Origin of the sequence: Pseudoduganella sp. RAF19 (assembly GCF_052114165.1) — a bacterium.
Lineage (GTDB): Bacteria > Pseudomonadota > Gammaproteobacteria > Burkholderiales > Burkholderiaceae_D > Rugamonas.
In genome coordinates this window covers 1-109,013 of record NZ_JBFREF010000008.1, presented here as the reverse complement: position 1 = coordinate 109,013, position 109,013 = coordinate 1, and the positions used below count along the sequence as shown (strand labels likewise).

The following is a 109,013-nucleotide window of genomic DNA, read 5'->3' as shown; positions in this document are numbered from 1 at the left end:
CACGCTGTCGTGGCGGCCGAAATAGGCATCGCGGCGCAGCGCATCGAAATCGCGCGACAGCACCTGCGACCAGCTGCGGTAGCTGTCCTGGCTACCCAGGTAAGGCGCGCCGTTATTGGCGCCCGATTCGCTGTCCAGCTGATGGGCAAATTCATGCAGCACGACGTTGTGTCCTTCCGGCCAGTCGTAGGAGCTGCGCAGCACGTCGTCCCAGGACAGCACCACGCGGCCATCCTTCCACGATTCGCCCAGCATCTGCTGGCGCGCATCGGTGATCACGCCGCCCGGTCCCGTCTCCGGACGATTGGCAATGAAAGCGCCGGGATACAGCAGGATGCTGTGCAGGGCTGGGTAGACTTTGGAGGGACGGTTCAGCAGCAGCAGGCAAGCCTGGGCGGCAATGGTGACGCGCATTTCCTCGGTCACTTCAAGACCGGCGCAGCCGATGAACTTTTTCTGGTGCAGGAATTGCAGGATCAGACGCTGCAACTGCTGCTGCAGCGGCGCGGCCATGCGGCCGTAGATGGGAATATTTCGCTCGAGAATAGCCAAGGCGGAAGCCGGCAAAGGCCGGGACAGCGCCCGCTTCAGGGTCAGGCGCGGATACCAATACGGCGCCGACAAAGCCAGCACCGCCAAAGTCAACCAGATCAAAGCTTCCATAAGGCCGTCCATAACAGAACTCGTCCGCCACAGATGAGGCTGGCTGTCGGCATTTCAATGCCGACAATGGAAGCTTACACCGATCTTTACGGTTGCGCCTTTTGCAGCGAAGCGGGCGCACCGAACAGCGCGGCAACCAGCGGATCGCGGGTCACCGGGCCGCGGTTCACGCGAATGGCGTAATGGGTATCATCGGCCAGGATATGGAAATGGCGGCCATTGCCGGCCATGCTCTGCTCGCGCAGGCTGGGGCGTTCCTTGCGTGGCGGCGCACCTTCGCGCTTCGGCTGGGCGATCGCAGCCAGGAAGGCTTTGACGCGCTCGGCATCCGGGGTCAGCTGGTAGACAGCCTTGCCCAGGTAGGTGGCGGTACCTTCAATATAACGAGCCAGTTCGATCACGCCTGCGTCGCGCAGGTCGCGGATATATTTGCGAGCGCCGGACGGCGAAAACTTCAGGAACCAGGCGATTTCGTCCGCCAGCATTTCATGGTTCTGCAGTTCGCCAATCAGCTTTTGCATGTTCTCGATGCGGCGCAGGGTCGCAGAGGTCGAGCGCACGCGCTCGATCGGGGCCAACGACAGGGCTTTGCGCTCAGTCACGGGACCGGGCCTTTCGACCAGGGCCAGGTGCGGGCGGGTCAAAGCCGCTGCGGGCGACAGCTCCTGGCGGGCTGCCACTGCTTCTGCGGGGGTCACATCGTTTGCTTCTCTGATTGCATGCATTTGAACACTCCTTATAACGATCCAGGATGCGGAAATCACTGGGCTCCAGATTGCCGGGACCCGGCTCAACGGTCTGTGCGGCAACGAACATAAAAGTTCTTTTGCATTAATTTTTTGATAAGATTTTTCCTGCGATCCCGGCTGTGTGCGTGGCCGAACAGAACGCAGCAGAAGGCMTGATTAAGCTTGGAAGCACTTCTTCCGTGACTTTTCTGAGAGGACCGATTCATGAAAACTCCGATTCTCCTGGCCCTGTTGGCTACCATCGGCCTGACGGCCTGTGAAAAGACTGTGACTAACAACCCTGGCCCCGCCACCACCGTTGAAAAACCGGTGCCGGTGCCTGTTCCGGGGCCACCAGGCCCGGAAGGCGCTAAAGGCGAGCCGGGTGCACCGGGCAGCCCCGGCGTCCCTGGCGACAAAGGTGCGCCGGGCGAACCTGGCAAGCCTGGCGATACCACCATCGTGGTGCCGCCCGCCGAAAATCCGCCGCCAAACCGCTGATCGCTTCACCCGACACCCCGCTTCGGCGGGGTGTTTTTTTGCGAAAACCCCGCAGTTGAAGGCCTTTCATTTGTAAGACCGCAACTAATCAAAGAAGTTCACGTTGCAAAAAAACTACAATTATTGTTAAAATACGGTTGCTTTGTGCGCTGCCGCACAAAAGCCGGGAAATCCCATCCCATAAACTTGGCCCCACAGCAGTAACAGCTGGGACAGTCCGGCGGTAAGGCGCCGCAGCGCGCCACCGTCATGACCAGAAGTCACCTCATACCTCGGGAGTTAACTAGTGAATAACATTAAGAACATCGCAATCGCCACAGCAGCACTGTGCGCATCTTTCGCCGCCTCGGCACAAGACGCTGCCATCAACCCAAACTGGTACGTTCAAGGCACCGCCGGTGTCATGCGTCCTGATAGCCAATGGGGCGTCGGCAAAGACGACCGCGCCGTCGGTATTCGTTTCGGCAAACCGATCACTGAAAACATCGATATCCAGGGCGGCTACACCGATGCCGCAACCAAGCACAACAACCTGCGCTACCAGCAATCCCTGGTGGGCGTGGATGGCCTGTACCTGTTCTCCCGCAGCCACAACTTCCGTCCCTTCCTGCTGGTCGGCGTGGGCGCAGAGCGCGACAAGCTGAACTCCTACATCACCGGTGCCGAAGCAAAGCGCTGGAACCCATACATCAGCGCGGGCGTGGGCTTCCAGTCCACCATCAACGACCGCTGGTTCTTCCAGGCCGACCTGCGCAATGTGCACGGCTTCCTGGGTGGCGACGCCTTCCGTCCGGCCCACGCCGACAACCAGTACCTGATGTTCTCGCTGAACTACGCGTTCGGCCCGACCCCGCAGCCGCCAGCGCCACCGGCACCAGTGGTCGCTCCAGAACCAGCACCTGCACCAGCACCGGCGCCAGTGGCTCCGCCACCACCGCCACCACCACGCTTCGAAAAGATCACCATGTCGGCGACCGAACTGTTCGCCTTCGACAGCGCGAAGCTGGCACCGGAACAGCCTAAGCTGGACGACATCGCCAAGCTGCTGAACGAAAATCCGTCCATCAGCGGCATCACCATCACCGGCTACACCGACCGCATCGGTTCGGACAAGTACAACCAGAAGCTGTCCGAGCAGCGTGCCAACTCCGTCAAGACCTACCTGGTGGGCAAAGGCGTTGGCGCCGACCGCCTGACCGCTGTGGGCAAAGGCAAGGCCGATCCAGTCGTGGCTTGCGACGGCAAGAAGCAAAAGCGCGCAGACTTGATCAAGTGCCTGGAGCCTAACCGCCGCGTTGAAATCGAACAGATCACCGTGGAACGCAAAGTTCAGTAATCACGGACTGTGATCGCAGGGGCGCTACGGCGCTCCGACAAGATGGGCGCTTCGGCGCCCATCTGCTTTTCCGGAGCCGAAAATGAGCTGGAGAAAGTTTCCCCATATCGCCAAGAAGCTGCCCAACGTCGCCTGGTGCGCCGTCAGCGAATGGTTCGATCACCGCGCCAGCAGCAAAGGCGCCGCCCTCGCCTTTTACACCTTGTTCTCGCTGGCGCCGATTCTGGTGCTGGTGATTGCGATTGCCGGCCTGTTTTACGGCCAGGAAGCGGCGCGCGGCGAGTTGTTTTTCCAGATCCGGGGCCTGGTGGGCAGCCAGGGGGCCGAGGCCATCCAGCTGATTCTGGCCGGCGCCCACAACAAGGACCAGGGCAAGCTGGCGACGCTGATCGCCGGTGCGCTGCTGCTGTTTGGCGCCACCAGCGTGTTCGCCGAACTCAAAGCCAGCCTCGACGAAATCTGGCAACTGCCGCCCCTCACGCAAGGCACGCTGTGGGACACCATCCGCACCCGCTTGCTGTCCTTCGGCATGGTGCTCGTGCTGGGATTTCTGCTGATGGTGTCGCTGGTGGTGAGCGCGGCGCTGGCCGTGCTGGAAAAGATCATGCAGGGCTACTGGCAAGGCATGGCGGCCGTACTCACGGGCGTCAACTACATCATCAGCTTCGTCGTGATCGCCGCCCTGTTTGGCGTGATCTACAAGATGCTGCCGCGTATCCGTCTGTCATGGCGCGACGTGGTGATCGGCGCGCTGGGCACCGCGGCCTTATTCTCATTGGGTAAATACGCGATCGGCCTGTACATCGGCAACAGCGGCGTCACCGACAGCTTCGGCGCCGCCGGCTCACTGATCGCGCTGCTGCTATGGGTCTACTACTCGGCACAAATCTTTTTCCTCGGCGCCGAATTCGCCCGCCAATACGCGCTGCAGCTAGGCAGCCTGCGCCACTACAAGCCGCCTCAATAGAAGTGGATGCCCGGTCTCAGTACAATCTGAAATACCAGCAGCAGCGCCACCAGCGCGCCTAGCGGCCAGGCGATCGAGGCAGCGCCCGCGCCGCCATTGCTCTCCGCACCGGACGCGCGCCAGGCGCCCGCCTGAATCCACACCAGCCCGGCCATTGTCACCACGACCGGCACGATCAGCACCTCAATCCACTCGCGCGGAATGCGGAACAGCACAATCAAGGGCAGCGCCAGCAAAGCCGGCAGCGTCGCGGACCGGAACACGAAGCGCTTGCGCCCGCGCGCGCCGGCAATGTGATCCGGCCCCGCCACGCGCCTGAGCAATAAAGTACCCAGCCAGCACGCGGCCACGGGGATGATCGCCAGCGCAATCAGCGCAATGGCCGTTTTGGTCGCCGCACCGAGGGCGAAATAGCCCATGGCCATGCCGAGATCGCTTTGCTCGCTGATGGCGCCGACGACGACCTGCGGCAGCGCCATGAACATGCCGCAGTACGCCATCCAGAACAGGAACAGGCGCACCGCCGCGGACCTTCCCGCGCCTCGCCGCAACAACAGCGCGCAGGCGACGCCCACCGCCAGCGTCGCCAGCGCGCCGGTGCCCTGGAACAGGCTGGCCAGCGGGCTTTCGCCTTGCCAGCTGTGATTGTTGTGGAACAGCGTCGGCCGCAGCCCCGGCGTGAACGCCTTCGGCAAGACCAGAAAGAATTCCTGAATGAAGAAGATCAGGTTGAAAGCCAGCGCGTAAAGCAGTCCCGACATGATCGTGAGCCGCCAATCCCACGGCCCTGTGGCAGCATCACGCGGCGCGCGCAGTCCCGCCAGCCAAAGCGCCAGCGGCCCCGCGGTGATGATCAAGACAACGCCGATGCCGATAACGCTTCCACTGGTCATGAAGGCTCCTGTTGAGATTGGGTGACAGATTAATGTAAGCTTGCAAGGATTGCAAAAGTCGACCAATACTCGGGATTTCCATTTGACCGCCAGGAACATGACATCAGGCTTGTTCTGCATCGCGCTCGCCCTGCCCCTGCCCGGCCTGTGCGCACCCGCGCCCGGCGACTGCGTGCGCAGCGCGCCCGCCCCTGCTTTCAATGCAAAGCAGCCCGGCATTCGCTCCTACCGTTTTTCGCCCGTCTCGGACCATGAAGCGAGAGAGTATCTGGCGCTGACGACGGGAGAGTCGGTTGATATCCGCCACGGCGGTTGCGAATACCTTGTGACCACGCTGCGCATCAAGTCCAAAAGCATCCCGATCCGGCTGACGGCAGGGCGCGACGCTTTCCTCACAGCCGCCAATCTGTTGCGGCGGCTGCGGCAGCTGAAGGACACCTCGGGATTTGATCTGGCATTGGCCGCAAACACGCTAAGCGCCGCGGCAAAAGGCAATCCGGCATTTGAAGAACCGCTTGCGGTGGAAGGCGATGGTACCGACTTCCTGCAAGCGCAGGTGGCAAGTGGACGCTGCTGGCCAGGAATCAGGCGCCGGCTTTGTACAAATTACGCTTTTCAGAGGACCGCTGTAATCCCTTTCAACCACTGCAAAGGATGCCCGATGATCCGCCCTGCCCTACGCCTTGTTTTCTGCCTGGCTAGCCTGTTCCCCCTCTCCACCCTGGCGGCCGACGCCGCCCCCGCCAAGCCTGTTTATGGCAACTGGGGTTTCGATCTGGATGGGGCCGATCTCAGCACCAGTCCTGGCAAGGACTTCTTTCGCTACGCGAATGGGCGCTGGCTGGATCGTGCCCAGATCCCGGCCGACAAGCCTGGCATCTCGCTGCGGCTGGCGATCTCGGATTTGACCGAAAAGCGCCTGCACGAGCTGCTGGAACAAAGCGCCGCCCAGGTCAGCGGACAGCCGGCCACACTGGAAACCAAGGCCGGCGCATTTTACGCGTCCTTCATGAATGCCGGGCGCATCGAGCAACTGGGCATCCAGCCGGTCGCCGCCGACCTGGCCGCCGTGAAGCAAGCCACTTCGCGCGATGCGCTGGCAGCGCGCATGGGACATAGCCAGACCGGCTTCGAAACGCCGTTGTTCAATTTCCTCATCGACGTCGACCTCAAGGACGTCAATCATTACGCCCTGTACCTGACCCAGGCCGGCCTGGGTCTGCCGGACCGCGACTATTATCTGCAAGCCGCGTTCGCCAGGCAAAAGGCGGCATACCAGCGCTACGTCGCTGAAATCCTGCGGCGCCTGAACTGGCCGCAGCCGGAAGCGCGCGCCCGCGACGTGGTGACGTTCGAAACGGAGCTGGCCCGCGTCAGCTGGACCAAGGCGCAGCAGCGCGACACGGTCGCCACCTATAATGCGATGACGATCGAACAGCTACAGGCGCTGGCGCCGGGATTCAACTGGCGCGGCATGTTCGCTGCGGCCGGCATGCCGCAGCTGTCCAAAGTGATTGTGGCGGAAAAAAGCGCCTTCCCCCAAATGGCACGCCTCTACAGCCGGACGCCGCTCGCCACGCTGCAGGCATGGCAAGCCTTCCATATCGGCGATAACGCCGCACCCTATTTGCCGCAAGCCTTCGTTGACGCACACTTCCAGCTGCACGGCGTCACGCTGGCCGGCCTGCAACAGCAGCCTGTCCGCTGGAAGCGCGCCGTGACCGCGGTCAGTGGCGACGACTTCCTGGCAGGCGACCGCTTTGGCAGCGTTGGCACCATGGGCTTCGGCGTCGGCCAGCTGTACACGGCGCGCTATTTCCCGCCCGAAGTCAAAACGCAGATCGAGGCCATGGTGCTGAACCTGAAGGCCGCCTACCGCGCCCGCATCGAACGCCTGGACTGGATGAGCGAAGCCACGCGCAAGGAAGCGCTGCGCAAGCTCGATACTTACGTCATCAAGGTTGGCTATCCCGACCATCCACGCGACTACAGCGCGCTGGTGATCGCAGCCGACGACCTGATCGGCAACGTGCGCCGTTGCGCCGAAGCCGACTGGGCGTTCTACAGCGGCCGCTACGCCGGTCCGGTGGACCGCTCCGACTGGGCCATGACGCCGCAGACCAACGACGCCTACAACGGCAGCCTGCGCGACATCGTCTTCCCCGCCGCGATTCTGCAAGCGCCCATCTTCGATCCGAATGCCGATCCGGCCATTAACTATGGCGCTGCCGGCGGCGTCATCGGCCACGAGCTCACCCACGGTTTCGACGATGAAGGCCGCACCATCGATGCCGACGGCGCCTTGCGCGACTGGTGGACCGCCCAGGATGCAGCCGCCTTCAAGGCCCGTGCCCACATGTTGGGCCTGGAGTACGCCAAGCTGGAGCCGGTTCCCGGCGCCAAGGTCAATGCGGAGCTGACCATGGGCGAAAACATCGCCGACCTGGGCGGCGTCACCCTGGCGCTGGATGCCTACCATGCCTCGCTCAACGGCCAGCCGGCGCCCCTGCTGGACGGCTACACCGGTGACCAGCGTGTGTTCCTTGGCTGGGCGCAGGCCTGGCGCGGCAAGGTGCGCGAAGAAGCCGTGCGCAAGCAGTTGGCGACCGATCCACATTCGCCACGCCAGTACCGCGGCGGCATACCGCCGCGTAATGTGGATGCCTGGTACGAAGCCTTCCAAGTGCAGCCGGGCGACCCGATGTATCTGCCGCCGGAACAGCGGGCGCGCATCTGGTAAGCACGCGGCTCAGGACTGGAGTTTGTTGTCTTCAGCCTGGGCTTCCTGCATGGCCGCTGGCTCCAGCTCCTCCGCCGAGCGGTTGAGATGGACGAAAACACCCCACGCAGCCAGCAGCACGCCAACGCCGGCAATGAAGGCTGCCGCGTAAAGCAGTTCGCTGGCGTCTTCGTGCACCGCGCGGAAGGTGGCGACCAGGCCTTCGATGGCCAGTGCCACCACCACAACCACGAAAAAGCGCGACAGGAAGCGCCGCACGCGCGTGGGTGCACTGATGTCCGCATCGCGGATCACTTCTTCTTCGATAATGGTTTCGGCAATCTGCAGGGCGACCACCGCGGCGGCAAGGATGCCGATCGCTTCGATCACTTCCTGTGCCGATGCCAGGCCGATGTCGCCTGCCGCGGCGTGCCAGCCCAGACGGGCGCCAATCACCATCAGGAACAGTGCGCCGGCGGTAAACAGCAGCGCAATGACTGCATGGATGGCGCCAAAGGACAGCATCAGTTTTTTCATGTGCCTCAGTCACCCAGCAGTTCGGCCACGACTTCCATGCCTTCGAGTTTTTCCGCCACCGCTTTGATGATCACGGTCAGCGGCACCCCAAGCAGCAGTCCCCACACGCCCCACAGCCAGCCCCAGAACAGCAGGCTGACGAACACTGCGGCGGCATTCATGCGCGCGATGCGGCCGGTCATCAGGGTCGCGACCAGCAGGCCCATCAACGTGGCGATGGCGAGCGAGGCGCCCATCACCAGCAGCACAGGCGGCAGCGATTCAAACTGGAGATAAGCCACCAGCCCGGTGGCGAACGTAATCAGCAGCGGGCCGAAGTAAGGCATGACGTGCAGCAGGCCTGCCACGATGGCCCAGGCGCCGGCGTTCTCCAGGCCGATCCAGGTAAAGGCGCCCCAGCTAAGCAGCGCCAGCAAGGTGTTCGTCACCAGCAGCATGAACATATAGCCCTGGATGGAAGCGTTGATGTCTTCCATGATCTGCACGGTGATGCGCTTCTTGCTCAGCGAAGGCCCGGTCAGTTTGACCAGCTTGCGCTTGAAGGTGTCGCCGGACAGCAGCAGAAAGTATACGAGGAAGGCCACCATCGTGAACTGGCTGAGGAAGGCCGCCACGCCGCGCGAACCAGCCCATACCCAGTCGATGACCTTGATGTTGCCGCCTTCCGCCACCGCCGGCGCCGGCTTACGCGGCGCCTTGCGCGCTCCCGCTGCGCCACCTGTCGTGGCTTGTTCCAGTTCGTTGGCGACGGCCTGGATGCGCTGCAATGTGCTGCCCGTGCCGCCCGTGGTGGAAGCGACCAGGCGCGACAACTTGTGCCCCGCCTCGGGCAGCTCTTCCACGATATTGGTAAATTCGCCCTGCACCTTCTGCGCCACCACGCCCATCAGGGCCAGCATGGCAACCGTCACCAGCGTGGTGCCGATCGCGCGGCGTACATGCCAGCGCTCCAGCCAGCTCACGGCAGGGTTAAGGGTATAGGCGATCAGGAGGCCCAGCATGATAGGGACGAGAAAATCCCGTCCCCATTGCAGGGCATACAGAAAGGCGACCGTTGCGATGATGCCCAGCGCCAGCCCGCGTGCGTTGACATGCAACGGAATGCGCTGCGCGTCATTCAGCTCCTCGGGCAGATCCATGGCGCCGGGCCATCATCCGTGCGCTTACTTCACGCGGATATCGTTTTTCACCGACTTCACGCCGTTCACGCCGCGTGCGACTTCGCCTGCTTTGGTGATGTCAGCCGGCTGGGCCACAAAGCCGCTCAGCTGCACAACGCCTTTATAGGTTTCGACATTGATTTCGGTGGACTTCAGGGTCGGTTCATTGAAGATGCTGGCCTTCACTTTGGTGGTCAGGGCGGCATCGTCGATGTATTCGCCGGCGCTTTCTTTGGTTGGAGTCGAAGAACAGCCAACCACACTGAACACAGTAGCGGCAGCGAACACAGCCATAGCAATATTGCGGGCGATTTTCATTTTGCTTCTCCTTGGTTGATGGTAGGTGCAGTCGCCTTGCGACTTGCCTAGTGTCCAGCTAATTGCCTGCGCGTTCTGTTCGATGGCGAACATATAAGCCAGGGTGCGGCATCGCACAGACCCATGTGTGGTGGCTGACTATGCTGGCTACACATCATTCTGGAGGACATCAAATGAAATCGACTACCACCCTGGCAGCGATGATGATTGCGGTCGCTGCCCTCACGACCGGCTGCGCCAGCAGCAGCAACTACCCGGCCGACACGGACTACTCGACGCGGGCGGATGCAAGCACGTACGGCACCATCGACTCGATCCAGGTTGTGCGCGTCGATCAATCCACCAGTGGCGCAGGCGCTGTGGCAGGCGGCCTGATTGGCGCCCTGGCCGGTAACCAGATCGGTTCCGGTACCGGCCGCACCGCCGCTACCGCTGCCGGTGCCATCGGCGGCGCTGTCGTCGGCAACCAGATCGAAAAGAACCGCAACGCTCCGCACGATATGTACCAGATCAGCGTGCGTCTGGATAACGGCGACTACCGCACCGTGAACCAGGACAGCGCTTACGACCTGCGCGTGGGCAGCCGCGTGCGTATGGTCGACGGCCGCATCTACCGTTACTAAACAAGGAGAATATCCATGGGAACCATTCTGCTGATCGTGCTGGTGCTGCTGGTGGTTGGCGCACTTCCGACTTGGCCTTACAGCCGCAGCTGGGGCTTTGCCCCGAGCGGGCTGGTGGGCATTATCGTCGTGGTGCTGCTGATTATGCTGCTTACCGGCAGGCTGTAGACCCGGGGCGCTTCGGCGCCCTTTCTTTTTCCAGGAGAATGACGATGAAAAAGATCCTGATTGGCGCTGCACTGGCAGCAGGGCTATGCAGCGCATACGCCCAGACCACCCCACCTGAAGTCGCACGTCACCAGGCGCAGGAACTGAGACACGGTGACCCGGCCCGCTGGTACAAGCCCGACCGCGGCGCGAAGGCCGAACTGGCCACCCTGCGCAAGGAAAACCAGGCGGCACTGGCCGAAGCGCTGCAAGGCTGCAAACAGGCCGGCGCCGGCGCGCGCAGCGATTGCGTACGCGAAGCGCGTGCCACCTACAACGCGGACATGGCGAATATCCGCGAGCAGCGACTCGCCGCAAAAGAGATGCAAAAAACGTACGAAACCAGCGGACGCTGAGCCGTGGTTATACCTGTCCACTGATTTGGAATTAGCCAAAGGGGAGCGGCCTCGGCTAGCATGCTGGAATGGCAACTCCCTTTCTCACGCACCGCGCCGAATTGCGGGATACCGTCGCGCAGAAACTTGGCATCGCCGGCGATCTCTACGACTGCTACACCAGGCTGCTGCACGACGCGGCACAAACCCCATTCCGCAAAGGCGATTATCTGCAGCGCGCAGGCGAGCCGGCCCAGGACTTCTTCTGGCTCGGCAGCGGCATCGTGCGCCGCGGTTACTTCAGTGCGGAAGGCGAAGACATCACGCTCGGCTTCATGTGTGCCGGCGACAATTCCGGTTCCTACAGCGATTTGCAGGCCGGCCGCGATGGCTTGCCCGCGCGCGAATTCTTTATCGCCGAAACGGCGGTCGTGGGTTACCGCATCAGCTGGGCGCGCCTGCAGGAGCTGCTGGCCAAACACAGCTGCGCCCAGGGCTATCTGGAAAAAGTCATGGAGCGCGCCGTCGGCCGCTACGCCCAGAACCTGCGCATTCTCGCCCTGCCTTCGGCCAGCGAGCGCCTGGACGCCTTCCGCGAAGTCTATCCCGGCCTGGAGCCGCTGATTTCGCAGCGCGCGCTGGCGTCCTTCCTGGGTGTCACCACCCAGTACATGTCTCAGCTCAAACGCACGGTCTGATCAGGGATTCGGATTGGCTTTGCGGTGCATCAGCCAGCCCACGCCGGCTGCTACGAGCGCCACCACCGCCAGCGCCGGCTTGACCAGTTTCTTGCGCATGATGAAGGAGCCCACCGTCAGCGCATACGGCGCCAGCGATTTGATGGAGCGGTAATTGAGCTTGCTGGCCAGCCCTTCCGCGCTGCCGATGCCGCCCAGCAGATTGCCCAGACGGTTCTGCAGCGCGCCCACTGCATGGTCCACCGCCCCATGCAGCAACGCATCCGGATGCAGGGCGTTCGCCACCTGATACTTGGCCTGCATCACGCTCAGGCGATACAGCTCGCCTTCGCGGATCAGGCGCTCCTTGTTGGCGGCAAGCGCCGCCTGTTTTTCTTTCTTGCTCATGAAAACCCTTTACAAGAGCGCGTCGCGGTCTGCCTTCAGCTCGGCCATCGTGGCCGGCAGCGAAAGCTTGCCTTGCTTGATCAGGCTGGTGGCGTACCAGATCAGGCCAATCGCGATCACGGCAAAGGCCACGGCCAGGATCAGCAGAATCTTCCAGCCCAGTGCGGCCCAGGCCAGATAGATCAGCGTCGCGGTGCCGAAAGCGATGGCGAACCAGGCAGCCAGCATCGCCAGCGCAAACACCACCGACAACTGCATCAGGTGATTGCGTAGCTCAGACAGCTCCAGGGCCGCCAGCTCCAGCCGCGACAGCAGCAGGCGCATGGTGTTGCGAACGACCGCCGACAGGGACCCGATCAGGCCCGGCTGCGGCGGGGCGGCTTGTTCCTCGTCCATGTGTTCGCCTGCCATGGCGGCTTACTTGCGGCCCAGGATGACGCCCACCAGCAAACCCACGCCGGCGGCCACTGCGATCGAGCGCCAAGGGTTTTCTTTGACATAGGCGTCCGTCGAGCTGGCCATCTCTTTGGTGGCTGCCACCGCGCTGGCCTGGGCTTCCTGTGCTTTTGCCAGGGCGCTGTCCAGGGCGCGCATGCCGCGGCCACGCAGTTCTTCAGCCTTTTCGCCGGTCAGCGCGGTGGCTGCGGTAAACAGGGCTTGGGCGTCCTTGACCAGGGTCTTGACGTCGTTGTTGACGGTACTGATGTTATTTTCCAGCATGATAGGACTCCTCTTCGGCTTCGGTTATATCAACAAATCCCGCATATCGTCGGCGTGTTCCTCTTCGACCGCCATGATTTTGATCAAAAGCTGTTTAGTCGTCGGGTCGCTGTCGCCAATCTGTTCGATCATCTGGCGATAGGACTCGATCGCCACACGCTCTGCAACCAGGTTGGCGCGGACCATGGCCTGCACCTCCCTGGAATCATCATACTCGGCATGGCTACGGTCGAGCAACGTTGCAGGATTGTAATCCGGATCACCGTTGAGCTGCACGATGCGTTCCGCGATCCAGTCCGCATGCTCCTGTTCCTGGGTGGCGTGCTCCAGGAACTCAGCCTTGATGGCGGCGTTCTGCAGGCCGGTTACGGTGTAGTAGTGACGCTTGTAGCGGTTGATGCAGACCAGTTCAGTGGCCAGCGCTTCGTTCAGCATTTTCAGTACGGCAGTACGGTCGCCTTTATAGCCGACGGTCACGGGACCGTCGGCCAGATTGGCGGCTGCCGCGCGCACGGCAGCCTTATCGATGCCGCGCGGGGTTTGATTCATATCAGCCATGGGGTTCTTCCTTCAGATCAGGTTAGCGGCGCGTGATGGGAGGACGGCCGGCCTCGGAAAGCACGATCTCCACACGGCGGTTCAGCTGGCGATCGCTGGCCGTTGCATTGCTGGCCACCGGATACGCTTCGCCATAGCCGCGCGTGTCGATGCGCGAACGGTCCACGCCCATCTGCGACAGGGCCATACGCACGGACTCGGCGCGGCGCTGCGACAATTCGAGGTTGTGGGATGCGGTACCGGTGCTGTCGGTGAAGCCTTCAATCAGCACCGAGCGGTCCGGGTTATTTCGCAACACATCGGCCAGGCGCTGCGCGGTCTGCATGCCTTGCGCGGTCAGCATGGCCTGGTCGGTGTTGAACAGCACGTCGCCAAAGGTGATGACGATGCCACGCTCAGTCTGCTTGGCCTGCAAGTCGGCCAGCTGCTGCGCCAGATTATTGGCACGCTGTTCGGCATTGGCCGCCTGGCTCTGCGCCGCATTGGCCGCAGCGGCAGCTTCGTCAGCCTGGCGCTTGGCCGCGTCGGCTTCGGCGGTACGGGCTTCCAGGCGCAGCTGGTCACGCTGCTGGGCCGCATTGGCGACCTGCGCTTCCGCAGCCTTGGCGCGCGCGATTTCCTGCGCGCTGGCGACCTTCTGCTTGGCGACATAGGCCAGCTTGTCGATTTCCTCCAGGCTCTTGTTCTGCGCCGCGGCAGTGTTGGCCTGGTCCAGCGAACGGGTGGCGGAAGCCATTTCCATCGAAGCGTATTTCGCCACATTCGGATTGGCCTGCGCCATCGCATAGTCGCTGCGGGCCTGCTCGAGCGTGCTGGTGGTGGTTGGCGCGGTGCTGCAGGCGGACAGCGCAAAGGCCAGCGCCAGCAGCATGGGCTTGATGATGTGCTTGCTCATGATGATCTCCTTTCGCTTATCGGTTCACGCTGTTGGCGCGGTCCAGTTCTTCGCGCAGCACGCGAATGTCTTCCTGCAGCGCATTGGCGGCCTCGGTGGCCTTGGCGCTATTGGCCTTGCTTTGTGCCAGCTTGGCGTCGGCCTGAGCCTGCTGGGCCAGATCCTGCGCCGTGCGGTAGTCCTTGGCCGCCAGCGCCTGGTTGGCGCGCAACATCTTGTCGCGCGCGGCCGCCATTTCCGCCGGAGCCAGTTCGGGAGCGCCTGCCGAGGCGGCATTTGCCACAGCCTCTTTCGACACAGCCACATCGGCCGTTGCAGGCGCCTTCATGCTGCTGCAGGCGCTCAGCGCGACCACGCACAATGCGCACAGCAGGAATTGCACTCGATACAAAGAATCCATGATGGTCACTCCTTGTTGATTTTGCTGTAAGGGAGGTTATATAAGCTGCCGCGCTAGGCTTCAGTACGTTCCCGCACATAGACCCGGCATGTGCGCGAGCGAACAGTCAGCCGCGCCGGCGCCGTGCTAGGGTTGCCTTATCCCGTGCTGCCCAACAGAAAGGCCGATGTATGCCCATGCCACGCCGCACCAAGATCGCGCTCGCCGTCGGCGGGACCGTGGTCGCCATCCCCCTTATCGCCGTGGTGGTTCTGCTCAACTACGACTGGAACCATGCCCGTCCCTGGCTGAATGCAAAGGCCACCGAAGCCTTGCACCGTCCCGTCGCGATTCGCGGCGACCTCACGCTGAGCTGGCAGAAGCAGCCGGTGGCCCCGTCCGAGCGCACCTGGCGCGACTGGATTCCCTGGCCGCATTTACAGGCGCGCGATGTTCATATGGGCAATCCGCCCAATATGACGCAGGGCGATATGGCGGCGGCCAAGTCGCTGTCCTTCTCGCTCAATCCCTTCTCCCTGCTGCACAAGGAGATTGCCATTCCCGAGCTGCGCTTCGAATCGCCCCACGTCGAGCTGCTGCGCACGGACGCCACCACCAACAACTGGACCTTCGTCAAGAATCCGCCATCGAAATGGAAGATGGATCTCGACCGCGTGGTCTTCACGCAAGGCGTGGTGCACCTGGCGGACGAAGTCGAAAAAATCGATGCCACGGCCGAACTCGACACGCTGGCCAACGATCCCAAGTACAGCATCGGCTGGAAGCTGAGCGGCAACTGGAACAAGCAGACCATCACCGGCCACGGCAAGACCGGCGCCGTGCTGGCCTTGCAGGACTCCAGCCTGCCCTTCCCCGTGCAAGGCGACATCAAGGCCGGGCTGATCAACGTGGCGGCGGAAGGCACGCTGAAGAATCCCGTGCACCTGGCGGCCGTCGATATGCATCTGAAGGTGGGCGGCGCTTCGATGGCGCGGCTGTATCCCTTCACCGGCCTGGTGCTGCCCGAAACGCCGGCCTTTACCACCCAGGGCCACCTGCTCGGCAACCTGGCCAAGGGCGAAGCCAAATGGTCGTATGAAGACTTCACCGGCCGCGTCGGCGATAGCGACATCTCCGGCAAGCTGGCTTACCAGCAAGACAAGCCGCGCGGCCTGATGACGGGCAATGTGCGCTCCAGGCTGCTGCAGTTCAAAGACCTGGGACCGCTGATTGGCGCCGACTCCAACGCCAGCAAGGAAGCGCGCGGCGTGGCGCCGAACCAGCCGAGCGACAAGCTGCTGCCGGTGGAAAAATTCAAGACCGAGCGCTGGACTGCGCTCGATGCCAACGTCACCTTCCGCGCCGAGCACATCGTGCGCACCAAGCAGCTGCCGGTCAGCAATTTGTACACCGAGTTCCACCTCAAGGATGGCGTCCTCAAACTGACGCCGCTGAACTTCGACTTCGCCGGCGGCAATCTGGCGTCCACCGTCAAACTGGACGGCAGCGGCAACAAGGTCAAGGATGCCATTGCCGCCGAATTGTCTGCCACAGGCAAGCACATCAAGCTGAAGGAACTCTTCCCGAATATGCCGCAGATCCAGGCCACGGTGGGCGAAATCAATGCAGAAGCCAAGCTCAGCGCAACGGGCAATTCGGTGGCGACCCTGATGGCCTCGTCCAATGGCGAACTGAAGGCACTCATCAATGACGGCACCATCAGCAAACTGTTGCTGGAGCAAATGGGCCTGAACATCGGCAACGTTGTGCTGGCCAAACTATTCGGCGACAAGCCGGTGCATCTCAACTGCCTGGCCGGCGATTTCGCAGTCGAGAAAGGCGTGGCGCAGACCCGTACCCTGATCATGGACACGGAAGACGCCGTGGTCCACGTGAACGGCAACGTCAACCTCGCCAGCGAAGATATCGACCTGACGCTGAAGCCGGACTCCAAAGGCTTGCGCATCGTGTCGCTGCGCTCGCCCATCTACGTCAAGGGCACGCTCAAGCATCCCGACGTATCAATCGACAAGGGCGTGCTGGCCATGCGGGCCGGCGGCGCCATCGCCCTGGCCACGCTGGCGGCGCCGGTGGCCGCTCTGGCGCCTCTGATCAGCGGCGGCAGCGAGAAGGACAATAATTGTGCCGCCCTGCTGGCCGAAGCGAAAGAAAAGCCGGTCGCCCCGCCGCCCGGCAAACCGCTGAGCTCAAAGAAGGCGATAAAGTAACAAACCGTTACAGGGTGCGATGGCGAACAGATCGTTGCACCCCGGCTCCGTAATCTGACCCCATCGACGCGACAGCGCCGTTTCAGACAAGGAGCGTGTTATGAAGACCTTGACTTCTCCAACCACTGTGTTGTCCGGCCTCGTGCTGGCAGCGCTGGTGTCTTGTGCCAGCACTGAAGTCACCCCGCCAGCTTATGTGGGCGACAACCAGCTGGTCGGCAATGTGCAAGCCGCCATGGCCCAGCAAACCGGACTGAATCCGACCGAAATCACGGTGCAGAGCATGGACGGTGAAGTAACCCTGAGCGGCTTCCTCGATAGCCCGGACCAGATCGACAAGGCCGTGGCTACCGCCCGTAGCGTCAATGGCGTCAAGGTCGTCAAGAACGAAATGCGCCTGAAGTAAAACCAACTTGCAAACAAGGAGATCATCATGAAGAAGCTTGCTATCACTCTCACTATGGCCGCCGCAGCAATGAGCCTGGGTGCCTGCTCCTCGATGTCGCAGCAGGATAAGAACACTGCCGTGGGCGCTGGTGTCGGCGCAGTGGCCGGTTCCGTGCTGTCCGGTGGTTCCGCTCTGGGTACAGTGGGTGGCGCTGCCGTGGGTGGCGTGATCGGTAACCAGGTCAACAAGCCTAGCCGTTAAAGAAATACGCTGCCCATCCCGATACTGCCGCTGTCTTTGACCAGTTCATAGCAGCGGCAGGACACCGCCTCCAGTCCCGCCGAATCCAGAATTTCAATATTGCCCCGGCTGTAGCTGATCAGTTTTTGCTGTTGCAGCGCGCTGGCCGCCTTGGTCACACCAACCCGGCGCACGCCCAGCGCATGGGCCAGAAACTCATGGGTCATGTGGAATTTTTCCGACTGCAAGCGATCGCGCGTAATCAGCAGCGAGCGCGCCAGACGGGCTTCCAGCACATGAAAGCGGCTGCAGACGGCAATCTGGATGGCCTGTGCCAGCAGCGTATCCGTATAACGGTGCAACAGATGCTGCAGCGACTCCATATGGGCAAACTCACCGCAAAAGTCGGACGCTTCCATGCGCAGGCAATGCCCGCTGCGCTGCACCAGCGCCCTCACCTGGGCTTGCTGGTGGCCGAGTGCCACCGAAGCGCCGATCATGCCTTCCCGCCCCACTGCGCCGACTTCCAAGGTCATGCGGCCGTCGGCCACGCCCAGCAAGGACACCAGAGCATCGATGGGAAAGTAAATGTGCTGAATTTGCTGGCCGGGCTCGAACAAGGCCTGGCCCACATCCACCTCGACCAGCTCGCACAAAGACTGGATATGGTCCAGATCTTCGTCCGGCAGGCTGGCCAGCAGGCGGTTGCCAGAGCGCTGCGGTGAAGGGTTGCTGCGGTGCGCAGTGTCGAGAGTCAAAGTCATCGCATAGGGCCTGATGGGTTTTAGCCGGAGCGTAGCGGCAATTATTTCCGATGTATGTACGCTGACGCACGGAAGCAGCTGGCCCAGCCGCCGACAATGAACATGTCAAAAAGAAAGGAACAGAATCATGGAACATCCCAATACTCCTGTTCGCTATACCACCCACCCGGTCCTGCTGATTGCGGCCATCGCTGTCGTGTTGTTCTGCACGGTCGGCCTGGCGGCACTCCTGGGCTGGCTGCCAAGCTCGAATGGCAGCAGCACCCCGTCCGGCCCGGCGCTGAGCGCCGTGCCGGCGGGCCAGTATTCCAACGCTCCGATGGGGCCGCCGGTCGCCGATACGCAGACCCAGATTGCCTTGCAAAAGGCGGCCCAGCCCGCGCCGCCGCGCTATGACACCAGCGGCACCACCTATGGCCAAAGCACCGGTTCCGGCTATGCTGAAGAAGAGCGCGTGGCGCAAGCCGCGCCAGCCGTCTGCCACAGCTGCGGCGTGGTGGAATCGGTAACCGGCGTAAGGCACCGTGCCCAGGGTAGCGGCCTCGGCGCCGGCGCCGGCGCCGTGGTCGGCGGCCTGCTGGGCAACCAGATCGGCGGCGGTACCGGCCGTACCCTGGCCACTGCCGCCGGCGCCGTTGGCGGCGCGGTGCTGGGCAATCAGGTGGAAGGCAATATGAAGGCCTACACCTCGTACGACGTCCGTGTGCGCATGGACGATGGCAAGTACCGCACCTTCCACACCAGCGCGGCTTCCTTCCAGGCTGGCGAACATGTGAAGGTCGTGAAGGGCGTTCTGCATCACCGATAAGTACGGCAACGTACAGATGGGATGCGTGGGCGCAGCGGAGAATGGCTTCGAACACATTCGAAAAGGAAAGGACACATCATGCTATACACTATCGCAGTCGTTCTGATCATCCTTTGGTTGCTGGGCATCGTCACCTCGTACACGGTCGGCGGCTTCATCCATATTCTGCTCGTAGTAGCCATCATCATGATCCTGCTGCGCCTGATCAGCGGACGCGGCATCTAGATGTCCCTTCGGGGACACACTAACGGGGCGGCCCTGCATGCCTATGCAGCGCCGCCCCGCTTTTTCGCGCTACACTTAAACTTCTGTGGAGGGATGCCATGAGAATGAAAAACCCCAGCAAACTCCTGGCCGCAATGACGGCCCTGGCCATCGCCCTGAGCGGCTGCGCCGACATGAACGCCACCGAGCGCGGCACCGCCACCGGCGCCGGCGTGGGCGCCGCACTGGGCGGCATACTGGGCGCCAGCACTGGCCACGGGGGCACCGGCCGCGCAGCAGGCGGTGCGGTACTGGGCGCGGCAGCAGGCGCGGTGGTCGGCAATATCTGGTCGAAACACATGGAACAGCAAAAGCAGGCCATGGAACAGGCCACGCGCGGCACCGGCGTCCAGGTCAGCCAGACCGGCGACAACCGCCTCAAACTGGAAATCCCCAGCGATATCTCGTTCGACACCAACCGCTCCGACATCAAGCCGGACTTCCGCCCCATCCTGGACCGCTTTGCCGGCACCCTGAACGACAATCCGGCCACCACCGTGACCATCATCGGCCATACGGACAGCACGGGCAGCGACGCGATCAACCAGCCGCTGTCGGTTGACAGGGCGGCCCATACCCGCGACTATCTGGCCTCGCGCGGCGTCTCGCCGACCCGCGTGGTGGTGGAAGGCCGCGGATCGCGCGAGCCGATCGCATCGAATGACGACAACGCGGGCCGCGCCCGCAACCGCCGCGTGGAAATCTTTGTGGCCGAACCGGCGCCACGCAGCTGATCCAAGGAGAAACCATGAAACGCCATCTGCCCCTGTTGTGCGCCTGCCTGACTGTCCTGGCCCTGCCCGCTTCCGCCCAGGCGCTGAAGCCTGGACTGTGGGAGCTGACCAACCGCGTTGCGTCCGGCAGTCCGGAAACCATGGCGGCCATGGCGGCGGCACAGCAGCAGATGGCGAACATGCCGCCCGATCAGCGCAAGATGATGGAACAGATGATGGCCAAGCATGGCGTGTCGATGAATCTGGCCGATGGCGGCGGCGTCAAGCTGACCTACTGCCTGACCAAGGAAATGGCCGAGAAGCAGGAGCTGCCATCCGGCCAGCCGGGCCAGTGCACGACCACCCGCACGCCCGTCCCCGGCGGTATGAACGTCACCTTCAACTGCACCAAGCCGCCGTCCAGCGGCAATGGCCAGGTCATCTTCAACGGCAACACCGGCTACACCATGAAGATGAACGTCAACAGCACCGCAGCCGGCAAGGCGCAGCAAATGACGGTGGAAGGATCGGGACGCTGGCTGTCCGCCGATTGCGGCAGCGCCGCCAAGGCAGCGCCGGCACAGCCGCCAGCGCCCGGCTACTAAAACGCGTGGCGGAAGCCCACGTTGATGGCCTTGTTGCCGCTACCGCGTTCGGTGGCGTTGCCCACCGTGTAGGGCGCGCCATTGCGGTTCTTGATGTGGGCAAAGGCCGCATACAAGGCACTGCGCTTGGATAGCGCATACGTCATGCCGACGGCGATCTGGTCGGCATCCATATTGGCCAGCGTGCGATCATCCTTGCGGATGTACGACACCATATACGTCGCCGCTCCATGCGGAATCGACAGGCCCACCAGCATGTCATTGCTCTTGTGCGAAGGCGAAGACATCACCAGTGCGCCATAAGGATTGTTCTGGTCCCAGGGCGAGCTGCCCACGCCGCGGTTCATGCCAAAGGCCGCGTACACCGTGGCAATGCCGAGATTCATATTGGCGGCAACCAGGGAATTGCGCGCGGACAGGTCTACCGGCTGAGTCGAACCTTCCGCCTGCAGCAGATTGTTCTTCTTCTGATAAGCGACCCGCACATTGAACAGGCTGTTGGTATAGCCGACCGTCGCGCCATACGCCTGGTTGCGCGAGGTGCTGAAGGCCGATTCGCCGAAGCTGTAAATCGCGCTGGCGTTCCAGCCGCGCATCAGCGGAGTCGAATACTTGATGGAATTGTCGTAGCGCTTGGTGGTATAGCCCATCAGATTAGTGGCGGCGCCCGCCAGCCCGGCGTGGAAGGGATCGGCGACATCGGCCAGCGTTTCGTACTGGAGGTTGTACTGGCGTCCCAGTGTCAATGCTCCCCAGCGGCCGTCGAGCCCGACAAATGCCTGGCGCCCGAACGTGCGGCCTTCTTCGGAGCGGCCGGTATCGTTCTCGACACCCGCCTCCAGCGTAAAGATCGCAGCCGTATCGCCCCCGAGCTGCTCGCGGCCCTTGACGCCGAGCCGCGAGCCCGATTCCACGCCGGGCGACAGCTTGACATTGGGACAGCCATCGCGACAACCGCGCTCAGCCACGATGCCGGCATCCAGCACGCCGTAAATCTGTACGGAGCTGGAGTTCTGGGCATACACTGCAATAGGCAGCAGACCGGCAAGCAAGGTGACAGCGGTTTTCATGATGATCCCTCAAGCTTGCTGTCAGCTTAGGGTAAGCACCATGGTGCAATCTGTGCGAACGCACACAAAAGAACACTGAGGAGACAACATGCAAGCCCAGAGCCTGTATGCCAGCAAGCGCATGTCCGCGGCGGACGCCGTACAACTGGTGCGCGACGGCGACACCATCATCGTTCCCACCGGCGCGGCTGAGCCGCCGGGCTTGCTGACTGAGCTATCGACCCAGCGCCGCCGCTTCCGTGGCGTGAAAGTGTCGCAGATTCTGGCCATGCGGAAATACGAATACTTCGATTGCGACACCGCCGAGCATGTACGCCACGTGGCGTTGTTCTTCGGTGGCGCTTCGCGTGGCTGCGGCCAGGGCGGCTGGGGCGACTTCATTCCGAATTACTTCTCCGAAATTCCGCTGATGATCGAGCGCGGGCTGATTCCGTCGGACGTAGTGTTTGCCCTGGCCTCCGACATGGATGAGCACGGCTATTTCGCGCTCAGCCTGGGCGCGGACTACACGATGGCGGCGATCCAGAAGGCGCGCGCTGTGGTGCTGGAAGTGAATCCGAATGTGCCGTTTGCGCATGGGCAATGCCATGTGCACGTGTCGCAGGTCAGCGCGATTGTCGAAAGCGACGAGCCGGTGATCGAAGTGGGGCTGCCCAAGATTGGTCCGGTGCAGGAATCGATTGGGCGCTATGTGGCCGAGATGATCGAAGACGGCTCGACCTTGCAGATCGGCTATGGCGGCATTCCCGATGCGGTGGTGCAGCAGCTGACCGGCAAGCACGATTTGGGGATTCACACCGAGATGATCGGCGACGGCATCTTGAAGCTGGTGAAATCGGGCGCAGTGACCAACCGCCGCAAGAGCTTCCTGCCTGGAAAGATGGTCGCCACCTTTGCGCTGGGATCGCAGAACCTGTACGAGTTCATGCACCACAACCCGATGCTGGAAATTCATCCGGTGAACTTTACCAACGACCCGTATATCGCTGGGCAGAACGACAAGCTCATCACCATTAACGCGACGCTGCAGGTGGACTTGCTGGGCCAATGCGGTTCCGAAAGCCTGGCCCATCTGCCCTACTCCGGCACCGGCGGACAAGTCGATTTCGTGCGTGCCGCCAACCGCTCGCGCGGCGGCAAATCGTTCATTGTGCTGCCTTCGACGGCGAAAGAAGGCGCCATCTCTCGGATCGTTCCAACACTCACGCCCGGCACGCACGTCACCACTGGCAAAAACGACGTCAATTACGTGGTGACCGAGTATGGCGTCGCCCAGCTCCGCGGCAAATCCGCCCGCCAGCGCGCTGAAGCGCTGATCGCCATCGCGCATCCCGACTTCCGCAGCGAGCTCCGCCAAGCCGCCTCCACCCTCCTCCTCGCCTAACACCGGGGGGTCAGATCCGACATTCGGACAATTTTGCGCGCCCACGCTATTCGCTGCGTCAAGGCCGAACATTGCTCTCAATTCGGCCACGTGGGCATGGTTAGACCAGCGCAAACCGCCGTTCGGAGCTGACGGCGCCATAGGAGCCGCGAAAAATGTCCGAATGTCGGATCTGACCCCATGGTGGGGGGGCGCTGTGTTCGGTGGCGAACAATCAAAACGGGGCCGTAAGCATAGACTGAGCCGTGGAGGCTGCTATGAGATACGGGAAGGCAAATCACTGGGTCGCGATATTTTTGACGAGCTGGTCACTGCTCGCCTGTGCCGGTCTGCCAGAGGTTGATCCGGATGAAGCCCGTCTTACAGCGACGACCCTGCCCGTCGTCGAAACGGCACACGGTAAGCTGCCCAAGCAGACCACCGAAGCGCTGCTGAAGAAGCACTGGGCCAAGTCCACCCTGGATTTGAAAGCCCAGGCGGCGCTGGAGGAGTCCGCAACCGGCGTGCCGCTGATCGCGGGCAATTCAGTGAAGCTGCTGTTCGACGGCCCGCAGACCATGGCCGAAATGATGAAGGCCATCTCCGCCGCCAAGAACAATATCAATTTCGAGACCTATATTTTCGACCAAGATGAGCTTGGCGAAAAATTCGCCGAGCTGCTGATCCAGAAGCAGCGCGAGGGCGTGACCGTCAATGTGATGGTGGACGCCGTCGGCACCATCGGCGTGCCGCAGACCTTTCTCGATCACATGCGCGAGGGCGGCATCGATTTGCTGGTGTTCAATCCCGTGAATCCCGCAAAAGCCCATGGCAATGGCTGGAAAGTGAATAACCGCGACCACCGCAAGATGCTGATCGTGGACGGCAAAGTCGGCTTCGCCGGCGGCATCAATATCAGCGACACGTACTCCAAGAGTTCGCCTTTCCGTTCCGGTAAGCGCGGCGGCTCAGCGCCCGGCGGTGGCAGCGCTCCATCCGGCAGCGGCCTGGGCTCGGGCGCGGGGGCGGATAAAGGCAAAGGCGAGAACGAAGTCGGCTGGCGTGATACCCATGTGCGCATCGAAGGCCCCGCTGTGCAGTCCATGCAATGGCTCTTCATCCACAATTGGATCAGCCAGGATGTCGATGATCTGCGCGATGCCAACTACTTCCCCACGCCCACCGTGGAAGGCGATAAGGTGGTGCGCGTCCTGGGCAGCGAGCCCGGCGGCAAGTTCGAAATCTACAAAGCACTCCTGCTGGCGATCCAGGAATCGAAGAAATCCATCCACATCACCTGCGCTTATTTCGTGCCGGACGATCAAACGCTTCAAGCCCTGATCGAGGCGGCGAAACGCGGCGTGGATGTGCAGCTGGTCCTGCCCAGCAAGTCCGACAGCGAACTGGTCTTCCACGCCGGCCGCGCCTTCTACTCGCGCCTGCTGAAGGCCGGGGTGCGCATTCACGAACTGAAACTGTCCGTGCTGCACGCAAAAACCGTGGTGATCGACGGCGTCTGGTCCACCGTCGGCTCCACCAACATCGATACCCGCAGCTTCCTGCACAACAGCGAAGTCAACGTGATCGTGATGGGTGACGTGTTCGGCACCGAGATGGAAAACGCCTTCAAGGAAGATCTGCGCAACTCCACCGAAGTTACGCGCGAAGCCTGGGAGCACCGTCCCTTCGCCGCCCGCGTTAAAGAATGGCTCGCCCGCTTCTGGGACTACTGGCTCTGAGCCTGCTGCCAGACATCGCCACTGCGGATAAAAGCGTCCGTGCCCGCCGCTTCAAAGGACTCGCCATTCCAGCTGCGCCGTTCGACTTCGATGCGGTCATGCTCGACGCGGATCACGTTGAATGAATTCGACTCGCCGCGTCCGCGCGTGGAGGTCGCTGTGCCCGCCTGCACGATCAGCGCCGCATAGCCGCTGATCTTGTAGCGTTCTGCGCTGGAGTGGGAGTGACTGGTGTGCAGGTGGCCGGCCAGCAGCAGGTCCACGCCGCAGCGGGCGAAAGCAGACATGGCCATCTCGGCGCGATCGACCAGCTCATCTTCATCGTAGTGCTCGGGCAGATCGAAGGGGTGGTGCGTCACCACCACCCGCGCGAGGCTGCGCGGCAAGCCGTCGAAGCGCTCGTGCAGGCGGATGATCTGCTCGCGGTTCACGCGGCCGTCCTTGAAGGTCAGCGAGCGCGCGGTGTTCAGGCCCAGCACCGCAATCTCATCGTCCACATACTCGGGCGACATGTCCGAGGTGATGTGGCGCTGGTACTTGTCCAGCGGCGTGAGAAAGCGCGCCACCACGTTATACAGCGGTATATCGTGATTGCCCGGCACCACGATTTGCGGGTCGGGCAGGCTCGCCAGAAAATCGCGCGCTTCGATGAACTGGGCGCTGCGCGCCCGCTGCGTGAGATCGCCGGAGATCACCACCACATGCGGCTGCACCGCACGCACCGTCTCGCGCAAAGGCGCCAGCAATTGCGCGTCCACGCGGCCAAAATGCAGATCGGACAAATGCACCAGCGTACGCATAGCGTCTCCTCAAGGCACCAGCACCGGCAAGGCTGCCGGACGGATGCGGTAGTGCAGCGGCGTGGTCATCACCGTCACTTCGCCATCCGTCGCGACACGCAAGCGCTTGTGATGGGTTTCCACCTGCAGCTCTTTCGCCAGCTCCGCGCTGAAATCGCGCGCCTGGGCCAGACTGCCGAGCAACGCGTGGAAAGCCAGCCGCACCAGACCCAGCCGCGTAGGACGCTGCGCCACATACAGACTCAGCGATCCGCCATCGATGCACGCCCGCTCGCCGATGTTGAAGCCCTGCATGGTGTATTCATTATTACCGACGAAAACAAAAGGTGTGCGGCAAGCGCGCCGGTTCTCGCCAAGCTGCAAGCGCACGCTCAGGAAAGGATAGCGCTTGAGCGCGGCAAGTGTCGCCCAACAGAACGCCAGCCACTTGCCGCGGCCAAGGCGGCGCTGCTGCTTTTCGCGGTCGCGCACAATATCCGGGTACAGGCCGAGGCTGGAATTGTTGAGGAAGATGTGTCCATTCACCTCGCCCACGTCGACCCGCCGGACGGCACCGCGCGCGATCACGTCAATTGCGCTGTCGAGCAGCAGCGGAATCCCCAGATCTCTGGCAAAGTGATTCAGCGTACCCATCGGCAGCACGCCAAACAGTGCCGGGCTATCCAGCACCACGGACGCCACCGCATTGATGGTGCCGTCGCCACCGCCTGCGACCACGGCTTTGACGCCGCGCGCCAGCGCCGAATGCGCGGCGGACTTCATTTCGTCGCCGCTGTGGGCCAGCACCACGTCAGGCTGCAGGCCATGGACGGCAAACTTGTCATGCAGGGTGCGCACCAGCGCCTCGTCATGCCCCAGGCCGGCGCCCGCGTTGACGATGACGGTGATGCCGCTCACAGCTGTTTTCCGTTTTCGCGGCGGCGGCGCCAGGTGGACACGCCGGTCAGACAGATGGCGAGCCAGGCAACGCCTTCCATCATCGCCGCCAACACATCGCTCAGATAATGCACGCCTAAATACATACGGCTGCATGCGACCAGCAGGACCATCGCCACGGCGCCCGGCACGGCCCACCAGCGCCTGCCTTTCATGACCAGATAGCTGGCCAGTACCCCATAAAACAACGTCGCCGCGGCGGTGTGCCCGCTGGGGAAGCTGTAGGTTGCCAGGGTCAGCAACGGCTCGTCGAAATAGGGACGCGCGCGCTGATAGCTGTACTTCAGTGCGACATTGAGCAACATCCCCGGCGGCACGACGATAAGCAAAGTCAGCAGCCAATAGCGCTCGCCGCGCCGCCATAAATACAGCGCCAGCAGCGATGTCAGCACCAGTATGCCTGCGACGCTATGCATTTGCGTCACCACGAGCATGAAACTCGTCAGTGGTTCGAAGGCATGCAGATGCAGCCACTGCGCCAGGCGCAAGTCCCAGGCGGCGATACCGGCATCGCGCCGCATATCCTCCGCCAGCTCATGAAAGGCGTAGACCGCCACAAACAACAGTACCAGGCCAACGGTCAGGTGCAGGCCCAGCTCCTCGCCGGGGGCCAGCCGGGCAGCCACGAAGCGCTTCAGCTTCTTATAGGCGACCTGGCTCATCGATGTACACAAAACGCAACGATTAATAAAAAAACCTGATTTTTCATACAGTCCTGTGTTTTTGTACAGTAGTTGTGTTATTCTAGTCTCACTGGTTCAACACTAACGCAAAAACAACTCTCGCAAAGGACTTGTCATGACTACTCTGCAAAGCACTTTCGACTCTCGTTTCGGTCTCGAATATGCCCCGATGTCTTTCCTGGTTCGCTTTGGCAAGCGCGAGATGCTGGTGTGCCGTGACTTCCGCAAGCGCTTCTATGCGGTGAACCCGATTATCGAATGCGACACCGGCGTGCAGCCGGGCCATGTTGAAGTTCTGCTGTTCGGCCGCTGGCTGCTGATTCTGTCGAAAGCCCGCTGATCCGGCGCCGATCCAGTTTACTCACATCTGCTCCACCTGCGCGCGCAAGAAGTCGCGCAACTGAATCACGATGGGCGTGACCTGCGAGCGGTGCTGACAAACCAGCTGTAGCGGCACCTCTTCACCCGCTATTTCTGGCAGCAGCACCTGCAAGCGCCCGGCCTTCAGGTCGGCGGTCATGTCCAGGCGTGATTTGTAGGCGATGCCCAAACCGGCCACGGCCCAGCGCCGTACCAGGTCGGAATCGTTGGTCCATCGATTGCCGCTCACCTGCACCACAGACGCTTCGCCGTTCTGTGGCGCGAAGGCCCAGCGGTCGTAAATCATGTCTTCCAGCGCAAAACGGAGGCAGTTATGCCGCCGCAAATCGTCTAAAGTATTCAGCCTGCCGTGCTGACGAACGTATTCCGGCGAGGCAACCAGCACCCGCCGGTTGTCCGCCGTAATGGGCATGGCTACCAGACTTGAGTCTTCCAGTTTGCCGTAGCGGATCGCCAGATCTACCGGCAGGCGGGTCATATCGGCCCGGCGGTCGCTCACATTGATCTGGTAGCTGACGCCGGGATACTGGGCCTGGAACTTATCCAGCCAGGGTAGGATCACATTGCGGCCCACATCAGACGGGAAAGATATTTTCAGCGTGCCGGAGAAGGCATCCTTGCCGATCAGGGTTTCGTGGCCCTCCTTCAGCAAGCGCAGCGCTTCCCGCGCGTGGCGCAGATAATGTTCCCCCTCATCGGTCAGGCGCAGCGAGCGCGTGGTGCGGGCGAACAGGCGCAGCTTCAGCTCACCTTCCAGCCGCTTCAGGGCTGCGCTGGCCATCGCCGGTGAAATATCCAGTATCCGGGCGGCGGCCGACAGGCTGCCATGATCGGCCGTGCTCACGAACACGGAGAGGTCGTCAAAACGCAGCATTTTCTTCGTTTCATTGAAAGTGTTTCGGTGATTCTAGTCTTTTTCTTCGCTCCGCGATAAATGAAGATAGCGCCATCGATAACTTTTTACGAGGAAAACAAAATGAAAGCAGTTGCCTATCACGCCTCCCTGCCCATCACCGACGCCAAGGCCCTGGTCGACGTCGAACTGCCGGCGCCGGTTGCCAGCGGCCGCGACTTGCTGGTCGAAGTCAAAGCCATCTCGGTTAATCCAGTCGACACCAAGATTCGCCGCAATGTGGCTCCGGCCGAAGGCGATCTGAAAGTGCTGGGCTGGGACGCTACGGGCATCGTGAAGGCCGTCGGTCCGGACGTCACCCTGTTCAAACCGGGTGATGAGGTCTGGTATGCAGGCGACCTCACCCGCCCCGGCACCAATAGCGAACTGCATCTGGTGGATGAGCGCATCGTGGGCCACAAGCCGCGCAATCTGTCCTTCGTTGATGCTGCCGCCCTGCCCCTGACCGCCATCACGGCCTGGGAAATGCTGTTCGACCGCCTGGAAGTCTCGCGCGACAAAGGCGTGAGCGGCAAATCGATCCTGGTCACCGGCGCAGCGGGTGGCGTGGGCTCCATCCTGGTCCAGCTGGCACGCCAGTTGACGGGCCTGACCGTGATCGCTACCGCATCGCGTCCCGAAACCGTGGAGTGGGTGAAGACTTTGGGTGCGCATCACGTACTCGACCATACCAAGCCGCTGAATGAGGAACTGAAGCGCGCGGGATTGCCGCCTGTCGATTATGTGGCCAGCTTGAATCAGACCGACAAGCACTTCACCGCGCTGGTCGAGCTGATCGCGCCGCAAGGCAAGCTGGCCCTGATCGACGATATCGAACACATCGACGTGCGTCTGCTGAAGCGCAAGAGCATTTCCCTGCACTGGGAACTGATGTTCACCCGCTCCATGTTCCAGACCGACGATATGCAAAAGCAGTACGCGCTGCTGAATGACGTGTCCCAGCTGGTGGACAGCGGCGTGCTGAAGACCACGGTAGGTGAACGCTTCGGCAAGATCAATGCCGAAAACCTGAAACGCGCGCATGCCCTCATCGAAAGCAATACCGCGCGCGGCAAGATCGTACTGGAAGGCTTCTAAAGCGCTTCCACAGCGCGCGCCGCATGAGCGGCCGCGCTGGCTTCTGCCGCCAGCTGCACCGCCTGCTGCTGGCGCAGAATCGACAAGGCGCGATCGTCATGCGCCTCCAGCGCGCCCTGCAGCGTGGTCGCCGTTTCGCAGGACAGATCAACCACCTTCAAGAAAGCCCGCTGAGTGCGGTCCAGGATCTTCGAGGTAAAGCCGATGTTGCCAAACAGCGTACCGATGTTCACGCACAGCTCGCGCAATTGCAGCAAGGTGCGCTTGGTCGCTTCGATATCGTCCCGCATGCCGCGGTCGATGTCGATCAGCTCCGTGCGTGCCTTCTCATGATTGGACAACTCGCGCACCGAGCCCAGCCAGCGTTGAATGCGGCGCGAGATGCGTGTAATGCGGGCCGTCTTCCCCTCCATCATCATGCAGTAGTTGAGGCATAAGACCCAGGTCGGCAACTGCGCAAGAAAAAGCGGCAGACCAAGCTGCCGCATGCGTGTCTCGAAGCGTTTGAATTTCTGCAGCAGTCCGCCAATGCTGGCGATCAAAGGATCGTTGCGCATGATTTGCCCTCCCCCCGGAAGTCTGCGACATTCCAAGTATAGGCAGCGAGGACGCATGGGGCCGCTCGTTACACTTGATGCAGATTAAAAGATGTGCAATCAGCGCAGCTTAGAGCGTGCCGTTCAGCCAGGCTTCCTCATGCTCGCGCTCGCGGCGGCGGCGTTCGGCGGGTGCGTCGAACGCGCTCAGGTAGTCGCGATGCTTGCGCTGCATCAGGGCGATTTCCTGCTCGATCGCCTTGATCTCGTCCGCGTCGGGTGAAAAATGCGTGAACTCGGCGCGTTCCCGTTTCAGCCGCGCCTGTTCATCTTCCAGCTCCAGGGTGCGCATTTCGCAGCGCTTCAGGTTGCGGCGCAGTTTTTCGGGCGTGATGCCCTGCTTGCGCAGATCGGCCAGCACGGCCATATCCGAGCGGACGGCGTTGATGCGGCGCTGCAGCTGCGCGATTTCACCATTGACCTGCTCGATCTCCGCGGCGTTCTTGGCAGCGTAAGCTTGGCGGCGGCGCTCGGACAACAGGCTCATCTCAGCTTCCAGCGTCAGGAACTCTTCCTTGAACGGCCGATCAAAGCTATCCAGCTGGGCGCGGAACGCCGCAGCCTGCTTTTCCAGGGACATTTCCTCCAGCTGCGCCTTGCTCATCAAGATGCCAAAGCGGCGATGGGCCTTCTCTTCCAGCGCCTTGGTGGCGGCCAACAGCTTCGCTTCCAGCCGCGTGGTGGAAAACTTCTGTTCGCCATAAGCCTCGTACTCGGCACGGCGTGCGCTTTCCCAGGAGCGGAACGCTGAGGGAAGACGCAAACGGCGGTAGTGATATCTAATCCAGTTCAGCATCGCCTTAATTTATCATCGCCGCTACGACAGGGGCAAGGGCGGGCAGCAGGTCGATCCGGTTGCTCGCATGGGTAATCGTGTTGCAGCTGACGATTTCGCCCACGCCCATATCGCGCAACTCGGCATGCGCATTGTCCGCAAAGACTGCATGCACCGCGATGCACACCGGTTTTGCCAGGCCGGCGTTCAGGATATGGCTTGCGGCGCTCATCATGGTGCGGGCGGTCGATGCGATATCGTCAACAAGCACGGGCGTGTGGTCGCGCCACTTGTCCGTGTCCGGCACCGAGACCGACACGTCGCGGTCGCCGCGCCGGATCTTTTCCAGCACTATGCAGGGGGCGCCCGCAAGTCTGGCCACCTCGCCCGCCCACTGTTCGCTTTCCGCATCCGGACCGATGATCAGCGGACGCTGGATATTTTGCTTCAGCCAGTCGGCAATCGCGGGCGCAGCACGCACGATCCTGGTTGGAATGCTGTAGCACTCGGCCAGATCGTGGTGGCGGTGCAAGTGGGGATCGACGGTAACGATCCAGTCGATAAAGGAGGACAGCAGCTTGCCGAACTGGACGGAAGTCTGTCCCTCGCCTTTGTTGAAGGCCGAATCCTGGCGCATGTACGCTAGATACGGCGCCACCAGGCCGATGCGCCTGGCGCCCTGTTCGCGCGCCAGGCTGGCCGCGATGTAGAGAGTCATGAACTTCTCGTCGGGACGGTCCAGGCTGCCGGCGAAGATCACTTCACGGCCCTGGACTTCGGACAGCAGGCGCACATACGATTCCCCGTCCGGAAAGCGGCGGATGGTTGCACTGCCCAGCTCCCAATCGAGCTCCTGCGCAAGGCGCTGCGCCAGCCGCTCATTGCCCGGCAGCGCAAACAGAATTGGCTTCATTCCCTGTTCTCCTGGAATTGCATCGGCCAATTCTACAGCACATCAATCCTTGCTTGAGTGTCAATTTCGAACGTGCCCTCGACGGCCAGCCTATCGCCTGCGTGGATGTAGAACCGGGCCTCGCGCCAATCCGCCTCCAGCCTGACCTCGCTACCCAGCGCAATTGGCGCCAGAAATCGGGCCGAGATCGACCTCACGCGCTGGCCCGCCGCAGCCTCCAGCAGCGCGCAAGCCTTGCCGATGGTCTGCATGCCATGAATGATCGGCCGCTCCAGTCCGAACAAGCGCGCCGACCATGCCCACAAATGAATCGGGTTCCAGTCGCCCGACACACGCGCATACCTGCGGCCGGCATCTGCGCTGAGCTCCCAGCGCCCGACTTCCGCATGGGCCTGCGCCACCGTCGCGGCCTTGGCGCTGCCGCGCTTCTCTCCACGTACCGCCAGATAGCGGCTCTCGCAACGAAACACCGGCACCCCGCGCTGCTCGGCCAGCGTATCGAACACACAAAACCGCGCACCAGCCGGCGTCGGCGGTTCAATGCGCAAGGTATTGTGAACGACAATCTCTAAGTCCATGTCCAACGGCGCGAGCTCGACGATCCTGTTCTCGACATGGATCATCCCCGCCAGCTTGAACGGAAACGTCCGCCCCACCATCGCCGCCAGATGAGCACGCTGCGCAATCAAATAATGGAAAGCGACCGGCGTACGTTCGTCAGACAATCCCAGCAACTCCCGACACGCCCGCATCTGTGCCGCATCAACGCTCGCGACGCGATAACTGGCGCTCATTGCCGCCTCATCGGCCTGCCCACTGCGCGCCCGTAATGCGCCGCGCAGCAAACCCAGTAAAGAAGTCGAAGGAAGCTGATTCGTAATTTCGGCCATCTATTTTGCCTTGGACACAAACGCGTCCACCTCTTCAATCAATTGCGCGCGGCCTCGCTCCGGGCGCTCCAGGTGGAGGAAGTGCGTTGCGCCGGGAATGCGCACCATGCGCACGGAGGCAGCATGCACAAGGTCCGCTTCGAGATTGCGCATGTCTTCCGGACGTGACCAGAAATCCTTCTCGCCGGCGATTGCCAGGACAGGCGCAGTAATCAGCGACGCGTCCCAAAGCTGCCTGCCGCTCGCCAAATAAAAGCTGTCTTCCATCGCGCCGCATGGCGACCGGAAGCTGCGTGGCTCGCGCGAGCTGCTGCCCGGATCACTCGACAACGCCGCCTCCACATAAGCTGCCGCGACTTTCGGGTCGCGCGCGGTATTCTTCGCATCGCCGAGCGTTGCATCCCATGGACGCAGTACCGACGCGCCGTCATTAAAGCGATAAGCGCCGCAGGCCGCTGTATCAAAGCGCCCAGGATGCGCCTTATCGTCAAGGCTTGAGCCAGGTCCGATCATCGCGTGTGGACTGCTGCCGCGATACAGGCTATTCAGCACGATGAGCGCGCTGAGCTTTGCGGAATGCAGGCTCGCATAATGCCCCGCCCATTGCCCGCCCGTCGCCCATCCAAACAAGGCCACCTTCGCACCGCCGCTGCGCTGACGAACAAAGTCCACCGCCGCATCGACATCCTCAACCGCCTCATTGGACCGCACCAGCGCAGCCTTGCCCTCCGGCGGCGCATCCATCGCAGCCGGCCTGCTGGACGCGCCATATCCACGCACATCCAGCAGATAAACATCGAAGCCCCGCGCAGCCAGATCCGCCGCCAGCGAGCCACCCGTCACCGGCAAATCAAACGACCCGATCGCGCCCACGCGCGCGCCATGCACCAGCAAGATCGGCCGCCGTCCATGATGCTGCCCAACTTCGGACACCGCCAGCGTAATGCCCGGCGCGGATTGAACACGGAACTGCTCGCCCGCCAAGGCAGGCTGGCATATCGCAAGGGTGACGCACAAGGTCAGATGAGCTCTCATGCGACCGCATACTATCAAAAAAGAAAAAGCCCGCGAATCGCGGGCTCAAATAAAACTGAAAGGTGACCCATTATGATCGCGCCGATAAGCGAACAGTCTCTCCGATTGTCACAGTGCAACAACTTGCATCAAGGAGGGCACTAAGCAGGTACAATCAGTACACATGAGCAACCACAAAAAGTTACTCTACTGCGCTCTCGCCGCTCTACTAGCCTGGTTGGCGTTGATTATCTATCTGCTGCTGAAGGCCAGCTTCTTCTATTTTGTCAGCGACACCGTTCACGCAAAAGTCATCAAGGTACGCATCGTCGAACGTCCCGACCTGGACGGCTACGCCAACCGGACAATTTACCTGACCCTTCGCTACGCGGTAGGACCCGAAGAATACGACTCCAGCGAAATTTCCGATCAGTTCATGCACTACGTCGGCGACATGGTGAAGGTGCGATACCGGCGCGGCGATCCCAGCGATATTCACTATCAATACTGGGGCCGGCTGTGGCTGATTTCTCTAATGATGGCCTGGACCATCGGTGGCATTTACATGACCCTGAATTAAATTCGGGGTCAGATCCGACATTCGGACAGTCGGAGGGATTTATTGAGATTTCTCAATATGCCGGCCCGACAAATGGTGTAAGCGGCGCGCAGGCGCTGTTCTGGCGGAAGCGGTGAGATTCGAACTCACGAACGGGATTAACCGTCGGCAGTTTTCAAGACTGCTGCCTTCAACCACTCGGCCACGCTTCCTTGGAGGCAGCATTATACCCAATTCAACTTGGCTTGCCAGTGTCCCCTGCGCAGCCGCGCGGTTTGGCCGCTAGAAATTGGCAGTCGAGAGGACGGAAGAACTCGCGGGTGGTGCCGTATTCACGGCGGTAGCGGTCGAAAATCTTGTCTACGGCGCCGGATTTGTACAGTGCAGCGATGCCGCGCTCGAAGACGTCGCGCTGCTCGGCGGTGCGGAACTGGAACCAGTAATCGACGCCCTTCCCCAGAATGTCGTGGAAGGCCAGCTCGTTGTCGTCCACGCGGCTGAATTTGGCCTGGCGCGTGAGGTAGTAGCGGAAGATGTCCGGCTGCGAGATCACCACGTCCACTTGCCCCAGCATCAGCAGCGCGGACGGCATGCTTGGCAATTCACGGTAGGAGGGATTGTCGGCAGTGGCTTCCTGGTAGGCGGCGCCCAGCACTTTCGACGCGCCACGGAAGGCGCTCACGCGGTAGCGCGACAAATCGTCCATGGCCAGGCGGGGAATGCGCACCTTCAGCGTGATCGCCACATTGTGGAAGTGTGTGACAGGCCAGTGGCCCGGCACTCCAGTCGCCGGCGGCGCAGTCTTGAGGGCACTCACAACGTCCACCCAGCCGGTGCGCAAGGCTTCGTCGGTGCGGTTCGATGGCAGGTAGACGAATTCCGCGCCCGCGCCCTGCGTGGCAAGGGCCTCCCGGAAGATGTCGACCAGCAGGCCGCTGTCGCGGCTGGGCAGAACAAATGGCGCGATCGCGTCCGGCACGCCGAATTTGATCGCATCGCCAGCCCAGGCAGCGCCGGCGCAGAGCGCGGCTGCCAACAGGATCGCGATGCGTTTCATGCCTGGCTCGCGGTGTAGTGCGGCAGCATGGCTTTGAGCAGGGCCTGCTCGAATTCGTCAGCAGGCAGGGGACGCGAGAACAGGTAGCCCTGCACCTCGTCGCAGCCGGAATCCTTGAGGAAGGCCAGCTGCTCGACGGTTTCCACGCCTTCGGCAATCACCTTGTGGCGCAGCTGCTGCGCGATACTGATGATGGTGCTGGCGATGGCGCAGTCGTTGGTGTCGCCCGGGATACCTGTGGTGAAGGAACGATCGATTTTCAGCGTATCGATTGGGAAGCGCTTCAGGTAGGACAGGCTCGAATAGCCCGTGCCGAAATCGTCCAGCGACAGCGTGATGCCTTGCGCGGTCAGGCGGTCCATGATGCCGATCACGCGATCGATATTGTGCATCAGCGTGCTCTCGGTGATTTCCAGCTCCAGCCACGACGGCTCAAGACCGTAGCGCTTCAGCGTTTCGCTCACGCGGCCCGGCAGCGCGGAGGTGAACTCGCGCGCGGACACGTTCACCGCCAGGCGTACCGGCGGCAGTCCCATTTGCTTCCAGCGCTGCGCCTGCGCGCACGCGGCTTCCAGCACCCATTCGCCGACCTGCACCACGAGGCCAGTCGCTTCGGCCAGCGGAATGAATTCGGCGGGCGGCACCAGGCCGCGCTCAGGATGCTTCCAGCGCACCAGCGCTTCGGCGCCGATGATCTGGCCGGAAGCGATGGAATACTTGGGCTGGTAGTGCAGCATCAGTTGTCCGTTGCCCAGCGCCTGGCGCAGGCCGGATTCGATGCGCATGCGTTCCTGCATACCCTGGTTCATATCGTGGCTGTAGAACGCGACGTTTTCGCCATCCGGATCGCCGCCCTGCTTGGCGCGGAACATGGCGATGTCGGCCAGGCGCAGCAAGGTTTCCGCATCCTGCCCGTCCTGCGGGAAGACGCTGATACCGATCGATGCGCCAACGCGCAGATCGTGGCCATCGATGATGAAGGGCGAGCTCAAAGTCTGCAGCAGCTTTTGCGCCACCATGCTGGCTTCGTAGTGCTGGCTGATGTCGAACAGGCCGACGGCAAATTCGTCGCCACCCAAACGCGCCACGATATCCTGGTCGCGCAGCGCCAGACGGAAGCGCTGCGCCACTTCGCACAGCAGCTCGTCGCCGATCTCGCGTCCCAGCGTGTCGTTGATCATCTTGAAGCGATTCAGATCGATGAACATCACGCAGCCGGTTTGCTTGCTGCGCTGGGCCACGGTCAGCGCCTGGTCCACCAGCTTGGTCAGCAGGGAGCGATTGGGCAGATTGGTCAGCGCGTCGTAATAGGCCAGGTGATGGATGCGTTCCTCGGCCTGTTTGCGCTCCGTGATATCGGTGATGTAGGCGATCAGACCGATCGAGCGGTCGTGTACATCGCACAGCGTGGACAGCGACAGGCTGGCCCAGAATACTTCACCGGACTTCTTCTTGCGGCGCACTTCCATCAAGCGGCCGCCCTGCTCCAGGAAATTGTCGTGGAAGCCGACGTCGCCTTCATCTTCGTACAGGAACAGGATGTTGCGGCCCACGGCTTCCACCGAGGTATAGCCGAACAGGCGCTCGGCGCCCTTGTTCCAGCTGGTGATGAAGCCATTCATGTCCATGGTCAGCACGGACTCGTGGATCTGATCCAGAATCTGCGACTGGTGCTGCAGCTTGGCTTCCACCTGCACATAAGCGTGGGTGGTGCGCTGGGCGATGGAATGCACCTGCAGCACGCTGCCCGCCAGCGCGGCCAGGCTGGCCAGGTGCTGGCGCACCTTGTCGTCGTAAGTACCGCCGGACACTTCGAAGCGGCCGAAGAACTGGTCGTCGAACATCACGTTCTGATGCAGCGCCTGGCCAGGCAGCGCATCGGATGGATTGGTGCCGGCCGGGACCCAGCGCCCGTGCGGGCTTTGCGTCACGTCGCGTGCAATGCGTCCCAGCTCCGCGGCGAGCGCAGGGCCGCGCAGACGCAGCACCGCGTCGCACAGGGCCGCGCTGCTGTCCAGGAAGTCGGAGACGGGATGGGACGCCATGGTCTTAGACGTTCTTGCTGACTTGCAGCGCCCACTGGTAAGCCTGCAGCAGACTGCGCCAGTAGGTTTCGTTATCGATGCCGACGTCGCGCAGCGCGCTGGCGTCGGGCGCGTGCTGCTCGACGAGGCGCAGCATTTCGCCCAGCGGACCGGAACGCTCGACCAGCGCGCGCACCACGTCCAGATCCAGGCTGAGGGCAGCCACGATCTCGGTCATTGGCATATTCAGCAGCACATCCAGCAGCGAGAACACGCCGACCAGGAAAGCCATATCCTGCGCATCGCGGTCGCCGCCGGCCAGTTTGCTCAGCGCCTCCATCTGCGCGGCGCGCAAGGCGGCCAGCGGCAGCAAGGCGTTCGGCGGACCGTCCACCTGGCGGCGTGCGTACAGTAGGAGTTGCAGCCAGCGTTGCAGCTGGCGGCGGCCCAGCACATTGATGGCCTGGCCGAAGTTATGAATGGTGGATGCCGGCGCAAATGCAGCCGAATTCACCAGTTTCAGCAAGTGATAGGACAATGCCGGGTCCTGCTTCAGCAGCGCTTCCAGCTCGCGCGAATCGGCATCGCGCGCCAGCAGGCCTAGCAGAGTAAGCAGGCGCTTGCGCGAAGTGCCGTCGTCTTTCGCATCGCCGGCAGCCGGCATGACGGCAGGCGTATCGCAGAACCAGGAGAAGCCGGCCCTGCGGCATTCTTCCAGGCGCTCGGCGCTGACCACATTGCGCGCCATATGCGGGCCGGGGAAGGTCAGCATCGCCAGCGCGGACGGCATCGTCTCGCCACAGTCGAAATTCAGCCCGCGCACGCCCGCACGCGCAGCCTGGATGTTGGCCTCGCCTTCCACCAGCAGGCGGCAGCCCGCGTCGGACAGCGTGGTGCAGCGCTTCAGCACTGCCTCATCGGCGCAGACCGCGGCCGGAATGGACAGCACAATGCGGCTGGTGGCCAGGCCCTCGAAGTGGGACGGCTCCAGTTGCAGCGGATCGGCGAGGGGAATAATGCAGTCGAGGGAAGCGAGAACTTCCGCATCGGAATCAGCCATCAGGGCGAGCAGCGCGGATGGCGCGGCGCCCTGAAGCGGCTGGAAGGCCAACGCCACCCACTGATTCTGGGTGTTGGAGACCGGCTTCAAGCCAACCAGCGGAAACGGGCTAGAGTCAGACGCAAACATCGGTATCTCGGCGTGGTTGTGCAGCAATGGTAGTTCAACTATTAACGGTAGGCAACCATTGGCGCGAAACGCAACACCGGAAGCTTTTACATAAATCCAATAAATCTTTCCTGATTTTCAGGACTTGTGGAATATAACAGAAATTGCCGAAAATACAGGTTCCGGTTGGTAGAGAGTGCTCTCCAAACCGGGTTGGCTGTTTCTATAACAATACACTTCCGGTCAATTAGGGCTAATTATTGCCACTTTGGAATTGCGCGTGCTGGACGGCGAACTTGATCAGCTCGGCCTGTCCTTCAATGCCGAGCTTGCGTTTGATATTGAGACGGTGGGTTTCCACGGTGCGCACGCTGAGGTCCAGTTCGCGCGCGATATGCTTATTGGATTCGCCGTTGGCGATGTGACGCAGGATTTCGTGCTCGCGCTGGGTGAGCTGATTGTCCTGGTTTTGCGGTTTGGCCAGCTGGGCCGCCAGTGCCGCGCTATAGTAAATCCCGCCCGACATCACGGTTTCGATGGCCACCACAATGTCCTTGCCCGGCGCATCCTTCAGCACATAGCCACGCGCGCCGGCCTGGATGGCCTGGGTCACGTATTCCAGCTTGTCGTGCATGGACAGGATCAGCACCCGGATCTGCGGATACTGCGCCTTGAACTGGGCAGTGGCTTCGATGCCGTTGGAGCCGCGCATATTGATGTCCATCAGGACCAAGTCCGGCGCACTGAGGCCCGCTTCCGCCAGCGCTTCAGCCGCGCTGCCCGCCTCACCCACCACCTGGAACTGCTCCATGGCTTCCAGCCGCGCGCGCAGTCCGTCGCGGACGAGTGGGTGGTCATCGACCAGCAAAATCCTGATTGCCATGGCATTCAACTCCGGTATTCAACGCGGGCCTCGACGACCGTGCCCGCGGGTGATGAGGTGATCGCAAAGTCGCCGCCGATCGCCTCCATACGTTCCATCATATTGCGCAAACCGATGCCGCGCTTGGGATGCACGGCGATGCCCTCGGCGTCGAAGCCGTGGCCATCGTCGCTGATGCGCAGCACCACCTGATGCCGGTCGCCGCGCAGGTCGATCACGATATGGCTGGCTGCGGCGTGGCGCTCGATATTGGTCAGCGCCTCCTGCGCGATGCGGAACAGCACCGTGTTCGCGACGTCCGGCAGGCGGTCGGTCCAGCCTTCGGCGTGGAAGGCGACGGGGTGGCCACTGTGCTGCTGGAATTCGCCTGCCAGGTGATCCAGCGCTGCGGCCAAGCCCAGATCGTCCAGAATGGCTGGACGCAGATTGTGCGAGATGCGGCGCACCTCGCCCAGCACATTGTTCAACTGTTCCGCCGTGTGCTCGAACACCGCCTGCGCCTTGTCCTGCTGCGATGGATTGGCCAGGCGGATGATGCCCGCCTCGATCTGCAGTTTGATCGACACCAGCCACTGGCTGATGCCGTCATGCAGATCGCGCGACAGGCGCGCCCTCTCCTCTTCCTGCGATTCGACCACGCGCTGGGCCAGCGCCTTCAGCTTGGCGTCCGCCACACGCGATTCGCGGATGTTCACCACCATGCCGGTCACGCCCACCACCAGCGCGCCCAGAATCGCGATGCCCGCGATCCACAGCATGGTGCTCTGGATATTGGCGCGCTGCTGCGCGTCGACCTTGGCCAGCGCCGCGTCCACGTCATCGAGATAGATCCCGGTGCCCATCATCCAGCCCCATTCCGGAATCGCGACCACGTACCCCAGCTTGGGCGCGGACTTGTGGGTGGACGGCTTGACCCAGTGATAGCGCACCAGACCTCCGCCCTTGCTGGCCGTGGCGAGCAAATTCTGGATGGTAGGGCTGCCCCGGTCGTCCCGCATATTGAACAGGTTCTGGCCCACAAGCTCCGGCTGGCGCGGGTGCATCAGCGAATTACCCTGCATATCGTAGACGAAGAAATAACCATCGTCGCCGAAGCTGAGGGTGGACAGCACACGCTTGGCCTCGTTCAGAGTGGCGTCGTCATTGCGGCCGGACTGCACCAGATAGGAAATCGAGTGGGAAGCCAGCGCCACGTAGTGCTTCAGCTCCGCTTCCTTGCTGGCCAGGTAGGCCTGCTGGATGGTGTCGCGCTGCTGCATGGCGAGCGTGTTCGCCTGATGCCGCACCGCGATCGCGATGGCGCACAGGGCGATGATCAGGGGCGCGATGGCCAGAAAAATGAACTTATGCCGCAGCTTCATCCCGCGATTGTACGTCCACCGCGGCTTGCGGGTCCTACGTAGTAGTACGGACCGATTCTGCGTAGTGCTGCGCTTGTGAGCAGATATGCACTTCCTGAATACTCTCCATAAGCTGCGCGAAGAGCAGCATCCCAATTCCCTGGAGGACTCAATGAACCCCGTTTTGAAGAAACTCGGCTGGGCGGCGCTATCGCTGGCTGGTGCTTCCGCGCTGGGCGTCGTCGCATTGAAGCGCGGCGAATCCATCAGCGCCATCTGGATCGTGATTGCAGCCGTGTGCTGCTACCTGATCGCCTACCGCTTCTACTCCAAGTTCATCGCCGAAAAAGTGATGGGCCTGGACGCCAAGCGCATGACCCCGGCCTACAAATTCAACGACGGGCTGGACCACGTCCCCACCAACAAGAACGTTTTGTTCGGCCACCACTTCGCGGCGATTGCCGGCGCCGGTCCGCTGGTCGGCCCCGTGCTGGCGGCGCAAATGGGCTACCTGCCCGGCATGCTGTGGATTCTGGCCGGCGTGGTATTCGCAGGCGCGGTGCAGGACTTCATGGTGTTGTTCATCTCCATGCGCCGCGACGGCCGCTCGCTCGGTGACCTGATCAAATCCGAACTGGGTCCGATCCCCGGCAATATCGCCCTGCTGGGTACTTTCATGATCATGGTGATCATCCTGGCCGTGCTGGCCCTGATCGTGGTGAAGGCGCTGACTGGCTCACCGTGGGGTTCCTTCACCGTGATGGCCACCATCCCGATTGCACTGTTCATGGGCGTGTACACCCGTTACTTCCGCGTCGGCCGTATTGGCGAAGTGTCGCTGATCGGCTTCGTGCTGCTGATGGCGGCCATCTTCGGCGGCCAGTATGTGCAGGAAAATCCGGCCCTGGCGCCCCTGTTCACCTTTACCGGCACTGAGCTGACCTGGATGCTGATCGGCTACGGCTTCATCGCCTCCGTGCTGCCGGTATGGCTGCTGCTGGCGCCGCGCGATTATCTGTCCACCTTCCTGAAGATCGGCACCATCGTCGGACTGGCGCTGGGCATCGTGTTTGTAGCGCCTTACCTGCAGATGCCTGCCATGACCAAGTTCATCGACGGCACCGGCCCGGTATGGGCGGGTAATCTGTTCCCCTTCCTGTTCATCACCATCGCTTGCGGTGCGGTGTCCGGCTTCCACGCGCTGATTTCCTCCGGCACCACGCCGAAGATGATCGAGAACGAAACCCATGCCCGCTTCATCGGCTACGGTGCGATGCTGATGGAATCCTTCGTCGCCATCATGGCGCTGGTGGCCGCGTCCACCATCGATCCTGGCGTGTACTTCGCGATGAACAGCCCGGCCGCGCTGATCGGCAGCACGGCCGAATCGGCGGCGCAGGCGGTGTCGCAGTGGGGTTTCCACATCACACCTGAGATGCTGACTCAGACCGCAAAAGACGTGGGCGAACACACCATCATCTCGCGTGCCGGCGGCGCCCCAACGCTGGCAGTGGGCATGGCGCACATCCTGTCCAACGCCATCGGCGGCAAGGTGATGATGGCCTTCTGGTACCACTTCGCGATTCTGTTCGAAGCCCTGTTCATTCTGACCGCCGTCGACGCGGGCACGCGCGCCGGCCGCTACATGCTGCAGGACCTGCTGGGCGCCTTCGCTCCATCGCTGAAGCGTCCTGAAAACACTGTGGCAGGTCTGCTCGCGACCGGCTTGTGCGTGGCGGCCTGGGGTTACTTCCTCTACCAGGGCGTAGTCGATCCGCTGGGCGGCATCAACACCCTGTGGCCGCTGTTCGGCATCGCCAACCAGATGCTGGCCGGTATCGCGCTGGTGCTGGGTACCTGCGTGCTGTTCAAGATGAAGCGCGCCAAGTACGCGTGGGTGACCGTGGTTCCGACCATCTGGCTGCTGATCTGCACCCTGACCGCAGGCTGGCAAAAGATTTTCGACGCCAATCCGAAGGTCGGTTTCCTGGCGCACGCCAACAAATATGCCGCTGCGCTGGCCGAGGGCAAGATCGTGGCGCCAGCCAAGTCGCTGGAGCAGATGCAGCAGGTGATCTTCAACGATTACCTGGACGCCTCGCTGGCCGGCTTCTTCATGGTCGTGGTGCTGGCCGTGACGGTATTCGGTCTGCGTACCGCCATGAGGGCTTACGCGAATTCGAAGCCGAGCCACCAGGAAAGCCCGATCCAGCTGATGCCTGCGGTGCAGTGATGCTGGGCGAAATCGTCAAGGCTGGCCGCTATCTCGGACAAAGCGTCCGGCTGATGGTCGGCCTGCCGGAATACGACACCTACGTGGCGCATCGCGAGACCACCCATCCCGGCGAACCGGTGATGAGCTACGAGGAGTTCTTCCGCGAACGCCAGGAAGCCCGCTACGGTGGCGCGGGCAAACGCGGCGGCTGTTGCTAAGCGCCTTTGTCCCAACAAAGTTAGAGGCAGATCAAAGCGTCGGAAATTTGAGCATTTATATTTTGCCTGATGGAATGTTCCACGGCGGTGGAAAATGCTCAATTTCGAACGCTCCAGCCTTAGCCGCAAACTCGCCGTCATTTCGGTGCTGACCACCGGCAGCGCATTGCTGCTGGTGTTCTTTTCGTTTGCCATCGCCTCGGTGCTCACGCACGCCAGCGAGGAGCGCGAACAGCTGGTATCGCTGGCCGACATCATCGGCGCCAACAGCATCTCTCCCCTGCTCTACGCCGACCACGCCACCGCCACCCAGGCACTCGCCGCGCTGGATGTGATGGATGATATCGGCCAGGCCGTCCTGTTCGACCGCGATGGCAAGGCCTATGCATCTTTTCCCGACGAAGGCAGGTCTGCGGAGCCGCTGTCCGCGGCGCGCATGCAGCAGATTGCGCAAGGCAAGGCCGAGGAGCGTCTCGGACCGCTATGGGCGCCGCGCCTGCGCATCTATCGTGCCGTGTGGGTCAAGCCGCATCTGATCGGTGTGGTCATGATCGAAGCGGGACAAGGCCGCATGTGGCTGGGCATCCTGAAAAGCCTTATCGTGACGGGCGTGGCGACTGCGATCTCGTTTGTGCTGGCGCTGGTGCTGTCGGCCCGCTTCCGCAACAGCATTGCGCAGCCGATCGCGCAGCTGATTGCGGCCTCCGACAAAGTCTCGTCCAGCCAGACCTATGCCCAGGTGCAGCATGAGCGCCACGACGAACTGGGTACCCTGATCGACAGCTTCAACGCCATGATGGTCCAGATCGAAAGCCGCGACGGCAAGCTGGCGCAGTATCGCGATCAGCTGGAACGCCAGGTCGCAGTGCGCACCGAGCAGCTTGAGAAAGCCAAGGACGCCGCCGAAGCGGCCAGCCAGGCCAAGAGTGCCTTCCTGGCCAATATGAGCCACGAAATCCGTACGCCGATGAATGGTGTGCTGGGGATGACCGAGCTGCTGCTGGATACAGAGCTGGACGAGCGTCAGCACCACTACACGAATATGGTCAAGCGCTCGGGCGAACACCTGCTGGTCATCATCAACGATATCCTCGACTTCTCCAAAGTTGAAGCGGGCAAGATGACGGTGGAGTACATCAACTTCAATCTGCGCGAGCTGCTGGACGATATCGATTGCGTCTTCTCGCCGCAGGCAGCCGCCAAAGGCATCGAACTCGAATTCGCCATTGCGCACGATATTCCGGTGGCCATCTGCGGCGACCCCAATCGCCTGCGGCAGGTGGTCGTGAACTTGCTGGGGAATGCCATCAAGTTCACCGACAGCGGCAACATCACGGTCAAAGTGCAGGTCACCGCGGAAGATGCGCAATCCGCGCGCCTGCGCTTCGAAGTGCACGACACCGGCGTCGGCGTGTCGCGCGATGCCCGCACGCGCATTTTCGATTCCTTCTCGCAGGCCGATGGCTCCACCACCCGCAAGCATGGCGGCACGGGGCTGGGCCTGGCGATTTCCAAGCAGCTGGTGGAGCTGATGGGCGGCACCATCGGCGTCGACAACGCGCTCACGCGCGGGTCGGTATTCTGGTTCACCGTGCAGTTCGACAAGCGGCGCGTGGACGAGGAAACCGCGCCGGGCCTGCGCGTATTGGTCGCCGGCCCCGCCACCGCCAGTCGCAAAGTGCTGGAACAGCTGATGGTGCGCTGGCAGGTGCGCTGCGATTGCGCCAGTTCGCCGGATGAGACGCTGAATCTGCTGCATGCGGCGCGCGCTTCCGGCATGTGCTACGACGCCGCATTGCTGGACATGGACCAGTCCAGCGCCAGCGGCCTTACTTTGGCAGCGGAGATCAAATCGGACGCCCGCATCGCAGACGTACGCCTGCTGCTGCTTAGCTCCATGCGCGATGCCGCCGACTCGGTGCAGCGGCGCGAGGCCGGCGTGGCCTTCCAGCTCATCAAACCTGCACGCGAGTGTGATCTGTTCGACTGCATCGTTTCGCCGGGCCGTGCCAGCGAAGGCGTACGCACCGCCTCCCTTTCACCCACAGGCGCGCAGCGATCCAGGCGGCGTCTGAAGGTATTGCTGGCCGAAGACAATGCCGTCAATGTGGAGGTGGCGTCGGCCATGCTCGAAGGCCTGGGCCTCGACGTCGTCTGCGCCGCGAACGGCGACGAAGCGCTTCACTCCGCGCGCGCAGGCGAGTTCGATCTGGTGCTGATGGACTGCATGATGCCGGGGAAGGATGGCTTCGAAGCCACCGCTGAAATCCGCAAGCACGAACAATTGCAGGGACGCGCGCGCCAGCTGCCGATCGTGGCGATCACCGCCAATGCGCTGCAGGGCGACCGCGAGCGCTGCCTGGCGGCGGGCATGGACGATTACCTCAGCAAGCCGTTCAGCCAGCAGTCATTGGCCGCCACGCTGGGCCGCTGGGTCGCCCTGCCGCGCGCCGCAGCGGCGCAGCACGGCGATGCAACGCGACTGCGTCCTGTTCGCCCGCCCCGCGCGGCCACCGCGCCAGCGCCGATGCAGCATCCCCTGCGCCGCGCCGACGATCCCGCTCCACCGCCACTCGCTGTCGTGCCAGCGGCGCAGTATCCAGGCAACGCCGCGCCGGCGCTGGCTACCGCGACGGCGTCTGCGGGCGCTGAGACGCTGACCGCAGCGGATGGCGCCGAATGCGCCACCCTGCTCGCGCCGGACGGTATCAACCGCCAGGCGCTCGATGCGATCCGCGCCCTGAGCGCCGACCACGGCGAAATTCTGCTGCACCGTGTGCTGCACGCCTTCATCGACGACACGCCCACCCATCTGCACATGCTGCGTCAAGCCATCGACAGCGTGGACACAGGCGTCATGCGCAAAGCCGCGCACAGCCTGAAATCCAGCAGTGCCAATGTCGGCGCCGATGCCCTGGCAAAGCTGTGCCGCGAACTCGAACACCTCGGCCGCACCGACTCGACCGAAGGCGCCGCCAACCTGTTAATGGAAGCGGAGCAGGAATTCCAGTCGGTCCGCCGCTCGTTCAGCGCAATCCTCGTCAATGGAGGCTAGTCATGACTGCGCTTTATTCTCCCAAACGCGGCACAGTGCTGGTAGCCGACGATGATCCGGTAATGCGTTTGCTGATGCTGGAAATGCTGTCCCAGGTCGGCCTGGACGCCATCGAAGCCGCCGATGGCCACGCCGCCGTATCGAGTTTCCAGCAGAACGCGCCCGACCTCGTGCTGCTGGATGTCGACATGCCGCAAATGGACGGCTTCTCGGTCTGCCGCGCCATCCGCGCACTGGAGTCGCGCACCACGGTGCCGATCATCATGGTCACCGGCGGCGACGACATTGAAGCCGTCACGCAGGCCTACGAAGAAGGCGCCACCGACTTCGTCTCCAAGCCGATCAACTGGCCGATCCTGGGCCATCGCGTGCTGTATGTGCTGCGCGCCAGCGATGCCATCGCCCGCCTGCGCATTGCGGATGCGCAGAACCGCGCCGTGCTGGCCGCGATTCCCGACACCTTCTTCCGTCTCAGTTGCGACGGCTACTATCTCGACTACGAACAAGGCCATGATCCCGGCGCGGCCTTCAGTGAAGTAGATTGCGTCGGCCGCCACGTGCGCGACGTCTTGCCCGCCCCGATTGCCGAACGCTTGCTGGACCAGCTGAAAAGCGTGCTGTCCACGCAATCGATCCGTTCCGTGGACTACGAACTGCCACGGCGTGGCGATGTGCATCACTTTGAAGCGCGGCTTGTCAGTACCGGCGGCGGCGAAGTGCTGGGCCTTGTGCGCGATATCAGCGAACGCAAACGCACCGAAGAGCAGATCCGCCGCCTGGCCTATTGCGACAGCCTGACCGGCATCCCGAATCGCCAGGCATTCCTTGAAACGCTGGCACGCGAACTGGAACGTTCCGCGCGCGAGCAGCGTAAGTTCGCCATCCTGTTCATGGACCTGGACTCGTTCAAGCGCATCAACGACACCCTGGGCCACAATGTCGGCGACCAGCTGCTGCGCATCGTGTCGGAACGCCTGCACGAAACGATACGGCCCGGCGACCATGTTGCGCAGATCCAGTCCAGTCTTGCGCGGCTGGGCGGCGACGAATTCACCATCCTGATTCCGGATCTGGACCGCGCCGAAGATGCCCTGAACGTGGCGCATCGCGTGAAGGATGCCATGCGGCGGCCCTTCATGCTGGAGGGGCATGAGATCTTCGTCACCGCCAGCATTGGCATTTCGCTCTATCCGGAGGATGGCGAGGACTGCACTTCCCTGCTCAAGTACGCCGACACGGCCATGTATCACGCCAAGAACTGCGGCAAGAACAATGCGAAACTGTACAGTTCCTCACTGACCATGCAGATCATGAGCCACGTGAAGCTGGAAGTCGGCTTGCGCAAGGCACTACAGAACGACGAGCTGTACCTGCTCTACCAGCCGCAGGTCGACGTGCCCTCAACGCAAATCGTCGGCGTGGAAGCACTGGTGCGCTGGCGCCATCCCGAGCACGGCATCATTCCGCCCAACGAGTTTATTCCTCTGGCTGAGGAAACGGGACTGATCGTGCCGATTGGAGAATGGGTGCTGCGCACAGCCTGCCTGCAGGCGCGCGCCTGGCAGCAGCAGTGCGAGCGCTCGATCCGCATGGCAGTCAATTTGTCCGCCCGCCAGTTCAAGGACGAGAATCTGGCACAGATCGTGTTGGCGGTATTGCACGACACTGGCCTCGAACCGCGCCTGCTGGAGTTGGAACTGACCGAGGGCACGCTGATGGACGACGCCCTCGCCACGCTGGCCACGCTGGAACAACTGCGGGGCATCGGCGTGTTCCTCTCCATCGACGATTTCGGCACCGGCTATTCGTCCATGAACTACCTGAAACGCTTCGACGTGCGTGCGCTGAAGATCGACAAGACCTTCATCTCCGGTCTGCCGCAGGATTCCGAAAACGCGGCCATCACGCGCGCCATCATCGCCATGGCGCATGGTCTGAAGATGATCGTTGTCGCCGAGGGCGTGGAAACCGGCGAGCAGCTATCCCTGCTGCGCCAGTTCGGCTGCGACATGGCCCAGGGCTTCTTCCTCGGCCGTCCTTCGCACCACGATTCGATTACCAGGATGCTGAGCCGCGCCGGCTCAGGTACTGCGGCGGTCTAGCATGGCGCGGGCGATGGTGCCGGCGTCCACGTATTCGAGTTCGCCGCCGACCGGCACACCGCGCGCGAGGCGGCTGACCGACAGGCCACGGGCTTTCAGCATTTCGCTGATGTAGTGGGCGGTGGCTTCGCCTTCGTTGGTGAAGTTCGTGGCCAGCACGACTTCCTGCACCACGCCGTCGGCGGCACGGTGCAGCAGTTTCTCAAGGTGAATGTCCTTCGGGCCAATGCCGTCCAGCGGCGACAGGCGCCCCATCAGCACGAAGTACAACCCTTTGTAAGTCAGCGTGGACTCGATCATGGCCTGATCGGCGGGCGTCTCGACCACGCACAACAGCTTGCGGTCGCGCTCCTCGTCCGAGCAGGTAACGCAGATCTCTTCCTCGGTGAAGGTATTGCACAGCGCGCAGTGATGCACCTGCTCTACCGCCTGATACAGGGCGCGCGACAGCATGGCTGCGCCTTCACGGTCGTGCTGCAGCAGGTGGAAAGCCATGCGCTGCGCCGACTTCGGGCCGACGCCGGGCAGGCGGCGCAATGCCTCCGTGAGGAATTCGAGTGACTTCGCCATAAATCAGGCTTGCTTGAAGGCGCTCAGGATATCGGCCGTCATGGTCGGCACGAATTCGGTGATGGTGTAGCTGGCCGCACCGGCTTCGTTGAAGGGATCGAGCTCGATCACCGCTTCAACATCGGCGCGGCTGTCGGCCGTGGCGAGGATGATGCCGCCAGTGCGTGGCACCAGTCGGCCGGACATCAGGAACATGCCATTATCATACTGCTCACGCAGATACTCGCGATGCGCTGCGAGGAGCTTGTCGATCTCCTCGGCCGGTTTGAGATAGGTGAGCGTGATGATAAACATGATGGTGTTTAGAACGGCATCTTGAAGCCGGCTGGCAGATTCATGCCGGCGGTCAGGCCACTCATCTTCTCGGCGGCGGTGGCTTCGGCCTTGCGCACGGCGTCGTTGAAGGCGGCGGCAACCAGGTCTTCCAGCATGTCTTTGTCGTCAGCCAGCAAGGATGGGTCGATCGACACGCGCTTCACGTCGTTCTTGCAGGTCATGACAACCTTCACCAGGCCGGCGCCGGACTGGCCTTCGACCTCGATATTGGCCAGCGAATCCTGGGCCTTCTTCATGTTTTCCTGCATAGCCTGCGCTTGTTTCATCAGGCCTGCCAGTTGGTTTTTCATCATGATGTGTTTCTCCGTATTTGGGTAAGTATAGCGTTAATGCGCGGGCGTCATCGGGGCTACGATCGAGCCGGGCACGATGAAGGCGCCAAAGTCGCGCACCATGGATTTCACGAATGGATCGTTGGCCACCGTCTCTTCCGCGGCACGCTGGCAGACCTCGCGGTGTGCCTGCGCTTCGGCGCTGGTGGTGTAGAAGGCTTTGCCCAGTTCTACTTCCACGCGCATTTGATGGTTGAAGCGTTCGGTCAGGGCCACGGTCAGTTTTTCGACGTTGGCCGGCGTGCTCCAGGTGTCGATTGGGCAGCGGATTCGGAACACGGCCATATTGCCGTCAAAGCTGACTTTGACCAGTTCGGCCTGGGTGGCCAACTGCTGCGACACACCGCGCAGCGGCAGGTGTGCGGCCAGCAGCGGCCAGTTGCCGTCCCAGTTCAGTTCCGGAATTGGCGTGATCACATACTCATATGGCGGCTTGACAGTTGCTGCTGCAGCGGCGCGTGGGGCTTGCGGCGCAGGCGCGGCATGTGCGCCCGGCGTTGCGGGCTGGCCTGCATCCATGCCGCCAATGTGACCAGCGCCAGCCGGCACTGCGGAGTCGTCGGAGAATTCGGTCACCCACGGCGGCAGATCGTCATCGGCGGCCGGCTGGGCGGCGCGCGCTTGTGGCGCGGACTGCTGGGCCGGCGCGGCCGGCTGTGCGGCGGCGGCGGGACGCTGCTGCACTTGTACCTGAGGCGGGGCTTCGAGCACGGCGGCGTCGCCCCTGCCCGGTACGGCATCTTCCCACGGTGCGGGACCACGAGCGGTCGTTTGTGGCGACGACGCTTGCGCGACGGGGCTGCCGGCATGCGCGGCAGATGGCGCCTGCGCAGGGCGATGCATCGCGGCGGCTTGCACATTTGCCTGTCCCGATGCGGCAGCAGCTGGTGCAGATCCGGCGGCCATCGGTGCGGCTGATGCGGCCGATGCAGCAGCTTGCGCACTTGCCCCGCCATCCGGCGCCGGGCGCGCGGCAGCGGCTGGACGCTGACCGGTACGTGCGGCAGCAGCGGCGCGGGCGGCTTCCAGCGCGGCATTGATCGCAGCGCGCGCCGGGCTCAATGGTTTGCCATCATTACCACCAGCAGCCGGAGCACTCGGCGCGGCCGCCGGCGCAGCGGCAGGCATCGGCGCCGGAGCATGCGCCGCGGGCGCGGACGTTGCCGCAGGCATTGCAGCCGTATGCGCGCCGGGCGCAGGTGCGGACGTGGCAACAGGCATTGCCGGCGCATGTGCCGCGGGTGCAGGCGCGGACGTTGCCGGCGCAGCGGCGGCGGGTGGTACGGCGACACTGGCGCGGTCGGCGACGGCAGCGGAAGCAGCTTGCGACGCAGCGGAAGCCGCCGCTGCCGCAGCAGCTGCCGCGCGAGCCGGATTCGGTCCCGCCGGACGTGCCGCTACCGGGGCGCTGGCCGGTTGGCCTTCTGCCCCGCCGACGCCGGGCCGAAAGGCCAGCATGCGTAGCAGGGTCATTGAGAACCCGGCGTATTCATCGGGCGCCAGTCCCAGTTCGTTGCGTCCGTGGACAGCGATCTGATAATACAGCTGCACTTCTTCCGCATCGAACAGCGACGCCAGACGCACGATATCGTTATATTCAGGCAGGTCGGCCGGCACCGCGGACGGCACGGTCTGCGCCAGCGCGATCCGGTGAATCAAGGTGCCCAGGTCCTGCAGCGCGCCGTTATAAGACAGCGAACGGGTCGCCATCTCGTCAGCGACCGCCATCAGGTCAGCGCCATCGCGATTGGCCAGCGCATCCAGCAGGCGCACCAGATAAGACTGGTCCAGCGCACCGAGCATGCCCTGCACCGCATCCAGCGTCACAGCACCGGCGGCGTAAGCGATCGCCTGGTCGGTCAGGGACAAGGCATCGCGCATCGAACCATGCGCGCCCTGCGCCAGCAGGCGCAAAGCGGGTTGTTCAAATTGAACGCCTTCCTGGCCCAGGATATTTTCAAGGTGGCCGACGATATGACCCGGTGGCATCTGCTTCAGATTGAACTGCAGGCAGCGGGACAACACGGTCACGGGAATCTTTTGCGGGTCCGTCGTCGCGAGGATGAACTTCACATGCTCCGGCGGCTCCTCCAGCGTCTTCAGCATCGCGTTGAAGGCGTGGTTGGTGAGCATGTGCACCTCGTCGATCATATAGACCTTATAACGTGCATTGGACGGTGCATACACCGCCTGCTCCAGCAACTGCGCCATTTCATCGACACCGCGGTTGGACGCCGCGTCCATCTCGATATAGTCCACGAAGCGGCCGCCGTCGATGGCGGTACAGGCTTCGCACACGCCGCAAGGCGTAGCAGTTATGCCACCCTGGCCGTCCGGCCCAACGCAATTCAGCGATTTCGCTAGAATACGCGACAGCGTGGTTTTGCCGACACCACGCGTCCCCGTGAACAGGTAAGCGTGATGCAGCCTGCCCGTGTGCAGCGCATGCGTGAGCGCGCGCACGACGTGCTCCTGGCCGACGAGCGTTTCAAAGTTCCGGGGACGGTATTTGCGAGCGAGGACTTGATAGGACATGTGCGCGATTTTACCGTAGTTGGCGAGCGCTGCGGACAACATTAGCCAAAGAGCAGCGCATCAATTATCATTTAATTTTTTGACAATGAAAAAGCTGCTGCTGATTTCCCTGCTGGCGCTCGCCAGTGCAGCCCACGCGGAAGAACGCGAATGGGCGCCGTATAAGAAACTGGTCGAGTCCATGCGGCTCGATAAATACTATTCCCTCCCCGCCGCCGAACGCGACAAGCTGGACTTCTACCTGCTGGTGAAGCCCGCCAACAAGGCGCTGAAAGGCTCGGATTTCAACTTCACCATCGTGCACGCGGGCGGACGCACACCGCTGCCGGTCAGCGCCGATGGCCGCATGCACCTGGTGCCTAATATGAAGTGGCTGGACGAGGATGCCAAGATCGTCACCACCCAGCCCGCCGGTGAAAAGGTCAGCCTGGCGCATGGCATGGATGCCGTGATCCCCGATGGCCTGCAATGGCAGTACAACACGTTGATGGACAGCGTGCCGCAATCGAACAATGCGATCGGCAAGCTGGCTGGTCTGGCGCGCATGTTCTTCCCGACGCTGAAAGGCGTGACGCTGAAGTTCGACAAGCCGGCGCAGCTGACTATTCAGTCGAAGGCCGGCGCGAAACAGCTGTCCAGCGATGCAAAAAATGAAATTCACTTGCTGCTGGACCAGGCGCTGCAAAAAGAGAATCCGACTGTCGCGCTGTCGGCGCGGCCGCATGAGGCCGAGCTGGACGACTAATTCAGAACCTGAGGCGTAACCCTGGTGTCTGCCACGGCGTGGCAGACACCTGCTTTGCGCCGTGGGTTTTAAGGGGGGCCTGCGGCCCGCTTACCATGGGAATAAGAATGAGGAGGCGAGCCTGATCTGCGGYACTTGCGGTGAACAGCTTTGGCTGCTTCGTTCCCGACCTGACCAGGTTAACCGTGCCACAATGCGCAGGGGCCCGCCCGGCCGCAATTATAGGTCATAAACCAAGCTGCTGCCAAATATCGTCCACGCGTGCTTTCACGTCGGGCGTCATCACAATTGTCGTGCCCCACTCACGGCTGGTTTCGCCCGGCCATTTATTGGTGGCGTCGATGCCCATCTTGCTGCCGAGGCCACTCACCGGCGATGCAAAGTCCAGGTAATCAATCGGCGTGTTATCGACCAGCGTGGTGTCGCGCGTCGGATCGACGCGAGTGGTTATCGCCCAGATCACTTCCTTCCAGTCGCGGATATTCACGTCCTCATCCACCACCACGATGAACTTGGTATACATGAACTGGCGCAGGAAGCTCCACACGCCGAACATCACGCGCTTGGCGTGGCCAGCGTACTGTTTGCGGATCTGGACCACGGCCATGCGGTAGCTGCAGCCTTCCGGCGGCAGGTAGAAGTCGGTGATCTCGCTGAACTGCTTTTGCAGCAGCGGCACGAAGACTTCGTTCAGCGCCAGTCCCAGCACGGCCGGCTCATCGGGCGGCTTGCCTGTATAAGTAGAGTGATAGATCGGATCGCGGCGCATCGTGATGCGGTCGATCGTGAAGACAGGGAACCAGTCCTGCTCATTGTAATAACCGGTATGGTCGCCGTATGGACCTTCCAGCGCATGCTCGTATTTCGATGGGTGGCTTTCGTCCGGATAGATATGCCCTTCCAGCACAATCTCCGCCGATGCCGGCACGCGCAGCTCGCTGCCGATGGCTTTGACTAATTCAGTACGGCTGCCGCGCAGCAGGCCTGCAAACTGATATTCAGACAAGGTATCCGGTACCGGCGTCACTGCACCAAGGATAGTCGCCGGGTCCGCCCCCAAAGCGACACAGACAGGATAAGGCTTCCCTGGATTCTTGATGCAATGCTCGCGGAAGTCCAGCGCGCCGCCGCGATGGGCCAGCCAGCGCATGATTACTTTATTAGGCCCCAGCACCTGCTGTCGATAGATGCCCAGATTCTGGCGCTTCTTATTAGGACCTTTAGTAATCACAAGGCCCCAAGTAATGAGAGGAGCCACATCGCCAGGCCAGCAATGCTGAATTGGCAAGCGGCCCAGGTCCACATCCTGCCCTTCCCAAACGATCTCCTGGCAGGGTGCGCCGCGCATCTCTTTTGGCGACATATCCCACACGGCTTTAACCAGGGAACCCATGCCCAGCAAGTCTTTAAAGCCTTTTGGCGGCTCCGGTTCCTTCAGCTGCGCCAGCACGTGGCCGATCTTGCGCAGTTCGGTCATGTCCTCCGCGCCCATGCCCAGCGCCACGCGGCGCGTGGTGCCGAACAAGTTACCCAGCACCGGCATGTCGAAACCGGCCGGTTTTTCAAACAGAATGGCCGGTCCGCCGGCGCGCAAAGTGCGGTCGCAGATCTCCGTCATCTCCAAATGTGGCGAAACAGATACGGAAGTGCGTTTTAGTTCACCAATCGCTTGCAATTGGGAAAGAAAATCTCGTAGATCGGTGTACTTCATACTTTTTTACGATTTTTTTGCAGCCGACAGGCTGGCTGAGCTCTTTTGAACAAGTGGTTGATTTTATTGGCTTTTGCCAACATGGTCACGAAAAAGTCATACTCAAAAGTAATAAAGAATCGAAGTGTTAGTATTGACGGCGTATATATCGCCACCTACAATTTGACCTACTTGATGAGGGAATAGCTAATTCGACAACGAAGTTACCCTCATTACATTTCACGGAGTCCGGGCTCCACATGACATTTTAAGGAGTGTTTTTCGTAAGGCGTCTGCCTTCCCCCCGGAAAAAAGTTGTATTGCAACCGGTCCCCACAGATTGACCGGATCAGGCAAACAATGATGGCGTCAGCTGTGGAGCGCACTACGTGCGGCGGCTGGCGAAGATAACACTGATGTAACGACATGGCACGTCAAAGACCGCGACACGACGCGGCGGGTACGCTTTTGACTTACATTTCAGGGGAGTTCTATGAACAATCGACTGACTGGGTTGGCCACTGCCGCCCGCACCCTGGCCAGCCAGCCAGCGGCGCTTCTGTCTGCGTCGCGTATTTCGGCTCGTGGTCTGCTGACCACCGCTCATCACACCATGAGCATCTTTGGTATCACCGCGCTGATCATGATCGGCGTACTGTTTGTCCGCCCGGATCTGGCGGCGTCCCTGAGCAAAGCTCTGGCCGGCGAACCAGCTGCGGAACCGGCACCGGTTATCACCGTGCCGCCGCTGTCCGAACTGATGGAAGCGCCGAGCGTGAAGCCCGCCATGGCGGCCGTTCCTGCCGAAGCCCCGCCGTCGCCTGAAGAAAAGGCGCTGATGGGCAGCAAAAAGCAGCAGGAATGGGTCACCAGCTGGCTGTCCAAGCGTTACCGCGTGGCGGGCGATGCCACCAATATGCTGGTGTCCACCGCTTACCTGACGGCACGCGAGATCAAACTGGACCCGCTGCTGATCCTGGCCGTGATGGCCATAGAATCGGGCCTGAACCCGTTTGCCGAGTCGCCAATGGGCGCACAGGGCCTGATGCAGGTGATGTCCAAGGTCCACACTGAAAAGTTCCAGGACATGGGCGGCGTGCAGGCAGCGCTGAACCCGGTGGCCAATATCCGCGTCGGCGCGCTGATCCTGAAGGATTACGTTGCTAAAGGCGGTTCCGTGGAAGCCGGTCTGAAGTCCTACGTGGGCGCAGGCGCCTTCGACACGGACGATGGCTACGGTTCCCGCGTCATGGCTGAATACAACCGCCTGAAGCAGGTATCCGCCGGCAAGAAGGTCCCGACCATCACCCCGATGCTCGCGGCCGCGCCAGTGGCGAAACAGCAGCCGACTGCGGTTGCCAGCAACGACAAGGTCAAAGTCACTCCGGAACAGCTGGCCGGCCTGTAATCAGCAAGCTCCAGACATAAAAAAAAGCCACCGCATGCGGTGGCTTTTTTATTTGGGTCAGCTTATTTCTTTTTGTCGGCGGCGACTTCGTCGGCGCGCAGCTGGGCTGCCAGCTTGTCGAGAACGCCGTTTACATACTTGTGGCCGTCGATACCGCCGAAGGACTTGGTCAGCTCCACCGCTTCGTTGATCACGACGCGGTACGGAATCTCCAGCTGGTTCTTCAGCTCATACGCGCCCAGCAGCAGCACGGCGTGTTCGATCGGCGACAATTCGGCCACGCCGCGATCCACCAGCGGCGCAAAGGACTCGCGCAGCTCGACGGATTGCGCGATGGTGCCGCGCAGCAGGTCGGAGAAGTATTCGCCGTCGGCCTTGTCGAAACCATGCGCGGCACGGATGTTCTGCACGACCTTGGTCGACTCTTCGTTATTCAGCAGCCACTGGTACAGGCCCTGCAGCGCGAACTCGCGCGCGCGGTGACGCGGCGTGCGGTTCTTGCTCGGGTTGGCGTGCACGGATTTATCAGTCATTGAAAACTCTCTACAGTAATTATTCGTCGTCGCCTGCATCCTGGTGCAGTTCTTCCAGTGCGATCGACAGGTTAGCCATTTCGACGGCCACGCGTGCCGCATCGGCGCCTTTAACGGCCATGCGCACTTCGGCTTGTTCGTCGTTCTCGGTGGTCAGCACGGCGTTGGCGATCGGAATGGAATAGTCCAGCCCCACGCGGGTGATGGCCGCGCCGGATTCGTTCGACACCAGCTCGAAGTGGTAAGTCTCGCCGCGGATCACGGCGCCCAGTGCGATCAGCGCGTCGAACTGGTTGGACTCGGCCATCTTCTGCAGCACCAGCGCGATTTCCAGTGCGCCCGGCACCGTCACGTGCAGCACGTCTTCATCGGCAACGCCCAGGTGCTTCAGCTCGGCCAGGCAAGCCGACAGCAGGCCGTGGCAAACGTCTTCGTTGAAACGGGCCTGCACGATGCCGATACGCAGGCCTTCGCCGGACAGATTGGTTTCGTAGCTACCTACGGTCATGGTGGTCCTCTTTTTCAGATTGGTGGGTTAAGCCGCGCTCAGGCGGCAGGCTTGGCCATGTAGCCGGTTACTTCCAGGTTGAAGCCCATCATCGATGGCATCTTGCGCGGGCTCGCCATCAGCTGCATCTTGCAGACGCCAACGGCGCGCAGGATCTGGGCGCCGATACCGTAGCTGCGCAGGTCCATGCTGGCCGCGCGGCCGCTTGGACGCTGGTCCTTCTGCAGCGCTTCCAGCTGGCCGAACAGCTGCTCCGCCGTCTCGCCGCAATTCAGCAGCACCATCACGCCCTGCTCCGCCTGCTTGATCGCCTTCAGCGACGCAGCCACGTTCCAGGAGTGGGTGGTGGTTTCGGTTTCCAGCAGGTCCAGGATCGATACCGGCTGGTGCACGCGCACCAGCGATTCGCGGCCCGGCTTCACGTCGCCGTGCACCAGCGCCAGGTGGGCGGAGCCGCTTGGCGTATCGCGGAACGCGATCATCTTGAAGTCGCCATAAGCGGTGCGCAGGGTGCGCTCGGCCACGCGCTCCACCATGCACTCGTTCTGGCTGCGGTAGTGGATCAGGTCGGAGATGGTGCCGATCTTCAGGTTGTGTTCTTGCGCGAATTCCAGCAAGTCCGGCAGACGCGCCATGGTGCCGTCGTCCTTCACGATCTCGCAGATCACGGAGGCCGGCGTCAGGCCCGCCATCGCGGTCAGGTCGCAACCGGCTTCGGTATGGCCGGCACGCATCAGCACGCCGCCCTTCACTGCGCGCAGCGGGAAGATGTGGCCCGGCTGCACGATGTCGGACGGTTTGGCGTTCTTGGCTGCGGCAACCTGGATGGTCTTGGCGCGGTCAGCAGCGGAAATACCGGTGGTCACGCCTTCGGCCGCTTCAATCGACACGGTGAAATTGGTGCCGAACGAAGTGCCGTTACGGCTGGTCATCATGGACAGCTCAAGCTGGTCGCAGCGCTCTTCGGTCAGGGTCAGGCAGACCAGGCCACGGGCGTGCTTGATCATGAAATTGATGGCTTCCGGCGTCACGAAATCCGCGGCAAGCACCAGATCGCCTTCGTTCTCGCGATCCTCTTCATCGACCAGGATCACCATCCGGCCGGCGCGCAATTCGGCGACGATTTCTTCGGTGCTGGAAATAGACATGTTCTTTATCCCTAGGTTTCTTTGTTAACCCGCTATTTTAAAGGATTTGGGAGCGCTCAGCCGAACCTCTACCCTTTGATGCAATAAAGATTGTCAAAATAAATAGGTCACCAAGAAACAAATAGGTGTGCAAAGCAAGAGGTCTTATCATGGGACAGCCGTGCGCCTGCGGTCATGGCGGCGGAGTAGCATCAATCAACAGGGATCATTACCTTAGCGCACTATGGCAACCATCCTGATCGTCGATGACCGCCCCAGCAACCGGGATTATCTGCTGACTCTGCTCAGTTTCACCCCGCACAACCTGTTGCAGGCCACAGATGGCGCCCAGGCTCTGCAATCGGCCCTGGAGCACCGGCCCGACCTGGTCATTACCGACATCCTGATGCCGACCATGGACGGCTACGAATTCGTGCAGCGCCTGCGCGCCACGCCCGAATTGAAGGACACCCCGGTGATTTTCTTCAGCGCCACCTATTCGATGGCCGAGATGCGCGCCATGGCCACCAGCTGCGGCGTACGCACCGTGCTGCCCAAGCCCTCAGACCCGCAAGCCATCCTTGATGCGGTGGCGCTCGAACTCGGCGACTGGAAGTCCACCGCGGCGCCGCCACCTGCCGTGCTGGCGCCGGACCCCGGCCGCACCGGCGCACGCAGTGCACTGGAACGCATGGCGGCTCTGTTGCAACTCAGCCTGCGCCTGCAGGACGAACGCGACGTGACCGAAATGGCGCGCCTGTTCTGCGAGGCCGCGGCCGATATCATGGAGGCCGAAATCGCGGCGCTGTGCCTGCTCGATCCCGTCAGCGAAAACGCCTGCATCGTCCAGGCGCATGGCGTTCCTTCGGTGGTGCTGCAAACGGCGATGCTGAACGAATCCGCCTTCCCCAACACCCTGCTGGCGGCGCGCACCCCGCTGAGCCTGGGCGGCGAAAACAGCGCGCCGCCACCTGCCCTGCCCGGCCATCCGCACACGCGCAGCATGCTGGGCGTGGCGGTACATGACAACGTCCATCTCTTCGGCTGGCTGTACGTGGCCAATCGGCGCGACGCCGAACGCTTCTTCACCGAAGACGGCCAGATCATCCAGATGATGGCGGCGCAGCTTGCCGTGGCCTACGAAAACAGCACGCTGTACGCCACCGTGCAGCGCCATGCCGCGCAGCTGCAGCTGGAAGCGAACGCGCGCAAGCTGGCCGACGCCGCCCTGAAAAGCAGCGAAGCGCGCTACCGCGCCATGACGGAATCGGCGCCGGACGCCATCATCGGCCTCGACGTCGAACAGCGCGTGCTGCAGTTTAATGCTGCGGCGGAAGCCATGTTCGGCTACACGGAAGAAGAAATGCTCGGCAAGGAAGTCACCGTACTGATCTCCGAACGCTCCAAGGCCGAACATATGCACCGCGTGCAGCGCTATCGCCAGACCCAGGAACGTTTGTACAGCGGGCGCATTGTGGAGCTGTTCTGCCGCAAGCGCAGCGGCGAGGAGTTCTGCGCCGAGCTGGCGCTGTCCATGGTGGACCTGGAAGGCGCGCAGCTGTTCACCGCCATCCTGCGCGACACCACCGTGCGCCGCGCGCTGGAAGAGCGCCTGCGGCTGTCGGCCCAGGTGTTCGACAACACGCAAGAGTGCATCATGATCACGGATGCGCAGGCCAATATCATCGCCGTCAATCCGGCCTTCGAAAAAATCACGGGCTACAGCGAGCAGGAAGTGCAAGGCAAGAACCCGCGCCTGCTGCGTTCGGGCCGGCATGATGCTGATTTCTACCGCGATATCTGGGACTGCCTGCTGCGCCAGGGCCAATGGAACGGCGAAATCTGGAACCGTCGCAAGAATGGCCAGGTTTACCCCAAGCGCATGAGCATTACCGCCGTGCGCGGCGAGAATGGGCAGATCAACGCCTACGTATCGGTGTCGACCGACATCAGCGATTTGAAGGAAGCCCACCACCAGCTGGACTTCCTCAGCACGCACGATGCACTGACCCTGCTCCCCAACCGCAATCTGCTGAACGACCGCCTGCAACTGGCCATGAGCACGGCCGGCCACAATGGCGACATGGTGGCGCTGCTGCTGTTCAATGTGGACCGTCTGCAGCGCATCAACGACGCCTTTGGACGCCAGGCGGGCGATGCCCTGCTGAAGAAACTGGCCCAGCGCGTCAACCTGATCGTGGCGCCGGGCGATACGCTGGCCCATCTGGGCTCCGACGAATTCGCGCTGGTACTCACGCGCTGCCAGGACATCGACGATGTGATCGTGGCCGCGCGGCGCCTGCTGGAGCAACTGTCGCAGCCCACGCAGGTGGATGGGCACGACGTGATCGTCACCGCCAGCATCGGCATCAGCCTCTATCCGCGCGACGGCAATACGCCGGGCGCCTTGCTGGTAGGCGCGGATGTGGCGCTGTCCCACGTCAAGGACAGTGGCCGCAACAGCTTCCACTTCTTCACCACTGAGATGAACACCCATGCCGTGCGCTGGGTCGCGCTGGAAAATCAACTGCGGCGGGCGATCGAGCGCAACGAACTGGCGCTGCACTATCAGCCGCAAGTGTCGCTGGTCGATGGGCGCGTGAATGGTATGGAAGCCCTGCTGCGCTGGAATAGCGCGGAACTGGGGCCGGTATCGCCTGCCGACTTCATTCCACTGGCCGAGGACACTGGCCTGATTCTCAGCATCGGCAGCTGGGTGATCGAGCAGGCCTGTCTGCAGAACAGAGTCTGGCATGACGCCGGCTTGTCGCCGCATCCGGTTGCCGTGAACGTGTCAGCGCGCCAGTTTGCAGCGGGCGATCTGCCGCAAGTAGTGCGCCATGCGCTGGAACGCAGCGGCCTGGAAGCGCGCTACCTGGAGCTGGAGCTGACCGAAAGCGTGATGATGCAGGACAGCGAATACACCCAGCTGCAGCTGAATGAACTGGCCAAGATCGGCGTGACGATTGCACTCGACGATTTCGGCACCGGCTATTCCTCGCTGGGCTACCTGTCCCGCTTCGCGCTGGACAAGCTGAAGATCGACCAGGGCTTCATCCGCAACATCACCAGCGAACCGCGCAGCGCAGCCATCGCCCAGGCCACCATCGCGCTGGCGCACGGCCTGAAACTGACCGTGGTGGCGGAAGGCGTGGAAACCATGGGCCAACTGAACTTCCTGCGCAATATCGGCTGCGACAAGATCCAGGGCTTCCTGTTCAGTCCCGCCCTCCCCGCCGAGGGTCTGGCCGGCCTGCTGCGCGAACAGCGCACCTTGCAGCATGACGTCGTGCCGCTACTGCCCAACCGCACCCTGCTGCTGCTGGACGACGAGCAGAACGTGCTGTACTCGCTGGTGCGCCTGTTCCGGCGCGAAGGCTACCGCATCCTGATCGCCACCAATGCGCGGGAGGCGCTCGAACTGCTGGCTGCGAACGATGTGCAAGTCGTGATCGCCGACCAGCGCATGCCGGAAATCAGCGGCACGGAATTCCTGGCGCGGGCGCGGGAGCTGTATCCGCAGACGGTGCGGATGGTACTGTCCGGCTATGCAGACCTGGATGCGATCAAGGACGCCATCAATCGCGGCGCCGTCTGGAAATTCCTGAGCAAGCCCTGGGACGACGAAGACCTGAAAGCCGTCGTCCGCGCCGCCTTCGCCGAAGCCGACCACCAGCGCGAATCCCCCACCACCCGCCGCACCGGCTAACCCGCCGCCCCACACGGGTCAGATCTGCCCCCTAAATTTTTTCTTGACTTATTAATTGCGATCGCTATCATTAAGGTCAATGGATGACGCCCGTCATTTAAACAAACCTCTGGGAGCCTTAAATGAATATCAAGAATTCCGTCGTACTGATCACTGGTGCTAACCGCGGCCTGGGCCTGGCGCTTGCCAAACAAGCAATTGCAGCGGGTGCAAGCAAAGTCTATGGCGCCGCACGCGACCCTAAATCCGTCACCTTGGCCGGCGTGAACCCGGTTCAGCTGGATGTGACCGATCCGGCCAGCGTGGCAGCCCTGGCCCGCGATCTGGGCGACGTGACCGTGGTGATCAACAACGCCGGCATTTCGCGCGGCAGCCCGGTGACTGCTGAAGACAGCGTCGAGCAGCTGCGCGCCGAATTCGAGACCAATGCCGTCGGCCCCCTGCTGGTCAGCAAAGCCTTCGCACCAACCCTGAAGAAGAACGGCGGCGGCGCGATCATCAATATTCTGTCCGCCCTGAGCTGGGTGAGCCTGCCGACCACCGGCACCTACAGCACCTCGAAAGCGGCTGCCTGGGCCATCACCAACGGCCTGCGCGGCGAACTGGCGGCGCAGAACACGCAAGTGCTGGGCGCCCACATGGGTTATATGGATACCGACATGACCGCAGGCATCGAGGCTGCTAAAGCCAAGCCGGAAGATGTCGCCGACGCCATCTACGCCGCGCTGGCAGCGGGTGAGGATGAGGTGCTGGCCGATGAAACGGCCCGCCAGGTCCGCATGGGCTTGCGCGCTGAGCGCGGGGTATACTTGGGCGCTCCGCGCGCCTGATCGCGGTTACTTCTGGAGGTCTCGATGCCCTATCTGCAACTCGATGTGAATGGCCATTATCCGGTCGAAGCCAAAAAGCTGCTGGCCGCGAAAATGAGCGAGACCTACGCGAAGATGATGTCGGTCGATATCCGCCGCATCAGCGTCGCCATCCGTGAACTGGGCGATGGCGGCGTGTGGCGGATTACCGAGGAAGGCGGAGAGCCGGAACCGGTGTCCGTGATGATGCTGGACATCCGCAAAGGCCGCCCGCCAGAGTTGCGCATGGAAGTGGCGAAAGCCTTATGCGCACTCTGTATCGACATCCTCGGCCTGCGCGAGGATCGCCTCAACGTGGAGTTCACCCAGCACACCGGCGACGAAATGTATCACCCCACGCTGGGCGGTTACAGCCCCGATTGGACGCCAGGCGAAGCAGGCACATAACGCCGCTGGCGCATCCATTTCGTGACGATCCACTTTTCGCCGGCCAGTACGGGCAGCGCCGCGTGCAGCGACTGCGGGTCAAGCTGCCCGGCGCTGTTGCAGTATTCAAAATACAGTGCACAGCCCTGACGCGGCGTGACCGCCAACCCTGTTTCAGGGAACACGGTCTGGCCGCCCTCCTTCACATCATTGAGGTAGACAATCAGTGTGCTGACGCGCTGCCCGCTACGTGCCAGCGAAGCCACGTTGGCGGGATTGTTCGCCATCAGGAAGTCGTAATGCGGAACACTCTGTTCGCCGCCGCGATAACGCAGCACCTGCAAGCCTTCGCCGTTTTCCATCGGCAGATTCATCAAACTGGATAAGCGGGCATCGAGACGCTTGATCAGTGGCGATTCGGCCAGCCTGAAAAACATGCCTTCGCTGGAGCGCGCCGCGCTGACCGTATCCTTGCCGGTCAGCGGATCGACAATGGTTGACGGCCGCAAACGCGGCTGCGCCAGCGCCATCAGCTCCTCGCATTCAGCGGCACTGAAGACATCATCGAGCAGCGTCACCTGCGGCTGTTCCAGCTGCAGCGCCAGACGGATGCGCTGGCCGTCGATCGTCATATCATTGCCGCTTCTGATGCGCTGCGGCTCGTAGCGATAGCGCGCCGCAGCCACTTGCTCCGGTTCGATGCAATCGGCCGGCGGCGCAATGCCCATCGCGCGCGACCACCAGAACACAAGCACCAGATCGCCGGCGGTGGCCGCGTCGAAACCCTGCTCGCACATGATGCGTACCAGCGGCGCCGGCGGAATGCCGCGGTCAAGATTGTGCAGGAGCCAGTCGCGCAGCTCCGGCTTGAATTGGATGCGGTTGGCCATCAGAGATCCCTGGCCTCCCAGCCAGCCTCCGTCAGCACCAGCGATTCTTTCAGCTGCATGGTGCCGGCGCCGCGGATAATATTGTCCACCATCGGAAATACGCGGCGTACATCTTCATTCATGGCCCAGGCTGCGGGCTTGACCTGATAGGTGTACGTCACCACCGCTTCGCCGCCGCTGCTGCCGTCCGGGCGCTTCGGCATCTCCCAGCCCACTACGTGGTCCAGCGTCAGCTTGACGGCACAGAAGTCGTGCGGCGCAGTGGCATAGCGGCTTTCGACTTCATGTTTATGCGGGGCGCGGGCCAGATAGTATTTCTTGCCCTCCTCGGTCAATGCATAACGCCGCACCGGCACTTGTGTCACGTTGCCGTCGTCGTCCTTGCGCTCGCCCATGGCGCCGCTGCTGCTCACCAGCCCAATTTTTTCCAGCACCGGCATTTGCACGCCGTTGCGCGAGCCGGTGCCGCTTTCGGCCTCGGTGACGTCGATCGGCCAGCTGCTCTTGGCCAGGCACAGATCGCCGCGCTGGGCCAGATAGGTTTGCATGGCCTTGTCGATATTGACCTGGTTCAGTGCCTTGTCGTTGCTGCAGCCGGCCAAGGTGGCCAGCGCGGCAATGGTTGCGACGATGGTGATGTTTTTCATGGTGGTTCTCAAAAATTAATTGGTGCAAGGGCCGCTGGCCGGCTGGCTGGATGCCTGATAGCCGTCCGTCAGCGTCTTGAGGAAGCAGACCAGGTCGGCGATGTCGCCCTCGGTCAGCGGCGGCGTGCTGCCGGGTTTGCGGCCGTCGAGCGGCATCTGGGTGTCGATGTTGACGCGGTACGCGGCCGGCAGATCATCGAACTTCTGCACGGCGCCGCCTGCGTATTGCGTGGTGATCAGGCCATACATAGGGAAGTCCGCATCCGGCCCGGCTTTTGGCGTGCCACCCACGGTCGGATACCAGATCTCCGGATTGGTGTCGCGCGTGTTGTAGAAGCGGATCGCCTGCTCCAGCGAATGGATCACGCCATTGTGGAAGAAGGCGCCGCGCGTCGCGACGTTGCGCAAGGTCGGCGTCTTGAACATGCCGCAGAACTGGTTGTCCGCATTGGGCTTGACTGGCAGATGATCGCCGCGCAAGGGACCGCACACGCCCATGTCGATGAAGGCCGCGTTGGCATTGGCGGGAATGCCCGCGTTGCGCGGCACGCCAATCGCCTCGTAGGAAAAATCGGTGAACAGTGCCGAGCTGCCGTTCAGGCCCGCGCCCTGGTAGTGGCATGAGGCGCAGTTGCCCTTGTTGGGATCGGAGAACAGCTTCAGGCCGCGTGTTTCGGCAGGCGTCAGGCTGCCGCCAATCTTGTTGCCGGCATACAGATCAAATTTGCTGCTGAAGGGATGGAAGCTGACGTCTTCCAGCTGGAAGGCTTGCAGCGCGGCCGCGACGTTCTTGAAGGCTGCCGCCGGATCATCAAAGGCGTTGGCGCCGTAGGCCTGCAGGAATAAGGGCGCATACGAAGCGGCCTTCACCTTGGCGACCACGTCGGCGCCGCTGGCATTGGCCATTTCGTGTGGATCGAGCAATGGGATGACCGCTTGTTCGGCCAGCGTGCCGGCCCGGCCATCCCAGGTAAAGCCGCCGCCGGGACCGGGCGCGCTGATGCCGTCCGGATTATCGAGCAGGTCGGCGTATGGCGGCGTGTATTCCTTGTAGCGCAGCGACGGCACTGCGCGGCTGCCGGAGTCCGTCATATTGGGGCCGCCCAATTGCACCGCCAGATTGTTGGGCGGGCCATAGGCGTAGGCAGGATCGTGGCAGCTGGCGCAGGATTGCTTGCCGGAGCCGGACAGGCTGGTGTCGAAGAACAGCTTCTGCCCCACTTGCGCGGCCAGACTCAGCGACGAGCTGGCGGATGTAACCGGGGCGGTCGGCGCAGCCGGGCCGGTGCCGGTGCTGGAAGTGACATTCGCAGCAGGCTCGCTGCCGCCGCAGGAGTACAGCACGGCCAATACTGCGCAGGCACACAGGGCCAGGACGGCACGGCCAATCATGATTCTCTTGTTCAAAATAGCTCTCGCTGGTCTTGCGCTAAATACGGAACAAGGGCGCGATCGCCGATCGGCCCTTGTCGAGACTACGTGCGACTGATGCGCTTACTTGTGCAAGGCCCAGACATTGGTCTGGCTCGCATCCGGACCCACCTGTGCCGTGGTGCTCACGTCTGCCGACTGCTTCTGGGTGTACGATGCCGGCGCCACGAAAGCGTGGTTGGTCGGACGTACGGAGTCAAAGTGCGTATCGGCGCTGCCTGCGTATTCCGGCAGGTTCAGGATGTTGGCCGCGATGAACTTCTCGGTGTACTTGGAGCGGTTCATGTAGGAGCTGTCGACCGCCGGGTCGGCCAGCTGGAACATATCCTGCAGCGTACGGTTGAAGGAGAAGTGGCTGTAGGCGTCGCTATCCTTGATGCCGGTCGGTGCGTTCGGCTGGTTGCTCAGGATGCCGAATACACTCTGACCGTGGCCACGGTTACCCGAAGTGTAGCCGTGCACCGTGGTGTCGACTGCCCAGGTGCCGTCGGCGTTCTTCTTGAGCGGGTTGGCGACCGTGCTGTTGCCCGGATTCCAGCCGCAGCAGGAATTGAAGCCCGCGGTGGCATTGCCTTCGTCGAACATCAGGACGATGGCGACGTTCTTCTGGCGGTTCTTCCACAGCGGCGATGCCTGGATCTGCTTGACGATCTTGTCGACGTAGTTGTCGCCGCGGGTGATGATGGCGCCACCGGTGGCGTTCGGCACGTTGTTGGCAACCGAGCTGCAATCGCTGGCCTTGATTGCGGTCGCGCTGCCCGGCAGGGTGCCGGTAACGGTCACGCCGTGCATGTCATCGCACTGGTCCGGCACCAGGAAGTTGATCGCGCCGACGTGGCCGCTGGCCAGGTCGGTGCCCAGCTGGTCATAGTCGTAGTTGGCAGGGATCGCATAGTCGGTGCTGTTCTTCAGGTTGGCGTCCCACTGGCCGCCGCCCATGGTGCGGTTGCTGAACTTGAACTCAGGCGCGCTGCGCACGTTCTGGTAAGCCATGCCCGGATGGTGCTTGGTGCGGTACAGCTGGCCCGGCAGCGGCAGCACCAGGCCTGGCGTGCCGATGGCGGCAGCGTTGCCACCGACGGTGCCCGGTGCGTACACATTGTCGGTCGCGGTGACGGCGGCATCACCCACACTGTCGATGCGCGCGTCCTGGCCTGGGTTCATGGACTCGCTATAGGTGCGCCAGTTCAGGCCCATCGAGCTCAGCGCGGTAAACAGATTAGGCTTGCCGACGATATTGTGGTTCACGCCGGAAGCCTGGGTGCAGTTGGCGGCGAATGGCGACTTGGCCAGGCCAGGCTGGGTGTTGTCCGGCAGCGGCAAGTCCTGCGGAGCGTTGGCGCCGGTGGCGTCGCAGTTCCACTGGCTGTCGTCGGTGATGCCGAAGTCGTCGGCGCCGCCAATGGCAGTGTAGTTCGGCTCGCTCGGATTGCCGGTCGCGAAGTAGCTGGTCAGCTGGTTGCCGGCCTGCAGATAGCCGTTGATCTTCGGCGCGAACGGCGAATTCAGGATCGACGACGTGGCCTTGTTTTCCAGCATGATGATGAACACGTGGTCGTAGCGCGGAATGCCTTCGATGTTGAAGGCGGCCTGCTGCGACTGCAGGAAGGTGATCGGCGCGCGGGTGTCGGCAGCCGTGGTGGCCGTCGCAGCGGTCACGCCTGCCAGTCCCTTCAGGCCGGGATCGCCGCCCGCTACAGCCAGTGCGTCCGGATACAGATCGCCGCGGTCGAGCTTAGTGATCGCATAGGTAAAGCGGTTGGTCAGCGCGTTCGACTCGAACAGCATGGCGCTTTGCGCAGCTGCATCGCTGACGGTGCTCGCATCGCCCAGCACGTTCGCGGCGGGCACGCCCAGGCGCGCGGCCAGGTTGGCTTTTTCGGTCGGGTAGTCGCTGCTATTCGCTTCCATGGCGCGCGCCACGTCGCTCGACAGCGGGCTGATGACAACAGCGGCGCCCTGCTCCGTCACCTGTGCAGCGACAGCGCGCAACACCAGCCGGCTGGCGACCTTGTTGCCAGTGGCGGTGTTGGTGGCGCTGGTGCCGATGTCCGCCAGCAGTGGGCCGACGGCGGCGGCCGACAGCGAGAAAGCGCCTTTGGCGTCGGTGGTGACCGGGTTTTCGGAGGCGTCGCACTTGCCGTTGTTATTGGCATCGATACAGACCATGGCGCCCGCATAGTAGCCGGCCTTGATGGTCGGGTCAGTGGCGCTGCCAGGGACAAAGCCGGAGGCGGCAACCACACCGGCCATGGTGACGGAAGGCGGCGTGGTGGAAGTCTGTGGAGGTGCGCTGTCGTCGTTACTGCTGCCGCAAGCGGCGATCATCGCTGTGGCGGCCGCGATCGCGGTCAGGCTTAGGTTCTTTTTGGTTGCAACAGTCCGAAGGCTCGGCATGATAGTCCCTTATTGGATTGCATGAATGCTGAAGGATGAATTCCAACGGCCTCATGCCGGAGGAACGCTGGGCATTCTTGCAATCCAATATGACAATCAGGTGACCGTATCGGGACTGAAATATATTGTTATGAAACCGATTGTGTAGCTATGTATCAAGGTGTTACTTAGTGCCTGCCGACAGCATTCGTTCCACATAGCGGGCGATCAGGTCGATCTCCAGATTGACCTTGCCGCCAGCCTTCATGTGCTTCAGCGTGGTGACCTGCACGGTGTGCGGAATCAGGTTGATCGAGAACTCGCAGCCGCTCGCCGTGTCGTTCACGCGGTTGACGGTCAGCGACACGCCATTCACCACCACCGAGCCTTTGTAAGCAAGGTATTTGGCCAGCTCGCGCGGCGCTTCAATCACCAGTTCGTGCGATTCGCCGACCGGTTCAAACTTGCGCACCACGCCCAGACCGTCGACGTGGCCGGAAACCAGGTGGCCACCCAGGCGCTCGGCCAGGGTCAGCGCTTTTTCCAGGTTCACTTCCGTGGTGGTGTCCAGTCCCACGGTCTTGTTCAGGCTTTCGCGCGACACGTCGACGGTGAAGCCGGTATCGGTCTTCTCCACCACCGTCATGCAGGCACCGTTCAGGGCGATCGAATCACCCAGGCCCACGTCGGCCATTGGCAGGCCGCCTGCATCCACGTCCAGGCGCACGCCTGCATCAGCGCCGCCAGCCAGCGGGGTGACGCTTTTGATTTTGCCGACAGCGGCTACGATTCCAGTAAACATAGTGATCTTTATTGAGAGTTGAATCGGGCAAGGATACGCAAATCGTCGCCGATCTGCTTCACCTCATGGAATTTCAAACGCCTGGCGCCGCTCAGGTCTTCCAGCGCGGCCAGCGAGAACATGCCTTGCGCGTCGCCGATCAGCATGGGCGCGAGATAGACCAGCAGCTCATCGACGCAGCCTTCGCGGATCAGCGAGCCATTCAATTTGGTGCCGGCTTCCACGTGCAGTTCGTTGATCTGGCGGCGGCCCAGCTCGCGCATCAGTTCCGGCAGTTCGACCTTGCCGTGCGCGTTCGGCAGCACGATGATCTCGGCGCCTTTGTCGCGCAGGGCGGCTTCCTTTTCCGCGTCATGCGCAGCTGCGACGATCAGCGTACCGCCGCCTTCAAGAATGCGGGCGGATGGGCTGATTTCAAGTTTACTGTCGATGACGATGCGGCGCGGCTGGCGCGGCGTCTGCACTTCGCGCACATTCAGCTGCGGGTCGTCGGCCTTGACGGTGCCGATGCCGGTCAGGATGGCGCAGGTACGGGCGCGCCATGCGTGGCCGTCGGCACGCGCCGCAGGGCCGGTGATCCACTGGCTTTTGCCGTTATGCAGGGCTGTCATGCCATCCAGGCTGGCGGCAACCTTCATGCGCACCCAGGGCAAGCCTGTCTTCATGCGCTTGAAGAAGCCGATATTCATCTCGTGGGCCTCATCGGCCAGCAGGCCGGTCGCGGTCTGGATGCCGGCAGCGGCCAGCCTGGCCATGCCCTGCCCTGCCACCAGCGGATTGGGATCTTCCATCGCCGCTACCACGCGGCCCAGTCCAGCGCGCACCAGCGCCTCCGAGCATGGCGGCGTGCGGCCATGGTGGTTGCAAGGTTCCAGCGTCACATAGGCGGTCGCGCCGCGTACGTCATGGCCGCGGCGCTGGGCATCTTTCATTGCCTGGATTTCAGCGTGGTCCTGGCCTGCGGGCTGGGTTACGCCCTCGCCGATCACTTCGCCGTCGCGCACGATCACGCAGCCGATGCGCGGGTTCGGAGAGGTCGTATACAGGCCTTTCTCCGCCCATTGGAGCGCGAGTTGCATGCCTTCCAGGTCACTATTGATTCGCATATGTTCAGCAGGACGATTCGCGGTCCGGATCGCACATGCGCACCCGGCCCAGCATATTGATCTTGATAGTGCGCTTCTGCTCTCCCAGCGCCAGCGACAGGGTGCCAAAATTGGCGGCCTTGCTGTGCCCGGAACGGCAGCTGCGTCCAGCAGAATTATAAGCAATGTAGGACGGGGCCGTTTGATCGGTGAAATGGAAGCTCACCAGCGTCTCTTTGGGCAGGGCGCGGTGCGACATCAGCGGCGGTTCATCAGCGTCAAGCTGGCGGTTGGCGTTGCGGTCGATGACGATGGTCCAGCCCTGCTGCCAGTCGCCGTTTTTGGGCAGCAGGCTGACGATCTGGCCACTGGCGATGGCCTGGGCACGCGTTTCCTGAATGGCGGCCATCAGGTCGGCGGCGGCCGCGCGCAGACGGTAGCCGTCGATGCTGCGGCGCATATCCGGCATTGCTGAGCTGGCCATGATGGAGACGATGACCAGCACCATCATCACTTCCAGCAGCGAGACGCCGCGGGACCGCTGGCGGTGCGCTGGCCGGTGCTGGTCAGGGTCAGTTGTTCGCATTGCGGGTCCTTGAAGTGGTTGTCGACCAGCGCGGTGCCGGGCTTGGCGATGAGCTGGATACAGTTGGCGATGTCGTCGTTGTCGCAGGCTTTGCCTTCCAGCTCGTAGCCGCTGCCGGGCGGCGAGCGCCCCGACCACCAGCGGAATTGCTTCGCTTCGCCGGTGGCGCTGCCGGCGTTGAAGGCGATGTAGGTGTTGGCTTGCGTGAAGTAGCGTTCTTGCTGCTGCATCAGCTCTTCCATGACGCCTTGCGCTTCGGCGCGGCGCGCGGCAATCATCGCGTCAGTGAAAACCGGCATGGCGACGGCGGCCAGCAGCGCGAAGATGGCCACCGCCACCAGGGTTTCCAGCAGCGACAGGCCGCGCTCGGCGGCGTTCACGGCTTGTCCTCGCCATGCGCGGCGGCGTGCAGTTCGCGCCAGTTGGCGATTTCGCGCCAGCTTTGGCGGCCGGCGCCACCGTCGGCGATGCGGCGATAGGTTGTCTGCAGCACGACTTCGCTGTCTGGACGCGTTCCAAAGCCCATCACCGTCACGCGGTAATAGAATCCGCCGCCAGCCCGTGCCAGCCGCTCAGCAAAATAGCGCGGACGCTTGAACGGCTGCATCCCCTGCCCCGTTTCCATCCCCGCCCCCGACAGCGCGCCAAACGGCACCGAGTCACCGCCCGCCAAATCCACCACCTGCCACGCCGGCGCCGCACCAGACGGCGCAGGCTCGCCGCCAGTCGCGGCGGGCGGTGCGCTGTATGGCGCGGCGTCTCCGGGCCCGGCGCCAAGCGCGCCGACTGGGGTGGCGCGTGGCTGCGCGGCAGGTGGCGTCTCAGTCGCCGCGGGCACTACGCTGACGCGGGCGGTTTCGATGTCGCGTTCTGCATCCATGAGTCCATCCTCCGCAGCTTGAAACGCAATCAGCCGGTCGCGCTCGGCGCGCGCGGACTTTTCGCTGAGCAGCGCCATGGTGGACGCTGATGCGCCCAGCAGCAGCACTGCGACCAGCAATAGCAAGGTCACCAGCAACGCCACGCCGCGCTCGCGCCGCCGCATCATGTCAGCCTCCCTGGCGGTTGCGCACGGCATACGTCGCCGTGAACACGCGCCGTGCGCGCCGTTGCAGCGGGGTTGGCAGCGAGGCCTCGTCCACCACAGGCCCGCCCTCAAACAACGCGTAATGCATCGGGGGACCGCCGGGACGCGAGCCGAATTCTCCGTGCAGCAGCAAGGCCACGCGCACAGAAGCCACGCGCCGCCAATTTGACTTCGGCGTGCCGGCAGCCGCAGTCGCAGCGTCCATCGCGTTGATGGCGTCGGCGGTGAGGTAACGATTGGGAATGCCATCCTGCGGCTCGTCCGTGTCGAGGCCATAGAGCAGCTGGAAGCTGTCCACGCCGCGCACGATGGCGTCGGCAGCCCAGTTGCTGGCGCCTTTGTATTTGCAGCGCAGCTCTGCCTCGCCATCGGCTGCCTTGCCGACATAGAAAATGCTCCAGGCGTGCGGGCCGGCTTCTTCAAAGCCCGCACAGTTGACCATGGCGCCGTCCGCGCTGCCGGCGAAGTGAACCAGCAGCACGTCGCTGCCGTTTATCGCTGGCTGCGGCTCGTCGATTGCGGAGGTGTTTTCTTTGATGCTTGCCGCGTCGAGGCCTGCAAATGCGGCGGTATCGCTGTCGCCATATCCGGCTTGCCGCACGGCTTGGCCGATGATGGCCAGCGCAAAGCGGCCACTGTCGTCAACGCGCGAAGCCGCGCCGGTGTTCAGATAGTTCGCGTTGGCGGCGATTAGCATGGTCGAGGCGACCAGTGTCAGGAACAGGCTGAGCGCGGCAGCGATCATGGCCTCGGCGAGGCCGAAGCCACACTGGCGCTGGCGAAGCACCGTCGCACGCATCGCGCGAGGCGTTGCGCGGGTCATGGCGCGGCTCCTGGCATGGCGGCGACCGAGATCGCGACGCCCGGCGAGAACTCGCCTGCGCCATACTGATGCGGCGTGCCATCCGGATTCTTTGCGCGCCAGCCGATCTTGATAACGAGCGGCGCGCCCGCGCCACCGGAGCAATCCCAGCGCAGGCGCTTGCCCTGCCAGATCTGCGCATCGCGGCAAATGCGCGCGCGGCCATTGCCGAACTGGTGCGCAACGTCACGCCTCAGGCCATCAAGCTCCGCATCGGCCAGCTCAGCGCTGCTGCAAGCCTCATCGGCACACGCGCTGTGCGCAACAGGATGCGGCTCGGTGGCGGAATCGAAATCAAAGCCCGTGTACGCCGACACCTGCGCCGCATTGGCGCGGATGCGGTCCGCCATCGCCGCCGCCATCTGCACCGCGCGCGACAGCTGCGCCGACTCGTAACGCGTGCGCATGGCATGCAGCTGCATCGCCACGCCACCAATCATCCCCAGCGCCAGCACCAATACGGCCACCAGCACCTCGACCAGCGTAAATCCAGCGGCAGCTTTGCGCATGACGAAGCCCTCCCCTGCTGTTCAAGTTAGCCAGCAGTGGCGGGACCCGGTTGAGCCAGATCAAATCAAATGGAGTTTGCCGAAAATTTCCGGCCAGAATTTGTCAACGCGGCTTGCGTTCGACTTTTTCAATTGCGTCCTGGAATTCAGCCAGGTCTTCGAAATTCTTGTAGACGGATGCGAAGCGGATATAGGCCACTTTATCCAGGCGCTGCAGCTCCTGCATCACCAGCTCGCCGATGTAACCCGAATCGACTTCACGCTGGCCGGAGGTGAGCAGCTTTTCTTCGATCGACGCAATCGCCTTATCGACCGACTCCGCAGCCACGGGACGCTTGCGCAATGCGAGCATCAGGCTGTCACGCAGTTTGGAGTTGGCGAACTCGGTGCGGCTGCCGTTCTTTTTGACCACGTAAGGCATGGTCAGTTCGATGCGTTCCCAGGTCGTGAAGCGCTTGTCGCAATTCACGCAACGCCGCCTGCGCTTGATGGCATCCCCCTCCTCCGATACGCGCGTATCGAGGACCTGGATATCGTCATGCTGGCAGAACGGGCATTTCATGTTTAAGGGTGTCTTCGTTTAATTATTCTAATGAAAAGGCGCCAGGCCTTTCGACCCGGCGCCCTGATAGTACCAACCGGCAGCTTAGGCGTAAACCGGGAACTTATCGACCAGCACTTGCACGGCGGCCTTCACGCGCTCGATGGTAGCAGCGTCGTTCGGGTTATCCAGCACGTCGGCGATCAGGTTGCCCACTTGCTCCGCTTCCGCTTCCTTGAAGCCGCGGGTGGTCATCGCCGGCGAGCCCAGACGAATGCCCGAAGTCACGAATGGCTTCTGCGGATCGTTCGGGATGCCGTTCTTGTTGCAGGTGATGTGCGCCTGGCCCAGGATCGCTTCGGCTTCCTTGCCGGTCAGGTTCTTCGGACGCAGGTCCACCAGGAACACGTGCGACTCGGTGCCGCCGGACACGATGCGCAGGCCGCGCTTGATCAGGGTCTTGGCCAGCACGTCGGCGTTCTTCACCACTTGCTGCTGGTATTCCTTGAATGCAGGCTGCAGCGCTTCCTGGAAGGCCACGGCCTTACCAGCGATCACGTGCATTAGCGGGCCGCCCTGAATGCCAGGGAAGATCGCGGAGTTGATGGCCTTCTCGTGCTCGGCCTTCATCAGGATGATGCCGCCGCGTGGACCGCGCAGGGACTTGTGGGTGGTCGAAGTCACGAAGTCGGCGTGCGGCACTGGGTTCGGGTACAGGCCAGCGGCGATCAGGCCGGCGTAGTGGGCCATGTCGACCATGAAGTAGGCGCCAACAGCCTTGGCGACTTTAGCGAAGCGCTCGAAGTCGATCTTCTTGGAGAAGGCCGATGCGCCGGCGATGATCAGCTTAGGCTTGTGCTCTTTCGCCAGGGCTTCCATGGCGTCGTAGTCGATGTCTTCTTCAGCGGTCAGGCCGTAGGAAACCACGTTGAACCATTTGCCGGACATGTTCAGTGCCATGCCGTGGGTCAAGTGGCCGCCTTCCGCCAGCGACATGCCCATGATGGTGTCGCCCGGCTTCAGCACGGCGAAGAACACGCCCTGGTTAGCTTGCGAGCCGGAGTTCGGCTGCACGTTGGCAGCTTCCGCGCCGAACAGCTTCTTCACGCGGTCGATAGCCAGCTGCTCGACGACGTCCACGTACTCGCAGCCACCGTAGTAGCGCTTGCCTGGATAGCCTTCGGCGTATTTGTTGGTCAGCTGCGAGCCCTGGGCTTGCATCACCGCTGGGGAGGTGTAGTTTTCGGAAGCGATCAGCTCGATGTGGTCGTGCTGACGCTTGTTTTCGTTCTGAATGGCGCCGAACAGTTCCGGGTCAACATTGGCGAGGGTGTGATCTTTAGCGAACATGAAAAAACTCCAGGTTTTGTCTAAGGCAGATAGGATCGAATGCGGGCGCCGAAATGAGTCAGAGCAGCCGTCTTCGCACGACTCCATCATTGGCTGCCCAGGCGAACGGCTTTAATTGAGATCTCACGTTCCCCGGTGGTTACCCACCTCTCGCCGGCCATTGCCGGCTTTTCGCCAGTTACGTGAGACAGTAAATGGAGCCAAGATTGTATTTCATGCTCAGCATCAGAGCAACGGCAATTCCGATATATCGGATACAATTTCCGGGTTGTGCAATTCTGACCTTTGTGTTGAAGGAAACCCATGATTGTCCTCGTCACCGGCGCGACAGCCGGATTTGGCGCCGCCATGGCGCGTGTTTTCGTACAAAACGGCCATAAGGTCATCGCTGCCGGCCGCCGTACCGAGCGCCTGCAAGCGCTGGCCACCGAACTGGGCGCGAATCTGATGCCGCTGACCTTGGACGTGTCCGATAAAGCCGCCATCCACGCGGCCTTCGACGGCCTGCCGGAAGGCTGGCGCGATATCGACGTGCTGATCAACAATGCCGGTCTGGCGCTGGGCATCAAAGGCGCCCACGAAGCCAGCCTGGAAGACTGGGAAACCATGATCGCCACCAACTGCACCGGCCTGGTCACCGTCACCCGCGCCCTGCTGCCGGGCATGGTGGCACGCGGCCGCGGCACCGTCATCAATCTGGGCTCGGTGGCGGGCCACTACCCTTACCCGGGCGGCAATGTGTATGGCGCCACCAAGGCTTTCGTCGAGCAGTTCACCCTGAACCTGCGCGCGGACCTGGTCGGCACCGGCGTGCGCGCGACCAACCTGGCGCCCGGCCTGTGCGGGGGCACCGAGTTCTCGAACGTACGCCTGAAGGACGATGCGGCAGCCGCCAAAGTGTACGAAGGCACCCAGCCGCTGACGGCCGAAGATATCGCTAACACCGCGTATTGGGTCGCCACCCTGCCGGCCCACATCAACATCAACCTGATCGAGCTGATGCCGACCTGCCAAGGTTTCTCCCCTTTCAATATAAAACGGGCTACAATGGCAGGTTAATAAGGGAAAAACGTAAGAGAATGTTACATAACCCGCATTTACGCCTTGCGATCCGTAAATTGGCGTAAAATGTTGCTCAATCACATTTAGTAGTCAAAACAAACACATGTCGTCAGAGTTCAACTGGGAGGTCCGTGTCTATTACGAAGACACAGATGCCGGCGGAATTGTCTATTATGCAAATTACCTGAAGTTCTTCGAACGGGCGCGCACCGAATGGCTGCGTGCTATCGGCGTTGGACAACAGGTCTTGCTTGCTGAGCACGACGCAATGTTTGTGGTCAAGAGCGTGAGTGCCGACTATCATGCGCCGGCAAAGTTGGACGATGTACTAAAATTAACGCTAAGAATCGAAAAGCTGGGCCGCGCCTCGATCCAATTTGTGCAGGAAGCATGGTGCGGCGACTGCCTGCTGAACACGGCCCATGTAAAGGTTGGATGCGTGGACTCCGCATTGCGTCCGCGCGCCGTACCGGACGCCGTAGCCGCCCGCATGCGCACATAACCAGATTAGTAAAATAATGAACGTCACCGAAGATCTCTCCTTCATCGCCCTTATCGCCCACGCGCACCTGATCGTGCAATTGATCATGGCGCTGCTGCTTGGCATTTCCCTCGTCAGCTGGACCTACATCTTCAAGAAGATGTTCGACGTGCGCGCCGCGCGCAAGCAGACCATCGAATTCGAAAAGACTTTCTGGGCCGGCGGCAACCTGCACGCCCTGCACCAGAGCGCGGGCAGCAACCGCGCCAACAGCGGCGCCCTGGCCCGCATTTTCGAAGCCGGCATGGGTGAATTCATCAAGGGCAAACAGGCTTACGCCACCAGCCGTGAAGTGCTGGACATCGGCGCCATCCTGGACGGCGCCCGCCGCGCCATGCGCGCTGCCTTCCAGCGCGAGATGGATGCATTGGAAGCCCACCTGGCCTTCCTGGCTTCGGTCGGTTCCGTATCCCCTTACATCGGCCTGCTCGGTACCGTGTGGGGCATCATGAATGCATTCCGCGGCCTGGCCAATGTGCAGCAGGCGACCCTGTCGGCTGTGGCGCCCGGCATTGCCGAAGCGCTGATCGCAACCGCCATCGGCCTGTTCGCGGCGATTCCTGCGGTGGTGGCGTACAACCGCTTCTCGCACGACATCGACCGCCTGGCAATCCGCTTCGAGAGCTTCGTCGAAGAATTCTCGAACATCCTGCAGCGCCAGTCGCGATAAGGCGGAAACCTGGCCATGGCTACTTCCTTCTCCAGCAGCATGCGCGGCACCAAGCGCCGCAAGTTCAAGTCGGAGATCAACGTCGTCCCGTATATCGACGTGATGCTCTGCCTGCTGATCATTTTCATGGTGATCCCGAGCTCGAACAATCCGAGCACGATCGACCTGCCGCATGCCGAGAAGTCGGTGCGCCCGCCCGACAGCTATATCCAGGTGACGGTGAAGCCGAATGGCGCGCTGTCCATCGGCCTGGCCGGCAAGAATTCGGAAGCGCCGGAGACGGAGCCTAACCGCGACGCACTGGTGCGCAAGCTGAAACAGATCCATGAGGCCAATCCCGACTATCCGGTGCTGATCGCCGGCGACAAGGAAAGCAAGTACGACGATGTGATCCAGCTGATTTCGGAAGCGAAAAAGATGGGCATCAATCGCGTTGGGCTGGCAACGAAGTAAGGCATGACGAAATGAGTAGTGCAGCGAGCGTAGGTTCCCCATACCGCGTGCCCAAGCGGCACGACGGCACGCGCTCGTTCGTGCTGGCCGTGGTGATGCACGTGCTGCTGTTCGTGTTCCTGTGGGGCGGCATTCGCTGGCAAAGCTCGCAGCCGGTCGGCGTGGAAGCGGAAGTGTGGGATATGACGACCCAGCAGGCCGCGCCAAAGCCGCCGCCAGAGCCGGAGCCCGAGCCGCAACCGACGCCGAAAGTGGAAGAGCCGCCTCCGCCCCCACCTCCTCCACCGCAGGAAGTGGCGCAGCCGAAGCCGCAGGAACCGGACATCGCGCTGGAGCGCAAGAAGGAAAAGGAACGCCAGGAGAAGCTGGCGGAAGAGAAGCGCAAGGAACAGGAAAAGCTGGCGAAGCTCGAAAAGCAGCGCGAGCTGGAAGAACAGAAGAAGCTCGAAGAGAAGAAACTCGCCGAGCAGAAGAAGAAAGACGATGAAAAGGCCAAGAAGCTGGCCGAGAAGAAGGAAGCCGACAAGCTGGCCAAGGCGCGCGATGCCGAGATGAAGCGCATCCTGGGCAACGCCGCCAGCACGTCGACCGGCACGGCGGCCAAGTCGACTGCACCGCGTATCGATAGCGGCTATGCGGCGGCGATCAAGGCCAAGGTGACCAGCAATGTCGTGTACACGGGCGGCAAGCAGGATGGTGAAGGCGTGTTCCACGTCCGCCAGTTGCCGACCGGTGAAGTGATTTCGGTACGAAAAGTTAAGAGCAGCGGTGTGCCAGCATATGACACTGCGGTGGAAAATGCGATTCAGAAGTCTTCTCCCCTGCCTAAAAAGAAGGACGGCACGGTGGAGCCCGAGCTTGATATCGTATTCAACCTGAAGGATTTGCCCTGATGAATAAAATTAAGTACCTGTTCGTAGTGGCTGGGGCGGCGCTGAGCGTATCCGCCCAGGCCCAGCTGCGCGTCGAAATTACCGGCGTTGGCAGCAACCAGATCCCGGTCGCGGTGGCGACCTTTGTCAACGAAGGCCAGGCGCCGGCGCAGATCTCCGAGATCATCAAGGCCGACCTGCAGCGCAGCGGCGTCTTCAAGATCATCGACGCCGGCACCGTCACCGATATGAACAATATCGACTACGGCGCATGGAAGTCGCGCGGCGCGGACGCCGTGGTGATCGGCACCGTGGCGCCAGCGGGCAACGGCTCGTTCGACGTGCGCTACAAGCTGATGTCCACCATTCAGTCGACCAAAGTGTCGCAGCTGGATCAGCAGGCCCCGCCGCAATACGGCCGCCTGGCAGCGCACCGCATTTCCGACGACATCTACGAGAAGCTGACCGGCATCAAGGGCGCCTTCTCCACCCGTATCGCTTACGTGACCCAGCAAGGCCGCAGCTACCGCCTGGAAGTGGCGGATGCCGACGGCGAAGGCGTGCAGTTGGCCCTGAGCTCCAACGAGCCGATCATCTCCCCATCCTGGTCGCCGGACGGCACCAAGGTCGCCTACGTCTCCTTCGAGCAGAAGAAGCCGGTGGTCTATGTGCAAAATCTGATGACCCGTCAGCGTACCGTGATCGCCAACGAAAAGGGCAGCAACTCCGCGCCAGCCTGGTCGCCTGATGGCAGCAAGGTCGCCGTGGCCCTGTCCAAGACCGGCAACACCCAGATCTACCTGGCGAATGCCGACGGTTCCGGCCTGCGCCGCATCTCCAACAGCAACGGCATCGACACCGAGCCGCAGTTCTCGGCCGACGGCCAGTACATCTACTTCACCAGCGACCGCAGCGGTGGTCCGCAGATCTACCGCATGAGCGTGAACGGCGGCGACGCCCAGCGCGTGACCTTTGGCGGTCCATACAACATCAGCCCGCGCATCTCCTCCGATGGCAAGACGCTGGCTTACATTTCCCGGCGCGATGGCAATTTCCAGCTCTATGTTCTTGATCTGGAAAGCCGCCAAGAGCAACGTCTGTCCGACACCACCAGCGACGAGTCGCCGAGCTTCGCCCCGAACGGCAAGTACATCCTGTACGCCACCGAATCGGGTCGCCGCAAATCGCTGGCTGTCGTGTCGGTAGACGGCCGAGTAAAGCAGCGCTTGACCATTCAAGCGGGCAATATCAAGGAGCCCACCTGGGGTCCTTTCATGAAGTGAAGAAGTAACCTTATCAACGACCAGGAGAAGCAAAATGCAAAACGTAAAAAGTGTAGCCTTCCTCATCGCCAGTGCGGCCCTGCTGTCCGCTTGCTCGACCCCAGTTAAAGTGGCTGAGCCAGCACCAGTAGTTGAGTCCAAGCCAGCTACCCCACCAGCAGCTGACACCCGCGCAGTGGCTCCAGTAGAAACCAAGTCGATCGACCCACTGGACGATCCAAAAGGCGTGCTGGCTAACCGTTCCGTGTACTTCGATTTCGACAGCTACGTTGTTCGTGAAGATGGCAAGCCAGTGGTGCAGAACCACTCCGCTTACCTGGCCAAGAACCAGCGCCAGATCCTGATCCAAGGTAACACCGACGAACGCGGCGGCGCTGAATACAACCTGGCTCTGGGCCAGAAGCGTGCTGAAGCCGTGCGCAAGTCGATGGCTGCCCTGGGCGTGCCAGAGTCCCGCATGGAAGCCGTGTCCCTGGGCAAAGAGAAGCCAAAGGCTGAAGGCCACAACGAAGAAGCATGGGCACAGAACCGCCGTGCTGACATCGTGTACAAGTAATCATTCTTGTAATACACGCACACGGGGCGGCGCGCAGTTTATACTGCGCCCTGCCCCGTTTTTTTATTTGAGCATTGAAAGCGCCTGACCATGATCAAATTCACCAAGACAGCCCTCGTGCTGGCCGCCTTCACTACCCTGCCCCTGACCGCCTCCGCCGGCCTGTTTGACGACGATGAAGCGCGCCGCGCCATCCTCGACATGCGCACCAAGGTGGCCAAGCTGGAAGGCGACCTGAAGAACCTGATCGACACCAAGACTGACAAGAGCGCTACCCTGGACATCATCGCCCAGCAGGAACGCATGGCGGAGGACATCTCGCGCCTGCGCGGCCAGGTGGAACTGCTGCAGAATTCGATCGACGTCGCCGCCAAGCGCGAAAAAGACTTCTACGCCGACCTCGACGCCCGCCTGCGCAAGCTGGAACCGCGCGAAGTGACCATCGACGGCAAGACCGCTGAAGTGGATCTGTCCGAGCAGAAGGCTTATGACACCGGCATGCAGCAATTCAAGGAAGGCGACTACAAAGGCGCCGCCGTGTCGCTGGACGCCTTCGTGAAGCGCTATCCAGTCTCCAGCTACGCCCCAAGCGCCCAATACTTCCTGGGCAGCTCCTACTACGCCCAAGGCGATTGCAAGGCCGCCATTCTGGCGCAGCAGTCCCTGGTGAAGAATTATCCTGACAGCCCCAAGGCCGCCGACGCCATGCTGAACATCGCCAGCTGCCAAACCCAGCTGAAGGCCGTCAACAACGCCAAGAAGACGCTGCAAGAGCTGATCAAGAACTATCCAGACTCCCAAGCCGCCGCCGCCGCCAAGCAGCAGCTGAAAGGCAAGTGATCGCCTCAGGGGCCGGCCCTCTGGGTCCGGCCCTGAAGTCAGGGTTTAAATGCCGCAAGGCATTTGACAAGACCCGATGAGCAGCCTATAATCCTGCTTCTTCTTTCGACGGGTCGTTAGCTCAGCTGGTAGAGCAGCGGACTTTTAATCCGTTGGTCGCAGGTTCGAATCCCGCACGGCCTACCATTCGAAAGATGAACGTTTTACCTTGGGTCGTTAGCTCAGCTGGTAGAGCAGCGGACTTTTAATCCGTTGGTCGCAGGTTCGAATCCCGCACGGCCTACCAAGATTCATCAAAAAAGCCACCTTCGGGTGGCTTTTTTGTTATGTCAGCTACGGCCAAGGCGGCCCCAGACTTCAGGCGGCAAATCGAACGTCGCGCGAAGCCACTCCATGTTGTTGTGCACGAGTCCCACAAACTCGCGCTGGAGCAGCAGCGCATAAGCCTTGCCGGCGACATCGTCCAGCAATTGTTCGGTGCGTACCTGGCCCCCAACTCCACCGCCTTGAATATGGCTCCAATAAGCAGCCAGCGCATCACATAGCTGCCTGCCGGCGACGCCCAGTGCACCCGCCTGCTCGCGAAAAAGCTCGTAGCGAAGGGCGTCGTATTGCGTGTGGCTGCTCATCCGCTTATTTCGCTTTCGGCTTGACCGGCGGCTTCCTGCTGGCGCCCTGCGCGGCTTCAAAGATGATTTTGGCGTCCTTGTGGGCCTGGTCGATGTTGCGCAGAGCCTTGTCATCGTCGTGTTTGACGAAGAACTCCTTGTCTTGGGCTGCGATCACCATCTTGATGGCCGCGGCTTCGGTCACGCCGTATTTCTCGAAGATCAATGTGGTGACTTCGTCCAGATACTCTTCGTAGGTCATGCAAAACTTCCTTAATTTAACGGAAGTGACATCCTACGCCAAAGTAAGAGACTGCATCCCAATAACAGCATCAAAAACATCGGCGGCTCGGGCACGGGTGCGGGCGCGATGTTGAATTGGGTCTGACTGGTCCACAGCAGATCCTCGGACGACCCACCGCCCTCGCCTACGTAGCCATAAACGTGTATCCGGTCGCCGGACATGGTGCTACCGGTGCTGTAGGCCATATCATCCCTGTATGACCAGTCGGACGCAAAACTGAGCTGCCCGGTATGCAGGTTAAAGCTAAAGCTCGACAATTCGCATTGCATGAGCGGACAGCCATACGGTTTGACGTACTCGATCTGCTGCCACGAGAAGCGCGTCAGCTCCTGCCGTTCCAGCAGACCATTGCCATTGCTGTCTGTACCCGCGAACAGCCCGCTCTCGATCCAATTCGGTTCGAACCGGCTGCTTGGCGTGTAGAAAAACCCTCTGTAGCTGAAGTCCCACAGCGCCTGCGCTGAGGCCGACGCTGCCAATGTCCCGAGAACAAGAATGCACATCAATTTCTTTAGCATGCCGGACTCCTTTCGGCGAAGAAGAAATCCAGCCTACCAGAGCACCCCCGTCCGCACGATTGCCGACGTGGCGAAAATGATGCGCCATTAAGCCGCGCGCCCGGCCGCCGTGACCAGAACCACCTTGCCAACGTGCCCGCCAGATTCCAGCAATGCATGGGCGCCACGCGCATCTTCGAGATCGAAAGTCCTGAAGATCAGAGGCTTCACGGCGCCGCGGCTAATGTGCGGACCGACAGCATGTGTGAGATCCGCGATGAGCGCCGCCTTTTCTTCATGCGTGCGCGAGCGCAGTGTCGAACCAATGTGAGTCAGGCGCTTCGCCAGCATCGGGAACAGGTCCAGTGACGGCGCCGCGCCTTTGATCACGCCGATCTGCACGATGCGCCCGTTCATTGCGGCCGCTGCGTAGTTCCGTGCAACGTAGTCGCCCGCGACGATATCAACAATCACATCGACGCCTCGCCCGCCGGTGGCATGCATGACTGCCTCAACGAAGTCCTCACAGCGATAGTCAACCGCTACATCGGCGCCCAGCGCGACGCTTGCCGCCTGCTGGGCCGGGGAGCCAACAGTGGTGATGATCTTCGATGCACCAAAGGCCCTGGCCAGCATGGTCGCCGTGGTGCCGATGCCGGACGCGCCGCCATGAATCAGCACACTCTCGCCAGCCGCGAGCCGGCCGCGCTGGAACATGTTCAGCCACACAGTCAGGAAAGTCTCGGGCATCGCCGCCGCTTCGACCATGCTCAGACCTTCCGGAATTGCAAACACATTGCTTGCGTGAGCGACCGCATACTCTGCGTAACCGCCGCCCGCAATCAGTGCGGCGACACGGTCACCAGCCGCGAACTGCGTTACGCTTCCGCCCACGGCGACAACCTCGCCCGCTACTTCGAGGCCGGGAATATCCGGCGCCCCAGGCGGAGGATCGTACAGGCCCTTTCGCTGCAACAGGTCCGGGCCATTTACGCCGGCTGCATGAATGCGGATAAGCACCTCATCGGCTGCGGGCTCGGGGACGGGATGCTGCGCTGGCGTCAGCACTTCGGGGCCGCCCGGTTGTGCGATGTCGATCGCGATCATCTGAGCTGGAACGGATTGGTTTGCGTTTGACACGAAATCACCTCTTTAAAAAGCGCGTTGCTTTGGTGAGGAAAGTGTAGAAACCGCGACATTGCTTGACAAGCAGCGTATTGCCGGTCTTATGATGCAAATTTGCATCAGCTAGGAGACCACCGTGAACTGGGACGATGCGCGCATTTTCGTTGCGCTCCAGCGGGAAAGGACTTTGCGCGGCGCCGCACGTGCTCTCGATATCGACCAGGCGACTGTTGGACGCAGAATTGCATCACTGGAGCATACGCTGGGCGCCACACTATTCCTGCGCACATCCACTGGTTACGAGCTCACGCCGGTCGGCCGCATCGCCTTGCGCGCAGCCGAAGCCATGGAGCAGTCGGCGCACGATCTCGTGCGCCACACGCAAGGCGTCGACAAGCGGCTTGCCGGCGAAGTGAAACTCTCCACTACCGACGCCCTGGCGCAGGAATTCATCATGCCCGCGATCGCCCGGCTGCACGCAAAGCACCCGGACGTATCGGTCATGCTCGACACGTCAACGCAGGTGCTCAATCTGGCCAAACGTGAGGCCGACATCGCGATCCGCACTATCAAGCCGCGCAATCCGGACCTGCTGGCGCGCCAGCTAGCGCGCTGGGAGGTTGGCTTGTGTGCCTCGCCGGACTATGTGCGCAGCCGCGGCCTGCCCTTGCCGGGCGAGCGCTTTGCGGGACACGATCTGGTGGTCTATCAGCCGCATTTCATTCGCGAGAGCGAACCGGCATTCGTCGGCGAGCCACTGACAGGCGGCCGCATTGTCGCGCGGCTGAACGCCAACCTGACGCTGCGCGCGGCGATCAAAGCGGGATTGGGAATTGGCGAGCTGCCGGTGCCGATGGGCGAACGCGATGGCCTGGTGCGGATCTGGCCTGAGCGTTCAAAAGAAGTGCAATATGAGATCTGGCTGGTCACGCATCAGGACTTGCGCCACACTGCGCGCATACGCGTGACCATCGACGAAATCGTGCAAGCCTTCGCTACACGGACGACGCCTGCATAGCGCGGCGGCCCACCGTGGATTCGAACACGCGGCCCAGCGGCAGCTCGATCCAGTTGTGGAAGGCAGCGCCTGCGATCAGGCTGGCGGCCCAGGCGGTCAGCATGCCGACGCCCTGCAGTTCCGGTTCGGCAGGAACGAAATGGGTGAAGGCCGCGTTCACCAGCAGGCAAACCGGGAAGTGAATCAAAAACACGCCGTAGGACGTCCGCGCCAGGCCGTTGATGGCAGACCAGGCGCGGCCATTCGAATAGGTTTTGACGCGGCCAAACAGCAGCAATGCGCCTGCAACGGCCAGCGCCAGCGCGATGCGGCTGCGGAAGTTGATGGCCAGGCCGACCAGGACCGGCAGCAGCGTCATCACCAGCAAGAGCAGCACCGCGCCCGGCTTGCGGCTTGGATCGCTCGCCCACCACGCCATCAGTCCCAGGCCATAGCTGCCGAAGAAGTACGGCGCCCAGTTGTCCCAGTCGGGGTCCAGATTGAAGTGCAGCAGCGACAGCGCGATACCGACCGCAACCCAGAACGGTACCAGCCAGCGCAGTTGACTCGTACCGGCCACCCGCCCCGCCAGCCAAAGCATCAGCACCACCAGCGCATACAGCTGGAAGTCGATGGCGACGTACCAGGCGCCGGCGGACACGGACGGGTAACCCAGCACGCCATGCAGCAGCAGCGCGTGTGCGCTCAGTTGGCCGACGGTTGCGGGCTCCGAAATAGAGTGATGATCCATCCACTGGCTCGCCAGGACCGATGCGGCGGCGGCGGCCAGCGTGGCAACGATGAACGGCGGCGCCAGCTTGGCATAGCGCTTCCAGATCGCGCGCAGCGGGTAGTCGTGGCCGGGCTGGCCTTGCGGCGAAAGCGATTTGGCAGCCAGGAAGCCGCCGATAACGAGGAAGACCTGAACGGCAATACGCGCGTGCGAAGACAGCCAGTCGATCACGTCCGGCAGCAGCTGGCGCACGTGATCGGACATTGGACCGTAAAAAGCCAGGTGGTGCAGCACGATCAATTGCGCAGCGCCCGCCTTGAGCAAATTAATCAAGCCGAATTGCGGCTGAACCTTCTCCTCCGCTCCCGATAACAGCATCTTGCCTTTCTTTGCAATACGAACAACATTGCCTCAACGCACAAGCATTCGTATTACTAGTTACTATTTGAAAGGGCGTCATCATAGCCGAGGATCACGGATGAGTGGCGCGCGGATGGTGAAACTTCGGCAAATAGCAGAGAAATTGTTAAGTATCACGCAACAAATTTACCAACTCCCGCTCAGCGGCCGGGCACCAGGCGTTCGAGCAGCGAGCGTGTGAGGCCGTCTTCGGCGGCTTTGACGGCGTCGCGCATGGTTTCGGTTCTTTTTTCTTCCATGGCCTCCGGCGCGGCGCTCGACAGTTCAACGCGGGAGAACGAAAGGATCAGCGTGTCCTTCGCCACATTGGTCCAGTTGATCAAGCTGCCCGACGAATCGGACGGTCCTTTGAAGTGGACCAGGTTCCAATCAGGTCCGCCCGACGCGCCTTTGGTGATGGTGAAGTCCACCGTGATCACAAAATTATTCTGAACCTTGGGATCGCCATCGCGGCGGAACAGGAAGTTCTCGTTTGATCCGAGCACGATGGCCTCGGTCAGTCCCAGATCGCCGCCGATGCCGCGGCCCGCAACCGCCTTGCAAGCCTCGCTGACCGCATCGGCGCGCTCGCGGTTCAGGAAAATCGAAAAATTCTTGGTGAGGTTCTTGTGATTGGCGCGGGAGTACTGTCCGCTGGCGCCCAGCGAACGTTCGGTTGCGGCCGACAGCGGGTTGATGTAAGTCAGGCTTGGCGACACGCCTGACGTCGACGTCACTTCGGCCGAAAGGCTGATGCTGGCCGCATATGAATTCGCACCAAACGCCCCTGCCCTGGCCGAACTGGCGATCTCGCATTCGATGTGAGCAATGAGGTCGTCGAAACTGAGTAAACCATTTACCGCGCTTGGCTGCGCCGAGAATTCGGGAATGGAGGTACAGCCTGCAAGCAGGGACAGCACAGAACAGGAGATCAGGAAGCGCATCGCGAATATGGGGCGGATATGAGGCGAATAAGGACGCTCTATATTAAGCGCATCAATGCTTCATGCTGAAACCTGCAAGCGTAACTTTTTTACAACAAGCAACATCTCGGGCACACAAATTCGTGAGACAGTTATTGCTTCGCACACAGGAGCCCATATGCCCGACCACTGCCGCCACGAGGCGCTCGATCACGCTCATGCCCTGCACGCCAGCTTCTACCGCGAGCCGCGCTGGCTGGACGTGGAGCAGCGCGGCGTGTTCGGAGAGAGCTGGCAACTGGCCGCGCATCAGGGCGACCTGGGCGAACCTGGCGATCACGTGGCGTGTGAAATAGCGGGCAAGCCCGTGCTGATCGTGCGTCAGCCAGACAAAACGCTGAAAGCCTTCTACAACGTGTGCCGCCACCGTGCCGGTCCGTTGGCCGTCTGCAATGGCAAAGGCGCGCGTGCGCTGCACTGCAAATATCACGGCTGGACATATGAACTGGACGGCCGTCTGCGCGCAGCCACCGAAATGCAGGACGCCAAAGACTTCGATATCAGCGGCATTCACCTGCCGCAAATCCGGGTGCGCGAATGGCAAGGCCTGGTCTTCGTCACGCTAAGCGACGATACGCCGGCGTTTGACGATGTGTTCAAGGATATCAGCGCGCGCATCGCGCCCATCGACCTGAGCGCCATGCAGTTCGCCAAACGCGACACCTACCGCATCGCCTGCAACTGGAAGATCTACGTCGACAACTTCCTGGAAGGCTATCACCTGCCCTTCGTCCATCCAGGCCTGTCGAAAGTGCTGGACTACCGCGTGTACGACACGGAATTGCACGACTGGTACTCGCTCCAGCATTCTCCGCTGCGCAATAACGACGGCATCTACGGCGACGGCGACGCGTTCTACTACTTCGTCTATCCGAACATCATGCTCAACATCACGCCGGGACGCCTGCAGACCAACCGCGTGCTGCCGGATGGGCGCGATCACTGCATCGTCGAATTCGATTACTACTACACGCAGGAACCGGACGTGCTGCAGCGCGTGCAGGCCGAGCAGGAATTCAGCCACGCCATCCAGGAAGAAGACATCTTCATCTGCGAGCACGTGCAGAAAGGCCTGAGTTCCGGCTCGTATGAAGCGGGCCGCCTGAATCCTCGCCGAGAAAGCGGCGTATGGCATTTCCAGAACCTGCTGCGCGCCGCCTACATCCGCCATGCTTAAACAGGACAAGCCCCTCGGCTTCTGGATGAGCACTGCGCTCATCGTCGGCAATGTCATCGGCATGGGCATCTTCCTGCTGCCGGTTTCGCTGGCGCCTTACGGCATCAACGCCTTCGCGGGATGGGCAGCTACGGTCACGGGCTGTTTGTTTGTCGCCTACACCTTTGCCCAGCTGGCGCGCAGCCTGCCCGAAGAAGACGGTCCATACGGCTACACCCGCCGCGCCTTCGGCAATGGCGTCGCCTTTTTCGTCATGTGGAGCTACTGGGTGTCGATCTGGATCACCAATGCCGCGCTGGCGATTGGCCTAGTTGGCTATCTCGTTGCGCTGGTGCCGCCGCTGGCGCACGTGCCCTCCTCCATTCTGGCACTGGCCATGGTGTGGTTCTTCGTGCTGATCAATCTGCGCGGCGCGAAAACGTCGGGACGCGTGCAACTGATCTCGGTCGGCCTGAAGCTGCTGCCCATGATTGCCGTGGTCGTGCTGCGTTTGGTGGCCGTAATGAGCGCACAGCCGATTGCAGGACATCTGGCGCCGGCCCCACTCACGCTGGACGCGACCGCAGCGGCGGGCACGATTGCGCTGTTCACCGTGCTTGGTGTGGAATGCGCCACTATCCCGGCCGGGAAAATCGACCGTCCCGAAGTGACCATTCCACGCGCGACCATTGCCGGCACGGCCATCATCGCCGTGGTGTATGTGTGCGTGTCCGCCGCGCCCTTGCTGCTGTTGCCGCACACCGAACTGGCGAGGTCGGAAGCGCCGTTCGCCGCGCTGTTCGACCGCTACTGGGGCCAGGGCTGGGGGCAGTGGCTGTCCGCCTTCATTGTCATCAGCGGCCTGGGATGCCTGAACGGCTGGACCCTGGTCGCGGGCGAAGTCACCGCCTCGCTGGCGGCCAACGGCACATTCCCTGATGCGCTGCAGCTACAGAACCGGCGCGGCGCTCCGGCGCGCGCACTGGTATTGGTGGGCGTGCTGGCCAGCGTCATGGTTGGCATGAGCTACAGCCGCTCGCTGGCCGATGCCTTCACCTTCCTCACCGTGATGGTCACCGCCGCCAGCCTGCCTCTGTATCTGTTCGGCGGACTGGCCTTGTTCAAGCTGTGGCGGCGCGGTGTAGTGCGGCATGCAGCTGCGGGAGTTGTCGCCGGCGCTGCCGGGCTTTCGTGTTCTCGGTCTGGGGCTTTTACGGCGTGGGCCAGGAATCCTTCCTGTGGGCGATTGCGCTGGGTGCGCTCAGCCTGCCGCTGTTCTGGTATGCCCGCTACCGCGCCAAATCGCGTCTGGTCACGACATGAACAACGACTTCCTCGATGGCCTGCGTGCATTGAGCGAGGCCGCCTTCCCCAAGCGCTGCAAGAACTGCGGCAAAATTTACGACACCGCTGACGATTTTCTGCGGCAAACGCTTGCGACCCGCCCCGATCACAGTGGCCTGAAACAAAGCCACGATGACGATGAAATCGCCATCGTGGAGGTGTACCGCAATTGTATGTGCGGCTCCACCCTGATGGACTTCTTCTCCGACCGGCGCGACGTGTCCGACGCCGGCGAGCACCGGCGCAAGCTGTTCGGCGACCTGCAACGCCAGCTCGAACAGAAAGGCATGACCGCCGGCGAAGCACGTGCACATATACTCAACCTCCTGCGTGGCGCTGCCGGCGCAGGGCCAAACTAGAAAAAGGAAGAAGAACAATGCGAATCCTGGCAACCATGCTGCTTACTCTGGTATCGCTGACCGCGCACGCAGACGGACAAACGCCGCGCAAGATCGGTATCATGGCTTTATCCGGCAACAGCATGTCGACTTATAACTTCGTCACGCAGACCGGTACGCGCGTGGCGCAGCTGGCGCGCAACCTGGTCCCGCTGAAAAACACCGCATTTGACGAGGTGACCGTGCAGGCCGCCAACAAGGCGGTACTGAAGGCGGAACCGGCCACGCCTACCGCCATGATCCTGACGCTGGATGCAGAGTTGTATCAGGCGCAAAACGCCATGTTCGACAGTCCGGAAGCCAACAAGGCCAATCTCGACTACCTGCAAGGCTTGCTCAAGCAGCGCAATGTAACGCACCTGATCCTCGTCACCAAACTGAATGCGGACGCTGAAGTGAAGTTCAGCCGCAGCCACGAAAGCACGGGGCGCTTTGAAGGCCTGGGCTTCTACCTCGACAACGGTGTCGAGATTACCGAAGACGCCACGGGCCAGTTCGGCCGCGGCATCATCATGCCCTTTGCTTACGTGAAGCTGCGACTTATTGATGCCTCCACCATGAAGGTAGTGAAAGAGGTTTATCAGAAGCAGAGCTGCACCATCGGCAATATGAAAGGCGAGAACGGGCTGTATGCCTGGAACGCCATCACGTCCGATGAAAAAGTGCGCAATATGGAGAGCCTGCTGAACGCCGCGATGGAGAAAGGCGTGCCGCAGCTGCTGGCGAATTAAAGCCAGCGTGTACAATCGCGGCTTCGATTCATTCGCAAGCCCTCATGCCTCAGACCATCGCCGCGCCGGTTCATCATGAACTGGTGATCAAGAAAAGCCGTTTCATTGCCTGCGTCCAGCCCATGGCCGACCGCGCGGGCGCGCAGGCGGTGGTGGCTGAACTCAAAGCGCAGCATCCTGGCGCGGCCCACGTTTGCTGGGCCTTGCTGGCAGGCGGACAATCCGCCGCTGTCGATGACGGCGAGCCAAGCGGCACTGCAGGCCGTCCCATGCTGGATGTGCTGCGCCATCAGGATCTGGAAGGCGTGCTCGCCACCGTGGTGCGCTACTTCGGAGGCGTGAAGCTGGGTGCGGGCGGCCTGGTGCGCGCCTACACGGACAGCGTGGCGCAGGCCCTGCTCGCTGCGGAGAAAATCGCCATCATCAAGCAGCGCACGCTGTGCTGCATTCTTCCCTACGCGCTGGAAGGCACCGTACGCCGCGAGATTGAAGCAGCAGGCGGCGTGCTGGGCGAAGTGCAGCATGGCGACGATGTGGCGATTGAGTTCATCATTGCGGACAGTGCGGCGAGCGCGCTCACGGCGCAGCTGAACGAAGCCTGCCACGGCCGTCTCAGCTGGCGCAGCGAAGACTAGCTGTTAGCGGTACTTCTTCGGTTGCTTGCGGCGCGTTGCGACATTCTGTTCGCGCAAAATCGCGTCCACGCGTGCCGACGCTTCGCGCGACAATTCCTGCGCCACCGCGATATCCGGGAAGTATTCCGGCAAGCGGTAACCCAGCCAGGCATAGGCCGAGTACAGGCGGCAGGCATCTTCCACTTCCTGCAAACTCTGGTAGTACAGCTCATCGTGCTGCCGCTTCAAGTGCGTGACCTTCTTGCGCGACAGCGCCAGCGACCACTGTTCCCACGCATGCTGCAAGGTCAGCACCTTGGTCGACACAGGCACCAGCGACATCGTAAATTTTTCAGCCACTGACAGCGGAAGCGTGTCCAGCCACGCGGCGCGGCTGGATTGCTCTTCCGTGATGCGCGGGAAGAAGAAACCATCCGGCACATCGATATTGTGGACGAAGCGCTTCAGCAGTTTCGCCAGCGCGGTTTCGCCCGTCACAGCGGAGATGCGGTGCAAATGCTCCAGCGTCGGCGCCACCGAAAAACCACTGGATGGAATTGGCGCCAGCTTCTCCTTCAGCAGCGAGCGCATGACCTCATGCGACTCATGATCGAAGCCCGCCACATGGCCTTCTTCGTGAATGCCGTAGCGCCCTGCCCGGCCGGCGATCTGCTTGGCCAGCGCGGCGGAAATCTCTTCCTCGTCATAGCCGTTGAACTTGACGGTGGTCGTCATCACCACGCGCTGGATCGGCAGATTCAGGCCCATCGCAATGGCATCCGTGCCGACCACGATATCGGCCTGCCCTTCGCGGAAGCGTGCCGCCTGTGCACGCCGCACTTCGGGCGACAGGTTGCCATACACGGTCGCCACGCTCATGCCCAGCTCAGTCACCAGGTCGCGCCACATCAGTACATCGCGGCGCGAGAAGGCAATCAGCGCATCGCCGCGCTTCAGATTGCGCAGATTACGCACGGAAGACGGTTCCATCGCCAGCGGCGCCTTGCGCTTCAGCACATGCACTTCCAGCGGACATTCCAGCCGCTCCGCCAGCGCCTCGATAGCCTTGCGCGCTTCCGGCGCTCCGACCAGATAGACGGTGCGCGCCGGTGCGCCGCACACGGCCGCCGTCCACGCTGCGCCGCGCTCCGAGTCGGCCAGCATCTGAATCTCATCGATCACTGCCACTTCCACCGGCGTACGCGCATCCATCATTTCAACCGTGCTGGCGACGTGGGTGGCGCCTTCAACGATGCGCCGCTCCTCGCCCGTAATCAGGCTCACTGCGGGCAGCTGCTCCGACAGACGCTCGTAATTTTCCAGTGCCAGCAACCGCAAAGGGGCAAGATAGATGCCGCTGGCTGCTTTCGCCAGCGCCTCTATCGCCTTGTGCGTCTTGCCTGAATTGGTCGGTCCCAGCACGGCGATAAATTTGCGCGGCAGACGCCGCGCGACCTCGAAGGAAGCCGGATATTCGGCCAGATTGATACTCTGCTTGGTGCGCTCGGCATGGCGCTCTTCGCGCTGACGCTCAACGGCATGCTCCATGCGCTGGCGCACGCGCTCGAACACAATACCGGCCGGCTCCGAGCTCTCGCCTTCCGCAAGCGTGCGCAGGAAGGGCGCTGGATTCAGGCCGTACTCCTCGCAAGCCTCATCCAGTTCAACCACGAAGGACGCCACCTCATCCCGCAGCTGGCGCACGGCGCGCTCATTGCCCCGTTCCCGCAGCAGCGCCGCGCGGCCCTCGTCATCCAATTTGCGCCACTTGGACGGCTTGGCCAGCACGCCCTGCTCCGGCACCAGCGCATAGGACACGCTTCGCCCGCCCGCCTCCACGCTGCCGGACATGCGCAGGAACACGCGCCCTTCCATCTTCACCAGACCAATACCGCGCTCCGCCAGGCCGGTTTCGCGCAGCAGTTGCTCATCCTGGTCCATATTCTCATTCGTCGTCATGGCGCGAGTATAGCGGCTGGCCACCCGACGCACGGCGAACACCAGTTTTTCTTTGTCTTTTGGAAATATTTCTGGTACTTTGTAATGGACAGTCGATTTAAATGGGCCTGGTTTGAGAGACGATTCCCCCTTCTCCGGCGTGCAGCTGGACGCGATTTTGGCGTCCCTGCCTGATCCGGCTTTCGTGATTACACGCAGCGGACGCTATATCGCCGTTTTCGGCGGGGCGGACGCGCGCTATTACCATCGCGGCGACAGCCTGATTGGCAAGTCGATTCACGAGGTGCTGGCGCAGGAAAAGGCGGATTGGTTTGTGCATGAAGTCAGCCTGGCGCTGGAGAAGCGCTGCCTGCATATCGTCGAATACAGCCTGGCCTCCAGCGACCTGAAAGGCTTGAACACGGACGGCCCTACCGACACCCTGTGGTTTGAAGGACGCGTGCAGGCGCTCGCCTTCCCTGTCCAGGGCGAAGACGCCGTGCTGTGGGTGGCCAGCAATATCACCGCCCGCAATGAACTGGAAACCAAGCTGCGCACGCAGAGCGAGATCGATCCTCTCTCAGGCCTGCTGAATCGCCGCAAGCTGATGCAGATGCTGGCCGAGCACTTCGAGATGTTCGCCCGCTATGGCACGCCCACTTCGCTGATGATCTTCGACATCGACCACTTCAAGCGCGTGAACGACCAGCACGGCCACCTGGTGGGCGACAAGGTAATCGCCGCCACGGCCGATGTTTGCCGCCACGAGCTGCGCGCCACCGACGCCGCGGCGCGTCTCGGTGGCGACGAATTCGTGGTGCTGATGCCGCATACGACCTGGGACCATGCCGAGCCGATCGCGGAACGTCTGCGCATCCGCATCGCCAACACTCTGTGCACCATGGGACTCGACTGCCTCGCCACCATCAGCGGCGGCTTGAGCGAGCTGGCCCAAGGCGACGCATCCGGCGAAGATGCGCTCAAGCGCGCCGACGACGCGCTGTATCAGGCCAAACGCCTGGGACGCAACCGCATCATCGTCAGGAACTGATTTGCTGTAGCAGGCCTAATCGGTCGGCCTGCATCCACGCCCGCCAGATCTTCCCATCCTTGAACTGATACAGCACATTGGCCGTCTGCGTCACGCGGCGGCCAGTAGCAGGATGTCCCTGGAACGGACCGTTGTGCGTTGCTTCGAAACGCCAGCGCACGGCCACACGGTCGCCTTCGCCGAACAGATCTTCGATTTCGAATCGCACGTCAGGGAAACCGGCCAGCACGGCGGCCACGCCGTCTGCAAACGCGGCCAGTCCCTTGTCGCCCGGACTGGCGAGGAAATCGGATGCGCACAAGCGGTCCAGCAGCGCCAGGCTGCCTTTGTTAAAGCCTTCTTCGAACAGTTGGCGGATAACGCTCTTGTGGTCGGACATGCTTGCTCCTTGCAGTGGTTGGTTTGTGATAGGCTAAAACCTCAACTTAACTTCAGGTCAAGGACTTTTATGCCCAGGCTCGATCCCGCCGACATCGGTCGCCAGCTTTCCGTCGGTGAAGTGGCCGAACGTGCCGGCGTTGCGGTGTCGGCGCTGCATTTCTATGAAGCGCGCGGCTTGATTCAGAGCGTGCGCAATGGCGGCAACCAGCGCCGCTATGTGCGCGAAGTGCTGCGCCGCGTCGCGGTCATCAAGGTGGCGCAGCGCATCGGCATCTCGCTGGAGGAAATCGGCGTGGCCCTCGCCTCTTTGCCGGAAGGCCGCACGCCTGACGCCCACGATTGGGCACGGCTGTCGAAAGGCTGGCAAAAGGAACTGGATGCCCGCATCGCCCGCCTGCAAGCCTTGCGCGACCAGCTGGACGATTGCATCGGCTGCGGTTGCCTGTCGCTGGGCGCCTGCAAGCTGCGCAATCCTTTGGATACGCTCTCCGAAGAAGGTCCGGGGCCGCGCCGCATTGTCGTGGAATAAATATTATTGGCCTGCCCACCTTGAAATATTGGTCAGGCCAATATAAGATGGTCTGACCAAACCAGAAGCCCAAACCTGGTGTCTGCCACGCCGTGGCAGACACCTGCCTCACGCCTTTGGTTCTCCCACGCGACCTCGGCCAATCCCCTCGGCCCTCGTCTCAATGGCAGTGGACACGCGAGGTGTCCACATCGCATTGCCGGTCATTCAAAACCATCGGAGCACACAATGAAAAAAACCATTATGGAGACTATGGTGGCCGCTGCTATTCTGGCCACCGGAGCAGCACATGCTTCACCCCTGCCCCTGCAGGATGCCGTCATCACCGCCAGCTACAACGGGGACGCCTCCGCCATGCTGGGCCTCGACCACCTGTTCGCCGCCGAACCCGGCTCGAACACCACCGCCCTTGATCCCACCAATACCGGTGTCGAATTCCTCAGCGCCGACAACCTGTTCGCCTTCGATTTCGATGCCAGCGGCCTGCTGACCATTTACAGCAACGGCAGCATCACGCCGGGCAGCTATCACTTCCACTTCGACTTCGGCAGCACGCTGGCGAATCCACTCACCGCCTTCACACTGGTGGACGACAGCGCCATCAGCGGCATGCCTTTGCTGCAGCTGGCCGCGGACGGCAAATCGATCGACGTCGATGTCAGCTCGGTTGGCTGGAGCAGCGACTTCGCGGCCTTCACCGCACAGCTGGATGCCGCTTCCGTACCGGAACCGGGCAGCACCACCCTGCTGCTGGGAGGCCTCGGCGCCATGACGCTGCTACGCCGCCGCCAGTCGCAACGCTAAGCTCCGCGCGCAAGCAGGCCTGCGGCTGCGTGCCGCGCCTGTCGCGCGCCTCGCAAACTGATACGGGAGAACACAATGGAACTCAGAGGTTTCAGGGCCGCTTGCCGCTTGGCGTCGGCCGCCCTGCTCATGCTGTCCTGCAGTGCGCACGCGGCAACCGACCCGGCGCGCCAGACCGCACCGGCCGATGGCTGGGCATCGCAAGCCGGGGGCACCGCCGGCGGCTCGGCGGCGGCCACGTCGCAGATCTACACCGTCGCCAACCGCGCGCAACTGGTCGCGGCCATCAACAACGCCGGCGCCAATCCGAAAATTATCAAGCTGTCCGGCACCATCGACATGACCGAAGGCGTGCCGTATGCGAACACGGGTGACCAGGCCATACGCGGTGCGGTACGCCTGCGCAGCAATACCACGCTGATTGGCGATGGCCCCGGCGCAGGCCTGATCAATGGCCACATCCTGCTGACCAACGTCTCGCAAATCATCATCCGCAATCTGAAGATCGTCAATCCCTGCGACGTCGGACCGGTCTGGGACCCGACCGATGGCGCCACCGGCAACTGGAACTCCGCCTATGACGGCATCGGCATCTCCGGCTCCGATCACATCTGGGTCGACCACGTGACCTTCACCGACGTACCAATGACGGACAATCTGTCGTCCATCGAGAACGGCGTGCTGAAACAGTGCCACGACGGCGCACTGGACGTCACCAATGGCTCCGACTACGTGACCGTGTCCTACAACGTCTTCGGCGAGCACCACAAGAACAATCTGATCGGCTCCAGCGACACCGCCACCGGCGACGAAGGCAAGCTGCGCGTCACTTTCAGCAATAACGTGTTCCGCGACGTCTCCAGCCGCGCGCCGCGTGTGCGCTTCGGCCAGGTCCACATGTTCAACAACTACTTCGTGGGCAGCACCACGGCGCCGGTGTACGACTACCTGTACAGCATTGGCGCAGGCTACAACGCGAAGATCATCTCGCAGTCGAATGTGTTTGAAGTCGGTGGCGCGCGCGGATGCGGCGATATCGTCATCAATCCCGGCGGCGCCGCAACAGGAGCCTTCAAGGACACCGGCTCGCTGCTGAATGGCACCCTGCTCGGCGGCTGCACCATTTCCAGCAACGTGACCTGGACGCCACCATATGCCTTCAGCGTGCGTCCCACGGCGCTGGTGAAAGCCAACGCGCTGGCGCAGGCAGGCGGCGGCAAGCTGACCACCACCATCACCGGCACCGGCGACACCAGCAGCACGCCAATCCTCACCCTCACCTGTCCAGCAACGGGCCTTTACTTCTGCGACGACTTCCAGAGCGGCAGCTCCGCCAATTGGGACTTGCTGCCCGTCGCTGGCCCCAACGGCAGCTTCAGCGTCAAGGCAGAAAGCGTCGGCGCCGTCAACCAGATCATACAGTACACCGCGGCAACCACCGGCGGCGTGCTCGCGCTGCTGAAGTCCACTTCGATGGCGAACGTGCCGTCCGGTGACTACTTCGTTGAAGCGCGCATCAAGCCGCAGACCAACAGCACTACCAGCAACAAGCTGCTCTACCTGGTCACGCGCTACGTCAACGCCAGCAACTGGTATGGCGCAGGGCTGAATGTGCAAAGCAGCACCAGCAGCACCCAGGTCGAAATCGCGAAAATGCTGAACGGTACGCTCACGCGTCCCAAGCAAGTGAAGAAGCCGATCAATATGGATGCGCAGTTCTACACCGTGCGCTTTGAAATGATCGGCAGCACGCTGACCGTCTATCTCGATGGCGAAGCGCTCGGCTCCGTCACCGACACCGCCTTCACCGCACGCGGACTGGTTGGCCTGTACACCGCCAACAAATCCTTCCAGATCGATGACGTGCGCATCGGCGATCCGCATCTGAAACCCTCGCAGCTCACGCTGAATCCGGCCACCACCAGCTATGTCGCCGAAGCGGGCGACACCCCGCTGCAGCTCGCCGTCACCGCCGTGAAGCCGGACGGTTCGGCCGACACCTTCAGCGCCAGCTCCAGCAATCCCGCTGCCGTGGCAGTCGCCATCGACAACAATACGCTGACGCTCACCCCGGTCGGCGCAGGCACTGCCAACATCGTGCTGACCAGCGACAGCGATCCAACCCTGATGCGCACCATCTCCGCCAACATCGGCGCGCAGTTCATTCAGCCGACGCAGACTTATCTGCTGAACGGCGTTGCCAGTCCTGCTGCGGCGCTTGGCAATGCCCAGGTGGATGCATCGCTGCGCCTCGTGTTCGACAGTCAGCCAGCACTGGGCGCAAGCGGCACGATCCGCATCTTCCGCAAGTCCGACGATGTGCTGGTGGATGTGATCAAGACCAGCGGCGAGACTGATGAACTGGGCTATCCAGGCCAGACCGCAATCCGCAAGGTGAACACCTCTCCGATCACGATCAGCGGCAACACCGTCACCATCAAACCGCACAGCGGCAAGCTGGCGTATGGCACCGATTATTACGTGGCAATCGCCAACGGCGTGTTCACCGGAACTTCGCTGGGCGGCACGCCATTCGTCGGCATCGGCAAGCTGGGCGACTGGTCCTTCACCACGCGCGCCACAGCGCCAGCGGGGCCGGATCTTGTGGTCGGCGCAGATGGCGATTTCAGCACCGTGCAAGGCGCGCTGAACTTCCTGATGCAGAACGTGGCCAAATCCACGCCCGCCACCGTCACCGTGAAGAACGGCGTGTACCAGGAGCTGCTCTATCTGCGCGGCAAAGACAACATTACGCTGCGCGGCGAAAGCCGCGACGGCGCCGTAATCCAGTACACCAACAACGACACACTGAACACCGGTTCCGGCGGCAGCCAGGCGCCCGGTGCCGGGGCCGCAGCGGCTGGCGGCCGTGCCGTGTTCCTCGTCGAATCCGCCGATATGCTGACGCTCGACACGCTCACAGTACGCAACACCACGCTGCGCTCGCCGTCCATCTCGGCGCAAGCCGAAACGCTGTACTTCAACAACGACGCCGGCCGCCTCATCGCGCGCGACGCCAGCTTCTTCAGCGAGCAGGACACGCTCAATCTCAAAGGCTGGTCCTGGTTCTATCACACGCTGGTGGCAGGCAACGTCGACTTCATCTGGGGCTCCAGCCGCGCCGCCCTGTTTGAAGAGAGTGAAATCCGCTCTGTGGGCGATACGTCCAACGCCAGCAGCGGCGGCTACGTCCTGCAAGCGCGCGTGCAGGCAGCGGCCGACAAAGGCTACGTCTTCCTCAACAGCAGCCTGACGCATGGCCCCGGTCCCGGCCCGCTGCATGGCGACGTGCCGGCTGGCGCGACCTACCTCGCGCGCAGCTCCGGCAGCAGCACGGTGTGGGACAACATCGCCTTCATCAACTGCAAAATGGATAGTCACATCGCAGCCGCCGGCTGGGCCGGACTAGGCGTGAACGGCCAGCCGGCGCCGAATCCCGCCGTACCGACTGCCGCCAGCGGCTGGCGCGAATACGGCAGCACGGACCTGCTGGGCAATCCGCTCAATCTGTCCACGCGCGTGGGTGGCTTCCAACTCAGCAGTTCGGATGTGGCAGCCGGCTTTGCCAACCGCGCCCAGATTTTCGCTGGCTTTAATAGCGGCGCTGGCTGGAATCCGTAAGTCAACTCAGCGGTTGAGCCGCCGTGCTTGCGGCGCTCAACCAATGAGCGCAAAATGCCCCGATGCATGCAGTCTCAATGGAGGATGCCATGGACGGGGTTTTGCCTGATTCAAACCACCATGTCGCACCAGGCGACATCCTGCTGCTGAGCAGCCGCGGCGCGCGCGGCCGGGGCAGCCTGCTGGCGCAAGCCATTGACCGGCGCAGCAGCCGCCGCTTCAGCCATGTTGCGGTGGTGCTGAACGACAAAATGGTGGCGGAGGCCATGCCGCATCACGGGGTCACCTTGCGCCACTGGCAGGATCTGCTTGACCATGTGGACCTTTCCACCAGCCGCGTTGCCCGCAATCAGAAACTCGCGCACGATCCCGAAGCGGGACCGCGCATCATGCAGCACGCCACCCTCTTCTACAAACAGCGCTTTGACGTGCAAAGCCTGGTGCGCTCGGAATCGCCGGAAGACGCGGCGCCCTGCTGCCAGTTTGTAGGCGATCTTTACGACGATCTGCAACTGCAAGCCAATGGCGACTGGCCGCAGGCAGTCGCCAGCCACACGCGCGAAGGGGCGTGGCGGCAGTTCAAACTGTCGGAATACGGCTTGGCACAGCCGCAGCATCCGCTCGGTGCAAGCCTCTACGCGAATCACCACGACGATGCGTTCAGCGCAAACGTGCCGCCTGCTTTGGTTGAGAACATGCGCACCCAGCGCGCCGCCTACCAGTTCGCGGCACGCCAGCGTGAACTGGCGCTGGCAATCGCATCCTGCTCGCGGCAACTCAAGCCGCTGGGCGATGCCTTCGGCGCAGTGTCCCCCGCCGGCGCGGAATCGCCGCTGAGTGGCGGCACGCTGGAAGCCCAGTGGCGCCATCTTTTCCTCGACTACCATCCCGGCATTCCCGGCTTCCTGCACATGCAGGGCGAAGCGGGCGACCACCTGCCGCAACTCAAGCGCTATGCACACGCAACCGGCGAGCTGCTCTCGCTCTCGCATCTGCTGCAGAATGCGGTGACGGTGTTCCGCGAACTGACCGCCACCGCGCATCAGCTTTCGCATCAGGGCAAGGCAGGCGTCTTGCAGATGGAAATGCTGTGCACTCACTGCGAACAGCTGCTGGAGTGCGGCGATGCTCTGTGCGATGACGAGCAGGTCGAAGAAGTGCTGATGCGTATCCAGAACTATCCCGTCCTGCACGACGAGCTAATGGAACTGGACGACGCCGATGCCGAAGTTGCGGCGCTGGCCTCATCCAGCCTGGTCGCCCTCAGCGAAGCGGACCTGGTCCGCCTGCACTGGCTCAGCGACCTGCGTCCCCATCTGTTGAAAGCTCAGCCCCGCTTGCGGGAGATTCTTGAGCTGGTGCGTTAATTCAGGCCGGCATAGACCATTCGCGTGAACTGATCGCCGTTGAAGACGAACTGGCCCCATTGGGCATCGAAGGCGGCGGTCGGTTTGGCGGCGACGATTTCTTCTAAGGACTTGCCCTGCTTTTTCAAGGCGGCCACATTGTTGCGCACGGCAACCAGCATGTCGCGGAATTCGATCAGCTTGGCGCGGTTTGCGACATCGCCGTGGCCGGGAATCACGATGGTGTGCTCCGTCGTGCGTTCGACCGCCTTGTTGGCCCACTTGATCGCGCCATCAATGCTGCCACCGTCTTCGTTGTCGATGTACGGGTATTTGTTGTTCCAGAAGGTGTCGCCCAGCGCCAGCACATCTGCATCCTTGAAGTAGACCCACAGGTCGCCATCGGTATGGCCATCGCCGACGTTCTTCACTTCGACCTTGGTTCCTGCAAACGCGATGATCTTTTCATGATCCACCAGCAGCGTGGGGCGCGCTGCTGCAGGCACCGGATCGAAAGTCCAGTTCCAGGCATTCACATGCGTGGTTTGAGTCAGATGCCTGAAGGTGTTTTTCTGCGCGACGATGGTGGCGCCCGCCTCATGCAGCCATGCGTTACCATTGGTGTGGTCCCAGTGCCAGTGCGTGTTCACAACGTATTTTGGCGATGCCGCGCCCATCTGCAGAAGCGCGGCCTGCAGTTTTTCTTTCGACTTGCTGATGCCTGCGTCGACCAGGAATTTGCCTTCCCTGCCGTTCAGGACCGTGACGTTGCCGCCTGAGCCCATCAGCACGGTGATATTGCCGCGCAAGGGCTGCGCGACGAGGTCGGTGTCCGCGCGCTTCAAGTAGCGTGCACCTGCTCCGGTATGAAAATAGTCGTCTTGTGCGAAAGCCGGGGCCGAGACAAACAAAGCCGCTACCAGCAGCGCCGGCAGTTTGAAGCGTGTGTTCATGTTTGGTTACCTATCCATATGCGAGCAACCATTATGGACGCAGCCATGGAGTGGCAAAGTCAGTCCGTTGCGGCAATTCCTGCCAAGTTGCAGCGCGTTTCCGCCATCGGTCTACAGAACAATTCCGTTCGCGGACGCGGGCTCTTCCGGGAGATCGCTCTTCTCGCCCAGCATGTCCATCAACTCGCGTTCGATTTTCCGGCATAGCTGCGCCATCGGCACGTCATTGGGATTCCCTTCGAACGGATTCTCCGTGCCCTCGCCAACCTGCTCCAGCGCGAGATACATCCACGACACCATCGCGCTGAACGGAATGACCAGCCAGATCAGCTTGTCGTGCATGACACCCGATATGGTGGCGTTCACCTTTTCGAACTCCGTCAACACGCCGAAAGGCAGCAGCAGGCAAAAGGTGCGGACAAAGAGCCGATGGGTGACCTCGTATTGCCGGGGATAGGGATAATCCTTGATGCGCTCGGCGCGTCCCTGCAGATTGAAGAAGCCTCTGATCGCTGCCAGCAGCTCCATGTAGCAGGAATTGCTGATCTCTCCGGCATCAAAGAGCCGCTTGATCACTGCCGCCTGCGTACCGAGCAAGCGGCTCGGCTTGCTCGCGGCTTGGTCGAGCGCGTCCAGTTCGGCCGGTGACAGATAGCGCGCCAGTACCTCGTTCAATGGCGTCTCCCACTCCGGCACCCGGTAATATTTACGGTATTCCGCGTTGGACGCTTTGCTCACCGTCTCCCAAACCTTCGGAGTTCTCAACTGATAGCGCAGCGCCGTCAGCCATGCGCAATGCCGGAGAATCAGTTCCCGTCCGCTCGTCACTGCTGACGGAAAGTCCCGGCTCATGACGCCCAGACTGCGGCTGCTGTTCAGGATGTCCGTCCAGATCTGCTGCGCCTCCAGCGCCCGGCTGTAAGTCTGCACATTCCTGAAGCCGACGATGAAAGATGTCGCCGTGCCCAGCAAGACCACCACCGAAACCGGAATTGCCAGCCATCTCACGTCCAGGAACTGATAAAGAAGAACAGGCACCGAAGCGCAGACGAGCGAGGCATAAAGCAGCCGTCTCGACCAGACCATAAACTCGAATACTCTGTACGATTTACCCAGGTGCATGGCACATCTCGCAATGACGAAGTGGTTCGCGGAGGCCTCGCTGTTGACAGGCCGTTAATGATCATATCGGAATTTCCGTCGGTCATCGCGATTATGCAGGTGGTATCCTATCGCCTTCAATTGAAAGGAATCGCATCATGGGGCTCGCTGATCAGTTATTAAAAGCCGGTTTGGTCGACAAAAACAAAGTCAAAGTCGCCAATCAGAACAAAAGCAAGCAGATAAAAGAAGAGCGCCGCACCGGCGTGCAAAGCGTCGACGAAACGCGCCTGGCAGCGCAGGAACAGCAGCGCCAGAACGCTGAGAAGGCACGCCAGGCGAATGCCGAGCGCAATGCGAGTGCACAGCAAAAGGCCATCGCCGCCCAGATCGCGCAGATGGTCCAGCAGAATAAGCAAAGCAAGGGCAACGGCGACATCGCCTATAACTTCACCTATGGCACGAAAATCGAGCGTATCTACGTGTCGGCAGCCGTGCGTGAACACCTGGTCGCCGGCCGTCTCATGATCGTCGGCTTCGGCGACGGCTACGAACTCGTCCCGCGCGTCATCGCCGATAAGATCGCCGAACGCAATCCGGAAATCGTTGTGCGCGTCAAAGCGGCCACGCCCGAGACTGACGAGGACGATCCGTACGCAGCCTACAAGATCCCTGATGATCTGATGTGGTGATCAATACGGGAGGGTTCATTTAATTTGCCACGCGATGTGACAATGTGTGAATCTTTCAGACAAGCAAGATGCTACGCTGCATAGCGGTGGGGGCAATTGAGCTTTCACCGCTAGTCAGATCCAAATATGAAGATCCTCACAAAAATTTTTGGCAGCAGTAAGCGTGTTGCTTGGCCGTTCCTGTCGCCAGAGAACGAGGCCACTGTCACGGTTGGCAAAATAGTGAATTGTGAGAAGGCTATTCTTTTGGTGCAGCACGACGAAGATGGTTGGCAATTTCTGACAGGCGAGCCATTCGATACGTCTGACGCCATGCTTGTCGGCCTGGGCGAAATCGTAAAGTTAGATCCATCCGTTCTGGAGTTGGCGGATCTACCCGTCGGCTGGGGTGCGAGGCGCCTCACGGCAAAGGCTTCCTGGCTCCGCGAAAAGGACGATCTCCTTGCATGAGTCCGATGGAATCGCCCCAATCGGTCGGAAACGGACCTGATCTGAATTAATACTGACATCCAAGCGTGTCCAGAGGCAAATGAAAACCCTGCTCTATCTGTTTGCCATGCTGACGTTCGTCGGCTGTTCCCGAGACGTACCTGCTCGCTGGAGTTCTTTGACGTATCCCAAGGAGCACCTTTCAGTCGTCGAAAGCGCAACGAATGAGCATGGGATTTATATTGAGTACCAAGGATTGACGCGGATGCAGCTCTTGCAGCGAGTCGAAGCCGGATTGAAAGGCGTCGGCTACGTCAAGGTTGGAGAAGCATTCGATGGAACGGTCTTCGGGTATTCCAAGGGCGAAGATAGACTTGCAGTCAAAGTGGACCAGTTTGGCGAGAAGTTGTTCCTGGCCGTGTTCGATGAACAAGGAAAGGAGCCGCTGCTACACGGCGTCGTTTTCGGCAAATACCAGGTTGGGGAGTCCGTCTCTGGCGAGAGGGCTAAAGAACAGTTGCGGAAGGAACTCGAGAAGTAGCCCGACTTCCAATCTTCAATCGCAGTATCGAGATGCAGCCGCCATGTCAGCGACCGGAGAATCGAACATGAGATTTGCCAATACGGGGCGTGTCGCTGAGGAATGGACACGGAGTCACAGTCTGTATGATGAATAAATAAGTGCTGTATCCTGCCAATACCGGCCCCGCTTGATTTACTCGATTATTATCGATTCAGGGAATTTTAGACTAACGCATGAATGGCATCGGAATTAGGCGATTTCTCTGGCTAACATGTCTGATTGTTTGCGTCGTTGTCTTTTGCTTTTCGCTTTCCCTTGAAAGTCTGTTTGACGGCGCCAGGGGAAATTCAATGCGGGGCTTTGACTTTTTAGTTATGGGTTGGATCGGGATTTTTTATGGAATGCCGGCATGGTATGCTAATCCATTGCTGCTGTGGTCCCTGCTTTTGTCGTGGAAATACCCATTTGAGTCAATGGCCTGTGAGCTTGTTGGGCTTTTGATTGGTGCCACCGCATTGCCCGTCCACCAAATGGTGCTTGATGAGAGCGGAAGTCCTGTACCAGTTCGATTGGAGCTGGGTTACTACCTCTGGCTGTGCTGCTTTATTTTGGCATTTGTCGCGTCATACATACGTGACTCAGAAGGAACCTAACGGCAAGGAACCCGGCAAAGAAATGAGACTTAAATGCCACTGAGTTCAGAAGAACGCGATGCTAATAGTCGGCTTGTTGATAAGCTTAAATCGCAGTTTCCGGCAGAGGCTGAAATAACCGACCATTGGCTATTAGAGAGAGGCTGGGACCCGAATGAAGAACTTGTAGCTCTTAATTGGGTAGAGGCATTTGCTGATCGAACTACTGAAGCAATTCGACTTAGAGATAGCGAAGCGGTAATCGCGCAGACGAACTTCATGGCTTTAGCTTATCGAGCTGAGAGAGAGGTATTACGCACAATTGTCGATGTCTCATATGCAGAGAACCTCATGTGGGATGCAAGTCCCGAAGAAAAGGTGTGGGCTTGGGAGTTTATTGCTTTGGAAATTCGGTTGCTTTACGCCGAGACGTGGGGCAGTCCAACGCAAGATACCAACTGATTCTAACGTTGTCGCGACTAAACCCGTCAGGAAACGGCCAAATGCGGTCGTTGGATTTACTTATCTCGTGGATGCCCTAGGTGAAAATTTGAAGTATTTCGTCATTTTATTGACATTCTTGTCGTTTCAAGTGCGAGCAGACGAACCGATTTTTTGGTCCAACACCGAATCAGAACTGACGTCAACAGTCCCTGCTCCGGCCGGATTGGTCCAGTTCATTCTCGCGAGTGAAGACGCAGATAGCAGACATCAATTTCGCGGATGTATGCAAGAGAGTGACTTAAAGAACGGTCAAGAAGGGGCCCTGTTCTCTGTTGCAGAAATCAATGCGGTCAGCAACACAGAGAAGGTCTTCTTCGTGCGACCGGCCTTAAAGCCATATTGCTTTGCGTTTTACGGCGCACATCTATTCCGCTATTGGTTCGTAGCTTCGTCTCAACTTGCAAAGAAACACAAGTACAAAATTCTTTTCAAAGGCGGAGGCGACGGTATCGGCGTCCTTCCGACTAGAACAAACGGCGTTGCCGATCTTGTCGCATATGGTCACACCTCAGTATCACAGTTCTGGACAACTCTGGCGTTCGATGGGCACGAATTCAAGGAGAAAGGCTGCGCGAGAAAAGACTTCCAGGAAGACGGCACTCTTAAGAGCCTGCCGTGTTACGAAAATTAGTGCGCTCGTCGAAAAACTAAGACGATGGAGTTGCTAATACCACTATCGCGGGCCCCGGACCCGACGTAAGAGTTCGTAATTTTTGCAGATCAGAAAGCTGTTATCCTAAGTGCAGTCGGCTGCGTTCGGCCAACAGCGGGCGGACATCTCTGTGCTTTCAAACTAAAGGCGAATGTGAGAATTCTCTTGATGCTAGTTCTATGGCTTGCTTTGTTCGAAGCTTCGGCCGGAACAAAAGACTTCCAAGCCGCTTCGTTGGAGAAGTACCCTGGAGCGAATGAGGACTTAAAGCTCAAGCTTGAGTGCTTGAGAATGAAGGTTTATCCAGACGATATAGAAGTCTGCGGCCTTTCCGGATTTGGGAGCGCAGCTTATCAAAGTAGGATAGAAGGGTGCCTGCACATGAAGCGTGGCAATACAGTCGCGCTTTCAAACGCCAAGCTGATGCTGGTCGTGCAGTGCTCGAGAATGAGGGTCGCTGTAGAGTTTGAGAAGAATGAGGGGAAGTATTCTGTTATAAGCATTAATGAGCTTTTAGACTAGCTGAGCTAATGGGCTACAGCAAACGGCCAGCAGCCGCCAGTCGAAAACTAAAGACGATAAATATATGCTGAGTCTGGAAGATGAAAAGTGGAAAGAGCTCCACGGCGGCTACAGAGTCCCATATGATGTGTCGGTTGCTTTGCTGTCGATGGATGGCGGAACCGATGTATGGGACGAGTTATGGAATGAGCTTCACCATCAAGGTGATGTCGATATCGCATCCTACGCGGCGGTTCCACAGTTGGTGAGGATCGCAAGCAATGGAACGGGACGCGATTGGAATTTCTACGGGTTGCTAGCGACAATCGAAGTTGCACGCCATCGCAAAGGTAATCCGGCAGTGCCTGTCTGGTTGAAAGCAGATTACACCAGCGCCTGGGCGCTGGCTTTCACTTTAGCTTTGACTGACATCGACTCAAAAACCGATCGCGCTACTACCGCTGCCATTCTCAGTGTACTCGCTCTGGCAAAAGGCCAACTGAAGCTCGGTGCCATGCTCTCCGGCTTGGATGAATCCGAACTCGATGAATGGCTGGAAGAACGATTCGCCTGGTCCGAGCAGTATGGATAATTCGCCTTCCGGCCAATGTCAAACAGAAAAATTAAGAGACAATGTCCAACGAATCATTGATTAAATGCGGGACTCATGGCAGTAGGTCGCCAGCGATCGTCTGCTGCCACCAGGTCAACATCCGCGACCGCATCGTTGGCTTCGTCGAAAACAGTTCAGACCCTGACGACTTGCAGGCTTGGTGTGACGACTGTGAGCGTCTTTTCATTCAAGAAGACGGGATGACTGAAGTGTTCAGGGAGTTCAATGATTTTAGGGTCGTTTGCGATTTCTGCTACGCTCAAATTAAGGAGCGCAATATGAAATTTGATGGTGCTCCGAGCTGAAGACTGTCTTCGGCCAAGAACGGACCGTCATTCATACCCACTACCTATGATCATAGAAGCCGTACAAACCGTTGAAGTTGTGTGCACTGATAGGATGCTGCGAGTGAGGCTCGTGAGCAGCGGCGAGCGTTGGTACCAGACTGTGAACTTCATTGCGACAGGAGTCGAATGGCACAACGATATAGGTGCTTTTGGGTTTGATATGAAAAACCGTAAGCGATGTGCCACTTGGTTCTTTGATATTCTCGAAGAGATTGAGAATGAAATAGATGTGCGATTAAAGTTGGAAAATGCCACGACTTGGATCAATGTTCCAAATGAAGTAAGACATGAAATTGAATTGGCCATCGGCTGACGAAAATCGGCAAAAAGCGGACCTGACTTAATAATTCTTAATATGAAAATATTAGCATCTCTTGCAGCTCTTCTTGGCTTAGGTACTTCGCAAGTTACCCCTGCCGCAGAAGTTCAGAAAAAAAAACGAGCATGCAGTTATCGTCCATTTTCAATACGGGTCTCGAGATCTGACGCGGCTTTTTGCGCTCGAAGACAAGATTGAAGATGTTGTCACTAAAGCTCATGTCGGCGAATATGACGGAAACGAGGTCGCAGTTGATGGTAACGATGGGTTCCTCTATTTATATGGCCCAGATGCTGATAAATTGTTGCAAGCGATTGAGCCTGTGCTTGCAGAAACCTCGTTCATGAAAGGCGCAGAAGTGAAGAAACGCTACGGTCCGGCCGGGACAGGTGCGGAGGAAGTCAATCTTCATATCGAAACTCGACAAAGTGCTGTTTTTGATTGAATTTCTTCGTTCTGCACCCGGCCAATAGCGGACCCGGTCGGCAGAACACAAAATGATTCGAACGAAACTGGCATTGTCATGAACTTCAACAGCATACGACATCAAATTCTAAATGCCGGAGGCATTCCGGGAGAGCCCGCGCAAGAGAATGATTTTCTTGAGTTTGA

The 109,013-nt window shown here is 61.4% G+C and carries 118 protein-coding genes, 3 tRNA genes, 1 other RNA gene and 1 riboswitch (1 of these 123 running past the window's edge); of the genes, 61 read left to right on the top strand and 61 right to left on the bottom strand.

What is annotated here, in order from left to right; translation table 11 throughout:
- Nucleotides 1–663, bottom strand: the 5' portion of a protein-coding gene (locus AB4Z19_RS21400) for a zinc-dependent peptidase (protein WP_442023586.1). The gene continues 234 nt to the left of window position 1, outside the view; 663 of the gene's 897 nt are visible here — the first part of the coding sequence; it begins with the start codon at nucleotides 661–663; the stop codon falls past the left edge of the window.
- 86 nt (nucleotides 664–749) lie between these two features.
- Nucleotides 750–1,388, bottom strand: coding sequence for a winged helix-turn-helix domain-containing protein (locus AB4Z19_RS21395; RefSeq protein WP_442035939.1), 639 nt, complete (start codon nucleotides 1,386–1,388; stop codon nucleotides 750–752).
- A gap of 228 nt (nucleotides 1,389–1,616) precedes the next feature.
- Here AB4Z19_RS21395 and AB4Z19_RS21390 point away from each other — a divergent pair, with 228 nt between their 5' ends.
- From AB4Z19_RS21390 to AB4Z19_RS21380, 3 genes are all read left to right on the top strand, one after another.
- Nucleotides 1,617–1,892: a hypothetical protein gene (locus AB4Z19_RS21390; protein WP_442035938.1), complete on the top strand. Its 276-nt coding sequence runs from the start codon at nucleotides 1,617–1,619 to the stop codon at nucleotides 1,890–1,892.
- A gap of 286 nt (nucleotides 1,893–2,178) precedes the next feature.
- Nucleotides 2,179–3,228 (top strand): OmpA family protein, encoded by a 1,050-nt coding sequence (locus tag AB4Z19_RS21385; RefSeq protein WP_442029934.1) that lies wholly within the window; start codon nucleotides 2,179–2,181, stop codon nucleotides 3,226–3,228.
- An 82-nt stretch (nucleotides 3,229–3,310) separates the two neighbouring features.
- Entirely contained in the window at nucleotides 3,311–4,195 is an 885-nt protein-coding gene (locus AB4Z19_RS21380; RefSeq protein ID WP_442035937.1) for a YihY/virulence factor BrkB family protein, read from the top strand.
- Here AB4Z19_RS21380 and AB4Z19_RS21375 read toward each other — a convergent pair.
- Nucleotides 4,189–5,208 carry a hypothetical protein gene (locus AB4Z19_RS21375; protein WP_442027082.1) on the bottom strand — a complete coding sequence of 340 codons (1,020 nt, stop codon included), beginning with the start codon at nucleotides 5,206–5,208 and terminating at the stop codon, nucleotides 4,189–4,191. The genes AB4Z19_RS21380 and AB4Z19_RS21375 overlap by 7 nt on opposite strands.
- Between AB4Z19_RS21375 and AB4Z19_RS21370 the strand changes: the two genes are divergently transcribed.
- A complete protein-coding gene (locus AB4Z19_RS21370) occupies nucleotides 5,186–7,828 on the top strand; it encodes a M13 family metallopeptidase (RefSeq protein WP_442035936.1) in 2,643 nt (880 codons plus the stop codon). The two genes, AB4Z19_RS21375 and AB4Z19_RS21370, sit on opposite strands and share 23 nt — an antisense overlap.
- 9 nt (nucleotides 7,829–7,837) lie before the next feature.
- Here the strand turns inward: AB4Z19_RS21370 and AB4Z19_RS21365 are convergent, their stop codons facing one another.
- The 3 genes from AB4Z19_RS21365 to AB4Z19_RS21355 are packed head-to-tail and all read right to left on the bottom strand — an operon-like array spanning nucleotide 7,838 to nucleotide 9,822.
- Complete coding sequence (locus AB4Z19_RS21365) at nucleotides 7,838–8,344, bottom strand: hypothetical protein (RefSeq protein WP_442027080.1); 507 nt, start codon at nucleotides 8,342–8,344, stop codon at nucleotides 7,838–7,840.
- Nucleotides 8,345–8,349: 5 nt separating this feature from the next.
- Nucleotides 8,350–9,483, bottom strand: coding sequence for an AI-2E family transporter (locus AB4Z19_RS21360; RefSeq protein ID WP_442027079.1), 1,134 nt, complete (start codon nucleotides 9,481–9,483; stop codon nucleotides 8,350–8,352).
- Between the two features lie 24 nt (nucleotides 9,484–9,507).
- Nucleotides 9,508–9,822 (bottom strand): BON domain-containing protein, encoded by a 315-nt coding sequence (locus tag AB4Z19_RS21355; protein WP_442035935.1) that lies wholly within the window; start codon nucleotides 9,820–9,822, stop codon nucleotides 9,508–9,510.
- Nucleotides 9,823–9,995: 173 nt separating this feature from the next.
- On the opposite strand from AB4Z19_RS21355, the gene AB4Z19_RS21350 reads away from it, so the two are divergent.
- From AB4Z19_RS21350 to AB4Z19_RS21335, 4 genes are all read left to right on the top strand, one after another.
- Nucleotides 9,996–10,445, top strand: coding sequence for a glycine zipper 2TM domain-containing protein (locus tag AB4Z19_RS21350; RefSeq protein WP_442028907.1), 450 nt, complete (start codon nucleotides 9,996–9,998; stop codon nucleotides 10,443–10,445).
- Nucleotides 10,446–10,460: 15 nt separating this feature from the next.
- Nucleotides 10,461–10,613 carry a DUF3309 domain-containing protein gene (locus tag AB4Z19_RS21345; RefSeq protein ID WP_442028908.1) on the top strand — a complete coding sequence of 51 codons (153 nt, stop codon included), beginning with the start codon at nucleotides 10,461–10,463 and terminating at the stop codon, nucleotides 10,611–10,613.
- A gap of 44 nt (nucleotides 10,614–10,657) precedes the next feature.
- Complete coding sequence (locus AB4Z19_RS21340; RefSeq protein ID WP_442028909.1) at nucleotides 10,658–11,008, top strand: hypothetical protein; 351 nt, start codon at nucleotides 10,658–10,660, stop codon at nucleotides 11,006–11,008.
- A 68-nt stretch (nucleotides 11,009–11,076) separates the two neighbouring features.
- Nucleotides 11,077–11,685, top strand: coding sequence for a Crp/Fnr family transcriptional regulator (locus AB4Z19_RS21335; RefSeq protein ID WP_442028910.1), 609 nt, complete (start codon nucleotides 11,077–11,079; stop codon nucleotides 11,683–11,685).
- Here AB4Z19_RS21335 and AB4Z19_RS21330 read toward each other — a convergent pair whose 3' ends face one another.
- From AB4Z19_RS21330 to AB4Z19_RS21305, 6 genes are read right to left on the bottom strand one after another with little or no spacing between them, the layout of a single operon-like run.
- Nucleotides 11,686–12,072, bottom strand: a complete 387-nt coding sequence (locus AB4Z19_RS21330) for a hypothetical protein (protein WP_442028911.1) — start codon at nucleotides 12,070–12,072, stop codon at nucleotides 11,686–11,688.
- 9 nt (nucleotides 12,073–12,081) lie between these two features.
- Nucleotides 12,082–12,468, bottom strand: coding sequence for a phage holin family protein (locus AB4Z19_RS21325; RefSeq protein WP_442028912.1), 387 nt, complete (start codon nucleotides 12,466–12,468; stop codon nucleotides 12,082–12,084).
- A gap of 21 nt (nucleotides 12,469–12,489) precedes the next feature.
- Nucleotides 12,490–12,792, bottom strand: a complete 303-nt coding sequence (locus tag AB4Z19_RS21320) for a DUF883 family protein (protein WP_442028913.1) — start codon at nucleotides 12,790–12,792, stop codon at nucleotides 12,490–12,492.
- 24 nt (nucleotides 12,793–12,816) lie between these two features.
- Entirely contained in the window at nucleotides 12,817–13,350 is a 534-nt protein-coding gene (locus AB4Z19_RS21315; RefSeq protein ID WP_442035934.1) for a ferritin-like domain-containing protein, read from the bottom strand.
- A gap of 22 nt (nucleotides 13,351–13,372) precedes the next feature.
- Nucleotides 13,373–14,245, bottom strand: coding sequence for an OmpA family protein (locus AB4Z19_RS21310; protein ID WP_442035933.1), 873 nt, complete (start codon nucleotides 14,243–14,245; stop codon nucleotides 13,373–13,375).
- Nucleotides 14,246–14,261: 16 nt separating this feature from the next.
- The gene (locus AB4Z19_RS21305) at nucleotides 14,262–14,645 is read right to left on the bottom strand and encodes a DUF4398 domain-containing protein (protein WP_442027149.1); all 384 of its coding nucleotides are present in this window, start codon (nucleotides 14,643–14,645) and stop codon (nucleotides 14,262–14,264) included.
- Between the two features lie 176 nt (nucleotides 14,646–14,821).
- On the opposite strand from AB4Z19_RS21305, the gene AB4Z19_RS21300 reads away from it, so the two are divergent.
- From AB4Z19_RS21300 to AB4Z19_RS21290, 3 genes are all read left to right on the top strand, one after another.
- A complete protein-coding gene (locus AB4Z19_RS21300; protein WP_442035932.1) occupies nucleotides 14,822–16,852 on the top strand; it encodes an AsmA family protein in 2,031 nt (676 codons plus the stop codon).
- A gap of 100 nt (nucleotides 16,853–16,952) precedes the next feature.
- On the top strand, nucleotides 16,953–17,258 hold the full coding sequence (locus AB4Z19_RS21295) for a BON domain-containing protein (RefSeq protein ID WP_442027151.1): 306 nt from the start codon (nucleotides 16,953–16,955) through the stop codon (nucleotides 17,256–17,258).
- Nucleotides 17,259–17,285: 27 nt separating this feature from the next.
- Nucleotides 17,286–17,501: a glycine zipper 2TM domain-containing protein gene (locus AB4Z19_RS21290; RefSeq protein WP_442027153.1), complete on the top strand. Its 216-nt coding sequence runs from the start codon at nucleotides 17,286–17,288 to the stop codon at nucleotides 17,499–17,501.
- On the opposite strand, the gene AB4Z19_RS21285 is transcribed toward AB4Z19_RS21290, so the two are convergent.
- The gene (locus tag AB4Z19_RS21285; protein WP_442035931.1) at nucleotides 17,498–18,244 is read right to left on the bottom strand and encodes a Crp/Fnr family transcriptional regulator; all 747 of its coding nucleotides are present in this window, start codon (nucleotides 18,242–18,244) and stop codon (nucleotides 17,498–17,500) included. The two genes, AB4Z19_RS21290 and AB4Z19_RS21285, sit on opposite strands and share 4 nt — an antisense overlap.
- Before the next feature lie 127 nt (nucleotides 18,245–18,371).
- On the opposite strand from AB4Z19_RS21285, the gene AB4Z19_RS21280 reads away from it, so the two are divergent.
- From AB4Z19_RS21280 to AB4Z19_RS21265, 4 genes are all read left to right on the top strand, one after another.
- On the top strand, nucleotides 18,372–19,052 hold the full coding sequence (locus AB4Z19_RS21280) for a glycine zipper 2TM domain-containing protein (RefSeq protein ID WP_442027156.1): 681 nt from the start codon (nucleotides 18,372–18,374) through the stop codon (nucleotides 19,050–19,052).
- A 78-nt stretch (nucleotides 19,053–19,130) separates the two neighbouring features.
- Nucleotides 19,131–19,277, top strand: coding sequence for a lmo0937 family membrane protein (locus tag AB4Z19_RS21275; protein ID WP_442035930.1), 147 nt, complete (start codon nucleotides 19,131–19,133; stop codon nucleotides 19,275–19,277).
- 98 nt (nucleotides 19,278–19,375) lie between these two features.
- Nucleotides 19,376–20,050, top strand: coding sequence for an OmpA family protein (locus tag AB4Z19_RS21270; RefSeq protein ID WP_442026771.1), 675 nt, complete (start codon nucleotides 19,376–19,378; stop codon nucleotides 20,048–20,050).
- A gap of 14 nt (nucleotides 20,051–20,064) precedes the next feature.
- A complete protein-coding gene (locus AB4Z19_RS21265; RefSeq protein WP_442026770.1) occupies nucleotides 20,065–20,634 on the top strand; it encodes a DUF3617 family protein in 570 nt (189 codons plus the stop codon).
- On the opposite strand, the gene AB4Z19_RS21260 is transcribed toward AB4Z19_RS21265, so the two are convergent.
- Entirely contained in the window at nucleotides 20,631–21,704 is a 1,074-nt protein-coding gene (locus AB4Z19_RS21260; RefSeq protein ID WP_442026769.1) for a porin, read from the bottom strand. The two genes, AB4Z19_RS21265 and AB4Z19_RS21260, sit on opposite strands and share 4 nt — an antisense overlap.
- Nucleotides 21,705–21,792: 88 nt before the next feature.
- On the opposite strand from AB4Z19_RS21260, the gene AB4Z19_RS21255 reads away from it, so the two are divergent.
- On the top strand, nucleotides 21,793–23,088 hold the full coding sequence (locus AB4Z19_RS21255) for an acetyl-CoA hydrolase/transferase family protein (protein ID WP_442026767.1): 1,296 nt from the start codon (nucleotides 21,793–21,795) through the stop codon (nucleotides 23,086–23,088).
- 257 nt (nucleotides 23,089–23,345) lie between these two features.
- Nucleotides 23,346–24,806 (top strand): phospholipase D-like domain-containing protein, encoded by a 1,461-nt coding sequence (locus tag AB4Z19_RS21250; RefSeq protein ID WP_442026765.1) that lies wholly within the window; start codon nucleotides 23,346–23,348, stop codon nucleotides 24,804–24,806.
- Here AB4Z19_RS21250 and AB4Z19_RS21245 read toward each other — a convergent pair.
- Genes AB4Z19_RS21245 through AB4Z19_RS21235 form a run of 3 tightly spaced genes read right to left on the bottom strand, consistent with a single transcriptional unit; the run spans nucleotide 24,794 to nucleotide 27,204 of the window.
- Complete coding sequence (locus tag AB4Z19_RS21245) at nucleotides 24,794–25,606, bottom strand: metallophosphoesterase family protein (RefSeq protein WP_442026763.1); 813 nt, start codon at nucleotides 25,604–25,606, stop codon at nucleotides 24,794–24,796. The two genes, AB4Z19_RS21250 and AB4Z19_RS21245, sit on opposite strands and share 13 nt — an antisense overlap.
- A gap of 9 nt (nucleotides 25,607–25,615) precedes the next feature.
- The gene (locus AB4Z19_RS21240; RefSeq protein WP_442035929.1) at nucleotides 25,616–26,503 is read right to left on the bottom strand and encodes a diacylglycerol/lipid kinase family protein; all 888 of its coding nucleotides are present in this window, start codon (nucleotides 26,501–26,503) and stop codon (nucleotides 25,616–25,618) included.
- Entirely contained in the window at nucleotides 26,500–27,204 is a 705-nt protein-coding gene (locus AB4Z19_RS21235; protein WP_442035928.1) for a phosphatase PAP2 family protein, read from the bottom strand. Before AB4Z19_RS21235 ends, AB4Z19_RS21240 begins: the two co-directional genes overlap by 4 nt.
- 136 nt (nucleotides 27,205–27,340) lie before the next feature.
- On the opposite strand from AB4Z19_RS21235, the gene AB4Z19_RS21230 reads away from it, so the two are divergent.
- Entirely contained in the window at nucleotides 27,341–27,565 is a 225-nt protein-coding gene (locus tag AB4Z19_RS21230) for a hypothetical protein (RefSeq protein WP_442026449.1), read from the top strand.
- 21 nt (nucleotides 27,566–27,586) lie between these two features.
- Here the strand turns inward: AB4Z19_RS21230 and AB4Z19_RS21225 are convergent, their stop codons facing one another.
- Nucleotides 27,587–28,480 carry a LysR family transcriptional regulator gene (locus tag AB4Z19_RS21225; protein WP_442035927.1) on the bottom strand — a complete coding sequence of 298 codons (894 nt, stop codon included), beginning with the start codon at nucleotides 28,478–28,480 and terminating at the stop codon, nucleotides 27,587–27,589.
- 102 nt (nucleotides 28,481–28,582) lie between these two features.
- On the opposite strand from AB4Z19_RS21225, the gene AB4Z19_RS21220 reads away from it, so the two are divergent.
- Complete coding sequence (locus AB4Z19_RS21220) at nucleotides 28,583–29,596, top strand: zinc-binding alcohol dehydrogenase family protein (RefSeq protein ID WP_442035926.1); 1,014 nt, start codon at nucleotides 28,583–28,585, stop codon at nucleotides 29,594–29,596.
- Here the strand turns inward: AB4Z19_RS21220 and AB4Z19_RS21215 are convergent.
- From AB4Z19_RS21215 to AB4Z19_RS21195, 5 genes are all read right to left on the bottom strand, one after another.
- Entirely contained in the window at nucleotides 29,593–30,153 is a 561-nt protein-coding gene (locus tag AB4Z19_RS21215) for a hypothetical protein (protein WP_442026446.1), read from the bottom strand. The two genes, AB4Z19_RS21220 and AB4Z19_RS21215, sit on opposite strands and share 4 nt — an antisense overlap.
- 109 nt (nucleotides 30,154–30,262) lie before the next feature.
- A complete protein-coding gene (locus tag AB4Z19_RS21210; protein ID WP_442026445.1) occupies nucleotides 30,263–30,988 on the bottom strand; it encodes a hypothetical protein in 726 nt (241 codons plus the stop codon).
- 4 nt (nucleotides 30,989–30,992) lie between these two features.
- The gene (locus AB4Z19_RS21205) at nucleotides 30,993–31,880 is read right to left on the bottom strand and encodes a ribose-phosphate pyrophosphokinase (RefSeq protein ID WP_442026444.1); all 888 of its coding nucleotides are present in this window, start codon (nucleotides 31,878–31,880) and stop codon (nucleotides 30,993–30,995) included.
- A 32-nt stretch (nucleotides 31,881–31,912) separates the two neighbouring features.
- A complete protein-coding gene (locus AB4Z19_RS21200; protein WP_442026443.1) occupies nucleotides 31,913–32,770 on the bottom strand; it encodes a MaoC/PaaZ C-terminal domain-containing protein in 858 nt (285 codons plus the stop codon).
- Nucleotides 32,771–33,805, bottom strand: coding sequence for an alpha/beta fold hydrolase (locus AB4Z19_RS21195; RefSeq protein WP_442026442.1), 1,035 nt, complete (start codon nucleotides 33,803–33,805; stop codon nucleotides 32,771–32,773).
- Between the two features lie 163 nt (nucleotides 33,806–33,968).
- Here AB4Z19_RS21195 and AB4Z19_RS21190 point away from each other — a divergent pair, with 163 nt between their 5' ends.
- Nucleotides 33,969–34,364, top strand: coding sequence for a hypothetical protein (locus tag AB4Z19_RS21190; RefSeq protein WP_442026441.1), 396 nt, complete (start codon nucleotides 33,969–33,971; stop codon nucleotides 34,362–34,364).
- 101 nt (nucleotides 34,365–34,465) lie between these two features.
- Here the strand turns inward: AB4Z19_RS21190 and AB4Z19_RS21185 are convergent.
- The 6 genes from AB4Z19_RS21185 to AB4Z19_RS21160 all read right to left on the bottom strand — a co-directional run bounded on the left by AB4Z19_RS21185 (nucleotide 34,466) and on the right by AB4Z19_RS21160 (nucleotide 40,836).
- A tRNA-Ser gene (locus AB4Z19_RS21185) sits at nucleotides 34,466–34,555 on the bottom strand.
- 23 nt (nucleotides 34,556–34,578) lie between these two features.
- Nucleotides 34,579–35,400, bottom strand: a complete 822-nt coding sequence (locus tag AB4Z19_RS21180) for a substrate-binding periplasmic protein (RefSeq protein WP_442035925.1) — start codon at nucleotides 35,398–35,400, stop codon at nucleotides 34,579–34,581.
- A complete protein-coding gene (locus AB4Z19_RS21175) occupies nucleotides 35,397–37,445 on the bottom strand; it encodes a putative bifunctional diguanylate cyclase/phosphodiesterase (protein ID WP_442024330.1) in 2,049 nt (682 codons plus the stop codon). The genes AB4Z19_RS21180 and AB4Z19_RS21175 overlap by 4 nt, the downstream gene beginning before the upstream one ends.
- 4 nt (nucleotides 37,446–37,449) lie before the next feature.
- Nucleotides 37,450–38,613, bottom strand: coding sequence for an HDOD domain-containing protein (locus AB4Z19_RS21170; protein ID WP_442024328.1), 1,164 nt, complete (start codon nucleotides 38,611–38,613; stop codon nucleotides 37,450–37,452).
- A 232-nt stretch (nucleotides 38,614–38,845) separates the two neighbouring features.
- Complete coding sequence (locus tag AB4Z19_RS21165; protein WP_442024326.1) at nucleotides 38,846–39,475, bottom strand: response regulator; 630 nt, start codon at nucleotides 39,473–39,475, stop codon at nucleotides 38,846–38,848.
- A 5-nt stretch (nucleotides 39,476–39,480) separates the two neighbouring features.
- Nucleotides 39,481–40,836, bottom strand: coding sequence for a cache domain-containing protein (locus tag AB4Z19_RS21160; protein ID WP_442024324.1), 1,356 nt, complete (start codon nucleotides 40,834–40,836; stop codon nucleotides 39,481–39,483).
- A gap of 151 nt (nucleotides 40,837–40,987) precedes the next feature.
- Here AB4Z19_RS21160 and AB4Z19_RS21155 point away from each other — a divergent pair, with 151 nt between their 5' ends.
- The 4 genes from AB4Z19_RS21155 to AB4Z19_RS21140 all read left to right on the top strand — a co-directional run bounded on the left by AB4Z19_RS21155 (nucleotide 40,988) and on the right by AB4Z19_RS21140 (nucleotide 48,405).
- Nucleotides 40,988–43,048, top strand: coding sequence for a carbon starvation CstA family protein (locus AB4Z19_RS21155; protein WP_442035924.1), 2,061 nt, complete (start codon nucleotides 40,988–40,990; stop codon nucleotides 43,046–43,048).
- Nucleotides 43,048–43,248: a YbdD/YjiX family protein gene (locus tag AB4Z19_RS21150; protein WP_442024320.1), complete on the top strand. Its 201-nt coding sequence runs from the start codon at nucleotides 43,048–43,050 to the stop codon at nucleotides 43,246–43,248. The genes AB4Z19_RS21155 and AB4Z19_RS21150 overlap by 1 nt, the downstream gene beginning before the upstream one ends.
- Nucleotides 43,249–43,342: 94 nt before the next feature.
- The gene (locus AB4Z19_RS21145; protein WP_442024318.1) at nucleotides 43,343–46,303 is read left to right on the top strand and encodes a response regulator; all 2,961 of its coding nucleotides are present in this window, start codon (nucleotides 43,343–43,345) and stop codon (nucleotides 46,301–46,303) included.
- Between the two features lie 2 nt (nucleotides 46,304–46,305).
- Nucleotides 46,306–48,405 (top strand): putative bifunctional diguanylate cyclase/phosphodiesterase, encoded by a 2,100-nt coding sequence (locus AB4Z19_RS21140; RefSeq protein ID WP_442035923.1) that lies wholly within the window; start codon nucleotides 46,306–46,308, stop codon nucleotides 48,403–48,405.
- Here the strand turns inward: AB4Z19_RS21140 and recR are convergent.
- From recR to dnaX, 4 genes are read right to left on the bottom strand one after another with little or no spacing between them, the layout of a single operon-like run.
- Nucleotides 48,385–48,975 (bottom strand): recombination mediator RecR, encoded by a 591-nt coding sequence (gene recR, locus AB4Z19_RS21135; protein WP_442035922.1) that lies wholly within the window; start codon nucleotides 48,973–48,975, stop codon nucleotides 48,385–48,387. The genes AB4Z19_RS21140 and recR overlap by 21 nt on opposite strands.
- Nucleotides 48,976–48,978: 3 nt before the next feature.
- The gene (locus AB4Z19_RS21130) at nucleotides 48,979–49,269 is read right to left on the bottom strand and encodes a YciI family protein (protein WP_442027539.1); all 291 of its coding nucleotides are present in this window, start codon (nucleotides 49,267–49,269) and stop codon (nucleotides 48,979–48,981) included.
- An 8-nt stretch (nucleotides 49,270–49,277) separates the two neighbouring features.
- Nucleotides 49,278–49,604, bottom strand: coding sequence for a YbaB/EbfC family nucleoid-associated protein (locus AB4Z19_RS21125; RefSeq protein ID WP_442027540.1), 327 nt, complete (start codon nucleotides 49,602–49,604; stop codon nucleotides 49,278–49,280).
- A 33-nt stretch (nucleotides 49,605–49,637) separates the two neighbouring features.
- Nucleotides 49,638–52,178: a DNA polymerase III subunit gamma/tau gene (gene dnaX / locus AB4Z19_RS21120; protein WP_442035921.1), complete on the bottom strand. Its 2,541-nt coding sequence runs from the start codon at nucleotides 52,176–52,178 to the stop codon at nucleotides 49,638–49,640.
- 85 nt (nucleotides 52,179–52,263) lie between these two features.
- Between dnaX and AB4Z19_RS21115 the strand changes: the two genes are divergently transcribed.
- Entirely contained in the window at nucleotides 52,264–52,923 is a 660-nt protein-coding gene (locus AB4Z19_RS21115; protein ID WP_442035920.1) for a hypothetical protein, read from the top strand.
- A gap of 111 nt (nucleotides 52,924–53,034) precedes the next feature.
- Here AB4Z19_RS21115 and ffs read toward each other — a convergent pair.
- Both ffs and ubiD read right to left on the bottom strand, forming a co-directional pair.
- Nucleotides 53,035–53,133: signal recognition particle sRNA small type (ffs, locus tag AB4Z19_RS21110), an RNA gene on the bottom strand.
- 16 nt (nucleotides 53,134–53,149) lie between these two features.
- Complete coding sequence (gene ubiD / locus AB4Z19_RS21105) at nucleotides 53,150–54,634, bottom strand: 4-hydroxy-3-polyprenylbenzoate decarboxylase (RefSeq protein ID WP_442035919.1); 1,485 nt, start codon at nucleotides 54,632–54,634, stop codon at nucleotides 53,150–53,152.
- Nucleotides 54,635–55,106: 472 nt separating this feature from the next.
- On the opposite strand from ubiD, the gene AB4Z19_RS21100 reads away from it, so the two are divergent.
- The gene (locus AB4Z19_RS21100; protein ID WP_442025203.1) at nucleotides 55,107–56,021 is read left to right on the top strand and encodes a transglycosylase SLT domain-containing protein; all 915 of its coding nucleotides are present in this window, start codon (nucleotides 55,107–55,109) and stop codon (nucleotides 56,019–56,021) included.
- 62 nt (nucleotides 56,022–56,083) lie between these two features.
- Here the strand turns inward: AB4Z19_RS21100 and nusB are convergent, their stop codons facing one another.
- The 3 genes from nusB to ribBA are packed head-to-tail and all read right to left on the bottom strand — an operon-like array spanning nucleotide 56,084 to nucleotide 58,210.
- Nucleotides 56,084–56,554, bottom strand: a complete 471-nt coding sequence (nusB, locus tag AB4Z19_RS21095) for a transcription antitermination factor NusB (protein WP_442025205.1) — start codon at nucleotides 56,552–56,554, stop codon at nucleotides 56,084–56,086.
- Nucleotides 56,555–56,573: 19 nt separating this feature from the next.
- On the bottom strand, nucleotides 56,574–57,062 hold the full coding sequence (ribH, locus tag AB4Z19_RS21090; RefSeq protein WP_442025207.1) for a 6,7-dimethyl-8-ribityllumazine synthase: 489 nt from the start codon (nucleotides 57,060–57,062) through the stop codon (nucleotides 56,574–56,576).
- Between the two features lie 38 nt (nucleotides 57,063–57,100).
- Complete coding sequence (gene ribBA / locus AB4Z19_RS21085) at nucleotides 57,101–58,210, bottom strand: bifunctional 3,4-dihydroxy-2-butanone-4-phosphate synthase/GTP cyclohydrolase II (RefSeq protein ID WP_442025209.1); 1,110 nt, start codon at nucleotides 58,208–58,210, stop codon at nucleotides 57,101–57,103.
- Nucleotides 58,211–58,433: 223 nt separating this feature from the next.
- On the opposite strand from ribBA, the gene AB4Z19_RS21080 reads away from it, so the two are divergent.
- From AB4Z19_RS21080 to AB4Z19_RS21070, 3 genes are all read left to right on the top strand, one after another.
- Nucleotides 58,434–61,898: an EAL domain-containing protein gene (locus tag AB4Z19_RS21080; RefSeq protein ID WP_442025211.1), complete on the top strand. Its 3,465-nt coding sequence runs from the start codon at nucleotides 58,434–58,436 to the stop codon at nucleotides 61,896–61,898.
- A 122-nt stretch (nucleotides 61,899–62,020) separates the two neighbouring features.
- The gene (locus AB4Z19_RS21075; protein WP_442025213.1) at nucleotides 62,021–62,728 is read left to right on the top strand and encodes an SDR family oxidoreductase; all 708 of its coding nucleotides are present in this window, start codon (nucleotides 62,021–62,023) and stop codon (nucleotides 62,726–62,728) included.
- 24 nt (nucleotides 62,729–62,752) lie between these two features.
- Nucleotides 62,753–63,154, top strand: coding sequence for a tautomerase family protein (locus tag AB4Z19_RS21070; protein ID WP_442025215.1), 402 nt, complete (start codon nucleotides 62,753–62,755; stop codon nucleotides 63,152–63,154).
- Here AB4Z19_RS21070 and AB4Z19_RS21065 read toward each other — a convergent pair.
- From AB4Z19_RS21065 to glyA, 13 genes are all read right to left on the bottom strand, one after another.
- On the bottom strand, nucleotides 63,115–64,023 hold the full coding sequence (locus AB4Z19_RS21065; protein ID WP_442035918.1) for a 2OG-Fe(II) oxygenase: 909 nt from the start codon (nucleotides 64,021–64,023) through the stop codon (nucleotides 63,115–63,117). The two genes, AB4Z19_RS21070 and AB4Z19_RS21065, sit on opposite strands and share 40 nt — an antisense overlap.
- Complete coding sequence (locus AB4Z19_RS21060; RefSeq protein ID WP_442025219.1) at nucleotides 64,023–64,670, bottom strand: hypothetical protein; 648 nt, start codon at nucleotides 64,668–64,670, stop codon at nucleotides 64,023–64,025. The genes AB4Z19_RS21065 and AB4Z19_RS21060 overlap by 1 nt, the downstream gene beginning before the upstream one ends.
- 15 nt (nucleotides 64,671–64,685) lie before the next feature.
- Nucleotides 64,686–66,062, bottom strand: a complete 1,377-nt coding sequence (locus tag AB4Z19_RS21055; protein WP_442035917.1) for a cytochrome-c peroxidase — start codon at nucleotides 66,060–66,062, stop codon at nucleotides 64,686–64,688.
- 102 nt (nucleotides 66,063–66,164) lie between these two features.
- On the bottom strand, nucleotides 66,165–68,498 hold the full coding sequence (locus AB4Z19_RS21050; protein ID WP_442035916.1) for a phosphoesterase: 2,334 nt from the start codon (nucleotides 68,496–68,498) through the stop codon (nucleotides 66,165–66,167).
- A 163-nt stretch (nucleotides 68,499–68,661) separates the two neighbouring features.
- The gene (locus AB4Z19_RS21045) at nucleotides 68,662–69,279 is read right to left on the bottom strand and encodes a riboflavin synthase (protein WP_442025223.1); all 618 of its coding nucleotides are present in this window, start codon (nucleotides 69,277–69,279) and stop codon (nucleotides 68,662–68,664) included.
- Between the two features lie 8 nt (nucleotides 69,280–69,287).
- Nucleotides 69,288–70,358 carry a bifunctional diaminohydroxyphosphoribosylaminopyrimidine deaminase/5-amino-6-(5-phosphoribosylamino)uracil reductase RibD gene (ribD, locus tag AB4Z19_RS21040; protein WP_442025225.1) on the bottom strand — a complete coding sequence of 357 codons (1,071 nt, stop codon included), beginning with the start codon at nucleotides 70,356–70,358 and terminating at the stop codon, nucleotides 69,288–69,290.
- Nucleotides 70,359–70,389: 31 nt separating this feature from the next.
- Complete coding sequence (locus AB4Z19_RS21035; RefSeq protein WP_442025227.1) at nucleotides 70,390–70,950, bottom strand: GspH/FimT family pseudopilin; 561 nt, start codon at nucleotides 70,948–70,950, stop codon at nucleotides 70,390–70,392.
- Nucleotides 70,875–71,330, bottom strand: coding sequence for a type IV pilin protein (locus AB4Z19_RS21030; protein ID WP_442035915.1), 456 nt, complete (start codon nucleotides 71,328–71,330; stop codon nucleotides 70,875–70,877). The genes AB4Z19_RS21035 and AB4Z19_RS21030 overlap by 76 nt, the downstream gene beginning before the upstream one ends.
- Nucleotides 71,327–71,998: a pilus assembly PilX family protein gene (locus AB4Z19_RS21025; protein WP_442035914.1), complete on the bottom strand. Its 672-nt coding sequence runs from the start codon at nucleotides 71,996–71,998 to the stop codon at nucleotides 71,327–71,329. The genes AB4Z19_RS21030 and AB4Z19_RS21025 overlap by 4 nt, the downstream gene beginning before the upstream one ends.
- Nucleotide 71,999: 1 nt before the next feature.
- Complete coding sequence (locus tag AB4Z19_RS21020) at nucleotides 72,000–72,860, bottom strand: PilW family protein (RefSeq protein ID WP_442025233.1); 861 nt, start codon at nucleotides 72,858–72,860, stop codon at nucleotides 72,000–72,002.
- The gene (gene pilV, locus AB4Z19_RS21015; protein WP_442025235.1) at nucleotides 72,857–73,408 is read right to left on the bottom strand and encodes a type IV pilus modification protein PilV; all 552 of its coding nucleotides are present in this window, start codon (nucleotides 73,406–73,408) and stop codon (nucleotides 72,857–72,859) included. The genes AB4Z19_RS21020 and pilV overlap by 4 nt, the downstream gene beginning before the upstream one ends.
- Before the next feature lie 103 nt (nucleotides 73,409–73,511).
- Entirely contained in the window at nucleotides 73,512–73,970 is a 459-nt protein-coding gene (nrdR, locus tag AB4Z19_RS21010; RefSeq protein ID WP_442035913.1) for a transcriptional regulator NrdR, read from the bottom strand.
- Nucleotides 73,971–74,054: 84 nt separating this feature from the next.
- A complete protein-coding gene (gene glyA / locus AB4Z19_RS21005; RefSeq protein ID WP_442029943.1) occupies nucleotides 74,055–75,299 on the bottom strand; it encodes a serine hydroxymethyltransferase in 1,245 nt (414 codons plus the stop codon).
- An 88-nt stretch (nucleotides 75,300–75,387) separates the two neighbouring features.
- Nucleotides 75,388–75,491: riboswitch (ZMP/ZTP riboswitch) on the bottom strand.
- 111 nt (nucleotides 75,492–75,602) lie between these two features.
- Between glyA and AB4Z19_RS21000 the strand changes: the two genes are divergently transcribed.
- The 10 genes from AB4Z19_RS21000 to AB4Z19_RS20955 all read left to right on the top strand — a co-directional run bounded on the left by AB4Z19_RS21000 (nucleotide 75,603) and on the right by AB4Z19_RS20955 (nucleotide 81,862).
- A complete protein-coding gene (locus AB4Z19_RS21000) occupies nucleotides 75,603–76,358 on the top strand; it encodes an SDR family oxidoreductase (RefSeq protein WP_442025163.1) in 756 nt (251 codons plus the stop codon).
- Between the two features lie 106 nt (nucleotides 76,359–76,464).
- Nucleotides 76,465–76,863, top strand: coding sequence for a tol-pal system-associated acyl-CoA thioesterase (gene ybgC, locus AB4Z19_RS20995; protein ID WP_442025161.1), 399 nt, complete (start codon nucleotides 76,465–76,467; stop codon nucleotides 76,861–76,863).
- A gap of 16 nt (nucleotides 76,864–76,879) precedes the next feature.
- Nucleotides 76,880–77,572 (top strand): protein TolQ, encoded by a 693-nt coding sequence (tolQ, locus tag AB4Z19_RS20990; RefSeq protein WP_442025159.1) that lies wholly within the window; start codon nucleotides 76,880–76,882, stop codon nucleotides 77,570–77,572.
- A gap of 15 nt (nucleotides 77,573–77,587) precedes the next feature.
- Nucleotides 77,588–78,025 (top strand): ExbD/TolR family protein, encoded by a 438-nt coding sequence (locus tag AB4Z19_RS20985; protein WP_442025157.1) that lies wholly within the window; start codon nucleotides 77,588–77,590, stop codon nucleotides 78,023–78,025.
- An 11-nt stretch (nucleotides 78,026–78,036) separates the two neighbouring features.
- On the top strand, nucleotides 78,037–78,918 hold the full coding sequence (gene tolA, locus AB4Z19_RS20980; protein WP_442025155.1) for a cell envelope integrity protein TolA: 882 nt from the start codon (nucleotides 78,037–78,039) through the stop codon (nucleotides 78,916–78,918).
- Nucleotides 78,918–80,180, top strand: coding sequence for a Tol-Pal system beta propeller repeat protein TolB (tolB, locus tag AB4Z19_RS20975; protein ID WP_442025153.1), 1,263 nt, complete (start codon nucleotides 78,918–78,920; stop codon nucleotides 80,178–80,180). The genes tolA and tolB overlap by 1 nt, the downstream gene beginning before the upstream one ends.
- 34 nt (nucleotides 80,181–80,214) lie before the next feature.
- Complete coding sequence (gene pal, locus AB4Z19_RS20970; protein WP_442025151.1) at nucleotides 80,215–80,736, top strand: peptidoglycan-associated lipoprotein Pal; 522 nt, start codon at nucleotides 80,215–80,217, stop codon at nucleotides 80,734–80,736.
- 90 nt (nucleotides 80,737–80,826) lie between these two features.
- Nucleotides 80,827–81,576 carry a tol-pal system protein YbgF gene (ybgF, locus tag AB4Z19_RS20965; RefSeq protein ID WP_442025149.1) on the top strand — a complete coding sequence of 250 codons (750 nt, stop codon included), beginning with the start codon at nucleotides 80,827–80,829 and terminating at the stop codon, nucleotides 81,574–81,576.
- A gap of 110 nt (nucleotides 81,577–81,686) precedes the next feature.
- Nucleotides 81,687–81,762, top strand: a tRNA-Lys gene (locus tag AB4Z19_RS20960).
- Between the two features lie 24 nt (nucleotides 81,763–81,786).
- A tRNA-Lys gene (locus AB4Z19_RS20955) sits at nucleotides 81,787–81,862 on the top strand.
- A 43-nt stretch (nucleotides 81,863–81,905) separates the two neighbouring features.
- Here the strand turns inward: AB4Z19_RS20955 and AB4Z19_RS20950 are convergent.
- The 4 genes from AB4Z19_RS20950 to AB4Z19_RS20935 form a co-directional block, all read right to left on the bottom strand.
- The gene (locus tag AB4Z19_RS20950; RefSeq protein WP_442025147.1) at nucleotides 81,906–82,205 is read right to left on the bottom strand and encodes a hypothetical protein; all 300 of its coding nucleotides are present in this window, start codon (nucleotides 82,203–82,205) and stop codon (nucleotides 81,906–81,908) included.
- A gap of 4 nt (nucleotides 82,206–82,209) precedes the next feature.
- Nucleotides 82,210–82,446, bottom strand: coding sequence for a hypothetical protein (locus AB4Z19_RS20945; protein ID WP_442025145.1), 237 nt, complete (start codon nucleotides 82,444–82,446; stop codon nucleotides 82,210–82,212).
- 11 nt (nucleotides 82,447–82,457) lie between these two features.
- Entirely contained in the window at nucleotides 82,458–83,006 is a 549-nt protein-coding gene (locus tag AB4Z19_RS20940) for a hypothetical protein (protein WP_442035912.1), read from the bottom strand.
- 87 nt (nucleotides 83,007–83,093) lie between these two features.
- A complete protein-coding gene (locus AB4Z19_RS20935; RefSeq protein ID WP_442036049.1) occupies nucleotides 83,094–84,092 on the bottom strand; it encodes an NAD(P)H-quinone oxidoreductase in 999 nt (332 codons plus the stop codon).
- 154 nt (nucleotides 84,093–84,246) lie between these two features.
- On the opposite strand from AB4Z19_RS20935, the gene AB4Z19_RS20930 reads away from it, so the two are divergent.
- A complete protein-coding gene (locus AB4Z19_RS20930) occupies nucleotides 84,247–85,128 on the top strand; it encodes a LysR family transcriptional regulator (protein ID WP_442025141.1) in 882 nt (293 codons plus the stop codon).
- On the opposite strand, the gene AB4Z19_RS20925 is transcribed toward AB4Z19_RS20930, so the two are convergent.
- Both AB4Z19_RS20925 and AB4Z19_RS20920 read right to left on the bottom strand, forming a co-directional pair.
- Nucleotides 85,106–86,218, bottom strand: coding sequence for an acyltransferase family protein (locus AB4Z19_RS20925; protein ID WP_442035911.1), 1,113 nt, complete (start codon nucleotides 86,216–86,218; stop codon nucleotides 85,106–85,108). The genes AB4Z19_RS20930 and AB4Z19_RS20925 overlap by 23 nt on opposite strands.
- Before the next feature lie 182 nt (nucleotides 86,219–86,400).
- Complete coding sequence (locus AB4Z19_RS20920; protein ID WP_442035910.1) at nucleotides 86,401–87,183, bottom strand: hypothetical protein; 783 nt, start codon at nucleotides 87,181–87,183, stop codon at nucleotides 86,401–86,403.
- Nucleotides 87,184–87,340: 157 nt separating this feature from the next.
- Between AB4Z19_RS20920 and AB4Z19_RS20915 the strand changes: the two genes are divergently transcribed.
- Genes AB4Z19_RS20915 through AB4Z19_RS20895 form a run of 5 tightly spaced genes read left to right on the top strand, consistent with a single transcriptional unit; the run spans nucleotide 87,341 to nucleotide 91,486 of the window.
- On the top strand, nucleotides 87,341–88,399 hold the full coding sequence (locus AB4Z19_RS20915; protein ID WP_442028622.1) for an aromatic ring-hydroxylating oxygenase subunit alpha: 1,059 nt from the start codon (nucleotides 87,341–87,343) through the stop codon (nucleotides 88,397–88,399).
- A 25-nt stretch (nucleotides 88,400–88,424) separates the two neighbouring features.
- Nucleotides 88,425–89,792: an APC family permease gene (locus AB4Z19_RS20910; RefSeq protein WP_442035909.1), complete on the top strand. Its 1,368-nt coding sequence runs from the start codon at nucleotides 88,425–88,427 to the stop codon at nucleotides 89,790–89,792.
- Nucleotides 89,698–90,081 carry a hypothetical protein gene (locus AB4Z19_RS20905; RefSeq protein ID WP_442028625.1) on the top strand — a complete coding sequence of 128 codons (384 nt, stop codon included), beginning with the start codon at nucleotides 89,698–89,700 and terminating at the stop codon, nucleotides 90,079–90,081. Before AB4Z19_RS20910 ends, AB4Z19_RS20905 begins: the two co-directional genes overlap by 95 nt.
- Nucleotides 90,082–90,098: 17 nt before the next feature.
- Nucleotides 90,099–90,851, top strand: a complete 753-nt coding sequence (locus AB4Z19_RS20900; protein ID WP_442035908.1) for a hypothetical protein — start codon at nucleotides 90,099–90,101, stop codon at nucleotides 90,849–90,851.
- Between the two features lie 44 nt (nucleotides 90,852–90,895).
- Nucleotides 90,896–91,486 carry an IMPACT family protein gene (locus AB4Z19_RS20895; RefSeq protein WP_442024078.1) on the top strand — a complete coding sequence of 197 codons (591 nt, stop codon included), beginning with the start codon at nucleotides 90,896–90,898 and terminating at the stop codon, nucleotides 91,484–91,486.
- 3 nt (nucleotides 91,487–91,489) lie between these two features.
- Here AB4Z19_RS20895 and AB4Z19_RS20890 read toward each other — a convergent pair whose 3' ends face one another.
- Nucleotides 91,490–93,424: a helicase-related protein gene (locus tag AB4Z19_RS20890; protein WP_442024096.1), complete on the bottom strand. Its 1,935-nt coding sequence runs from the start codon at nucleotides 93,422–93,424 to the stop codon at nucleotides 91,490–91,492.
- Nucleotides 93,425–93,536: 112 nt separating this feature from the next.
- On the opposite strand from AB4Z19_RS20890, the gene AB4Z19_RS20885 reads away from it, so the two are divergent.
- Nucleotides 93,537–94,454: a GGDEF domain-containing protein gene (locus AB4Z19_RS20885; protein WP_442024080.1), complete on the top strand. Its 918-nt coding sequence runs from the start codon at nucleotides 93,537–93,539 to the stop codon at nucleotides 94,452–94,454.
- Here AB4Z19_RS20885 and AB4Z19_RS20880 read toward each other — a convergent pair.
- On the bottom strand, nucleotides 94,444–94,833 hold the full coding sequence (locus tag AB4Z19_RS20880) for an ester cyclase (protein ID WP_442024082.1): 390 nt from the start codon (nucleotides 94,831–94,833) through the stop codon (nucleotides 94,444–94,446). The genes AB4Z19_RS20885 and AB4Z19_RS20880 overlap by 11 nt on opposite strands.
- 69 nt (nucleotides 94,834–94,902) lie before the next feature.
- Here AB4Z19_RS20880 and soxR point away from each other — a divergent pair, with 69 nt between their 5' ends.
- From soxR to AB4Z19_RS20860, 4 genes are all read left to right on the top strand, one after another.
- On the top strand, nucleotides 94,903–95,364 hold the full coding sequence (soxR, locus tag AB4Z19_RS20875; RefSeq protein WP_442024084.1) for a redox-sensitive transcriptional activator SoxR: 462 nt from the start codon (nucleotides 94,903–94,905) through the stop codon (nucleotides 95,362–95,364).
- A 228-nt stretch (nucleotides 95,365–95,592) separates the two neighbouring features.
- On the top strand, nucleotides 95,593–96,168 hold the full coding sequence (locus AB4Z19_RS20870) for a PEP-CTERM sorting domain-containing protein (RefSeq protein WP_442024086.1): 576 nt from the start codon (nucleotides 95,593–95,595) through the stop codon (nucleotides 96,166–96,168).
- A 75-nt stretch (nucleotides 96,169–96,243) separates the two neighbouring features.
- Nucleotides 96,244–99,789 carry a pectinesterase family protein gene (locus AB4Z19_RS20865; RefSeq protein WP_442024088.1) on the top strand — a complete coding sequence of 1,182 codons (3,546 nt, stop codon included), beginning with the start codon at nucleotides 96,244–96,246 and terminating at the stop codon, nucleotides 99,787–99,789.
- Nucleotides 99,790–99,878: 89 nt separating this feature from the next.
- Nucleotides 99,879–101,156 carry a hypothetical protein gene (locus AB4Z19_RS20860; RefSeq protein WP_442024090.1) on the top strand — a complete coding sequence of 426 codons (1,278 nt, stop codon included), beginning with the start codon at nucleotides 99,879–99,881 and terminating at the stop codon, nucleotides 101,154–101,156.
- Here AB4Z19_RS20860 and AB4Z19_RS20855 read toward each other — a convergent pair.
- Both AB4Z19_RS20855 and AB4Z19_RS20850 read right to left on the bottom strand, forming a co-directional pair.
- Complete coding sequence (locus tag AB4Z19_RS20855) at nucleotides 101,153–102,088, bottom strand: MBL fold metallo-hydrolase (RefSeq protein ID WP_442024092.1); 936 nt, start codon at nucleotides 102,086–102,088, stop codon at nucleotides 101,153–101,155. The genes AB4Z19_RS20860 and AB4Z19_RS20855 overlap by 4 nt on opposite strands.
- Nucleotides 102,089–102,199: 111 nt before the next feature.
- Complete coding sequence (locus AB4Z19_RS20850; RefSeq protein WP_442024094.1) at nucleotides 102,200–103,210, bottom strand: bestrophin family protein; 1,011 nt, start codon at nucleotides 103,208–103,210, stop codon at nucleotides 102,200–102,202.
- A 137-nt stretch (nucleotides 103,211–103,347) separates the two neighbouring features.
- Between AB4Z19_RS20850 and AB4Z19_RS20845 the strand changes: the two genes are divergently transcribed.
- From AB4Z19_RS20845 to AB4Z19_RS20795, 11 genes are all read left to right on the top strand, one after another.
- Nucleotides 103,348–103,881 carry a DUF2058 domain-containing protein gene (locus tag AB4Z19_RS20845; protein ID WP_442035907.1) on the top strand — a complete coding sequence of 178 codons (534 nt, stop codon included), beginning with the start codon at nucleotides 103,348–103,350 and terminating at the stop codon, nucleotides 103,879–103,881.
- Between the two features lie 126 nt (nucleotides 103,882–104,007).
- Entirely contained in the window at nucleotides 104,008–104,331 is a 324-nt protein-coding gene (locus AB4Z19_RS20840) for a hypothetical protein (protein ID WP_442035906.1), read from the top strand.
- A gap of 79 nt (nucleotides 104,332–104,410) precedes the next feature.
- On the top strand, nucleotides 104,411–104,851 hold the full coding sequence (locus tag AB4Z19_RS20835) for a hypothetical protein (protein ID WP_442029223.1): 441 nt from the start codon (nucleotides 104,411–104,413) through the stop codon (nucleotides 104,849–104,851).
- Between the two features lie 332 nt (nucleotides 104,852–105,183).
- Nucleotides 105,184–105,486, top strand: coding sequence for a hypothetical protein (locus AB4Z19_RS20830; protein WP_442035905.1), 303 nt, complete (start codon nucleotides 105,184–105,186; stop codon nucleotides 105,484–105,486).
- A gap of 33 nt (nucleotides 105,487–105,519) precedes the next feature.
- Nucleotides 105,520–105,927, top strand: a complete 408-nt coding sequence (locus AB4Z19_RS20825) for a DUF7674 family protein (RefSeq protein ID WP_442029225.1) — start codon at nucleotides 105,520–105,522, stop codon at nucleotides 105,925–105,927.
- Between the two features lie 88 nt (nucleotides 105,928–106,015).
- Nucleotides 106,016–106,600 (top strand): hypothetical protein, encoded by a 585-nt coding sequence (locus tag AB4Z19_RS20820; RefSeq protein WP_442029226.1) that lies wholly within the window; start codon nucleotides 106,016–106,018, stop codon nucleotides 106,598–106,600.
- A gap of 189 nt (nucleotides 106,601–106,789) precedes the next feature.
- Complete coding sequence (locus tag AB4Z19_RS20815; protein WP_442035904.1) at nucleotides 106,790–107,143, top strand: hypothetical protein; 354 nt, start codon at nucleotides 106,790–106,792, stop codon at nucleotides 107,141–107,143.
- A 64-nt stretch (nucleotides 107,144–107,207) separates the two neighbouring features.
- Nucleotides 107,208–107,714 (top strand): hypothetical protein, encoded by a 507-nt coding sequence (locus AB4Z19_RS20810; RefSeq protein ID WP_442035903.1) that lies wholly within the window; start codon nucleotides 107,208–107,210, stop codon nucleotides 107,712–107,714.
- A 41-nt stretch (nucleotides 107,715–107,755) separates the two neighbouring features.
- Complete coding sequence (locus AB4Z19_RS20805; RefSeq protein ID WP_442029324.1) at nucleotides 107,756–108,040, top strand: hypothetical protein; 285 nt, start codon at nucleotides 107,756–107,758, stop codon at nucleotides 108,038–108,040.
- A gap of 112 nt (nucleotides 108,041–108,152) precedes the next feature.
- Nucleotides 108,153–108,395, top strand: a complete 243-nt coding sequence (locus tag AB4Z19_RS20800; RefSeq protein ID WP_442029323.1) for a hypothetical protein — start codon at nucleotides 108,153–108,155, stop codon at nucleotides 108,393–108,395.
- 310 nt (nucleotides 108,396–108,705) lie between these two features.
- Nucleotides 108,706–108,846 (top strand): hypothetical protein, encoded by a 141-nt coding sequence (locus AB4Z19_RS20795; RefSeq protein ID WP_442029322.1) that lies wholly within the window; start codon nucleotides 108,706–108,708, stop codon nucleotides 108,844–108,846.
- Nucleotides 108,847–109,013: the final 167 nt, after the last annotated feature.

Coding starts and splice junctions, on each gene's coding strand:
- AB4Z19_RS20815 (WP_442035904.1), top strand. CDS start 106,790: ATGCTAGTTCTATGGCTTGCTTTGTTCGAAGCTTCGGCCGGAACAAAA.
- AB4Z19_RS20865 (WP_442024088.1), top strand. CDS start 96,244: ATGGAACTCAGAGGTTTCAGGGCCGCTTGCCGCTTGGCGTCGGCCGCC.
- tolA (WP_442025155.1), top strand. CDS start 78,037: ATGAGTAGTGCAGCGAGCGTAGGTTCCCCATACCGCGTGCCCAAGCGG.
- AB4Z19_RS21170 (WP_442024328.1), bottom strand. CDS start 38,613: ATGTTTGCGTCTGACTCTAGCCCGTTTCCGCTGGTTGGCTTGAAGCCG.
- AB4Z19_RS21220 (WP_442035926.1), top strand. CDS start 28,583: ATGAAAGCAGTTGCCTATCACGCCTCCCTGCCCATCACCGACGCCAAG.
- AB4Z19_RS21350 (WP_442028907.1), top strand. CDS start 9,996: ATGAAATCGACTACCACCCTGGCAGCGATGATGATTGCGGTCGCTGCC.
- AB4Z19_RS20870 (WP_442024086.1), top strand. CDS start 95,593: ATGAAAAAAACCATTATGGAGACTATGGTGGCCGCTGCTATTCTGGCC.
- AB4Z19_RS21360 (WP_442027079.1), bottom strand. CDS start 9,483: ATGGATCTGCCCGAGGAGCTGAATGACGCGCAGCGCATTCCGTTGCAT.
- AB4Z19_RS21055 (WP_442035917.1), bottom strand. CDS start 66,062: ATGATTGGCCGTGCCGTCCTGGCCCTGTGTGCCTGCGCAGTATTGGCC.
- pilV (WP_442025235.1), bottom strand. CDS start 73,408: ATGCGCAAAGCTGCCGCTGGATTTACGCTGGTCGAGGTGCTGGTGGCC.
- AB4Z19_RS21395 (WP_442035939.1), bottom strand. CDS start 1,388: ATGCATGCAATCAGAGAAGCAAACGATGTGACCCCCGCAGAAGCAGTG.
- AB4Z19_RS21255 (WP_442026767.1), top strand. CDS start 21,793: ATGCAAGCCCAGAGCCTGTATGCCAGCAAGCGCATGTCCGCGGCGGAC.
- glyA (WP_442029943.1), bottom strand. CDS start 75,299: ATGTTCGCTAAAGATCACACCCTCGCCAATGTTGACCCGGAACTGTTC.
- AB4Z19_RS20940 (WP_442035912.1), bottom strand. CDS start 83,006: ATGCTAAAGAAATTGATGTGCATTCTTGTTCTCGGGACATTGGCAGCG.
- AB4Z19_RS21070 (WP_442025215.1), top strand. CDS start 62,753: ATGCCCTATCTGCAACTCGATGTGAATGGCCATTATCCGGTCGAAGCC.
- AB4Z19_RS21190 (WP_442026441.1), top strand. CDS start 33,969: ATGAGCAACCACAAAAAGTTACTCTACTGCGCTCTCGCCGCTCTACTA.
- AB4Z19_RS21080 (WP_442025211.1), top strand. CDS start 58,434: ATGGCAACCATCCTGATCGTCGATGACCGCCCCAGCAACCGGGATTAT.
- AB4Z19_RS21140 (WP_442035923.1), top strand. CDS start 46,306: ATGACTGCGCTTTATTCTCCCAAACGCGGCACAGTGCTGGTAGCCGAC.
- AB4Z19_RS21305 (WP_442027149.1), bottom strand. CDS start 14,645: ATGGATTCTTTGTATCGAGTGCAATTCCTGCTGTGCGCATTGTGCGTG.
- AB4Z19_RS21295 (WP_442027151.1), top strand. CDS start 16,953: ATGAAGACCTTGACTTCTCCAACCACTGTGTTGTCCGGCCTCGTGCTG.
- AB4Z19_RS21215 (WP_442026446.1), bottom strand. CDS start 30,153: ATGCGCAACGATCCTTTGATCGCCAGCATTGGCGGACTGCTGCAGAAA.
- AB4Z19_RS21340 (WP_442028909.1), top strand. CDS start 10,658: ATGAAAAAGATCCTGATTGGCGCTGCACTGGCAGCAGGGCTATGCAGC.
- AB4Z19_RS21310 (WP_442035933.1), bottom strand. CDS start 14,245: ATGAGCAAGCACATCATCAAGCCCATGCTGCTGGCGCTGGCCTTTGCG.
- AB4Z19_RS20835 (WP_442029223.1), top strand. CDS start 104,411: ATGAAAACCCTGCTCTATCTGTTTGCCATGCTGACGTTCGTCGGCTGT.
- AB4Z19_RS20880 (WP_442024082.1), bottom strand. CDS start 94,833: ATGTCCGACCACAAGAGCGTTATCCGCCAACTGTTCGAAGAAGGCTTT.
- AB4Z19_RS21375 (WP_442027082.1), bottom strand. CDS start 5,208: ATGCAGAACAAGCCTGATGTCATGTTCCTGGCGGTCAAATGGAAATCC.
- AB4Z19_RS20985 (WP_442025157.1), top strand. CDS start 77,588: ATGGCTACTTCCTTCTCCAGCAGCATGCGCGGCACCAAGCGCCGCAAG.
- AB4Z19_RS21045 (WP_442025223.1), bottom strand. CDS start 69,279: ATGTTTACTGGAATCGTAGCCGCTGTCGGCAAAATCAAAAGCGTCACC.
- AB4Z19_RS20855 (WP_442024092.1), bottom strand. CDS start 102,088: ATGAACACACGCTTCAAACTGCCGGCGCTGCTGGTAGCGGCTTTGTTT.
- AB4Z19_RS21130 (WP_442027539.1), bottom strand. CDS start 49,269: ATGTTTATCATCACGCTCACCTATCTCAAACCGGCCGAGGAGATCGAC.
- AB4Z19_RS21330 (WP_442028911.1), bottom strand. CDS start 12,072: ATGAGCAAGAAAGAAAAACAGGCGGCGCTTGCCGCCAACAAGGAGCGC.
- AB4Z19_RS21320 (WP_442028913.1), bottom strand. CDS start 12,792: ATGCTGGAAAATAACATCAGTACCGTCAACAACGACGTCAAGACCCTG.
- AB4Z19_RS21125 (WP_442027540.1), bottom strand. CDS start 49,604: ATGATGAAAAACCAACTGGCAGGCCTGATGAAACAAGCGCAGGCTATG.
- AB4Z19_RS21345 (WP_442028908.1), top strand. CDS start 10,461: ATGGGAACCATTCTGCTGATCGTGCTGGTGCTGCTGGTGGTTGGCGCA.
- soxR (WP_442024084.1), top strand. CDS start 94,903: ATGCCCAGGCTCGATCCCGCCGACATCGGTCGCCAGCTTTCCGTCGGT.
- AB4Z19_RS20840 (WP_442035906.1), top strand. CDS start 104,008: ATGAAGATCCTCACAAAAATTTTTGGCAGCAGTAAGCGTGTTGCTTGG.
- AB4Z19_RS21075 (WP_442025213.1), top strand. CDS start 62,021: ATGAATATCAAGAATTCCGTCGTACTGATCACTGGTGCTAACCGCGGC.
- AB4Z19_RS21195 (WP_442026442.1), bottom strand. CDS start 33,805: ATGAGAGCTCATCTGACCTTGTGCGTCACCCTTGCGATATGCCAGCCT.
- AB4Z19_RS21235 (WP_442035928.1), bottom strand. CDS start 27,204: ATGAGCCAGGTCGCCTATAAGAAGCTGAAGCGCTTCGTGGCTGCCCGG.
- AB4Z19_RS21250 (WP_442026765.1), top strand. CDS start 23,346: ATGAGATACGGGAAGGCAAATCACTGGGTCGCGATATTTTTGACGAGC.
- AB4Z19_RS20910 (WP_442035909.1), top strand. CDS start 88,425: ATGAGCACTGCGCTCATCGTCGGCAATGTCATCGGCATGGGCATCTTC.
- AB4Z19_RS20895 (WP_442024078.1), top strand. CDS start 90,896: ATGCCTCAGACCATCGCCGCGCCGGTTCATCATGAACTGGTGATCAAG.
- AB4Z19_RS21370 (WP_442035936.1), top strand. CDS start 5,186: ATGACATCAGGCTTGTTCTGCATCGCGCTCGCCCTGCCCCTGCCCGGC.
- AB4Z19_RS21290 (WP_442027153.1), top strand. CDS start 17,286: ATGAAGAAGCTTGCTATCACTCTCACTATGGCCGCCGCAGCAATGAGC.
- AB4Z19_RS21270 (WP_442026771.1), top strand. CDS start 19,376: ATGAGAATGAAAAACCCCAGCAAACTCCTGGCCGCAATGACGGCCCTG.
- AB4Z19_RS20810 (WP_442035903.1), top strand. CDS start 107,208: ATGCTGAGTCTGGAAGATGAAAAGTGGAAAGAGCTCCACGGCGGCTAC.
- AB4Z19_RS20825 (WP_442029225.1), top strand. CDS start 105,520: ATGCCACTGAGTTCAGAAGAACGCGATGCTAATAGTCGGCTTGTTGAT.
- AB4Z19_RS21245 (WP_442026763.1), bottom strand. CDS start 25,606: ATGCGTACGCTGGTGCATTTGTCCGATCTGCATTTTGGCCGCGTGGAC.
- AB4Z19_RS21155 (WP_442035924.1), top strand. CDS start 40,988: ATGAACCCCGTTTTGAAGAAACTCGGCTGGGCGGCGCTATCGCTGGCT.
- AB4Z19_RS21390 (WP_442035938.1), top strand. CDS start 1,617: ATGAAAACTCCGATTCTCCTGGCCCTGTTGGCTACCATCGGCCTGACG.
- AB4Z19_RS20905 (WP_442028625.1), top strand. CDS start 89,698: ATGAACAACGACTTCCTCGATGGCCTGCGTGCATTGAGCGAGGCCGCC.
- tolB (WP_442025153.1), top strand. CDS start 78,918: ATGAATAAAATTAAGTACCTGTTCGTAGTGGCTGGGGCGGCGCTGAGC.
- nrdR (WP_442035913.1), bottom strand. CDS start 73,970: ATGAAATGCCCGTTCTGCCAGCATGACGATATCCAGGTCCTCGATACG.
- ribH (WP_442025207.1), bottom strand. CDS start 57,062: ATGACCGTAGGTAGCTACGAAACCAATCTGTCCGGCGAAGGCCTGCGT.
- AB4Z19_RS21145 (WP_442024318.1), top strand. CDS start 43,343: ATGCTCAATTTCGAACGCTCCAGCCTTAGCCGCAAACTCGCCGTCATT.
- AB4Z19_RS21275 (WP_442035930.1), top strand. CDS start 19,131: ATGCTATACACTATCGCAGTCGTTCTGATCATCCTTTGGTTGCTGGGC.
- tolQ (WP_442025159.1), top strand. CDS start 76,880: ATGAACGTCACCGAAGATCTCTCCTTCATCGCCCTTATCGCCCACGCG.
- AB4Z19_RS21285 (WP_442035931.1), bottom strand. CDS start 18,244: ATGACTTTGACTCTCGACACTGCGCACCGCAGCAACCCTTCACCGCAG.
- AB4Z19_RS20805 (WP_442029324.1), top strand. CDS start 107,756: ATGTCCAACGAATCATTGATTAAATGCGGGACTCATGGCAGTAGGTCG.
- ribBA (WP_442025209.1), bottom strand. CDS start 58,210: ATGTCTATTTCCAGCACCGAAGAAATCGTCGCCGAATTGCGCGCCGGC.
- AB4Z19_RS20890 (WP_442024096.1), bottom strand. CDS start 93,424: ATGACGACGAATGAGAATATGGACCAGGATGAGCAACTGCTGCGCGAA.
- AB4Z19_RS20950 (WP_442025147.1), bottom strand. CDS start 82,205: ATGAGCAGCCACACGCAATACGACGCCCTTCGCTACGAGCTTTTTCGC.
- AB4Z19_RS21165 (WP_442024326.1), bottom strand. CDS start 39,475: ATGGCAATCAGGATTTTGCTGGTCGATGACCACCCACTCGTCCGCGAC.
- AB4Z19_RS21280 (WP_442027156.1), top strand. CDS start 18,372: ATGGAACATCCCAATACTCCTGTTCGCTATACCACCCACCCGGTCCTG.
- nusB (WP_442025205.1), bottom strand. CDS start 56,554: ATGACTGATAAATCCGTGCACGCCAACCCGAGCAAGAACCGCACGCCG.
- AB4Z19_RS21175 (WP_442024330.1), bottom strand. CDS start 37,445: ATGGCGTCCCATCCCGTCTCCGACTTCCTGGACAGCAGCGCGGCCCTG.
- AB4Z19_RS21315 (WP_442035934.1), bottom strand. CDS start 13,350: ATGGCTGATATGAATCAAACCCCGCGCGGCATCGATAAGGCTGCCGTG.
- AB4Z19_RS21100 (WP_442025203.1), top strand. CDS start 55,107: ATGAACAATCGACTGACTGGGTTGGCCACTGCCGCCCGCACCCTGGCC.
- ubiD (WP_442035919.1), bottom strand. CDS start 54,634: ATGAAGTACACCGATCTACGAGATTTTCTTTCCCAATTGCAAGCGATT.
- AB4Z19_RS21060 (WP_442025219.1), bottom strand. CDS start 64,670: ATGAAAAACATCACCATCGTCGCAACCATTGCCGCGCTGGCCACCTTG.
- AB4Z19_RS21050 (WP_442035916.1), bottom strand. CDS start 68,498: ATGCCGAGCCTTCGGACTGTTGCAACCAAAAAGAACCTAAGCCTGACC.
- ribD (WP_442025225.1), bottom strand. CDS start 70,358: ATGCAACTCGCGCTCCAATGGGCGGAGAAAGGCCTGTATACGACCTCT.
- AB4Z19_RS21325 (WP_442028912.1), bottom strand. CDS start 12,468: ATGGACGAGGAACAAGCCGCCCCGCCGCAGCCGGGCCTGATCGGGTCC.
- AB4Z19_RS21230 (WP_442026449.1), top strand. CDS start 27,341: ATGACTACTCTGCAAAGCACTTTCGACTCTCGTTTCGGTCTCGAATAT.
- AB4Z19_RS21000 (WP_442025163.1), top strand. CDS start 75,603: ATGATTGTCCTCGTCACCGGCGCGACAGCCGGATTTGGCGCCGCCATG.
- AB4Z19_RS21355 (WP_442035935.1), bottom strand. CDS start 9,822: ATGAAAATCGCCCGCAATATTGCTATGGCTGTGTTCGCTGCCGCTACT.
- AB4Z19_RS21115 (WP_442035920.1), top strand. CDS start 52,264: ATGAAAAAGCTGCTGCTGATTTCCCTGCTGGCGCTCGCCAGTGCAGCC.
- pal (WP_442025151.1), top strand. CDS start 80,215: ATGCAAAACGTAAAAAGTGTAGCCTTCCTCATCGCCAGTGCGGCCCTG.
- AB4Z19_RS21180 (WP_442035925.1), bottom strand. CDS start 35,400: ATGAAACGCATCGCGATCCTGTTGGCAGCCGCGCTCTGCGCCGGCGCT.
- AB4Z19_RS20925 (WP_442035911.1), bottom strand. CDS start 86,218: ATGCTGTTATCGGGAGCGGAGGAGAAGGTTCAGCCGCAATTCGGCTTG.
- AB4Z19_RS21160 (WP_442024324.1), bottom strand. CDS start 40,836: ATGAAGCTGCGGCATAAGTTCATTTTTCTGGCCATCGCGCCCCTGATC.
- AB4Z19_RS21020 (WP_442025233.1), bottom strand. CDS start 72,860: ATGACCCGCGCAACGCCTCGCGCGATGCGTGCGACGGTGCTTCGCCAG.
- AB4Z19_RS21225 (WP_442035927.1), bottom strand. CDS start 28,480: ATGCTGCGTTTTGACGACCTCTCCGTGTTCGTGAGCACGGCCGATCAT.
- AB4Z19_RS20830 (WP_442035905.1), top strand. CDS start 105,184: ATGCGGGGCTTTGACTTTTTAGTTATGGGTTGGATCGGGATTTTTTAT.
- AB4Z19_RS21025 (WP_442035914.1), bottom strand. CDS start 71,998: ATGATGCGGCGGCGCGAGCGCGGCGTGGCGTTGCTGGTGACCTTGCTA.
- AB4Z19_RS20915 (WP_442028622.1), top strand. CDS start 87,341: ATGCCCGACCACTGCCGCCACGAGGCGCTCGATCACGCTCATGCCCTG.
- AB4Z19_RS20845 (WP_442035907.1), top strand. CDS start 103,348: ATGGGGCTCGCTGATCAGTTATTAAAAGCCGGTTTGGTCGACAAAAAC.
- AB4Z19_RS21380 (WP_442035937.1), top strand. CDS start 3,311: ATGAGCTGGAGAAAGTTTCCCCATATCGCCAAGAAGCTGCCCAACGTC.
- AB4Z19_RS21335 (WP_442028910.1), top strand. CDS start 11,077: ATGGCAACTCCCTTTCTCACGCACCGCGCCGAATTGCGGGATACCGTC.
- ybgC (WP_442025161.1), top strand. CDS start 76,465: ATGTCGTCAGAGTTCAACTGGGAGGTCCGTGTCTATTACGAAGACACA.
- AB4Z19_RS20860 (WP_442024090.1), top strand. CDS start 99,879: ATGGACGGGGTTTTGCCTGATTCAAACCACCATGTCGCACCAGGCGAC.
- AB4Z19_RS21035 (WP_442025227.1), bottom strand. CDS start 70,950: ATGCGAACAACTGACCCTGACCAGCACCGGCCAGCGCACCGCCAGCGG.
- AB4Z19_RS21205 (WP_442026444.1), bottom strand. CDS start 31,880: ATGAAGCCAATTCTGTTTGCGCTGCCGGGCAATGAGCGGCTGGCGCAG.
- AB4Z19_RS21150 (WP_442024320.1), top strand. CDS start 43,048: ATGCTGGGCGAAATCGTCAAGGCTGGCCGCTATCTCGGACAAAGCGTC.
- AB4Z19_RS20900 (WP_442035908.1), top strand. CDS start 90,099: ATGCGAATCCTGGCAACCATGCTGCTTACTCTGGTATCGCTGACCGCG.
- recR (WP_442035922.1), bottom strand. CDS start 48,975: ATGGCGAAGTCACTCGAATTCCTCACGGAGGCATTGCGCCGCCTGCCC.
- AB4Z19_RS21260 (WP_442026769.1), bottom strand. CDS start 21,704: ATGAAAACCGCTGTCACCTTGCTTGCCGGTCTGCTGCCTATTGCAGTG.
- AB4Z19_RS20945 (WP_442025145.1), bottom strand. CDS start 82,446: ATGACCTACGAAGAGTATCTGGACGAAGTCACCACATTGATCTTCGAG.
- AB4Z19_RS20920 (WP_442035910.1), bottom strand. CDS start 87,183: ATGCGCTTCCTGATCTCCTGTTCTGTGCTGTCCCTGCTTGCAGGCTGT.
- ybgF (WP_442025149.1), top strand. CDS start 80,827: ATGATCAAATTCACCAAGACAGCCCTCGTGCTGGCCGCCTTCACTACC.
- dnaX (WP_442035921.1), bottom strand. CDS start 52,178: ATGTCCTATCAAGTCCTCGCTCGCAAATACCGTCCCCGGAACTTTGAA.
- AB4Z19_RS21200 (WP_442026443.1), bottom strand. CDS start 32,770: ATGGCCGAAATTACGAATCAGCTTCCTTCGACTTCTTTACTGGGTTTG.
- AB4Z19_RS20850 (WP_442024094.1), bottom strand. CDS start 103,210: ATGCACCTGGGTAAATCGTACAGAGTATTCGAGTTTATGGTCTGGTCG.
- AB4Z19_RS21265 (WP_442026770.1), top strand. CDS start 20,065: ATGAAACGCCATCTGCCCCTGTTGTGCGCCTGCCTGACTGTCCTGGCC.
- AB4Z19_RS21300 (WP_442035932.1), top strand. CDS start 14,822: ATGCCACGCCGCACCAAGATCGCGCTCGCCGTCGGCGGGACCGTGGTC.
- AB4Z19_RS21065 (WP_442035918.1), bottom strand. CDS start 64,023: ATGGCCAACCGCATCCAATTCAAGCCGGAGCTGCGCGACTGGCTCCTG.
- AB4Z19_RS20935 (WP_442036049.1), bottom strand. CDS start 84,092: ATGATCGCGATCGACATCGCACAACCGGGCGGCCCCGAAGTGCTGACG.
- AB4Z19_RS21210 (WP_442026445.1), bottom strand. CDS start 30,988: ATGCTGAACTGGATTAGATATCACTACCGCCGTTTGCGTCTTCCCTCA.
- AB4Z19_RS21365 (WP_442027080.1), bottom strand. CDS start 8,344: ATGAAAAAACTGATGCTGTCCTTTGGCGCCATCCATGCAGTCATTGCG.